This window comes from Nocardia sp. BMG111209, assembly GCF_000381925.1.
Classification (GTDB): Bacteria; Actinomycetota; Actinomycetes; order Mycobacteriales; family Mycobacteriaceae; genus Nocardia.
This window is the reverse complement of record NZ_KB907307.1, coordinates 518,281-633,623: the sequence shown is the minus strand read 5'-3', so window position 1 is coordinate 633,623 and position 115,343 is coordinate 518,281. Positions and strand designations below refer to the sequence as shown.

The 115,343-nt window shown below is 68.0% G+C and carries 106 protein-coding genes, 4 pseudogenes and 1 other annotated feature (1 of these 111 running past the window's edge); of the genes and pseudogenes, 58 read left to right on the top strand and 52 right to left on the bottom strand.

Annotation, left to right across the window (positions count from 1 at the left end; all coding sequences use genetic code 11):
- Positions 1-211: 211 nt before the first annotated feature.
- From G361_RS49055 to G361_RS0102670, 7 genes are all read right to left on the bottom strand, one after another.
- Positions 212-433 carry a hypothetical protein gene (locus tag G361_RS49055; RefSeq protein WP_155981263.1) on the bottom strand — a complete coding sequence of 74 codons (222 nt, stop codon included), beginning with the start codon at positions 431-433 and terminating at the stop codon, positions 212-214.
- A 165-nt stretch (positions 434-598) separates the two neighbouring features.
- Positions 599-1,168, bottom strand: a complete 570-nt coding sequence (locus tag G361_RS0102700) for a hypothetical protein (protein WP_019925511.1) — start codon at positions 1,166-1,168, stop codon at positions 599-601.
- Between the two features lie 672 nt (positions 1,169-1,840).
- On the bottom strand, positions 1,841-2,308 hold the full coding sequence (locus G361_RS0102690) for an LPD29 domain-containing protein (protein WP_019925509.1): 468 nt from the start codon (positions 2,306-2,308) through the stop codon (positions 1,841-1,843).
- 18 nt (positions 2,309-2,326) lie between these two features.
- Positions 2,327-3,490 (bottom strand): DUF932 domain-containing protein, encoded by a 1,164-nt coding sequence (locus tag G361_RS42025; protein ID WP_196814398.1) that lies wholly within the window; start codon positions 3,488-3,490, stop codon positions 2,327-2,329.
- An 83-nt stretch (positions 3,491-3,573) separates the two neighbouring features.
- On the bottom strand, positions 3,574-5,511 hold the full coding sequence (locus tag G361_RS0102680; protein WP_019925507.1) for a ParB N-terminal domain-containing protein: 1,938 nt from the start codon (positions 5,509-5,511) through the stop codon (positions 3,574-3,576).
- Positions 5,512-5,591: 80 nt separating this feature from the next.
- Entirely contained in the window at positions 5,592-6,041 is a 450-nt protein-coding gene (locus G361_RS0102675) for a hypothetical protein (RefSeq protein WP_019925506.1), read from the bottom strand.
- Positions 6,041-6,283: a hypothetical protein gene (locus G361_RS0102670; RefSeq protein WP_019925505.1), complete on the bottom strand. Its 243-nt coding sequence runs from the start codon at positions 6,281-6,283 to the stop codon at positions 6,041-6,043. The genes G361_RS0102675 and G361_RS0102670 overlap by 1 nt, the downstream gene beginning before the upstream one ends.
- A 1,105-nt stretch (positions 6,284-7,388) precedes the next feature.
- On the opposite strand from G361_RS0102670, the gene G361_RS49050 reads away from it, so the two are divergent.
- Positions 7,389-8,246, top strand: coding sequence for a hypothetical protein (locus G361_RS49050; RefSeq protein ID WP_155981262.1), 858 nt, complete (start codon positions 7,389-7,391; stop codon positions 8,244-8,246).
- A 65-nt stretch (positions 8,247-8,311) separates the two neighbouring features.
- On the opposite strand, the gene G361_RS49045 is transcribed toward G361_RS49050, so the two are convergent.
- From G361_RS49045 to G361_RS0102630, 4 genes are all read right to left on the bottom strand, one after another.
- On the bottom strand, positions 8,312-8,821 hold the full coding sequence (locus G361_RS49045) for a hypothetical protein (RefSeq protein WP_155981261.1): 510 nt from the start codon (positions 8,819-8,821) through the stop codon (positions 8,312-8,314).
- Positions 8,822-9,181: 360 nt separating this feature from the next.
- Positions 9,182-10,054, bottom strand: a complete 873-nt coding sequence (locus G361_RS0102645; RefSeq protein WP_026342606.1) for an IS3 family transposase — start codon at positions 10,052-10,054, stop codon at positions 9,182-9,184.
- A gap of 11 nt (positions 10,055-10,065) precedes the next feature.
- Positions 10,066-10,365, bottom strand: a complete 300-nt coding sequence (locus tag G361_RS50125; RefSeq protein ID WP_196814393.1) for a transposase — start codon at positions 10,363-10,365, stop codon at positions 10,066-10,068.
- Between the two features lie 360 nt (positions 10,366-10,725).
- Positions 10,726-11,016: an integrase core domain-containing protein gene (locus tag G361_RS0102630; protein ID WP_196814397.1), complete on the bottom strand. Its 291-nt coding sequence runs from the start codon at positions 11,014-11,016 to the stop codon at positions 10,726-10,728.
- Between the two features lie 79 nt (positions 11,017-11,095).
- Between G361_RS0102630 and G361_RS0102625 the strand changes: the two genes are divergently transcribed.
- The gene (locus tag G361_RS0102625; protein WP_231386761.1) at positions 11,096-12,472 is read left to right on the top strand and encodes an IS30 family transposase; all 1,377 of its coding nucleotides are present in this window, start codon (positions 11,096-11,098) and stop codon (positions 12,470-12,472) included.
- On the opposite strand, the gene G361_RS48000 is transcribed toward G361_RS0102625, so the two are convergent.
- From G361_RS48000 to G361_RS42010, 6 genes are all read right to left on the bottom strand, one after another.
- Positions 12,369-12,854 carry a DDE-type integrase/transposase/recombinase gene (locus tag G361_RS48000; protein WP_081635273.1) on the bottom strand — a complete coding sequence of 162 codons (486 nt, stop codon included), beginning with the start codon at positions 12,852-12,854 and terminating at the stop codon, positions 12,369-12,371. The genes G361_RS0102625 and G361_RS48000 overlap by 104 nt on opposite strands.
- A 152-nt stretch (positions 12,855-13,006) precedes the next feature.
- Positions 13,007-13,135: a sequence feature (AL1L pseudoknot), on the bottom strand.
- Positions 13,096-13,434, bottom strand: coding sequence for a transposase (locus G361_RS0102620; RefSeq protein ID WP_063711794.1), 339 nt, complete (start codon positions 13,432-13,434; stop codon positions 13,096-13,098). Its footprint overlaps the feature before it by 40 nt.
- Before the next feature lie 273 nt (positions 13,435-13,707).
- Entirely contained in the window at positions 13,708-13,971 is a 264-nt protein-coding gene (locus G361_RS42015; protein ID WP_019925496.1) for a hypothetical protein, read from the bottom strand.
- Between the two features lie 73 nt (positions 13,972-14,044).
- Positions 14,045-14,914 carry an IS21-like element helper ATPase IstB gene (gene istB / locus G361_RS0102610; protein ID WP_019925495.1) on the bottom strand — a complete coding sequence of 290 codons (870 nt, stop codon included), beginning with the start codon at positions 14,912-14,914 and terminating at the stop codon, positions 14,045-14,047.
- Complete coding sequence (istA, locus tag G361_RS0102605) at positions 14,914-16,491, bottom strand: IS21 family transposase (RefSeq protein ID WP_231386987.1); 1,578 nt, start codon at positions 16,489-16,491, stop codon at positions 14,914-14,916. The genes istB and istA overlap by 1 nt, the downstream gene beginning before the upstream one ends.
- Before the next feature lie 183 nt (positions 16,492-16,674).
- A complete protein-coding gene (locus G361_RS42010) occupies positions 16,675-17,076 on the bottom strand; it encodes an IS5 family transposase (RefSeq protein ID WP_052172612.1) in 402 nt (133 codons plus the stop codon).
- Positions 17,077-17,342: 266 nt separating this feature from the next.
- Between G361_RS42010 and G361_RS49040 the strand changes: the two are divergent.
- Positions 17,343-17,741, top strand: a pseudogene (locus G361_RS49040) (transposase); the annotation flags it as partial.
- Between the two features lie 117 nt (positions 17,742-17,858).
- Here G361_RS49040 and G361_RS0102590 read toward each other — a convergent pair.
- Entirely contained in the window at positions 17,859-18,686 is an 828-nt protein-coding gene (locus G361_RS0102590) for a SigB/SigF/SigG family RNA polymerase sigma factor (protein ID WP_019925491.1), read from the bottom strand.
- 400 nt (positions 18,687-19,086) lie between these two features.
- The gene (locus G361_RS49035) at positions 19,087-19,236 is read right to left on the bottom strand and encodes a hypothetical protein (RefSeq protein WP_155981259.1); all 150 of its coding nucleotides are present in this window, start codon (positions 19,234-19,236) and stop codon (positions 19,087-19,089) included.
- Between G361_RS49035 and G361_RS51700 the strand changes: the two genes are divergently transcribed.
- The 5 genes from G361_RS51700 to G361_RS0102565 all read left to right on the top strand — a co-directional run bounded on the left by G361_RS51700 (position 19,217) and on the right by G361_RS0102565 (position 23,975).
- Entirely contained in the window at positions 19,217-20,125 is a 909-nt protein-coding gene (locus G361_RS51700) for a PAS domain-containing protein (protein ID WP_369797868.1), read from the top strand. The two genes, G361_RS49035 and G361_RS51700, sit on opposite strands and share 20 nt — an antisense overlap.
- A gap of 224 nt (positions 20,126-20,349) precedes the next feature.
- The gene (locus G361_RS0102580) at positions 20,350-21,801 is read left to right on the top strand and encodes an aminotransferase class I/II-fold pyridoxal phosphate-dependent enzyme (RefSeq protein WP_026342615.1); all 1,452 of its coding nucleotides are present in this window, start codon (positions 20,350-20,352) and stop codon (positions 21,799-21,801) included.
- Between the two features lie 65 nt (positions 21,802-21,866).
- The gene (locus G361_RS50120; protein WP_196814396.1) at positions 21,867-22,259 is read left to right on the top strand and encodes a hypothetical protein; all 393 of its coding nucleotides are present in this window, start codon (positions 21,867-21,869) and stop codon (positions 22,257-22,259) included.
- Positions 22,256-23,602: a cytochrome P450 gene (locus G361_RS0102570; RefSeq protein WP_019925486.1), complete on the top strand. Its 1,347-nt coding sequence runs from the start codon at positions 22,256-22,258 to the stop codon at positions 23,600-23,602. The genes G361_RS50120 and G361_RS0102570 overlap by 4 nt, the downstream gene beginning before the upstream one ends.
- A gap of 43 nt (positions 23,603-23,645) precedes the next feature.
- A complete protein-coding gene (locus G361_RS0102565; protein WP_019925485.1) occupies positions 23,646-23,975 on the top strand; it encodes a hypothetical protein in 330 nt (109 codons plus the stop codon).
- Between the two features lie 55 nt (positions 23,976-24,030).
- On the opposite strand, the gene G361_RS50115 is transcribed toward G361_RS0102565, so the two are convergent.
- On the bottom strand, positions 24,031-24,168 hold the full coding sequence (locus tag G361_RS50115) for a hypothetical protein (protein WP_019925484.1): 138 nt from the start codon (positions 24,166-24,168) through the stop codon (positions 24,031-24,033).
- Positions 24,169-24,277: 109 nt separating this feature from the next.
- On the opposite strand from G361_RS50115, the gene G361_RS0102555 reads away from it, so the two are divergent.
- The 4 genes from G361_RS0102555 (at position 24,278) to G361_RS41995 (ending at position 26,460) form a co-directional block, all read left to right on the top strand.
- Positions 24,278-24,502 carry a DUF6480 family protein gene (locus G361_RS0102555; RefSeq protein WP_036494395.1) on the top strand — a complete coding sequence of 75 codons (225 nt, stop codon included), beginning with the start codon at positions 24,278-24,280 and terminating at the stop codon, positions 24,500-24,502.
- Between the two features lie 33 nt (positions 24,503-24,535).
- Positions 24,536-25,150 (top strand): flavodoxin family protein, encoded by a 615-nt coding sequence (locus G361_RS0102550; RefSeq protein ID WP_081635271.1) that lies wholly within the window; start codon positions 24,536-24,538, stop codon positions 25,148-25,150.
- 608 nt (positions 25,151-25,758) lie between these two features.
- Positions 25,759-26,115 (top strand): MerR family transcriptional regulator, encoded by a 357-nt coding sequence (locus tag G361_RS0102545; RefSeq protein WP_019925481.1) that lies wholly within the window; start codon positions 25,759-25,761, stop codon positions 26,113-26,115.
- A gap of 177 nt (positions 26,116-26,292) precedes the next feature.
- Entirely contained in the window at positions 26,293-26,460 is a 168-nt protein-coding gene (locus G361_RS41995) for a hypothetical protein (RefSeq protein WP_155981258.1), read from the top strand.
- Positions 26,461-26,507: 47 nt separating this feature from the next.
- On the opposite strand, the gene G361_RS0102535 is transcribed toward G361_RS41995, so the two are convergent.
- Complete coding sequence (locus G361_RS0102535) at positions 26,508-27,401, bottom strand: SDR family oxidoreductase (protein WP_019925479.1); 894 nt, start codon at positions 27,399-27,401, stop codon at positions 26,508-26,510.
- 126 nt (positions 27,402-27,527) lie between these two features.
- Between G361_RS0102535 and G361_RS50110 the strand changes: the two genes are divergently transcribed.
- The 3 genes from G361_RS50110 to G361_RS0102520 all read left to right on the top strand — a co-directional run bounded on the left by G361_RS50110 (position 27,528) and on the right by G361_RS0102520 (position 30,137).
- The gene (locus G361_RS50110; RefSeq protein WP_019925478.1) at positions 27,528-27,704 is read left to right on the top strand and encodes a hypothetical protein; all 177 of its coding nucleotides are present in this window, start codon (positions 27,528-27,530) and stop codon (positions 27,702-27,704) included.
- Between the two features lie 294 nt (positions 27,705-27,998).
- Positions 27,999-29,120, top strand: coding sequence for an ANTAR domain-containing protein (locus G361_RS41990; RefSeq protein ID WP_155981257.1), 1,122 nt, complete (start codon positions 27,999-28,001; stop codon positions 29,118-29,120).
- 357 nt (positions 29,121-29,477) lie between these two features.
- Positions 29,478-30,137 (top strand): methyltransferase, encoded by a 660-nt coding sequence (locus G361_RS0102520; protein ID WP_019925476.1) that lies wholly within the window; start codon positions 29,478-29,480, stop codon positions 30,135-30,137.
- Positions 30,138-30,175: 38 nt separating this feature from the next.
- On the opposite strand, the gene G361_RS0102515 is transcribed toward G361_RS0102520, so the two are convergent.
- From G361_RS0102515 to G361_RS0102500, 4 genes and pseudogenes are all read right to left on the bottom strand, one after another.
- Positions 30,176-30,991, bottom strand: a complete 816-nt coding sequence (locus tag G361_RS0102515; RefSeq protein ID WP_019925475.1) for a glycosyltransferase family 2 protein — start codon at positions 30,989-30,991, stop codon at positions 30,176-30,178.
- Entirely contained in the window at positions 30,988-31,416 is a 429-nt protein-coding gene (locus tag G361_RS41985; RefSeq protein ID WP_019925474.1) for a glycosyltransferase, read from the bottom strand. The genes G361_RS0102515 and G361_RS41985 overlap by 4 nt, the downstream gene beginning before the upstream one ends.
- A 154-nt stretch (positions 31,417-31,570) precedes the next feature.
- Positions 31,571-31,858: pseudogene (locus tag G361_RS0102505) on the bottom strand (glycosyltransferase family 4 protein); the annotation flags it as partial.
- Positions 31,855-32,934, bottom strand: coding sequence for a hypothetical protein (locus tag G361_RS0102500; RefSeq protein WP_019925472.1), 1,080 nt, complete (start codon positions 32,932-32,934; stop codon positions 31,855-31,857). The gene G361_RS0102500 and the pseudogene G361_RS0102505, both read right to left, overlap by 4 nt.
- Positions 32,935-33,105: 171 nt before the next feature.
- On the opposite strand from G361_RS0102500, the gene G361_RS0102495 reads away from it, so the two are divergent.
- From G361_RS0102495 to G361_RS0102445, 11 genes are all read left to right on the top strand, one after another.
- A complete protein-coding gene (locus G361_RS0102495; RefSeq protein WP_019925471.1) occupies positions 33,106-33,654 on the top strand; it encodes a hemerythrin domain-containing protein in 549 nt (182 codons plus the stop codon).
- Between the two features lie 79 nt (positions 33,655-33,733).
- Positions 33,734-34,798 carry an NAD-dependent epimerase/dehydratase family protein gene (locus G361_RS0102490; protein WP_036494059.1) on the top strand — a complete coding sequence of 355 codons (1,065 nt, stop codon included), beginning with the start codon at positions 33,734-33,736 and terminating at the stop codon, positions 34,796-34,798.
- A 197-nt stretch (positions 34,799-34,995) separates the two neighbouring features.
- Entirely contained in the window at positions 34,996-37,461 is a 2,466-nt protein-coding gene (locus G361_RS0102485; RefSeq protein ID WP_019925469.1) for a molybdopterin oxidoreductase family protein, read from the top strand.
- 13 nt (positions 37,462-37,474) lie between these two features.
- Positions 37,475-37,909, top strand: coding sequence for a hypothetical protein (locus G361_RS49020; RefSeq protein ID WP_196814395.1), 435 nt, complete (start codon positions 37,475-37,477; stop codon positions 37,907-37,909).
- Positions 37,910-38,228: 319 nt separating this feature from the next.
- Positions 38,229-38,624: a CBS domain-containing protein gene (locus tag G361_RS0102480; protein WP_019925468.1), complete on the top strand. Its 396-nt coding sequence runs from the start codon at positions 38,229-38,231 to the stop codon at positions 38,622-38,624.
- Positions 38,625-38,765: 141 nt separating this feature from the next.
- Positions 38,766-40,262 carry a molybdopterin-dependent oxidoreductase gene (locus G361_RS0102475; protein WP_019925467.1) on the top strand — a complete coding sequence of 499 codons (1,497 nt, stop codon included), beginning with the start codon at positions 38,766-38,768 and terminating at the stop codon, positions 40,260-40,262.
- Positions 40,263-40,275: 13 nt separating this feature from the next.
- Positions 40,276-40,629, top strand: coding sequence for a hypothetical protein (locus G361_RS0102470; protein WP_019925466.1), 354 nt, complete (start codon positions 40,276-40,278; stop codon positions 40,627-40,629).
- Between the two features lie 725 nt (positions 40,630-41,354).
- Positions 41,355-41,702, top strand: a complete 348-nt coding sequence (locus tag G361_RS49015) for a hypothetical protein (RefSeq protein WP_019925464.1) — start codon at positions 41,355-41,357, stop codon at positions 41,700-41,702.
- A gap of 38 nt (positions 41,703-41,740) precedes the next feature.
- On the top strand, positions 41,741-42,034 hold the full coding sequence (locus G361_RS50685) for a hypothetical protein (RefSeq protein WP_019925463.1): 294 nt from the start codon (positions 41,741-41,743) through the stop codon (positions 42,032-42,034).
- Entirely contained in the window at positions 42,031-43,779 is a 1,749-nt protein-coding gene (locus G361_RS0102450) for a glycoside hydrolase family 15 protein (protein WP_019925462.1), read from the top strand. Before G361_RS50685 ends, G361_RS0102450 begins: the two co-directional genes overlap by 4 nt.
- 28 nt (positions 43,780-43,807) lie before the next feature.
- A complete protein-coding gene (locus tag G361_RS0102445) occupies positions 43,808-44,782 on the top strand; it encodes a TIGR03557 family F420-dependent LLM class oxidoreductase (protein WP_019925461.1) in 975 nt (324 codons plus the stop codon).
- Here G361_RS0102445 and G361_RS0102440 read toward each other — a convergent pair.
- From G361_RS0102440 to G361_RS0102400, 9 genes are all read right to left on the bottom strand, one after another.
- Complete coding sequence (locus G361_RS0102440) at positions 44,728-45,771, bottom strand: SDR family oxidoreductase (RefSeq protein WP_019925460.1); 1,044 nt, start codon at positions 45,769-45,771, stop codon at positions 44,728-44,730. The genes G361_RS0102445 and G361_RS0102440 overlap by 55 nt on opposite strands.
- 348 nt (positions 45,772-46,119) lie before the next feature.
- On the bottom strand, positions 46,120-47,904 hold the full coding sequence (locus tag G361_RS0102435; RefSeq protein ID WP_019925459.1) for a complex I subunit 5 family protein: 1,785 nt from the start codon (positions 47,902-47,904) through the stop codon (positions 46,120-46,122).
- Positions 47,904-48,251 (bottom strand): sodium:proton antiporter, encoded by a 348-nt coding sequence (locus G361_RS0102430; RefSeq protein ID WP_019925458.1) that lies wholly within the window; start codon positions 48,249-48,251, stop codon positions 47,904-47,906. The genes G361_RS0102435 and G361_RS0102430 overlap by 1 nt, the downstream gene beginning before the upstream one ends.
- Complete coding sequence (locus G361_RS0102425; protein WP_026342610.1) at positions 48,248-48,979, bottom strand: MnhB domain-containing protein; 732 nt, start codon at positions 48,977-48,979, stop codon at positions 48,248-48,250. The genes G361_RS0102430 and G361_RS0102425 overlap by 4 nt, the downstream gene beginning before the upstream one ends.
- Positions 48,976-49,218: a DUF4040 domain-containing protein gene (locus G361_RS0102420; RefSeq protein WP_019925456.1), complete on the bottom strand. Its 243-nt coding sequence runs from the start codon at positions 49,216-49,218 to the stop codon at positions 48,976-48,978. Before G361_RS0102420 ends, G361_RS0102425 begins: the two co-directional genes overlap by 4 nt.
- Complete coding sequence (locus G361_RS0102415; protein WP_019925455.1) at positions 49,215-49,541, bottom strand: monovalent cation/H(+) antiporter subunit G; 327 nt, start codon at positions 49,539-49,541, stop codon at positions 49,215-49,217. Before G361_RS0102415 ends, G361_RS0102420 begins: the two co-directional genes overlap by 4 nt.
- The gene (locus tag G361_RS0102410) at positions 49,525-49,800 is read right to left on the bottom strand and encodes a monovalent cation/H+ antiporter complex subunit F (protein ID WP_019925454.1); all 276 of its coding nucleotides are present in this window, start codon (positions 49,798-49,800) and stop codon (positions 49,525-49,527) included. The genes G361_RS0102415 and G361_RS0102410 overlap by 17 nt, the downstream gene beginning before the upstream one ends.
- Entirely contained in the window at positions 49,797-50,279 is a 483-nt protein-coding gene (locus G361_RS0102405; RefSeq protein ID WP_019925453.1) for a Na+/H+ antiporter subunit E, read from the bottom strand. The genes G361_RS0102410 and G361_RS0102405 overlap by 4 nt, the downstream gene beginning before the upstream one ends.
- Positions 50,280-50,432: 153 nt before the next feature.
- Positions 50,433-52,226 (bottom strand): thiamine pyrophosphate-requiring protein, encoded by a 1,794-nt coding sequence (locus G361_RS0102400; RefSeq protein ID WP_026342609.1) that lies wholly within the window; start codon positions 52,224-52,226, stop codon positions 50,433-50,435.
- Between the two features lie 140 nt (positions 52,227-52,366).
- On the opposite strand from G361_RS0102400, the gene G361_RS0102395 reads away from it, so the two are divergent.
- The 5 genes and pseudogenes from G361_RS0102395 to G361_RS50680 all read left to right on the top strand — a co-directional run.
- A complete protein-coding gene (locus G361_RS0102395) occupies positions 52,367-55,309 on the top strand; it encodes an FAD-binding and (Fe-S)-binding domain-containing protein (RefSeq protein WP_019925451.1) in 2,943 nt (980 codons plus the stop codon).
- Positions 55,306-56,397 (top strand): enolase C-terminal domain-like protein, encoded by a 1,092-nt coding sequence (locus tag G361_RS0102390; RefSeq protein WP_019925450.1) that lies wholly within the window; start codon positions 55,306-55,308, stop codon positions 56,395-56,397. The genes G361_RS0102395 and G361_RS0102390 overlap by 4 nt, the downstream gene beginning before the upstream one ends.
- A gap of 362 nt (positions 56,398-56,759) precedes the next feature.
- Positions 56,760-56,897 carry a hypothetical protein gene (locus G361_RS50105; RefSeq protein ID WP_019925448.1) on the top strand — a complete coding sequence of 46 codons (138 nt, stop codon included), beginning with the start codon at positions 56,760-56,762 and terminating at the stop codon, positions 56,895-56,897.
- Positions 56,898-56,956: 59 nt separating this feature from the next.
- Positions 56,957-57,796, top strand: a complete 840-nt coding sequence (locus tag G361_RS0102375) for a glucose 1-dehydrogenase (RefSeq protein ID WP_019925447.1) — start codon at positions 56,957-56,959, stop codon at positions 57,794-57,796.
- A 34-nt stretch (positions 57,797-57,830) separates the two neighbouring features.
- Positions 57,831-58,095 (top strand): annotated as a pseudogene (locus G361_RS50680) (alcohol dehydrogenase catalytic domain-containing protein); the annotation flags it as partial.
- Between the two features lie 531 nt (positions 58,096-58,626).
- On the opposite strand, the gene G361_RS50100 reads toward G361_RS50680, so the two are convergent.
- Together G361_RS50100 and G361_RS50095 are read right to left on the bottom strand one after the other, a co-directional pair.
- Positions 58,627-59,043: an alpha/beta fold hydrolase gene (locus G361_RS50100; RefSeq protein WP_196814394.1), complete on the bottom strand. Its 417-nt coding sequence runs from the start codon at positions 59,041-59,043 to the stop codon at positions 58,627-58,629.
- A 17-nt stretch (positions 59,044-59,060) separates the two neighbouring features.
- Positions 59,061-59,201 carry a hypothetical protein gene (locus G361_RS50095; protein ID WP_019925444.1) on the bottom strand — a complete coding sequence of 47 codons (141 nt, stop codon included), beginning with the start codon at positions 59,199-59,201 and terminating at the stop codon, positions 59,061-59,063.
- Positions 59,202-59,652: 451 nt separating this feature from the next.
- Between G361_RS50095 and G361_RS0102350 the strand changes: the two genes are divergently transcribed.
- Positions 59,653-60,324: a PAS and ANTAR domain-containing protein gene (locus G361_RS0102350; RefSeq protein WP_052172714.1), complete on the top strand. Its 672-nt coding sequence runs from the start codon at positions 59,653-59,655 to the stop codon at positions 60,322-60,324.
- A gap of 268 nt (positions 60,325-60,592) precedes the next feature.
- On the opposite strand, the gene G361_RS0102340 is transcribed toward G361_RS0102350, so the two are convergent.
- The gene (locus G361_RS0102340; RefSeq protein ID WP_019925442.1) at positions 60,593-60,796 is read right to left on the bottom strand and encodes a hypothetical protein; all 204 of its coding nucleotides are present in this window, start codon (positions 60,794-60,796) and stop codon (positions 60,593-60,595) included.
- A gap of 304 nt (positions 60,797-61,100) precedes the next feature.
- On the opposite strand from G361_RS0102340, the pseudogene G361_RS41975 reads away from it, so the two are divergent.
- Both G361_RS41975 and G361_RS0102330 read left to right on the top strand, forming a co-directional pair.
- Positions 61,101-62,225: pseudogene (locus G361_RS41975) on the top strand (IS701 family transposase); the annotation flags it as partial.
- A complete protein-coding gene (locus tag G361_RS0102330; RefSeq protein ID WP_019925440.1) occupies positions 62,222-63,139 on the top strand; it encodes an SEC-C metal-binding domain-containing protein in 918 nt (305 codons plus the stop codon). The pseudogene G361_RS41975 and the gene G361_RS0102330, both read left to right, overlap by 4 nt.
- Positions 63,140-63,913: 774 nt before the next feature.
- Here the strand turns inward: G361_RS0102330 and G361_RS0102320 are convergent.
- The 4 genes from G361_RS0102320 to G361_RS49010 are packed head-to-tail and all read right to left on the bottom strand — an operon-like array spanning position 63,914 to position 65,169.
- Positions 63,914-64,114: a hypothetical protein gene (locus G361_RS0102320; RefSeq protein ID WP_019925438.1), complete on the bottom strand. Its 201-nt coding sequence runs from the start codon at positions 64,112-64,114 to the stop codon at positions 63,914-63,916.
- A complete protein-coding gene (locus tag G361_RS0102315) occupies positions 64,114-64,686 on the bottom strand; it encodes a hypothetical protein (RefSeq protein WP_019925437.1) in 573 nt (190 codons plus the stop codon). The genes G361_RS0102320 and G361_RS0102315 overlap by 1 nt, the downstream gene beginning before the upstream one ends.
- 57 nt (positions 64,687-64,743) lie before the next feature.
- Positions 64,744-64,896 (bottom strand): hypothetical protein, encoded by a 153-nt coding sequence (locus tag G361_RS0102310; RefSeq protein WP_155981254.1) that lies wholly within the window; start codon positions 64,894-64,896, stop codon positions 64,744-64,746.
- 57 nt (positions 64,897-64,953) lie between these two features.
- A complete protein-coding gene (locus tag G361_RS49010; protein WP_155981253.1) occupies positions 64,954-65,169 on the bottom strand; it encodes a hypothetical protein in 216 nt (71 codons plus the stop codon).
- 601 nt (positions 65,170-65,770) lie between these two features.
- On the opposite strand from G361_RS49010, the gene G361_RS41970 reads away from it, so the two are divergent.
- Both G361_RS41970 and G361_RS0102295 read left to right on the top strand, forming a co-directional pair.
- On the top strand, positions 65,771-67,201 hold the full coding sequence (locus G361_RS41970; RefSeq protein ID WP_155981252.1) for a transcriptional regulator: 1,431 nt from the start codon (positions 65,771-65,773) through the stop codon (positions 67,199-67,201).
- Positions 67,202-67,212: 11 nt separating this feature from the next.
- Positions 67,213-67,608, top strand: a complete 396-nt coding sequence (locus G361_RS0102295; RefSeq protein WP_231386758.1) for a hypothetical protein — start codon at positions 67,213-67,215, stop codon at positions 67,606-67,608.
- A 57-nt stretch (positions 67,609-67,665) separates the two neighbouring features.
- On the opposite strand, the gene G361_RS0102290 is transcribed toward G361_RS0102295, so the two are convergent.
- Positions 67,666-67,905 carry a hypothetical protein gene (locus tag G361_RS0102290; protein WP_019925432.1) on the bottom strand — a complete coding sequence of 80 codons (240 nt, stop codon included), beginning with the start codon at positions 67,903-67,905 and terminating at the stop codon, positions 67,666-67,668.
- A 203-nt stretch (positions 67,906-68,108) separates the two neighbouring features.
- Between G361_RS0102290 and G361_RS49005 the strand changes: the two genes are divergently transcribed.
- Both G361_RS49005 and G361_RS49000 read left to right on the top strand, forming a co-directional pair.
- The gene (locus tag G361_RS49005) at positions 68,109-68,519 is read left to right on the top strand and encodes a hypothetical protein (protein ID WP_155981251.1); all 411 of its coding nucleotides are present in this window, start codon (positions 68,109-68,111) and stop codon (positions 68,517-68,519) included.
- 391 nt (positions 68,520-68,910) lie between these two features.
- Positions 68,911-69,396 carry an S-4TM family putative pore-forming effector gene (locus G361_RS49000; RefSeq protein WP_155981250.1) on the top strand — a complete coding sequence of 162 codons (486 nt, stop codon included), beginning with the start codon at positions 68,911-68,913 and terminating at the stop codon, positions 69,394-69,396.
- Here G361_RS49000 and G361_RS0102280 read toward each other — a convergent pair.
- On the bottom strand, positions 69,381-70,253 hold the full coding sequence (locus tag G361_RS0102280) for an IS3 family transposase (RefSeq protein WP_026342606.1): 873 nt from the start codon (positions 70,251-70,253) through the stop codon (positions 69,381-69,383). The genes G361_RS49000 and G361_RS0102280 overlap by 16 nt on opposite strands.
- An 11-nt stretch (positions 70,254-70,264) precedes the next feature.
- Entirely contained in the window at positions 70,265-70,564 is a 300-nt protein-coding gene (locus tag G361_RS50090) for a transposase (protein WP_196814393.1), read from the bottom strand.
- 34 nt (positions 70,565-70,598) lie between these two features.
- Here G361_RS50090 and G361_RS48995 point away from each other — a divergent pair, with 34 nt between their 5' ends.
- From G361_RS48995 to G361_RS46580, 5 genes are all read left to right on the top strand, one after another.
- A complete protein-coding gene (locus G361_RS48995) occupies positions 70,599-71,117 on the top strand; it encodes an S-4TM family putative pore-forming effector (RefSeq protein ID WP_155981249.1) in 519 nt (172 codons plus the stop codon).
- A 1-nt stretch (position 71,118) separates the two neighbouring features.
- Positions 71,119-71,997 (top strand): SMODS domain-containing nucleotidyltransferase, encoded by an 879-nt coding sequence (locus G361_RS48990; RefSeq protein WP_155981248.1) that lies wholly within the window; start codon positions 71,119-71,121, stop codon positions 71,995-71,997.
- 618 nt (positions 71,998-72,615) lie between these two features.
- Entirely contained in the window at positions 72,616-73,125 is a 510-nt protein-coding gene (locus tag G361_RS0102265; protein WP_019925427.1) for a helix-turn-helix domain-containing protein, read from the top strand.
- Between the two features lie 606 nt (positions 73,126-73,731).
- Positions 73,732-74,307, top strand: a complete 576-nt coding sequence (locus G361_RS0102255; RefSeq protein WP_196814392.1) for a TetR/AcrR family transcriptional regulator — start codon at positions 73,732-73,734, stop codon at positions 74,305-74,307.
- Complete coding sequence (locus G361_RS46580) at positions 74,304-74,906, top strand: hypothetical protein (protein ID WP_019925424.1); 603 nt, start codon at positions 74,304-74,306, stop codon at positions 74,904-74,906. The genes G361_RS0102255 and G361_RS46580 overlap by 4 nt, the downstream gene beginning before the upstream one ends.
- Positions 74,907-74,984: 78 nt before the next feature.
- Here the strand turns inward: G361_RS46580 and G361_RS41955 are convergent, their stop codons facing one another.
- Positions 74,985-76,184, bottom strand: coding sequence for an epoxide hydrolase family protein (locus G361_RS41955; protein WP_019925423.1), 1,200 nt, complete (start codon positions 76,182-76,184; stop codon positions 74,985-74,987).
- A gap of 115 nt (positions 76,185-76,299) precedes the next feature.
- Here G361_RS41955 and G361_RS0102240 point away from each other — a divergent pair, with 115 nt between their 5' ends.
- Positions 76,300-76,902 carry a TetR/AcrR family transcriptional regulator gene (locus G361_RS0102240; protein WP_019925422.1) on the top strand — a complete coding sequence of 201 codons (603 nt, stop codon included), beginning with the start codon at positions 76,300-76,302 and terminating at the stop codon, positions 76,900-76,902.
- A 27-nt stretch (positions 76,903-76,929) separates the two neighbouring features.
- On the opposite strand, the gene G361_RS0102235 is transcribed toward G361_RS0102240, so the two are convergent.
- Positions 76,930-78,489 carry an amino acid permease gene (locus G361_RS0102235; RefSeq protein ID WP_019925421.1) on the bottom strand — a complete coding sequence of 520 codons (1,560 nt, stop codon included), beginning with the start codon at positions 78,487-78,489 and terminating at the stop codon, positions 76,930-76,932.
- 436 nt (positions 78,490-78,925) lie between these two features.
- Between G361_RS0102235 and G361_RS0102230 the strand changes: the two genes are divergently transcribed.
- Together G361_RS0102230 and G361_RS41950 are read left to right on the top strand one after the other, a co-directional pair.
- Entirely contained in the window at positions 78,926-79,951 is a 1,026-nt protein-coding gene (locus G361_RS0102230; RefSeq protein WP_019925420.1) for a hypothetical protein, read from the top strand.
- 56 nt (positions 79,952-80,007) lie between these two features.
- Positions 80,008-80,661 (top strand): hypothetical protein, encoded by a 654-nt coding sequence (locus tag G361_RS41950; RefSeq protein WP_019925419.1) that lies wholly within the window; start codon positions 80,008-80,010, stop codon positions 80,659-80,661.
- Positions 80,662-80,703: 42 nt separating this feature from the next.
- Here G361_RS41950 and G361_RS0102220 read toward each other — a convergent pair whose 3' ends face one another.
- Positions 80,704-81,693, bottom strand: a complete 990-nt coding sequence (locus G361_RS0102220; protein WP_019925418.1) for a hypothetical protein — start codon at positions 81,691-81,693, stop codon at positions 80,704-80,706.
- Positions 81,694-81,957: 264 nt separating this feature from the next.
- Here G361_RS0102220 and G361_RS46575 point away from each other — a divergent pair, with 264 nt between their 5' ends.
- From G361_RS46575 to G361_RS41935, 4 genes are read left to right on the top strand one after another with little or no spacing between them, the layout of a single operon-like run.
- Positions 81,958-82,770: a DUF2306 domain-containing protein gene (locus G361_RS46575; protein WP_019925417.1), complete on the top strand. Its 813-nt coding sequence runs from the start codon at positions 81,958-81,960 to the stop codon at positions 82,768-82,770.
- 28 nt (positions 82,771-82,798) lie between these two features.
- The gene (locus tag G361_RS0102210; RefSeq protein ID WP_019925416.1) at positions 82,799-85,828 is read left to right on the top strand and encodes a non-ribosomal peptide synthetase; all 3,030 of its coding nucleotides are present in this window, start codon (positions 82,799-82,801) and stop codon (positions 85,826-85,828) included.
- Positions 85,829-85,843: 15 nt separating this feature from the next.
- Positions 85,844-87,067 carry a cytochrome P450 gene (locus tag G361_RS41940; protein ID WP_196814390.1) on the top strand — a complete coding sequence of 408 codons (1,224 nt, stop codon included), beginning with the start codon at positions 85,844-85,846 and terminating at the stop codon, positions 87,065-87,067.
- 58 nt (positions 87,068-87,125) lie between these two features.
- Entirely contained in the window at positions 87,126-90,425 is a 3,300-nt protein-coding gene (locus G361_RS41935; protein ID WP_155981246.1) for a condensation domain-containing protein, read from the top strand.
- Between the two features lie 281 nt (positions 90,426-90,706).
- On the opposite strand, the gene G361_RS41930 is transcribed toward G361_RS41935, so the two are convergent.
- The 5 genes from G361_RS41930 to G361_RS0102175 are packed head-to-tail and all read right to left on the bottom strand — an operon-like array spanning position 90,707 to position 99,769.
- On the bottom strand, positions 90,707-91,858 hold the full coding sequence (locus G361_RS41930; RefSeq protein ID WP_019925413.1) for an alpha/beta fold hydrolase: 1,152 nt from the start codon (positions 91,856-91,858) through the stop codon (positions 90,707-90,709).
- A complete protein-coding gene (locus G361_RS50085; protein WP_019925412.1) occupies positions 91,855-92,085 on the bottom strand; it encodes an acyl carrier protein in 231 nt (76 codons plus the stop codon). The genes G361_RS41930 and G361_RS50085 overlap by 4 nt, the downstream gene beginning before the upstream one ends.
- Positions 92,082-97,589 (bottom strand): non-ribosomal peptide synthetase, encoded by a 5,508-nt coding sequence (locus tag G361_RS41925; RefSeq protein WP_019925411.1) that lies wholly within the window; start codon positions 97,587-97,589, stop codon positions 92,082-92,084. Before G361_RS41925 ends, G361_RS50085 begins: the two co-directional genes overlap by 4 nt.
- Positions 97,589-99,505: a non-ribosomal peptide synthetase gene (locus tag G361_RS41920; RefSeq protein ID WP_019925410.1), complete on the bottom strand. Its 1,917-nt coding sequence runs from the start codon at positions 99,503-99,505 to the stop codon at positions 97,589-97,591. The genes G361_RS41925 and G361_RS41920 overlap by 1 nt, the downstream gene beginning before the upstream one ends.
- Positions 99,506-99,559: 54 nt before the next feature.
- Positions 99,560-99,769, bottom strand: a complete 210-nt coding sequence (locus G361_RS0102175; RefSeq protein WP_019925409.1) for an MbtH family protein — start codon at positions 99,767-99,769, stop codon at positions 99,560-99,562.
- A 128-nt stretch (positions 99,770-99,897) separates the two neighbouring features.
- Here G361_RS0102175 and G361_RS0102170 point away from each other — a divergent pair, with 128 nt between their 5' ends.
- The 8 genes from G361_RS0102170 to G361_RS0102140 all read left to right on the top strand — a co-directional run.
- Positions 99,898-100,299, top strand: coding sequence for a type II toxin-antitoxin system VapC family toxin (locus G361_RS0102170; RefSeq protein ID WP_019925408.1), 402 nt, complete (start codon positions 99,898-99,900; stop codon positions 100,297-100,299).
- Positions 100,300-100,318: 19 nt separating this feature from the next.
- Positions 100,319-101,482, top strand: coding sequence for an aminotransferase (locus G361_RS0102165; protein ID WP_019925407.1), 1,164 nt, complete (start codon positions 100,319-100,321; stop codon positions 101,480-101,482).
- Between the two features lie 55 nt (positions 101,483-101,537).
- Entirely contained in the window at positions 101,538-103,157 is a 1,620-nt protein-coding gene (locus G361_RS41915) for an amino acid adenylation domain-containing protein (protein WP_155981245.1), read from the top strand.
- 4 nt (positions 103,158-103,161) lie between these two features.
- A complete protein-coding gene (locus tag G361_RS48985; protein ID WP_019925405.1) occupies positions 103,162-103,368 on the top strand; it encodes an acyl carrier protein in 207 nt (68 codons plus the stop codon).
- Positions 103,369-103,412: 44 nt separating this feature from the next.
- Positions 103,413-104,375: a chlorinating enzyme gene (locus G361_RS0102155; protein WP_019925404.1), complete on the top strand. Its 963-nt coding sequence runs from the start codon at positions 103,413-103,415 to the stop codon at positions 104,373-104,375.
- On the top strand, positions 104,372-105,568 hold the full coding sequence (locus G361_RS41910) for an alpha/beta fold hydrolase (RefSeq protein WP_019925403.1): 1,197 nt from the start codon (positions 104,372-104,374) through the stop codon (positions 105,566-105,568). Before G361_RS0102155 ends, G361_RS41910 begins: the two co-directional genes overlap by 4 nt.
- Before the next feature lie 62 nt (positions 105,569-105,630).
- Positions 105,631-106,386 (top strand): thioesterase II family protein, encoded by a 756-nt coding sequence (locus G361_RS41905; protein ID WP_052172713.1) that lies wholly within the window; start codon positions 105,631-105,633, stop codon positions 106,384-106,386.
- Between the two features lie 18 nt (positions 106,387-106,404).
- Positions 106,405-115,343: the 5' portion of a non-ribosomal peptide synthetase gene (locus G361_RS0102140; protein WP_019925401.1), read on the top strand. Its footprint extends 376 nt past the window's final position; only the first 8,939 of its 9,315 coding nucleotides appear in the window; it begins with the start codon at positions 106,405-106,407; its stop codon lies off the right edge, out of view.

Here is a 115,343-nt window from a genome sequence, read left to right as displayed (position 1 = left end):
TCGACATCGCCTGGTCCCGTCCGCGAAGGGCCGGCGGGATCACCGGCGAACCGCACGTCCACGCGGTGCTCCGGCGGCTCGATCGCCGGAGCACCGCGCTCTATCGGACGGCAGACCGACGCATGTCGGTCTGCCGTACCCGCGCGGCCCCGGCCGCGCGCAGCGATGTCCGGCCGGGGCCGCGCGGCCCCGGCCGGACATCGATCCACTGTTACGTGATCCGGCGTGTCCGCATCGTGTGGTGCGGGTCTATGGCGTTGCGCTCGCCGCAGTCGTCGCAGCACGCGGTGGACAACCAGCGGCGGATGCCGTACCGCTCCATGTCGACCCACATCGTGGCTTTCTTCCCGCAGCCCAGCGAGAAACATCCGATAGTGCCGTCAGGCATGGTGGTGAAATGTTTGACCTGTCCCTTGGTCGAGCCTTTACCCATGTGTACTGCCTTTCACTGCATGGCCGGACGCGCACGCACCGGCCCAGGGCACCGGCCCAGCGGTGCACGGAAATAGTTGTCGTGAGTGGTGTTCAGCGGTGGTGAGGGCAGTCACGAGCACCATCGATGAGCGATCAGACGATCGGACGGTCGCGCCGTGGCCCGTCATGCCCCCGGTCCAGCTGCGTCGGCGGTGATTCCGTACTCGAGGCGCACGGCGGCGTACATCTGCTGATCCAGGACCGAATCCATGTCGAGGATGTACTCGAGGGTGTCCACGAGATCGGCCGGAGCGGGACCGGCGGTACGCAACGTGACCTGCCCACCGCTGAAACGAACCGAATCGGCACCATGCCAGCGGTGACGCAGGACACGGAAGTTCGCGAGCCCTTCGGCATCGATGCGGCCCTGCTCGTCGACAGCGGTAGCGAACCGCAAGGTGAGCCGTTCGTGATCGCTCCACCGGCCGGTCTCCGGAGACCACAGTTCCGCCACCGCAGCGAGCGTGTCCGCCCACCGGTCGCCGTAAGCGGCGAACAACGCCGCGCTCACCGTCATCACCTGTACCGCGTCGATGAACGCATCAGGGAACTCGTCAGCCGAGACTGCAAGAGCCTCCGTGGCGGTGGCGGCGGGCACGGTGTGGTGCGAACCGTCGCGATAATCGATACGCCACATCAAATTCACGACCGGGTGCAAGATTTCTCCGGTGGTGATCGGGGATTGTGAGGGCATGGTGGTCTTGTCCTTACCGAAGCACCGGGCATCGTGTGTCCCCGGCGCTGACCGTCATATGTGCCTGCTGCACCCGCCCCTTTGCCTCGGGATGCGAAGGGCCGGATTGCCGGGGTGACGGTCTGTGCCCGCCATTTGTTTTCCCCTGCTGGCGAGAAGATGAATCGGCCGCACAAAGGCGCTGGAGCGCATACCCCGCCGTTGCGGGAAGTTTCCGCAGCGACCACCGGGAGCGGCTCGGCGGACAGTTCCCGCAAGCCCGCAGGGCCGCGCAGCGCCCGGGGTTGCACGCAGGCGACTGCGGCCAAAATCGAAAGCCAGAAGGGGAAAACTCTCCGCAAGAACAGCATCCGCCCACAGGGCGCGATCCGATCCGCGCGGGCCGAGCAAGGCCCGCCACAGGCAGCGTGAGCGATCAGCGAACTTGTGCACCGTGACCGCCGCCGTCGTCCTGGTGCGGATCCTCCACGGCCAGCGGCTCGACGCCGCGATCGCGGTGGTGTCCGGCGGCGGCTGCCGAGCCGCCGCAGACAATTTCGGCCCGGTCTAGCCGGACCAAAATTCCCCGCCCGCTCCGGGCGTGGAACCACCGTGTGTGGCCGGCGACCGGATGTAATCGGTCGCCGGCCACACACGCCGCACCCGGTGGGGGGTGCGGCACGCTGACCGGGACTACAGCTCTGACATTGTGGTGTAGTCGTGGTGTGCGGCAACCAGTTCGACGATCGCCACCAGGTCGTAGACGTGGTCGCGGCCATACCAGCGTCCGGCGACGCGCACCGGCCCGGCCCTGGTGACCGCGCGGGCCGCGCGGATGTCCAGACCACCATCAGGGGTCCGGGGAATCGGCATGTCCGGGATGTCGCGAATGATCGCGTCGATGACGGTGGTGTATCCGGCCGGGCTGTAGTCGCGCCGTAGTGCGGCGGGGTGCATCCATGGCCCGGCGGCGTCGGGGTTGGATTCGGCCCACTGTTGCCCGAGCTCGGTGACCATAGCGCGGGTGGGGCCGTCGTGCCATCGGGTGACCACCTCGAAGTATCCGCGCGGCGCGGTGCGGACCGACCATCGGATCTGTGGCCATTGCTTCCGGAGGGCGTTCTTCCATCGTTTCGCCACGTCGGGGACCGTGATACTCATGTCGTGCCGGTGCTTTCCTCAGGCGGGGGTGAGGACGGCGAACATGCGCTCGAGGGTGAGTGCGTCGGCGTCGGCGCGTTTGCCGGTGATCGCGTACGCGGTGTTGCGTCCGCCCCGGTCACCGCGCACCGGCCGGACATGGTGCTGCCACGTGTTCACTGCCTGCAACCACCCGAAACCCGTTCCTGCCCACGGTGTCACGCGCTCATCGGAAGTCCACAACAGCTCGATCTGATCCCGCTTCGCCTGCGCGCGGGTGCGGGCGGCTTTACCGCTGTCGGCGTCGGGTAGCGGCGCGAAATCGTCGAGCAACCGCCCGAACTGGGGCCGTGACACGGTCAGATCGCAGAGTTTCGCGATGTCGGCAGCGAACGACTGTTCGGCCTCCACGATCATGTCCAGCGCTTCGCGGGCGTCACGTAACTGTAACTGCGACAACACACTCCGGCGGCGTAGCTTCCACATGCGGCCGGATCGTTCGGCTTCCCGCAAGGCCCATGCGTGCGTGTTGTCGCACACGACAACCTGATTCACGGCGCTGTAGGTCAACGGCAACGATCCGTCCATGGATGCGGATGCCAGGATGGAGGACCGGAAGTCCACGCCCTCTCGGGTTTTCACGGTGTCGGGGCGTTCGATCTGTACCCATGCCGTTGCCCCGCCTTTGAGCAGACCGGCCGATCCGATACCCAGCGAATCATCCGACACGGCGAGTCCGTCCGGGGTGATCAAGGCGGCGAGTCCGTCCAGCAACATGTCCGTGTATTGCATGACCGGGTATTTGCTGGAGAACACGCCCAAAGGGCGGCCGGTGTCGCAGCGGTACACGATTTTCCGGGTCAAGTCGGCCATCATCGGAAACGGTGACCCCGGCACCTGCACCAGCCGATAGCCGGGCTGTTCGGGATCGGCCGGGGTTTCGGGGACCGCGTCGAACGGCACCGGATAGTGCGGGGCGACCGCTTCGGCACGCCAGCCGAACAACCGGCGGCGCACATCGGCGGCGGGCACATACCCGGGGTAGTGGTTCGGTTCGCTGCCCTGGTCTTCGGCGCGGTAGTGCCAGGCGGTGCCACGCTGGTCGGTCATCCCGATCAACGTCTGCGTGTTGAGCCACTCGCTGGTTTCCTGCGACATGATTAACAGTCCTCTCGTGCAATACTTTTCACTGATCCAGCGCATGCCTGCAAGGCACGCGGGTATACCGTCAGGCGGGCCGGTCCGCCCTGGACCCCTTGCGGGGCGGACCGGCGGGAGACGTGCCCTCAGGCGGCGATGGCTTTCTGTTCTCCAGCGTCGGCCTGGGCCTGGGTGCGGCGGGCTTTCTGGTCCTCGATCAACGCATCGATGTCGATGTCGGCCAGCTCGCAATGTCCGGCGGTGACCTGTTCCACCAGCTCCAGGGTGTGGCCTTGCTCGGCCAGATGGCGCAGATACCGGCGGTACCCGGGACCGTCGCCCCACCAACTGTTGGTGGTGTCCGCGCGCCAATGGTCCTTGGCCATGCGGGCCTCGTGCGCCCCCAACACCAGCCCATACACCACGACCATGCTGCGATTGCCGGACGCGTCGGCGGTGTGCTTCAACGCCTTCTCCCGATCGGCGAGCCCGAGCAACTCCAGCCCGGTCGACTGCGACAGATGCCGGTTCACCAATTCCGGTTCATACAACAAGGTTTCGGCGATGAACGCAGCGGCCCCGGCCGGTAACGTCTTGCGCGCCACCAGTTGCGCGACGAACTCGCACCGCCCGGCCTTGGCGGCCTCCCCTTCCCGGTTCAACGCAATCACCATCGCCCGCTTACGGCGCTCGGCCTCGCGCTGGGCTTCCTCGGCCTGCCGGGCGGCCTCCGCTGCCACCCGTGCCGCTTCCCGGGCCGCTTCGGCGGCGGCTTCGCGGTCGGCGTCGCTGACCTGCGGGCCGTCGCTGTCGTCGTCCTCGCCGGTGGCTGGGTGCTGGTCGTCCACGATGCCGGGAACGGGGGTGTCGTAGTCCTCGTCTTCGCGGACCACCAGACCGGACGCGTCCAGATGTTCGGCCGGTAACCAGAACTCCGGTTCCCACCCGTCCGACAGGGTCACTGTGTCGAGGTGCCGTTTTCCCTCGGCCGGGGTGCGCGACGGGTAGTAGCGGGTATTCCAGTCGATCACGTCGAAATCGACCTCTTCGCCAGTCTCCTTGTCGAGCGCTACTGATTCCGGGCGTAACTCCACCAGGACCACCCACAACGCCGGATGTGTGTCGATCACATCTCTGGTGACCTCGTCGCCGTCGGCGGTGCGCAAGTGGCCCGGTTCGTAATAGTCGTCCTCGAGCAACTCGGTATAGGCGGCACCGGGCTCACGGACCATGAACGGATGCCCGCGTTCGGCGAACACCAGCGACTGCGTGAACTGCTCGGTGATCTGTGCGCGGTCGGCGGCGATGCGGCGGGCCGCACCGGCGAACTCCCCGGCGGGCACCGACAGCAACCGTTGCACCGCGTCGATATCGCCTGCCTGCTCGTACTCGGCGATCACCGCTGCCTGCTCGAACGACAGTTGCCCGGAATCCACTGCGCCCATCGCGGTACGGGAGTCGACGGCCGTCAGAGCGGCTTTCACTTCGTCTTTTCCTGTGGCGGTGTCGCGGGCGATCCGGGCGATACTGGCCCCGTACAACGACATCTGCGCCCACCGGTTCGCCCGCTCCCGATGTGTGTAATCGGTGCGCCGGTCGTTGGTGTGCATCTCGGCCGCGATCGTGGCGATCATCGCCTCCGCCTCACCCGGCGCGGTGGCGTCACGGATCGCGATCGGCACCGTACGCCCGGTCAACCGCGCGGCCAGCACACGGCGACGGCCCCGCGCCACCCGATACCGGCCCCCCGCAACCGGGTACACCGTGACCGGCTCCAGCACACCCCACGCACGCACAGACTCCACGAACTCCGGATCGTTGCCCAGGTCGTAACGGGATTCGTCGGCGGGAACCTCGAAATCCAGCAGATCCACCGGCACCTCCCACGAACGGGCTCCGGGGTGGTCGTCCACGATCTCCGCGTCGTAGACGACACCAGCGCCAACCAGCGGCCCGGCGTCGACAACGGCGATCTCGGTACCGGACTCGGATACCGCCTCCATCGTTTCGTCGCCTGGAATGCCCGTGTCCTCGACAGCACGGGCGGGGGTCTGGCGGTCGGCCGGATCAATGTCATTGGTCATGATCGGATGGTCCTTTCAGAAAATACAGGTGTCCTGCACGGGCGGTTCTACCGTTGCTTGCCGGGATTGATATCCGGTACTTACTCGCCGGTTTCGGCATCGGTGTCGATGACCAGAGTTGGCATATCGTCCGAGTCTCGGGTGAGGTAGACACCCAACCGGCACGATTCGGTGTTCTCGTCGGGGCTGGGATCGGTGTGGAAACCGAACCGGATAACACTCGGCGGGTAACCGGTCAGTGCCCGTTCGTGAGCGGCTTCCAATACCGCGTCCAGTAACGCTATCGTCGCTTCGATCCGTAATTCGAGTACCAGCGGGACATGACCGGCATGCACCCCGTCGGCGAATGCGGGTTGTTCCCAGGAAATCGCCGCGTGCCAGGCTTGCTCGGTGATGAACACCGGTAACCCGATACCGAACCGGCGGGCGATCTCCCCGACACTGAAATACACTGCGTCGTCCCCGGTGATCCGGTCGTACGGCCGAATCCGATCGTCCGGGAACAAATCCGGGATCACCTGATCACGCATCACGCCACCCCACCCGTGCTGTCGGTGTCGCCGGGCTGGGGGTCGCGGGTAAGGTTCACCGGCCCCATATACAACCCGAACCGGCCCGGACTGACATGCCAGTGCTTACCCTTCCAATCCGGATACGACAGTTTGAACCGGTCCACCGTCTCCGGGTTCAACTCCGCTGCCGTACCGGCCTGCCGGAACTTCTTTTTCCTGTTGTATTCACTACGCGTCAACACATCCGCCACGCCGCTCATCGCTGTACGCCTTCCCGTCGCCTGCGGGCTCCTACCGCCCGTTCTTTTTGCCCTTCCGGCGAAAGAGATTTCAGGACGGGAGATCCGCGAGGGACGCAACCCCGGGACCGGAAAAATTCCGGACGAGCGCCAGCGAGCCCGCCCGAAGGGGACGGAAATTTCCCGGTCCCGGGGTTGACGAACCTGCGGATTCCCGACCTAAAATCACGTGCCGGAAGGGAAAAAATAGATAAAATAAATATGAGCGAAACGCCCCGCATCACTACATCAGCGGCCGACATCGGAGCCCTCCGCTCTTCGCGACCGGGCTGAGGCGTTACTCATTGTTACTCGTACGACAAACATATTCCCGATACTTGAAATCGGGCAGTAACGGCTCAAATTGCCCGAATGCGCCCATGGTGTGTCTCGGCGTTCCTGTCCGGCAGGCAAATCTTCGGCGTAGCATTCAGGGTGCTCGCCGGGTGAAGCGCCGGATTCCTGCGGTTTGTCGTAAACCGAAGGGACATAAGCCGCGTGGCCAAACTCACCGAAGAACAACGGCAGCGGCGCGCTCAGGCCAAGCTCCGCGCAGAGGCAGAAAACGCCGAACGTCGTGCCGCACGTCGCGCTGCCCGGGATCGCCTTTGGGAGAAGGCAGGAACACGGCTCTCACGATCCGAATTCGAAGCGGGCGTGCCATGCCGAGGTTGCGGTCAGCCCCTCCTCGGCAACGGGGACGAACTGGCTGCTACCGATGAGGAGCGGCGGGCAGCGTTCCGCGAGCGGCACGGTCAATGCGGCGAAGCATCATGGAGCATTGAAAGGTCGAATGTCTCCCACTGCTCGTGGTGCTGTCCACCACCGCCGTGGAGCCAAGAGTGGCATACCGCTATGACCCGCTCCCTGTGGGGAAATGCGCAACCAGAGCAATCGCGACAATATGACGAATGGGAGATCGCCCTGATCTGTGGCCATTCGGTCCGCCCGCGTTGGTACCGGGATAGGGAATGGAAGGAAAAGGTTCACGCCTGCCCGACCTGCCGTACCCAGAGGGGTGTTCTCTCGAGCCGACACGTTGGGCCGGCTTCAGCATGGGTGTGCGACTGGACCAAAGATTCCCGGCGTGCCGAAACTGGGAACGAAGGCGGTGAAGGAATTCAACGCCAATCGGCAACAGCAGCGGGATCGCGTTCCGGCCGATCTTGTGGAGATCTGGGAGCTGAGGATGTCCAAGGCGGAAGACCTTGTTCGATGGCGTGTCCGCCTGGACTGCGGTTGTGTCAAGGAGTTACTGCTTCATGGCGACATGCACTCGCCGCTGGAGGTGGTATGGCCGAGCAGCATCTTGACCGATGGCGACCTTCAACTCGGCGAAATCGAACACGTACATAAAGGCACGACCGATAGTTATCGTGAGACTATCGAATGGGGCGAATCCCGGACCGTGGACCGCCCCGCTGACGCCGTAGAGCCACCCCACTACCTGTCTGGCGAGCCGGACTTCTGGGCCAAAACGCGTCACCCTGAACCCCGAACAATTGCATTATGGAGCGCGACCCTTGAATGTGGACATCATACCGAGGTCCCGGTGGAAGATGTCGATTGGCGTCCCAGCGACGGACCGGTCATCACACTCACTGATGAAGAACGGCAATCGCGATTACCGGATTTCGATCAACTCGTTGCCGAGGCATCCACGGAAAGCCTTCGGGTAATTTATGAACACGTGCGGAGGATGGTGGCCGCCGGCCTACCGGAACCCGCCCCTGAACGGCGCTGCGGCACGTGCCGATATGCCCACCGGGTCGTGTCGTGCGAGCCGAACGGCTGGCTGGTGCCGAGCACACCCCTCAAGAAGCCCAAGGCCACAACGCCCTCGCGCGCATCATTGAAGAAGAAGCTCAAAGATGCCGAAGCAACCGCCAGCAACCTACGCAAACAGCTCGCCGAACTGGACGACGGGCAGATGCCCGCGACTTGAGGCAACATGCTTTTTCCGGGTGCCATTGGAATATCAATTCGCTCGCATGGCCGATGTGCCCGTCGTCATATGCTCAGCCTGAAATCTTCGATCTTCTGCTGCACCAAGCTCTCGGGGGCTTCACCGCCTTCCTTGGTTTCGATCATTTGCATGAGGTCGCCATCAGTTAACGTTATTATGAGTTTCCTATGCATCATCCATTGCTCCCGCAAGATGTGAGTTGATGCTTCATTTCTTCCGGCTCGAGTGGCGATGATTCCAAAAAGTCCAGGCCCCTGTTCGGTCAAGTAATTTGCCATCTGCAAGACAGGATCCTTCGTGATCTCGTCAGTGTAATTTTTTGCATCTATTACCACATGGTCCGCATGGTATTTTTCTCGCATGTATCGCCAGAAGCCCCCTGTGGAATAGTTGGGCATTATAATATCTCTTCTGTTTACCTTGGTGTAATTGCTGAGCTCGTAGATTCCTGGATTAAGTGGCGGCGAGAACAGATAGTCGAAGATGCTGACACAGAGCCTTTGATACCTTTGCCACGCTCCTCTACCGGGCGGAGTCTCGCGTAGTCTGTCCATAAACTCACCGCCGGGTGGCAGGAGAGAATTCGATAGCGCGGCCGATCTGTCGGATCGATTCGGTATCCCTGCGGCCGATTCGCTCCAGTGTGCATACCGATTATGTGAGCGCAGCCAGTCCATATCCAGTATACGAACGTCATGCGCTCGAATATCCTCTATCCTTTCCGGCGATATCGGACCAGGAAAGAATAGGGAGAGCCTCGGCTCCGCTCCGAGATTATGTTCTGCATATATCTCGCCGTACCGTCGAACTTGTGCCAAAGCATCTTCTAATCGACGTCGAGTCTGCGGAGTAGTTCGTCGAACTTCGATAAATTCGAGCTGATCTGGAGTGTTCCCAGTTGAATGGACACCGGATCAAGCCGCGATCTGACTGATTTCCCTGAATCCTAACGCATATTCCATTGGTGTCAAATAGTTGAGAGCTGAATGCCTGCGCTGAACGTTGTAGTAGTTCTCGATCCAGCCGAACGTCGCCTTCCGGAGAACCTCGACCGTCGGCCACGGACGGGTATGGATCAGCTCTTTCTTGTAGGTCGCGAACAGTGATTCCGATACGGCATTATCGAAACAAGATCCAGTCCGACCGAGGGAACGGCGGATACCGTTCCGGCGGCAATACCGGTCGAACTCTCGTGAGGTATATTGCGCTCCCCGGTCGCTGTGAAAAATGATACCCGGCTCCGGCCGGCGACGCCCGAGCGCCATATCCAGGGCCTCCAAAACCAGGCTTGTACGCATATGATCCGCCACGGCCCACCCGATCACCGACCGGTCGTGTACATCGATCACCGTGGCCATGTACGCCCACCCGGACCAGGTCTTCACATACGTGATGTCGCCACACCAGCGCCGGCCCGCACCGCCCCCGGTAGCGAAGTCCCGGCCGATCAGATCCGGCGCGCCGACCGGTCGCGTACCCGCAATCGTGGTCCGCCGGAACGACTTCGGATGTCGTCCTTGCAGGCCCGCGGCCCGCATCAACCGCCACACCCGCTTACGTGACACCCGCCACCCCGCCACCGCCAGGCCGGCATGGATCCGGCGCACACCCGGATTACCGCGCAGCTTCTCGAACATCGCCGCGATCAGCCCGGTCAGCGTGACATCCTCCCGGTCCCGGCCGGACACGGCCCGGCCACGCCACGCGTAATACCCCGACCGGGAAACACCCAGTTCCCGGCACATGAATTCGACACCGAAATCCCCGGACTCGACCCAGCCCGCGATCGCAGCGAACTTTACCGCTGGTCTTTCGCGAACCAGGTCGCAACTTTTTTTGCGAACGCGACCTGCATCTTCAGCTCCGCGTTCTCCGCACGCAAACGCTCCAACTCGGCCCGCTCCGAGTCGGTCAAATCCCGATCAGCGGAATCACCGCCACCGGATTCCTTCGCCTTCTTCAACCAATTCCTCAACGTCATCTCGTGGACACCGATATTCCGCGCCACCTCAGCCACCGGCCGACCTTCATCCCGGACGAATCCTACCGCCTGAGCCCTGTACTCATCAGTAAACCTACGCCGCGTCGATCCCAACACCGAACTCCCGTCCTACCGGGCAGCTTCGACCCTCGTGTCCACCAAACCGGGAACGGTCCACCCAAAGCATGTCGACACACCGCCGGAACAACGCAGTGAGTTTCTTCCGGCCGTCAACGGGCCAGTCTGCGTACAAGACGATTCGCCCCGTACCGTCCGTCTCGATCAAAATCTCGTGGTCGAGAAACTGTCCATCGATGACCGACTTCCACAGTCCAGTCATCTCGGAGTCCCACGCTCGCGCCGATTCGAGCTGATTGCACGCTTGCGGGTAGTACCGCCTGATCACAGCAGTGACGCTAGCAACCGCCACCGACATCTTGTCGTTGAACCGTCACGGGTAAGGGGCCGGCTTCGGTGTCAGACCAGCGCCGGTCGGCGTGGTGGTTGTTGAGCGTAGTAGGCGGTCTCGTATTCGGTGGGGGTGAGGTAGTCCAGTCTGGAGTGCAGGCGGGCGTTGTTGTACCAGTCGGCCCATTCCATGAGCGCGAATTCGACCTCGGCGAGGGTTTTGAAGGGGCCGTGCCGGTTGACCACTTCGGTTTTGAACAGGCCGATGATGGATTCGGCCAGGGCATTGTCGTAGGCGTCCCCAACCGACCCTATGGATGCCGAGAGTCCCTGCAGGGCAAGCGATTCAGTGAAGCTCACGGACACATATTGCTCAGGTTCAACCGGTGGTCGCAACACCCGAGGTCACGGAGGGTGTATGGGAAGGCCATCGGATTGGATGCGAGAGGTGACCGGTCGTGCGCCGATGCGGTCACCGGGACATCCTGGCCACCAGCGGATAGTGGAGCGCCGTTTCTGGGACGAGATCGCCGAGGGGCTGCTGCCGACGGAAGCGGCTGTCGCAGTGGGGGTATCGCCTGTCAAGGGCACTCGATGGTTCCGTGATGCTGGCGGGATGTCGCCGTATTCGTGGAGCCCGCCGGGTGGCCGCTATCTGTCGTTCGCCGAGCGTGAGGAGATCGCGTTGCTGCGGGTGCAGGGCAAGGGTGTTCGGCAGATCGCGCAGGTGCTGGGCCGTAGCCCGTCCACCATCTCCCGGGAACTACGGCGCAACGCCGCCACCCGCGGCGGCACGCTCGACTACCGCGCCTCGGTTGCCCAGTGGAAGGCGGAGCTGTTCGCCCGGCGTCCGAAGGTAGCGAAACTGTCTGAGAATCAACAGCTTCGGGACTATGTCCAGCAGCGGCTCGCCGGTCGGATCGCCGACTCGAAGGGCAGGATCGTGGCCGGCCCGCGGACCGGAGCGTGGACCGGCCGCAACAAGCCCCACCGCTCGGACCGGGAATGGGTGCAGGCGTGGAGTCCTGAGCAGATCTCCCGGCGACTGAAGATCGATTTTCCCGGCGACGCGTCGATGCGGATCAGCCACGAAGCGATCTATCAGGCGCTGTATATCCACGGGCGTGGTGCGCTGGATCGTGAACTGATCCTGAACCTGCGCACCGGCAGGTCGCTGCGCATGCCACGAGCCCGATCCAAGCGGGTGGCCTGGGCGCACATCACCGCGGACGTGCTGATCAGCGAGCGGCCCGCCGAGGCCGAGGACCGTGCGACCGTGGGGCATTGGGAAGGCGACCTCATCATCGGCACCGACCGCTCCGCGATCGGCACCCTGGTCGACCGGACCACCCGATTCACCGTCCTGGTCCACCTGCCACGCGAACACGGATGGAGGGAGACGGCGCCGGTCAAGAACGGCCCGGCTCTCAGCGGCTACGGAGCACTGTCGATGAACAAGGCACTGGCTGCGGCGTTGAAGAAGGTTCCCGCCCCGATGCTGAAGTCCCTGACCTGGGATCGAGGGAAAGAACTGTCCGCACACGCGGCACTGACATCGAAGACTGGCATCCCGGTCTTCTTCGCCGACCCCCACAGCCCCTGGCAACGCGGAACGAACGAGAACACCAACGGCCTTCTACGGCAATATTTCCCGAAGGGCACTGATCTATCACGTTGGACCGCAAGGGATCTCGATGCGGTCGCTCACACACTCAACACGCGCCCACGGAAAGTGCTCGGATGGCGCACTCCGGCCGAAGCGATGGCGCATCACCTACAATCACTGCAACAGCAAAGTGTTGCGTCGACCAGTTGAATCCGCCCTGACTGCCCGCATCGCTGTGATGGATCAGGCCGGGCTCAACGGGATGCCCGTAGTGGCCGCGGCGCCACACGGCCATGTTGAGCGCCTTGGACACCAACGCGGTGGTCTTCGTGGCTGCGGCGGTCCAGCCGACGATCGCGCGAGAGTAGGCGTCGAACACGAACGCCACATAGGCCCACCCGGTCCACGTCGAGACGTAGGTGAAGTCCGCCACCCAGACCCGGTCCGGGGCATCGGTGGTGAAGTCGCGGTTGAGCTTGTCGCCGGCGCGGACGCCGTCTCGGGCCGGGATGGTCGTGCGGTGCCTGCGGCCTCGCACGACACCGTTGAGCCCGATGTCGCGCATGATCCGGTCGACGGTGCAGAACGCCACGTCATGGCCCTGGCGGCGAAGGTACGGGTCATCTTGCGGCGCCCGTACATCTGTTCCGGTGTGCCCTCGAGATCGCGTAACGTGTTCTCCACGTACGCATCTGCGATATCACGCGCCGACGGTGGCCGGTGGCGGGCTTTGCGGTAGGTCCGTGGCGCGATCTGCACGCCGTGCGCGGACAAGGCGCGGCAGATCGACTCGACACCGTAGACCTGGCGGTATTCGTCGATGAATCCGACGATCACCGGTGTCGCGGGTCGAGTTCCCGCGCGAAGAAAGCCGACGCCAGCTTGAGAATCTCGTTGGCCTGCTTCAGATCCCGGTTTTCTTTCCGCAGTTTCTGCAACTCGTCACGCTCGGCCGGCGACAGTCCCGGACTCGTCTGCTTGCCCGGCCGGGCACCGTCGGCGAGGGCTTTCTTGAGCCAGATCCGCAGCGTTTCGTAATGCACATCGACCAGCGGCGCGATCGCTTGCGCGGCGGCGTACGGGGATCCGTACTCATCGAGACGCTCGAGAGCCAGGCGCACGGCCTTCTCACGAACCTCGGGCGGGTATCGCTTCGACATGATGGGAACCATCTTCCACTAGGAAGAAGCGGCCCCCAACCCGTGACGGTTCAAGTGGTCGTTGACGTTGGCCGCGGACAGGGCCACGACGAGAGGGAACCCGTTGGCGCAGGTCAGTATGTGGTGTTTGGAGCCGGTCTTGGCGCGGTCGACCGGGCTGGCCGTAAGTACGAATTCTGACACCACTTATCCGTGAATTCTGGCGTCAGTTGGGGCCGATCCGGGGTGGGTTTATCCGTGAATTTTGACGTCACCCCGGTCGGCGTGTCAGGTTCGCCGGGCGTGTCAGAAAGGTTCGGTGTGGGGGTCATGGGCCGGGATCTGATGGCCGTTGAACAGGGTGGCGAACCGGTTCAGGTCGGCCTGCAGGTCGGTGAGTGTGTAGCCGTCCGTGCCGACGAACGCGTGGAAGGACCGCGCGATAGCCGGATCGCTGCCGGTTAGCCAGTCGTCGATGAACGTCAGCATTTCGGCGAGTTCGATCGCGTCGTCGACGGTGAGACCGGAAAAGAAGGGGCCGGGGTGGGCATGGGTGTCGTGTGTGGTCACGGGTTGTCGTGCTTTCCGGTGCCGGCGGGTTCGGGTGCCGGGGTGGTGTCGTAATTCGTGGATAGCCCGCTGGTCAGGGCACTATTTCCAGGGCCTGTTGCTGCGCGTCGGTGAATACGGGTTGCTGCGGCGGGGGCGCTGCCGCAGTGGCGGGTCCGGCGGCGCTGCCGAGGGCCGTGCGGGTGAGACGGTAACTGTCGGTGCCGGTTTCGATGATCTGCCCGCCGAAGGTGAGGCGGTCGACGATCGCGGCGCAGAGCCGCGGTTCGGGAAACGTGTTCGACCAGCCGGAGAACGCCTCGTTCGAGGCGATCGCGACAGAATTCTTTTCTTCGCGCTCGGTCAAGACCTGGAACAACAGCTCGGCGCCACGCTTGTCGAGCTCCATATATCCCAGTTCATCGATGCAGAGCAGATCGACTCGCCCGTAGCGGGCGATCGTCTTGGCCAGCACCTTCTCGTCCGCAGCTTCGACCAGCTCGTTCACCAGTTTCGTTGCCAGGATGTATTTCACGCGGTAGCCGCGCATCGCGGCTTCGGTGCCCAGCGCGATCAGCAGATGGCTCTTGCCGGTGCCGGAGTCGCCGATCAGGCAAAGCGGGGTGCCCTTGCGCACCCAGTCGCAGTTGGCGAGGGTGTTGATCACCGCGGGGTCGATGTTCGGGTTGGCGTCGAAGTCGAACGCCCGCAACGATTTATCGCGCGGGAACCCGGCTGCGCGGATGCGGCGTTCGGAGCGGCGGCGGCCCCGGTCGTCGCATTCGGCCAGCAGCAACTCGGCCAGGAATGCCCGGTAGGTCATCTGGTCACGGGTCGCGGTTTCGACGATGTCGTTGAACTGGGAGCGGATCGACGGCAGCCGCAGTATCCGGCATGCCTGGTCGACGGCGGCGTCGGCGGCCTGATCGGTCATGCCGTGACGGCGCGGGAGCGGGCTGATCATCAGGAATTCCCTTCTGCGGTTCTCGGTTTGGTGATGCGGAGCAGCTGGTCGTAGATGGCGACCGACGGCAGGGGCCGGGTGTCCGGTGGCAGTTGCGCCAGCCGGCGGGCGGTCAGCGAGGGAACCGGATCCGGATCCGGGCCGGGTTCGTCGAGGTCGACCACGCTGGCCAGCCGTGGAGAGGCTTCGGCGGCCTTGCGGGCCTCGAGCGCGACCGCGTCCGCGGTCAGCGCTCCCGCGCGCAGCGCGGCGTCCAGCCCGGCGACGACCTGGTCGTGGGGCATGCTGCGGTGCAGCAGAAGCACTTCGATGATCGCGCGGGTGCCGTCACGCTCGCCGTGGGCTTTGCGGACCGCCGCCCACCACGCGTCGTGGCTCTTGGTGAACTTCCCGCTCTGGCGGGCTTGCTCGAGGGCGGTGGCGCCGGCCATCGCGCCGGGCTTACGGACCAGCGCTTCGAGGTAGTGATCGAGTTCGACACGGGTCAGCGCCTTGCCGATCAGGCGTTCGTGGCGGGCGATCTCGGTGCGGCCGTCGTAGACGACCAGCCAGGAGGCGTGTAACAGGATCCGGACCGGGCGGCCGATGAACCGGATCGGGACACTGTATTTGTTGGTCCGCGCCGCCACCATCGAATACCTGTCCACCCGCGTGGACAGCCAGGACCCGGTCTCGAATTCCTCCTCGGGCAGCCGTTTCAGCGTCGGTGCCTCCAGCGCGAAATGCTCCCCGATCGTGCGCGCCCGCGCACCGATCCGCCGCCGCAGATCCTGGCTATCCCATTGCCCGACCAGCGTGTTGAGTTCCTCGAGGGACTCGACCTTCGGGACGGGGACGAAGTGGTTGCGCCGGTAGTACCCGATCTGGCCCTCGACACCACCCTTCTCGTGCGCGCCCTCGATGCCCGGGATGCAGTAGAACGGGTCGTCGATGCCGTAATGGCTGCGGAAGGTGGTCCAGCGCTGCGATTCGGTTCTGGCCCTGCTCAACCCGAGCACCTTCGCGACCGCGGCCTTCAAATTGTCGTAGCGGATCTTCCCGTGGGGCACCCCGCCCAGCACCGTGAACGCGTGCACGTGCCCCTCCAGGAACGCTTCCTGCCCGCCCGAGGCGAACACCCGCTGCACCGACCGGCCCGAGTACGACATCCGCAGCGAGAACAGGTAGAGCACGATCGGCTCGCCGCGCAGCTCGACGGTCACCTCACCGAAATCGACCTCGGCTTCCTCACCGGGGCGGTGGGTCTGCGGGATGAACACCTGCGGCGGTTCCCGGCCGGCCTCGACCCTGATCTGCGGCTTACGCTCCTCGACATAGTCGCGGACCCGCTGATACGACACATCTTCCATACCGTGCTCGTCGATCAGCCGCGCATAGATCCGCGTGATCGTGTGCCGCTGCTTGCGCGGCGCGTCCAGATCCGCCCGCAGCATCTCATCGATCAACGGCTTGAACGGGTCCAGCTTCGACGCCCGCGCCGGATACTCCTTGCGCGCCTCCGGGAACGCAGACGTCAGAGCAGCGTTGACCGTGCGGTAGCCGACGTTGTACTTGGCCTGTAGATCCCGGCCCGACATGCCCGCTCTCGAGTCCCGGCGGATCGCCGCGTACAACTGCGCCTTGGATTGGTTCGGCGGCACAGATCCACTCCTACGGGCCGATGCAGATTGATAGCAGGAGGATCTTGCCACCGCAACCCGTCCGGTGGTGTCAAAATTCGCGGATACCAACACCTTCCACGCCGAGAGTGGTGTCGAGATTCACCGATCAACGGTGTCGTAATTCACGGATAGAACCAACCGGGCTCGGACCTGTTGCGGCACCCCTTTTTTCGCCCGCACGTGCGAGCCGTCGACCATCACCCGATCGACATCGATCAGCCCGGCCGCGTTGCTGCGGGCGAGCACTACCTGATGCATCTGCTCGAACACCCCGGCGGCCTGCCAGTCCCGTAACCTGCGCCAGCACGTCATCCCCGACCCGAACCCGAGTTCCTGGGGCAGGTCTTCCCACCCGATGCCGGTGATCAGCACGAACAGGATCCCCTGCAACACCAGACGGCTGTCCATCTGTGCGGGCCCCGGCGTCCCCGCGGGTTTCACCGGCAGTAGCGGTTCGATAACCGCCCACAACTCATCGTTCACGATCCATGGTGCTGCCACGTCGAAACATGCTGCACAACAACAGGACTCAGCGCAAACCGACCGAACCTGTTAGAAGCTCTTACGAGGAGGCACAAGGACATCCTTCCAACAGGACCGACCATCCTGTCAAATCGGTGTCCACCACCCGGGGGTGAACCTCAGATGTCGTCGCCGGCCGGGTACACGAATCCGATCCTGCCGATCGCGCGTTCGGAGGCTCATCGTTGTTGCAGTTGATGATTCGTGTCCCTTCGTCTGGGTCACGTTTCACTTCGAAGCTGGGAGCGGCAGCCGGGACCGATGCCGCGGACCATGGCATCGACGCCGATCATCCGCTGATCCTCGACCTGGACGCCACCCTGCTCGACTCCCACAGCGAGAAGGAGAACACCGCTCCAACATATAAGCGGGGCTTCGGCTTCCACCCGCTACTCGCGTTCTTCGACCACGGTCCCGGCGGGACCGGTGAACCCGCGGCCGCGGGGCTGCGGCCGGGCAACGCGGGCGCGAACACCGCGGTAGACCACAAGACGGTGTTGACGCGAGCACTGAAACAACTCCCGTGGAACCCCGGCTACCGAGTAGGCCGGAATGTGCTGGTGCGCACCGATTCCGGGGGCGGCACCCACGAATTCCTGAACCACCTCACTACCCGCCGGCTGCAGTACTCGATCGGGTTCACTCCCAGGCAGGCTCGCCCGCCACGCCCGCCGAACAAGGCGTCGGGCTGGGACCGGTTGTCCGGCAATGATTTCGGTGGCGCACGGAAACGGGTCGACGGAGGTCCGGTGGCGGTGGGTTCAGCTGGGCTGGGATCCGGCGGTACCGGTTCCGGTGCGCAGGGTCGTGAGGATGCGTGCCTGCAACCGTGACACCTGCATTTGGGAGATGCCGAGTCGGTGGGCGATCTGCTGCTGGGTGGCGCCATCGAAGTAGCGCCATACGAGAATGTCGCGGTCCCGGTCGGGCAGCTCGGCCAGTAGCGGCCGCACGGTCATTGTGTCCTCGATCAGGTCGTAGCACGGTTCGGCGGTCGCCAGGCGCCGCATCGGGGACGGTGCGTCGTTGTCGTCGCTGTCGGTGCCGGGGTCCAGTGAGTCGCTGTCGTATCCGTTGGCGGCGATCATGACCTGTACGATTTCGTCGCGGTCGACTCCGAGGGCGTCGGCGATGTCGGAGGCGGTCGGCATGCGCCCGAGTTGCTGGATCAGCCGTGGCGTGATCGCCTGTGCCCGGGTGCGGAGTTCTTTCAACCGCCGCGGGACCCGTACCGCCCAGGTGTGGTCGCGGAAATGCCGCCGTACCTCGCCCATGATCGTGGGGACCGCGAACGATACGAATGTCGTCCCGCGGGTCGCATCGAATCGGTCGACGGCTTCCAGCAGTCCGCACCGGGCGACTTGCAGCAGGTCGTCGAACTGTTCACCGCGTCCGGTGTAGCGGCGGGCGATGTGCTCGGCCAGCGGCAGGCACCTGACGATGATTGCTTCCCGCAGCCGGGTCCATTCCCGGCTGCCGGGGTCCAGGGTGGCGAGCTCGGTGAACGACGGTTCGATCCCGTTGTATGGGTCCGCACCGCGGCGGGACCGGTTGGCGGTGGATGTGGGGTCCTCGTAGACGCGGGTCACAGGCCGTACCTCCGAAACACGAACAAGCGGAATGAGGAGGTGGCGCGCCGTTGCACCACCGTCGTGCACCGTTGCACCAAGGTCGGTAGTGGTCATCGGACCGATATTTTTGAGTACCAGCCGAGGTGCCCGTCAAACCCTGTGATGCCGGATTCGATTCGAAAAGGTGTGCCGCCGTAGAGGTCCGGTACACCGGCAGGGCTGACAGGCCGGTGCGAACGCCGCCATGGTCACCATGGGCCGCGGCGGTGCGTATGCGGCGCTTGCGCATGCATCCGCGGGTCGGCCGGCTCCTGCGTGCCGGTGGCGGGATCCCATCGGTGCGCAGGGACGGCCGGTCGGGCAATCGGCTCGGTGCGCGTTGCTGCGGCGCGGGTGGGACGGGATCGGTGTCGGGGTATCACCTGGTCGCACTGCGGGCTGTCCGGCGGGACGTGGCAGGGGGTGGCCAACGCCGGGGATAGATCTCGCGCAGCGCCGCGGCGAGCGTCTTGGTGAAACTCCGGCAGTCACGTCCGTAGATCGAGACGATGGTGATCAGTGGTGACATCGACACGACGAGCACACAGCCTGCCACCCACACGCGGGGGGCGTGGCGTTCGCCGGCGGCGGGTTCTCCGTTGGCTGGATGCCACGGCACACCGTGCCGGTCGTTCGTAAGCGCAGGGTGTCCTGACTGGGAGGTATGCCCGAGCGGGGCCATGTCTCGGCGGTGCAGCCGATGGTGGGGTGGTTTCCGGTTCTGGTTCACCAGCCGGCGGTGGGAGTGGTCGCCGGAGGAGTATCGGATGCACGGCTACGAGCCCGGGGAGATCGTGCCCACCACCGCACTGCTCCTGTCCCACAAACATCTCGACGACCGTCACCATGTCGCCGAAGCGATCACCCGTTCGATCGAGCAGGGCGAGCCGTTCTCCAGCCGGCATCGCTTCCTCGACACCAGCGGTGCCGTGCACACCGTGATGGTGGTTGCCGACCGCCTCGTCGACGACACGGGACATCCGGCCGGCTACTACATCCCTGCGTGTCAGGGTGAGTTGAGACCACGCGTCACAGCAACTTCGGCGACCGAGTGTCACCGGCCCGGCCGTCGATCGTCGCCGCCTTCGACTAATTCTGCTGATCGTCCACCAGCGAATCCCGCACGGCTGAACGGGGGATCCGCGGTAGGGGCGCGCCCCGCCATCGGCTGGCTAGTGGCGGTGTTTCTCGGTGCCGGTGCGGCCCTCGTAGGGCGGTGTCGCCGGTTCCGTGTCTTCGGGAGGCAGGGTGCCGGTGGTGCCGCGGTTGTCCTCGGACGGATTGTGGTCACGGGCGGAGGTGAGTTCTTCTTCGTCGATCGTGCCGGCGGGGCGGTCGGCCGGTCCGCCGCCGGGACGGTCGGATCCGGTGTCGCGCGAGCCTTTCGGGCCGCGTGCGGATTGCGGTTCCTCGGATAGATGTTCGCCGGACATATCTGCATCGTCTCCTCTGCTGGGAGGGCAGGATCACGTCTGCGCACTATCGAGGGTGGGTCAGTGCGCGGACCACCGTCAACTGTTGTGATGACGATGTGACGGCGGCGACCGGTTCGCCGGGCGGCGGCCATCCGCGGCGGCCGGCGCGGGGCCGCTGCTCGGTGATCTCGTGATTGGTCGCCGGGCGGCCGGGTAGTCGCGTGGCGATGGACCAATCACACGCACCGATACTCGACACACTCGCTGCATACCATCGGCTCGGCCGGTACGGCTTCACTCCGCCGGGGCATCGGCAGGGCCGCGGGGCGGATCCCCGGGTGCAGGCGGTGCTCGGGGATGCCTTGCGCTGGGATGTCCTCGCTGCTCCCGGCCTCGATGATCGGCTGGCGCGCGGTGGTTATCTGCGGGATGCGGAAACGCTCATAGCCGAGGCGGTGGGGGCCGAGCATGCGTTCTTCTCCACGTGCGGCAGTTCGCTGTCGGTGAAGGCGGCGATGCTGGCGGTGGCCGGCGGCGATGGTGGGTTGATCCTGGGTCGTGACAGTCACAAGTCGATCGTGGCGGGTCTGGTGTTCTCCGGTGTCGAGCCGCATTGGATCGCTCCGTGCTGGGATGCCGATCGGCATTTCTCCCATCCGCCCTCGCCCGATCAGGTCCGGGATGCGTGGGAGCGGCATCCGGAGGCGTCGGGTGCGTTGATCGTCAGTCCGAGCCCGTACGGTACCTGCGCTGATCTCGCGGCCATCGCCGGCATCTGCCATGAGCGTGGGAAGCCGTTGATCGTGGACGAGGCGTGGGGCGCGCATCTGCCGTTTCATCCGGATCTGCCGACCTGGGCGATGGACGCCGGCGCGGATGTGTGCGTGGTCAGCGTGCACAAGATGGGCGCCGGTTTCGAACAGGGCTCGGTCTTCCACGTGCAGGGCGATCTGATCGACCGGGCCCGCCTGAAGCTCTGTGCCGATCTGCTGATGACCACCAGCCCCAACGTCCTGCTGTACGCGGCCCTCGACGGCTGGCGTCGGCAGATGGTGCAACACGGCCGCGGCTTGCTCGATGCCGCACTGGCACACGCGGATCGGGCCCGGTCGGCGCTGGGCGAGCTGCCCGGCGTGACGGTGATGGAGAAGGAACTGCTCGGTATGCAGGCCTCTCACGATCTGGACAGGATGCAGGTACTCCTCGACGTTTCCGACACCGGCGCGACCGGTTACGAGATCGCCGATTGGATGCGAGAACATCGCCGGATCGATCTCGGGCTCAGCGACCATCGGCGCATTCTCGCCACCTTCTCGACGGCCGACGACCGGTCCAGCACCGAGGCGCTGATCGATGGCCTCACGGCCTGGTGTGAGCAGCTGAAAGATCCGGTGCCGCACCATATTCGCCTGCCCGACCCGGGTGAGCTGCAATTGGAGTCGGTGCTGCGGCCCCGCGACGCGTTCTTCGGTCCGTGTGAGAGTGTGCCGATCGAGCACGCCCCCGGCCGGATCGCCGCCGAACAGGTCACTCCGTATCCTCCGGGTATTCCGGTGATCGTGCCCGGTGAACGCATCGACGCCGCGGTCGTCGACTACCTGCGCACCGGCGTCGAAGCGGGCATGAACGTCCCGGACCCCGCCGACTCGACACTGAAAACCCTCAGGGTCGTCGCGTGAGCCGCATGACAGTCCTGAAAGACGCAACCGGGTGGTGAGCGGGGTGCGCAGCGAGTGGTCCAGGCATGCCGCGTATCGATGAACACCATCTCGAGTTGGAAGGAGTGATGATGCCGGATTCGGAAGGTACCGGGGACCCGCCACAGGACACCGGTTCCCCGGACGCGGTGGAGACCGACCCGGCCGCGATCAGCAGCGGCGAGAATCTCGATGAGGACAGCCTCGGCGCCGATCCACTGGAACAGGCCATGGATCCGCCGGAACACCCCGTCGGTGTCGACCGCTACGGCACCACCCCGTACGAGCAGGCACATCCGCGGCCGCTCGGCGACCGGCTCGCCGAGGAGACCCTCGATGTCGGCAGTGCCCCCGCTACTGCCGCGGTTGACGGCGCCCGCCGCTACCGCGAGGAACTGAGGATCTCCGCGGACGGCCCGGAAGGACCGGACGAGTCATGAGCGACACCGACCGGCTCACCGGCCCGCAGGCGCTGACGACCCTGGTGGATCTCGGTTTCGCCCCCGTCGCTTCGGGCGTCATCGCCCGCCGGCGGGTCGCGATGCGCCTGCTCGACCGGTTCCGTGCCGACCACCGGTCGGTGGCCCGGATGCACCGGTTGCGCCGCGAATTCGGCGCCGGCCCGGTCGAATTGGCCTTTCCCGGCCGCCGGATCGTGATCGTCACCGACCCGGGGGACGTGGCGCGGGTCCTCGACGGCGCGCCGGACCCGTTCCATCCCGCCAACCGGGAGAAGCGGGCGGCGCTGCGGCAGTTCCAGCCGCACGGTGTCCTGCTGTCGCAGGGCTGGGCCCGCGACATCCGACGGGTCCTCAACGAGGGCGCGCTGAACACCGGCGAACCGATGCACCGCCTTGCGGCGCCGTTCACCGCCATCATCGGCGATGAGTCGACCGATCTGATCGACGCCGCCCTGGCGCACGGGCGGCTGGACGCCGGTCGCCTGATCACCGATTGGTGGCGGCTGGTCCGCCGGCTCGTGCTGGGCCCCGCCGCACGCGACGACGAGGACCTCACCGACGAGCTGTGGAGACTGCGTTCCGCGGCGAACTGGTCACTGCTGCTGCCGCAGCATCGGCGATTGCGCGACCGGTTCATCGAACGGCTGTACTGCTACGCGCTGTCGCCGGAGCCTGCCTCGCTGCTGGGTGCGCTGGCCGCCCAGCCCGCAAGCCCCGCAACCGATCCCATCGGTCAGATCCCGCACTGGCTGTTCGCGTTCGACGCCGCCGGGATCGCGCTGGCGCGCACGCTGGCCCTGCTGGCCACCCATCCGGAGCAGCAGGCGCGGGCCCGTGCCGACGCCGCCGCGCCGCAGCGCCCGGACCCGCGGCTCTACCTGCGCGCTTGTGTACTGGAATCCCTGCGGCTGTGGCCGACCACACCGGTCCTGCTGCGTGACCTCACCGAGGACACCGAATGGAACGAGGACCGCAGGCCGGTACACACCCGAGCGGGTGCGGCGGTCCTGATCTCCGCACCCGCCTTCCATCGCGACCCGGATATGCTGCCGTTCGCGCACGAATTCGTCCCGGACATCTGGCTCGACGGCCGCGCCGAGCAGTATCCGCAACTGGTGCCCTTCAGCGCCGGTCCCGCCGCCTGCCCCGGCCGCAACGTGGTGTTGCTGGTGACCAGCACGCTGCTGGCCAACCTGCTCGACAACGTCGACTTCCGTCTGGACGTGCCGCTGCGCACCTCGGCGGACGAACCCCTGCCGCCGACGCTGGACCATTACCGGCTCGGCTTCACCACGACTCCCGCATCGCTGCGGGCGGTCTGAGAAACCCTCGTACCCAAGCAGTTCCGGCCGAACGGAGGACGACATGCCCCAGCAGCAATGGAGCGACAAGCGTGAGCGTCAGTACGAGCACATCAAGGATTCCGCGGAGGATCGCGGGGCGAGCACCCGCCGCGCGAAGGAGATCGCGGCCCGGACGGTGAACAAGAATCGCGCCCAGAGCGGCGAATCGAAGTCCGCCAGCCGCACCTCGACACAGGACATGTCGCCGCAGCGGCGCGGTGGCCAGCGCTCGGGCACCGACCGGGCCAAGGGGCCGACCCGCGATCAGCTCTACAACGAGGCGCGTCAGCGCAACATCGAGGGCCGATCGAAGATGACCAAGGGCGAACTGGCCCGCGCGCTCGGACGCTGACGCGAGGCACGACGACGCGGCTGACGGATGCGGATGGCACCCAGTCCGGGCCGGGTCAGATGTCATCGACGGTGCGTTGCCCCTCGTTGCCGACGATGAATCCGGGCCCGCTGCGATGTCCCGATCGCCGCCGCCGGAGGACCACTGTGGCGACGGCGACCGGGATCACGATCAGCACCAGCAGTAGTTCCATGCCCGGCGGTTACCCACATCCCGGTGTCCCATCTTCGCCAGATTGACACCGCCACCGCCGGGTAGCACGGCAGGAACGAGTGACCCAACCGGAGGTGAGCACCGTGTCGATGGATCCCGATCCACATCGCGTGCCCGATCTCGAACCTGGTGGTGGCGTCCGGCCCGGCAGTACGCCACCGGACACCGCGCAGACCTCGGGATTGTCCGCGCCCGAACCTCGCACCCGGCGGCATTTCCCGCCTACCGGAGTCGCGGCAATCGCCGCCGTGGTGGTACTGGTCGTGGTGTTCGTGGCCGTCGCGGCCGGGTTGATCTGGATGATCGTCAGCTAGCCGACGACGATTTCGGCGGAAGGAGCAATCACGGTGGCCGAGTCTCTGACAGTGGTCGCACTGGTGTGCACGCTCAAAAGTTCCCCGGCGAAGTCGAGCAGTGTGCTGATCGCACGCCAGTTGCTCGACGAATTCGCCGCCCACGGCGTCACCGGCGAGCTGATCCGGATCGCCGACCATGAAGTGCGGCCGGGCGTACGGATCGACGAGGGCGACGGCGACGAGTGGCCACAGATCCGGGAAAAGGTCCGGTCCGCCGACATCCTGGTGTTGTCCACACCGGTCTGGCTGGGACACATGTCCTCGCTGGCGCAGCGGGTACTGGAACGGCTGGACGCCGAACTGTCGCAGACCGATGATCAGGGCCGGCCCAGCATGCTGGGCAAGGTAGCGGCCGTTGCGGTGGTCGGCAACGAGGACGGCGCGCACAAGGTGATCGCCGACGTGTTCCAGGGGCTCAACGATATCGGGTTCACCATCCCGGCCCAAGGCTCCACCTATTGGAACGGCGAGGCGATGCAGACCGTCGACTATCAGGATCTCGACGAAACGCCCGGCCCGACGAAAACCGCAGGACAGGCGCTGGTCCGAAACAGCGTGCACCTGGCCCGATGGCTACAAGGCGCGCAATATCCCGAATACGCATAGTCGATGCCCTGTTCCGGGTTCCGGGTTCGGCGCATACCGAATGCGTCGGCGCTGGAACAGGCGACTTCGTTGTTGTCTTTCCGCGCCGCATCTGCCGGGACCGTCGAATGAACGGGTTCCCGACGCTGTCCCCGCTGGCTTGCATCGGTGCGGGGGTCAGCGGTCCGGGTCGGTAGTGCGTGGCGGGCCGCGGTACACGAAAATCTGTCGTGGCGGGTGTAGACATTCCGTGATGGTCGGTATACAGTCACTGTCGTTCGAAGAGAAGAGTCCAGAGGCCGGGCAGGTGAACTGCCCGGAAACACAGTTCGACCGCCCCCTCCGGCGGTGACGGGAACCCGGCGCAATCGGCCGGCCCGCTGGAGGCGGGGCGGGAACAGTATCACCGAGAGAACAACACAAGGCAGGACCCCGGCAATCCAGGAGGTGGTGCTCACTGAGTAGTCATGCAACGGTTCCGCATTCCCGGGAAGTGCCGGGTGCGGTGTAGGAGACCGGCCCGCACGGGCCGGTGAACAGAATTGACAGTTGATCCCCCCTCTTCCGTACATCCCGGGCCCCGGCGCACATGCGCCGGGGCCTGCGGGCGTTGACCACCGAGAGGTGCTGTGCCGCAACCGAACACCGAACCCACCGGCGACCGCAGCGCCGGCGACAAACTCGACGACGACACCTACCCCGCCTACAGCATGGGACGCGCCGCGGAAATCCTCGGTGTCACACCCGCGTTCCTGCGCGGCCTCGACGCCGCCGAACTACTCACCCCGCAACGCTCCGCCGGCGGACACCGCCGCTACTCCCGCTACCAACTCCGCCTCGCCGCACGCGTACGCGAACTCGTCGACGCCGGCAACCCCCTCGACGCCGCCTGCCGCATCGTCATCCTCGAAGACCAACTCGCCGAAGCACAAGCCCTCAACACCGACCTCCAACACACCCTCGACCAGCACACCGACCCCCACTAGAACCACCGAATCACCACCAGGGCAATGGCCAGGGCACTGACGGACCACAACACGACCGATGCCGGGCTCACACCGGTCGGGGACACCCGGATCTCCTGAACGCAGGCGGCGGACCGGCTCGTGCCACTCGCGGTCGGTGACCGCTGTCCGGCGGCCGATCAGTGTGGAACCACGGAGGTGACCGGGCAGATCCAGGAACACGCCGACGACGACGAGGTGTTCCACTGCGAAAAAGGTTCGCGTACAGAGAAACTCGGCCGCGCGGCGACCCGGACCGCCGCCCTCGGCTTGTACGGCGGCCGGACGCTGCACGGCGGCATCCTCGACCGCAAATTTCCCGCCTGAGGCCGCAATCTTCGATGCCACAGGCCTCCGGCGCGTACGGCCGGGCTTCACGCCGGGTACGCGCCCGTGGCGATGTCCTCGAGCAGGGTCGGGCCGGTGGGGGTCCAGCCGAGCAGTTCCCGGGTGGTAGTGCTGCTCGCGGCGCCGTCGGCAGCGAAGAATCGACCCATCCAGCCGAAGTGACGGGCGACATCGTCGGGGGCAATGGCGGCGACGGGCAGGTCGAGAGCGCGGCCGATCGCCGCGGCGATCTCCTTGGTGGTCACGCCCTCCTCGGCGATGGCGTGCAGGCGGGATCCGGCCGGTGCCTTGGCCAGTCCGAGCACCGCCATGCGGGCGGCATCGGTGCGGTGCACCGCCGCCCAGCGATTGGCGCCGTCGGCCGGATATCCCGAAACGCCGTGCTGCCGGGCGATATTCGCGATGACCGAGATGAAACCGTGGTCGCCCATGCCGTGCACGGTCGGTGCGAAGCGCAGGCTGACCGTGTGCACGCCGCGGTCGACGTATTCCAGCGCGAGATTCTCGGTGCCGCCCCGTGGTGCATCCGGCCCGTGGGACGGGTTCGGGTCGGCCTCGGTGGCGGGGCGGCCCTGGGTGAGTCCGGCGATGCCCGACGCCAGCAGGAACGGCCGGCCCGATCCGGCGAGGGCGTCGGCGATGGTCTGTACCGCCGTGCGTTCGGCGGCGGCCGTGCCGATCGGGTCGGACCAGTCGTGTTTGTTGGCGAGGTGGAAGACGGCGTCGGCGGCCTCGGCGCCGGCGCGGATGCCGGCCGGATCGTCCAGGTCGCCGCGGCGGACCAGGGCGCCCTTGGCCGCCAGGGCTGCGGCCGAGGCGTCCGACCTGGCCAGGCCGGTGACCTCGTGACCGGCGGCGAGCAGTTCGTCGACGATGGCGGAGCCGATCCAGCCGGAGGCTCCGGTGACGAAAACGCGCATGACGTGATTCTCCTTCGACGCCCGGCGGGCGTGGTCGGTATACGGTTGATGTCTGCGACTGACGTCAGTGACAGACATCAACCTACACGCGAAGTCAGTCGCTGTCATCACCTGGAAATCGTCGGCATGGCGTGCTGGGAACCCGGGACCGCGGAGCGGCTGCAACAGGCCGCGCTCGAGCTGTTCGCGAGCCGCGGCGACGAGAGCCGACTGCCCATCCCCAGCGCCACCGACCAGCGAGACGCAATTCCGTGCATCTCGCCCGCCTGCCGCGCGGTGCGCAATATCGCGAATACCGATTGAGCGCACCCACGCGGCAGCGGTCCGGTCGCCTCAACGGGCCGAATCGACCGTCAACGTCACAGCGTGACAGTGCCCAGACTCGTGTCGACGCGAGACCGAGTGCGCCGATCGGGGTGCGCCGCGCGCGTGGCGTGGGCAGATCACGCTGGCTGGCCGGTAGTGTCGTTCCCCGCCGATGGCCGCCGCGAGGGGTTTCCGCAGCTCGACTGTGGCACTGGCGGCCCGGTGTCGGCCCGGGCCGGTGCAGCATGCCGCCGGCCGGGACAGGTTCGGTTGTTCGGGCAGGAGGTGCCGGTGGCGTTGAAAGCTGTCCCCCACGCGACCAGCCGGGCGTTGTTCGTGCGGCTGTCGGGTTCGTTGGTCGGCGGCAGCGCCGACACCCGGGTACTGCGCTACGCGGTGTCCGTGATGCCGGCCGCCGGGCTGGTGGTGTTCGACCTGCGCCAGGTGCAGATACTCACCGCCGGCGGCGTCCGCACGCTGATCGACTACGCGCGGACCCTCGACAGCCACGGTATGCGCTGCTGTCTTCTGGCGGCGTCCGGCACCGCGGCCGCGCTCGCAGCTACTGCGCTCCCCGCGTTCCTGCCGCTCCTCGACGCTGACGCGATACCTGCCGTTGCGGGTATCAGCGCGCCGCCGGGGCCGGTGACCGTCGGGTCGGATGCGGTGGCGGTGGCGTCCCTGATCAGCGCGATTACCGACACGATCTCGCTCGCCGATCCCGACGTGGCCCGCGCAGCCGCTGGTGAGGTGCTGCAGCGCCTCGTCCAGACCGTCCGGGCGACGGTGCCGGGTGCGGACACCGTCAGTGTCACTGTCCGCGACGCCGCCGGGCTCTGCCTCACCGCGGCGGCGACCGACGCCACCGCCCGCACCCTGGACCGCGTCCAACACGACATCGAGCAAGGTCCATGCCCGGACCCCGGCACCAGGGACGGCACCGGTGTCACCGCCTACAACCTCACCGATGACACCGCATGGCCGGGATTCACCAGCGCCGCGATCGAGCGGGGTATCACAGCGGTGTTGTCGACGCGCCTGCCCGCGGCGGATCCCGGTGCCACGATCGGATCGTTGAATATCTACTCCTGCCGACCGCACGGCTTCGATGACCGGGCCCGGAACCAGGCCATGATGCTGGCTGCCCTGGCAGCGTTGGCTGTGACGTCCGCGACCGCCGCGGACGACGCCGCCCGGCGGGTGGCGCAGTGGCAGCGTGCTGTGGAAACGCGGGACGTGATCGGCCAGGCGAAGGGAATTCTGATGGCACGGCAGCACATCTCTGCCGACGAGGCTTTCGATCTGCTGCGCCGCACCTCCCAGGATTTGAACATGAAGCTGGCCGACCTCGCCCGCACCCTCGCCACCAATCCGGACGGCCTGGACACACCGGCGACAGCAGACGTGGGATAACCCGATCGGCGGACAGGACAGGGTTCTGCACAATCTGCACCGTGTCGTCGGACTCGCACTGCAACACCTGGTGCGTGTCGGCGGCCTCGGGCAGCGGAAGACGGTGCATGGCAAAGGCTTACGGCGAGGTTCACCGTTTCCGGGCCGGTGGCGCCGTGTCTGCCGCTTTGGTGTCCGGTTGCGGGTGGCCGGTGCCTGCCGGATCCGGCGTGGTCGTTGCTCCTCGGGTTGCGGTCCGGTCGTGCGGCGATACGCAGAGTGCACAGCCTCGGGTCAGCGGGGTCCGGGTCGTTCATGCCGGCGGCGAGCGCGAGCCGCTGCCGTGATGAATGCTGCCGCACCGGGTAGCCGCCGATCATGATGTTGTTCCGTGCTCCCGGCGTCTATCGGCCGCAGTTCGATACCGCGTTGTTGATGCAGGCTGCCGAGGCGGCTGTGGTACCGGCGGGTGGGCAAGTTCTGGATGTCGGTACCGGTAGCGGTGCGTTGACCGTCGCGGCCCTGCGGTTCGGGGCGCAGCGGGTGACAGCGATGGACATCTCCCGGCGCGCGTTGCTGTCGGTGTGGCTCAACAGCCTGCGGTGGCCGGGCCGCGTCGAACTGTTGCACGGCGACATACGGCATGTCCGGCCGCGCGATCGCTACGATCTGGTGCTCGCCAATCCGCCGTATGTGCCGGCGCCGGCCGCCGATGGTGCGGCTCGCAGCGCCCGGGCCTGGGCGGGTGGGCCATCCGGCCGGGCGGTGCTCGATCCGTTGTGCGCGCTGCTGCCGCAATTGTTGCGCGAATCGGGCACCGGATTGATCGTGCAGTCGGTGTTGTCGGATCCGGTGCGGACGATCGAGATACTCGACACCGGGGGTCTGAACGCGGAGATCACCGCTCGCGGGACCGTCGCTTTCGGTCCCGTGTTGCGGTCCCGGCTCGCATGGCTGGAGGCGGCGGAGCTGATCATGCCCGGACAACGGGATGAGGAGTTGGTCGTGATCCGTGCCCGACATCGACGAGTGCGATGACGGCGTGCTACCCGCCGGGTCGATCCAGCCGTACCCGATCACTGTGCTGCCCAGCCGGTTTCGCCGCCCACGTACTCGATCAGCCCGGCGGCGGCGAAGCCGTGCAGCCAGCCGCGCATCGGCCACACACCCCAGCGGCGATGGAACAGCCGGGCATTGACGAGGATGTCGGGCAGGTGTTCGATCGGCGGGTCCGATACGGGGTGATATTGGTGGTAGGCATGCGCGCCACCGACCCAGACCAGCCGTGCTCCCACCGCCGCGGCGCGATATGCGAAATCGGTGTCCTCGGCACCGTATCCGCGATAGCCGGGATCGAAACCGCGGATCGCGCACCAGGTTTCGGTGGTGACCGCGAACGACAGCGACCAGAACAGATCGAAATCGGTGCCGTCACACAGTGCGTGGTCCGGTGGCGACGGCCGCGCGGGGTGTGGGTCGCGACTACGGTCCAGAGCCTCGAGGTCGTAGCCGGTAGCGGGCGGGGGCCGCAGATAGGTGACCGGGCCACACAGCAGTGCGGCCGTATCACCGACCACTGCGGCGGCTCGCTGATACCGGTCGATCATGTTCGGGTCGGGTAGGCAGTCGACGTCGAGGAAGATCAGCAGGTCGGCGCCGGTGTCGAGCGCGGTTCGTGCCCCGCGGTTACGGGCGGCGGCCAAGGGCAGCGGCGGCGCGGCGGGCAGGAAGACCGTCGTCGCCCGATGCCCCACCGTAGCGGCAACCTCGCGGTCGCCCATCGCGACGACGATGTGCGCGTCGGGAATGCGGGTGCTGCGCGCCACGGTGTCGAGTTGGTTGCGCAAATGGTGGGTGCGCCCGGCGGCAACGGTGACAACGGCGATCTTCATCGGCCCGCGACGGCGGCGATGACGGCGGCGGCCCGTTCGGGGGCGCCGCGGACCTGCCAGCGGGTCCACTGCCTGCCGTCGAGTGCCAGGGCTTGTTCGATGAGGCCGGGCCAGCGGTCGGTCGCGGGCCAGCGGGGGGTCGTCACGGCCGGTCCGGCCGCGGCAACGGCGCGGGCGGTGGCGTGTTGTTCCCCGAAGGGGCGAGCGGCCGGGATCAGGATCGCGGGCGTGCCGGCGGCGGCGATATCGGCCACCGCGCCCTGTCCGGCGTGGGCCACGACCAGGTCGGCTTCGCACAGCCACGGCCACGGATCGGCGACCCAGCGGTCCAGGCCGAGGGTGCGCCATCGGAACTGTGCGCAGTGGCCGGCGCAGTCGCGGACCATGGCCGCGGTGAATTCGCATCCACCGCCGCCGGCCAGCACGAGTATCGTGGATTCTGTTCCACTGCCATGATTTTCGACTGGAACCAGCGCTGGGTAGCGGCTGATTCCGCCGACGTAGCGGGTCTTGCGGCGATGGATCTCTAGCCAGTCGGGCCGATAGAGTTCACCCGGCCAGGCGGCGATGATGGCGTCGGAGATCCAGCATCAGTCCCAGATAGGCATGGTGGTCGACCAGGAACTGCGGTGCCGGCATCGAAATATCTTGCGCAGCAGCAGAACTGAGTGGCAGATCGCGGATCGCGAGGGTGCCGGCGCCGCTGCCGGGATCCGAGCCCGGGGCGGCAAACAGTGTCACCCGATGCCCGCGATCGCACAGGGTCCTGGCCAGCAGCCACACGTGCGCCTCGAGGCCACCGGCAAACGGCTGCGCGATCGGATAGCTGTTGGACGCGATCAGCGCGATCCGTAAACCGCCGCTCATCGGTCCAAGGCCCGTTCGTAGATCCGGTGGTGCGCCGCAGCCAGATCGATCCGCTCGGCGCGGCGGCCGGGCCAGCTCGCGCGCGGTATGTCCGATTCGGCGGGCAGCCGGCGCACCGCCGCCACCAGCGACTCGGCATCGAGCCCGTCGTCGTCGAACCCGAAGACCGTGCACGGCCGTTGTTCCCGGTAGAAGCCGCAACTGGGGGCCAGCACCGCGGTGCCGAGATCGTGACACGCCTCCAGCCAGCCCGAATGGGTGCCGAACCGGTACGGCAGTACCGACACCGTCAATGCCGACAGGTATCGCCAGAGCTGGTCGCTGCTGAAGTAGGGATGGATGTGCAGCCGCACCCCGGCAAGTTCCGCGCGGGCACGCAACTGTGTCACCATTTCCGGGTTGTACCAATGGTTTCCGGGGTCGAGCAGTTCGTCGTGGACGTCGATGCGCACGGCCGCGTCCGGTAGCTCCGGGACCAGCCGGGCCAGCGTGTCGATGATCGGCAGTGGATCCATGTTGGCACGCAGGCTCTTCACGTGCACTCCGATCACGGTCTCCGTGCGCGCCGGCCGCGCAGCGCGAATCAGGCTGGGGCGCACGACGTGTGGGTGGGGCAGCACATGCGGGGCGCGCCCCCAGCGCTCGGTGATCAGCGCCGCGGCGCCGCCGGTGAGAGTGATCACCTCGTCGGCCGCGGGCAGCAGGACATCCAGTTGCGCGCGGTGTGCGGCAGGATCGGGGTGATGTGGATTGCGCAGGTCGTGCACGGTGTACACCAACGGTTTCCGGTGGTCGCGCAGTTCGCCGACGATGTCGGCCAGCAACGCCGGTGCGTAAGCGTCGAACCCGAAATGCACGTGGAAGACGTCGAAGCTGGCATGGTTTCGGCGGATCCACCCCGGGTCCAGCATCAGTGGCGGCCACCAGCCACCGGGTACCTTCTGCCGATCGGCGGGCACCGGGTCGGGCAACCTGGTCACGCCGTCGTGCCTGCCGGGTGCGGACAGATGCCGGACATACACATGGGAGGCGGGAACGGAGGCCACCCGGATGGTCGCCGAGCCTGTGGAGATCATGTCCGGCGTCTACCCAGCCGCCGGACGTCATTCGCGCCCGTCGCCGCGACGCTCGGGTTTCGGCACGGCCGGGTCGCGGCACCGACACGGATCCTGCGGGCCGCGAGTAATCGAACCGGGCGGGGGTAGCCGCGACCGTGACAGCCCGTTTCGATTCCGAGAGGAAACGCGATGACCATCAGTGCCGACACCGATGTGGTCGATCTGCTGCTGCGGCAGCACCGCCAGGTCGAGGACCTGCTCGACCAGATCCCCGCAGCGCGCGGGCAGTCCAAGCAGGAGCATTTCCAGGATCTGGTCCGGCTGCTGGCGATCCACGAGAGCGCCGAGGAACAGTTCGTTCATCCCGCCGCTCGCAAGACCGCCGCCGGTGACGAGGTCGTGGACGCGCGGCTGGCCGAGGAGAACGAGGCCAAACACGTCCTCACCGACCTGCACGATCTGGGTGTCGACCACGCCGATTTCGACCGGAAGTTCGCGGCGTTCGCGAACGCGGTGCGTGAACACGCCGAGCACGAGGAGAACGACGAGTTCCCGGCATTGCGTGCCGCGAACTCACCCACGGACCTGCACGCGATGGCCGAACGGGTCGAACGTGCCGAGAAGCTCGCGCCGACGCGCCCGCATCCGCACGCCGGGGAATCGGCAGCCGCGAACATGCTGGCCGGCCCGCCGCTGGCGGTGTTCGACCGAATCCGTGACGCCCTGCGGCATCCCTGATATCCGGCACCCCGCCGCCGGCGGCTCGTTCGGCCGCCGGCGCCGGGGATCCGGCCCGATGAGACGGAGGTCGCCGGACATGCGCGTCGTGGTAGTGGGAGCAACGGGCAACATCGGCCGCCGAGTGGTCGCCGAACTGTCGGCACTGCCCGGCACGACCGTGGTCGGCCTGGCCCGGCGCCGGCCCGAACCCGGCATTGTCGCCGGTGATGTTCACTGGGTGGCCGCTGATGTGCGCCACGACGACCTACGCCGCCACTTCACCGGCGCCGACGCCGTCATGCATCTGGGGTGGTTGTTCCAGCCCACACACCGGCCGAGGGTGACATGGGACACCAACGTGATCGGGACATCCAGGGTCCTGGCCGCAGTTGCCGCCGCGCAGGTCCCGGTGCTGGTCTGTGCCTCCTCGGTCGGCGCCTACTCGCCGGCCGGCGACGACCGGCCGGTGGACGAGAGCTGGCCGACCGACGGCTGGCCCGCCGCCGCCTATACGCGGGAGAAAGCGTATGTGGAGCGGCTGCTCGATATCCACGAACGCGACCATCCTGGCCGGCGAATCGTACGGCTGCGACCGGCATTCGTGTTCCAGTGGGCCTCCGCCGCCCAGCAGCGGCGGCTGTTCGCCGGCCCGCTGCTACCGGATCGCCTGGTGCGCCGCCGCATTCCGCCACTGCTGCCGATCCCGGCCGGACTGCGTTTCCAGGCTGTCCATGCCGAGGACGTCGGCCGCGCCTATGCGTCCGCGCTGGCTTCGGGTGCCCACGGTGCGTTCAATCTGGCCGCGGATCCGCTCATCACCGGGGCCGAGCTCGGTGATCTGCTCGGTGCCCGTCCGATCACGGTCCCCCCTGCCGCCGTGCGCACCACACTGGCCCTTGCCTGGCGCCTGCACCTGGCGCCTGCGCCGCCGGAATTGTTCGACGCCATGATGCACCTGCCCGTCATGAGCACCGCGCGGGCTCGCAACGACCTCGGCTGGACCCCCCGATTCAGCGCCACTGATGCTCTCGGCGACATGCTCACCGGGCTGCGCACCGGCACCGGTGGCGACACTCCACCATTGCGCGCGGACGCCGGCGGTCCGCTGCGCGTGCACGAGTTCGCTTCCGGCACGGGGGGTCACGATCCGACAGACCACTGACCACATGGCAGCCTCGATCACTTTTCGCGACAGTGGGCCGCCCGACCGCACGACGGCGTTCCGCACCGGGATCGAAGATGACCGGGCCGCAGTGATGGCTGGTCGTCGAAGAGCCTGCCGACGCGTCATGTCGGGTGCCGAGCGCCGGCTCGCGGACCGGCGCGGACCGACCGGACGCCGTCTGGAGGAGCAACACAATGCGAGCACCGATCACAGCCCGGACCGGCTGGCACCGTATCGAGCAACCGTGGGGACAACGCACCCCGTACGGTCCGGGGGAAGCATGGCCGGCGCGGGTGGATATGCAGTTGGCCGACGGGATGACCGAGGAGATGGTGCAGCGATGGGTGCCATCGGCGTCGGTACTGCATTCCAACGGTGACGCCTTCGACATCGCGGTCACAGATGATCGGATCGTGGGCGTCCGCGGCCGCGCCGGTGACCGGATCAACCGTGGCCGCCTCGACCCGAAGGATTTGTTCGGATGGCAGGCGACTGCGTCGCCGGACCGGCTGACCACGCCGTTGCAGCGCGTCGACGGACGGCTCGTGCCCTGTGACTGGGACACCGCGCTGGACCGGATCGCCACCCGCACCACCGAGTTGCTCGACACCGCCGGACCCGAGGCGATCGCCTTCTACACCAGCGGGCAGTTGTTCCTGGAGGAGTACTACACCCTCGCGGTCCTCGCCCGCGCCGGTATCGGCACCAATCACCTCGACGGCAATACCCGGCTGTGCACCGCCACCGCCGCGGAGAGCCTGAAACAGTCGTTCGGCTGCGACGGGCAACCGGGCTCGTACACCGACATCGACCACGCCGACGTCATCGCCCTGTACGGCCACAACGTGGCGGAGACCCAGAGCGTGCTGTGGGCCAGAATCCTGGACCGGCTCGCCGGGCCACAGCCCCCGGCGCTGCTGTGCGTCGACCCACGCCCTACCGCCGTCGCCCGCCATGCCACGGTCCATCTCGCGCCCATCCCCGGCACGAACATGGCGCTGATGAACACCCTGCTCCACGAAATCCTCGAATGCGGGTGGATCGACCGCGACTACATCGCCGCGCACACCATCGGATTCGACGAACTGGCAACGACCGTGGCGCCCTGGCCCCCCGAACGAGGCGCCGCCGTGTGCGGTCTCGACGTCGAGGACATCGCTCGGGCCGCGCGTCTGCTCGGCACCTCGCGGCGGCTCGTTTCCACCGTGCTCCAGGGCTTCTATCAATCCCACCAGGCGACCGCGGCGGCAGTGCAGGTCAACAACATTCACCTGGTGCGCGGCATGCTCGGCCGCCCCGGATGTGGCGTCCTGCAGATGAACGGCCAGCCGACCGCGCAGAACACCCGCGAATGCGGCGCGAACGGCGACCTGCCGGGATTTCGCAACTGGGCCAACAAGAATCACGTCACCGAACTGGCGCGACTGTGGAACGTCGAACCCGAGACCCTCGCCCACGACGGGCCACCGACGGATGCGATGCAGATCATGCGACTCGCCGAGACCGGCACGATCCGGATGCTGTGGATCTCGGCGACCAACCCCGCCGTGTCACTACCGGAATTGGCGCGAGTCCGGCGAATTCTCGACCGCCACAACCTCTTCCTCGTCGTGCAGGACATATACCGCACCGAGACAACGGCGTTCGCCGACGTCGTGCTGCCCGCGGCGGCGTGGGGCGAGAAGACCGGAACCTTCACCAACGCCGACCGCACCGTCCACTTGTCCCAGCAGGCGGTCCGCCCTCCCGGCCAGGCCCGATCCGACCTGCGGATCTTCCTGGACTTCGCTCGCCGCATGAACCTGCGCGACCGCGACGGCAATCCGTTGCCGCCCTGGGACGATGCGCACAGCGCGTTCGCCGCCTGGCAGCGATGCAGCGCCGGCCGTCCCTGCGACTACACCGGCATCGACTACCCGCAACTACGGGACGGCGGCATCCAATGGCCACGTCCCGCCGGACATCTCGACGAGGACCACGAGCGGCTCTACACCGACGGGCACTTCTTCGCCTTGCCGGATATGTGCGAAAGCTACGGCAAGGACCTGGTGACCGGCGCCGCTCACGACGAACAGCACTATCGCGCCACCAACCCTGACGGCCGGGCCATGATCAAGGCCGCCCCCTACCTGCGCCCACCGGAACCACCCACAGCGGACTATCCGCTCGCGCTGATCACCGGCCGCACGATCTACCACTTCCACACCCGCACCAAAACCGGCCGTACCCCGCAACTGGACACCGCCGCCCCCGACGTCTGGGCCGAACTGTCGGCCGACGACGCCCAAACCGCAGGCATCACCGACGGTGACACCGTCGAAATCCGCACGCCCCGAGGAGTTTTGCGCGCCAGCGCCCGCATCACCGCGATCCGGCCCGGGGTCGTGTTCGTCCCCTTCCACTACGGCTACTGGGACACCGCCGAACACGACGGCCCGCATACTCGCGCCGCCAACGAATTGACCCGAACCGACGTCGACCCGGTGTCCAAACAACCACTGTTCAAAACCGCGGCCGCCCGAATTCGCCGGGTGGACAACCCCATCCCCGCGGCAGCCGGGCGCCCGGCCGGCGCACCGACCGCCGAGGCGCGCCCGGCCCAGCAGCCGACCGGCGGGCCCGATCGTGCCGCGCACCGTCCCCGACGCCGTGGCAAATGATTAGGAACGTGACATGAGTTACCTCGCCAAGATCGAGCGACGTATCGGCGACATCATCGACCGTGGCCGCACCAGGGCGGCCCGGCCGGCCGCACCCGCAACCGGGGGAAAGGCCTTGACCATCTACCTCTCCGACCACTACACCGGAGCCCCCGCCGGTATCGAACTCGCACGCCGACTCACGAGCAACCACCGCGGCAGCCCCATACACGCCACCCTGCGTGACCTACAGGACCAAGTGTCCGGGGGTTGCTGCGCGCGCTCGCTGCTCACGAGCCGCGGCTACAGCCGGACATGCTCGACGAACTCGAGCACCGCGCTCGCCGTCAAGGCGACACCCTCGAAGAACTACGGCGAACCGCCGCTCTCACCGTCTTCGACCCGGTCCACACCCCCCGATGAGCGAACATCGACACCGGCACCGCCGGTGTTTTCAGCACCGCGGTAGTGCGGTGCGGTTCGCGGACGAGGTCTGTTCCGGCAACGGAGGCCGATGCCGACCGACAGCACCTACTCTCGTGTGGTTCCGCGTCCCGGAAATGTCCTGCGACGACCGTTCCGCGATGGCGACGGTCACTGATGCGGCCCCTCCGACCGTCCGCCCGGCAGCTCCCGACCCCGGGCCGAGGCCACCCTGCGATTCCGGCCGACGGCAACCGCGATCGGGATGACTGGCCGGCCCCAGTACGGGTAACCGCGCCTCTGATCGCTTTCCCACTTACACACACATGAGGAGGACTTCGATGGCTCAGTATGTGCGTGATCTCATGACCTCCGACCCGGTAGCAATGGCACCGGGCACCTCGGTGCGTCAAGCGGCGCAGGCCATGCGCGAGAAAGACATCGGCGCCGTGCTCATTGTCGACAACGACCAGCTACAGGGCATCGTCACCGACCGCGATCTCGTCGTCCGCGCCCTCGCGGAGCGCACCGATTTGTCCGATTGCTCCCTGCGGGACGTGTGCAGCGGAGAACTGATCACCGCGGCCCCCGACGAGGACGCGAACACGGCGATCAAGCGCATGCGCGACCACGCCGTCCGCCGCATTCCGGTCGTCGACGGCGGCCGACCGGTGGGGGTGCTGTCACTCGGCGACGCCGCAGTGACCAAGGACTCCGGCTCCGTGCTCGCCGATGTCAGCACTGCACCCGGCAACCCTTGATGCCGGTACCATGCCGCACTCGCCCGCTCGCCTCATAACGATCACGAGGCCCGGCCGTGGGTGATCACAGCACATGTGAAGGAAATGCGGCGGGTACCCGACGACCGATCCGGCGATCGAACCCGTTCCCAGGAGTCCCGTATGGATCCGGTTGCGCAGTTCCCCGCGTTCGTGGTCGTGACCCACGCGCTGAACATCCTGTTCGTCACGCTGCTGATCCGGTCCGGAATCGAGGTGCTGTCCTCGTTTCCGAAGCTCTACTGGAGCGACGGCTGCCCGCCGGGCCGGGAATGGCTGCGATTGTCCCGCAAGAACTACGGGGCAGATTCCCGGCGGACCTGGGTGTCGCTGGACGAGGAGGAGGCCTGGCATCCGATCGTCGCGCTGCCGGGCCGCGGCCACCTCGGCATGGGCCGGCACTGGCATTTCCTGACCGTGCAGTTCTGGGTCCTGACCGGCCTGGTCTACATCACGATGGTGTTCGCCACCGGATATTGGCACTATCTGGTTCCGGACCACTGGGCGATCGTGCCGCAGGCGGTGCGCGACGTCGGGACGTATCTGCAATTCCGGCTCGCGCCGCCACTGCCGGGCCAGCCGTTCGACGCCGCCCAGAAACTCACCTATTTCGCGGTCGTCTTCCTGCTCGCACCGCTGCAGATCGCCTCCGGCGCCGGAATGTCACCGGCGGTGCTGGCCCGATTCCCGCGCTACGGCCGGTTGTTCGGCGGGAAGCAGGCCGCGCGCAGCGTGCATTTCCTCGGCATGTGCGCCTTCTGCGCATTCCTGGCCGTTCACGTGTCCATGGTGGCCGTGCACGGGATTCCCGGCGAATTCGGCAAGATCTTCCTCGGTTCGGCCGACGCCGGCCCGGTCGCGGCCACCGTCACCGGCAGCCTCGTACTGGTCGTGATCGTGCTCGTGCACATCGCGGCGACCGTATTCTCCCGGATACGGCCACGCCGCACGCAGCAATTACTCGGCATCGTGGTGCACCGATTCGAATACGTCCTGTCGCGGCTCGCCGATTCCCGGCAGCGCTATCGGCGCCGCGACATCTCCGAATATCACCGGATCAACGGTCATCCGCCGGTCGACGTCGGCTACCGCGAACTGGCCGCCGCAGGATTCCGCGACTATCGGCTGGCCGTCGGCGGGCTGGTCGCCGATCCGCTGACCCTGACCCTGCCCGAATTGGCCGCACTGGGTTTCACCCGGCAGATCACCAATCACAACTGCATCCAGGGCTGGAACGGTATCGCCGAATGGGGTGGGGTGCCGCTCGCCGCCCTGATCGACCGGGTGCGGCCCGCCGCCGGCGTCACCCACATCGTCTTCTACGCCATGGATGACAAGGCCCTGACCGAGGGCCGCGGCCGCTACGGATACTTCTATGAGGCGGTTCCGCTGGCGATCGCCCGCGCGCCCCAGGCCCTGCTGGCACTGGAGATGAACGGCGCCCCGCTGCCCATCGAGCACGGAGCCCCGCTGCGGCTGCGCCTGGAGAATCAGCTCGGCTACAAGATGGTCAAGTGGATCGAGGCCGTCGAATTCGTCGACGATATCGCGGCGATCGGCCTGGGCCAGGGCGGATATCGCGAGGACCAATTGTTCTACGGCAACACACCCGGCATCTGAGCAGGAGGCGACCATGACCGGATTCATCGAGCAGGCCACCGACCCCACCCAGCTCGCTGTCGCGCACGTGCGCGCCCGGGTCCTGAGCGGCCGCGGGCCCGGCGCTGGGCCCGGCGAGCAATACCGGGCCCAGTCCGGCCGCGGCCTCCTCGGCGGACTGCCGACACCGATCGAGCGCGAACTGGTCGCCCTCGCCGCCGAACTCGTCCGCCACACCGATCGCGGGCCGATCCTGGACCGGCTGCGCCTGCAGTTCGCCCGGCTGGCGGCGGACTGGCCGGCGTCCGACGACCGGGTCCGGGCCCGGCGCCTGACACCGCCCTGGCTGCCGGACCGGCACGACGCCAGACGGCGAGCTCCCGGGTGATGGCGTCGACGAAGTCCGGCGGATCCGCCGGTTTGCGGGAGGTGATCAGGGTCCGTCGCTGTCGTCGCAGACCACCGGCCGGTCCACCCCATCGTGGTGGGTGTTGCGGACGTGGCGGTGGTCGCCCGGACCAGACCGGTGCCGGGCCGCATCGGATAGTTGGCGCCTCGCTGGCGGGCCGACTCGTCAGAGCTCCGCGTCGCGGTCGCGCGCGGTATCGAACAGATCACCGCCGCGACCCCAGGCGGTGTCGACCAGGCCTGCGCCGGTGCGTGACATTCATATTCCGCCCCGGCACCGTCGCATACATCGGGCCCGGCGTGTGCAACGGGCCGGGTGGCGGCGTGCCGTCACGATCAGGGGCTGCGAGATCGGTTTGCGCAGCGCGTATCGCTGTCGAGCGTCATGATCGCAGACCGTGGTCACGACTCGATCCCGGACCGGAGCTCGCGGCCTGCGGACGCGCTCCGAGTACCCTGGAGCACCAGGGTTTTCGGGGTGACCCTGCCCGCGACGAGGGCACGCGATGATGACTGTCGCCGCCCGATTGGCTCAGCAGAGCGCGGGTAGTCGGCTCGAGAACACTTCATGGCCCGATCCCGAGAAAGGTATTCGATGGCCATCAGCGCTGATACCGATGTGATCGACTTGTTGCTGCAACAGCACCGACAGGTAAAAGACCTGCTGGACCAGGTAGCCCGCGGCGCGACAGGCAGCAGGCGCTCATGGCCGAGCGCATCGAATTCGCGGAAAAAGTAGCGCCGACCCGACCGCATCCGCACGCCGGGGCGTCCGCGGCGGCCAACCTGCTGGTCGGCCCGCCACCGGCGATCTTCGACCGCGAGCGCGACACCCTGCGCAAACAGTTGAGCATCGGGGACGGGACGGCTCGTACGAGTGCTGCTGCGGGCGCTGGGGCCGGACTTGTTTCCGTCGCTGTTGATCAGGAGACGATCATCCAGATCACCACGACAGCCCACAACTACGAAGACGAGCACCACGATCGCCCCGCGCATGGCCGGAGCGGGGCACGGGCAGCGGGCCAGGGGATATGGCAGGAAAAGTCGGTGTGAGCACACCGCCGAGTACGGAACACGGAAGGACATCGATCATGACGCGACCCTTCGCCCGGATTCCGGGCTCCTACCGGTCCCGCCGGACCGAGCGCACCCGCAGCCATGCCGGTCAGGGGCTCGAGGACAACAAGAACATTCCAGCGCTGGTCCTGTGCTTTCTCGGTGTGGTTGCGCTGGGTGCGGCGTTGACCGCCGCCGGGTACGGTTTCGCGGGCTGGTCGGTCGTCGCCGGGATCATCTGCGCGGTGTGTCTCGTCGCCGGGCTGACCTGGCTGGTGATCGAGGGCCGTCGCACCCGGGTGTCCGAACCCGACCGGCAGGGGCATTGATCGCCGCTGCGGCCCGATCGCCACATATCTTGCGCGGCTACGCATTTCTGGCCGACGGCCGGCGTGGCGCGCTGGTCGGGCCGCGAGGGGACATCGCCTGGATGTGCCTGCCGGGATGGGACGGCGACGCCGTCTTCGCCGGCCTGCTCGGCGCACCCTCCACCTACGCGGTGGTCCCGGCGCGGACCTTCGTCTGGGGCGGCTCCTACGAGGAGGGCACGCTGATCTGGCGGTCCCGGTGGGTGGCGGGCTCGGCGCTGATCGAGTGCCGGGAGGCCCTGGCCTACCCGGGCGATCCCCACCGCGCGGTGCTGCTGCGCCGGATCGTGGCGGTGCGCGAGGACGCCGAGGTCGACGTGCTGCTGCGGCCGGTGGCGGATTTCGGCGCCGACCCGGTCCGCGAGCCGCACCGCGATGCCGCTGGGGTGTGGCGCGCTCGGGTGGGGCCGTGGCGGCTGCGGTGGACCGGCGCACCCGACGCCACGGTCGACGGAGACGGCGGCTGGACTGCTCGAATCCGGTTGCGCGCCGGGCAAAGTCACGACCTGGTCCTCGAAATGTCAGACCGCCCACTGCCCGACGAGCCGGTCGATGTCGAACACACTTGGGCGGCAACCGAATCGGTGTGGCTGGCGCAGCAGCCCGATCTCGGCAACTCGATCGCGCCGCGGGATGCTGGGCACGCCTACGCGGTGCTGCGCGGCATGACGTCCGAGGGCGGCGGGATGGTCGCGGCGGCGACCACCAGCCTGCCCGAACGAGCCGATCAGGGCGAGAACTACGACTACCGCTACGTGTGGATCCGGGACCAGTGCATCGCCGGGCAATCGGTGGCGGCACTCGGCCCATACCCGTTGCTGGACGACGCGGTCGCCTTCGTCACCGAACGCCTGCTGGCCGATGGGCCCGGCCTGGCCCCGGCCTATACGACGGCCGGGGCGCCGGTGCCGCCCACCCGGACGCTCGACCTGCCCGGCTATCCGGGCGCCCGGCCCATGATCGGCAACCGGGTCTCGGAACAGTTCCAGCTCGACATCTTCGGTGAGGCGCTGTTGCTGTTCGCGGTGGCCGGCCGGTACGACCGGCTGTCCCCGGACCATCGCCGGGCGGCCCGGATCGCGGCCGCCGCGATCGGGCGGTACCACGACCGGCCCGACGCCGGCATCTGGGAGCTCGAGAACCGGTTCTGGACGCATTCCCGGCTGAGCTGTATCGCGGGCCTGCGCGCCGCCGCCGAATGCCCGGCCACCGGCGTCGACGCCGGCGCCTGCACGGCCCTGGCCGGCACGCTGCTGGCCGACGTAAACCGCGACGGCACCCATCCGCGCGGTTTCTGGCAGCGCGGGCCCGGCCTGCCCGGTGCCGACAGCGCGCTGCTGCTGCCGATCGTGCGCGGCGCGATGCCGATCGAGGATCCGCGCTGCCTCGCCACCTTCGAGGAGATCCGGGCCCAGCTGTGCGACGACCACTACGTGTACCGCTTCCGGCACGGCGACACCCCGCTGCCGAAGGCGGAGGGCGCGTTCCTGCTCTGCGGGTTCGCGATGGCCATGGCCGCCGCACAGCTCGGCCTGCCGGTGACCGCCGCCCGGTTCTTCGAGCGCAACCGGGCCGCCTGCGGGACACCGGGCCTGTTCGCCGAGGAATTCGACGTCGAACAGCGGCAGTTGCGCGGCAATCTGCCCCAGGCCTTCGTCCACGCGCTGCTGCTCGAATCGTCGGTGCTGCTGTCCGCCGACGGCTGAACGATGACCATGACAAGAGGAGGTCACCATGCAGATCGGATACAAACTGGCGGCGGAAGGCTTCGGGCCCGCGGAACTGATCCGGCAGGCCGTCCGCGCGGAATCGGCGGGCTTCGATTTCGTCGAGATCAGCGATCATTTCCATCCCTGGCTGGACGATCAGGGCCATTCGCCGTTCGCCTGGACGGTGCTCGGCGCGATCGCGGCGAGAACCGAGCGGATCGGCCTGGCCACCGGCGTCACCTGCCCGACGGTCCGGTACCACCCGGCCATCGTCGCGCAGGCCGCGGCCACCGTGGCCCTGGTCTCCGAGGGGCGCTTCACCCTCGGCATCGGCTCCGGCGAGCGGCTCAACGAGCATGTGGTGGGCGCCGGATTCCCGGACACGGTCCGGGTGCGGCATCGTATGCTGCGCGAGGCATTGGAGATCATCCGGTTGCTGTGGCGCGGTGGCTACCAGTCCTATCAGGGCGAATACCTGCACTTGTCGGACGCGCGGATCTTCGACCTGCCCGACGAACCGCCGGTGATCGCCGTGGCCGCGGGTGGTCCCGCGGCGGCCCGGCTGGCCGCCGAACTCGGTGACGGCTTGTTCGCCACCGAACCGGACGCCGATCTGATCGAGCACTACCACGCCGGCGGCGGGCGCGGCCCGCGCTACGCGGAGGTACCCGTCGCCTGGGCGCCCGACGAACAGGCCGCGGTGGCGGCGGCCCTGGACACCTCGCGCTGGGCCGTCACCGGCTGGAAGGTGATGAGCGAACTACCGAATCCGGCCAACTTCGCCGCCGCCTCGGCCACGGTCCGCGCCGAGGACATCCGTGCCCAATTCACCTGTGGCAGTGCGCCGGACGACTACGTCCGGGCCGTCGGACAGTATCGCGACGCCGGATTCGACCACCTGGTGTTGCAGAGCGCCGGCCCGGATCCGGACGGTTTCCTCGACTTCTACCGGGACGAACTGCGCGCCCGGCTGGGATCGACCGCCGCCGCGGCCGGTTGACCATCGTGCCGTGGCCCGGACCCGAGCTCGCGCACGGCCCGGGCCGCGGATTCGACCTGCCGGGCCAGCCATGCCTGCGGGCTGTGCCGGTGCGCCCGGGTGTCGAAACTGCCGTGCGCGCCGAAATCCGGCCCGGCGTCGTCGACCGGCTCCCAGAGATTCGACGGCCGGTCGCCGGCGCGGTCGCCGGTCTGCTGCGAGTCGTAGCCGGTCCGGGCCAGATAGCGATCCAGCAGAGCCGGGACCAGCCGCTGCCCGACGATCGTGCCGACCGTGCTGGCGCCCACCCAGTACTGCTTGCGGCATGGATGCGCGGCCGCGAAAACGATCGTGTCGGCCACCACCTCGGGCTGGTAGATCGGCGGCACCGGCTGCGGATGCCGGGGCAGGCGCGAGAGCACCCAGGAGAACTGGGGGGTATTGGTCGCAGGCGCCTGCACGATGGTGACGTGCACCCCGCTGTGCTCGTGCAGCAGTTCCACCCGGACCGCTTCGAGGAATCCGTTGATCGCGTGCTTGGCCCCGCAATAAGCCGACTGCAACGGAATCGCCCGCTCCCCCAGCGCCGAACCGACCTGCACCACGACCCCGTGCCCCCGCGGCCGCATCCGGGACAGCGCGGCCATCGTGCCGTGCACCGCGCCCAGATAGGTCACCTCGGTGACCCGCCGGAATTCGGCGGCAGAGATCTGCGCGAACGGCGCGAAGACCGAGGCGAACGCCGAGTTGACCCAGACGTCGATCGGCCCGAGCTCGGCCTCGGCGCGGTCAGCGGCGGCGGCGACGGCCTCGAAATCGGCCACGTCGACGTACAGGGGCAGCGCCTCGGCACCAGTGGCCCGGACCTCGTCGACGGCGGCGTCCACCCCGGCCCGCCCCCGGGCCAGCACCGCGACCGCGGCTCCGTCGGCGGCGAACCTCCGGACCGCGGCGCGCCCGATCCCGGCGCTGCCTCCGGTCACCAGCACGACCCGTCGATTCTCGGTCATCGTCCCTCCTGACGTGCGGGGGCCGCGGTACCGGGCCCTTCGTGCCCAGCGGATACCCGGGGTCTCGGTACCGAAACGAAGACATGCCAGGTCATTCGGCAGCGCCGCAGCGGGTGCGGAGCACGCGACCGCCACCGCGTTCCGGGTTGGTGCGATGCCGACGCGACCGGTTTTGGATGAGTGCCGGATGGCCGTGGGGGTGGTGCCGCCCCGGACGCCGAAGCGATGGTGTCGCGGCTCGACGGATGGCAGCCGGCGGCGTCGGAAATTGCGGCCGTCGGCACGAACCCGAGGCGTAACGGGACGCCTTCCACGCGATCGTGCCGTATCCGGCCGGCGGGGTGCACGTCACGGCAACCAGAGCAGTCCGGTGAGCAGTGCGCAGCCCGTGACCAGCCACGCGGAGTAGTCACCCAGATGTCCGCTGTGCAGCCGGTGCAGCATTCTGACTGGCCCGGCCGGGGTCGCCCGGCTCACTCGGGCCAGGCCGAGGACGGCGACCAGCACGGCAGCGGTGGTGGACAACGCGGCCAGTCCGAGACCGATCCCGGTCCAGCCGACCTCCGGCGGTGCCGGGGGTAGCGCAGCGGGCACCGTGTGCAATGCTCGGGCCGTATAACCGGCCGGGTCGCAGAACGCGCCTGCTGCCGATCCGGTGCCCGCGCCGAGTACCCCCGGCAGACCCAGGGTGACGGCCGCGAGCAGCAGCATCAGCACCGCGGTGAGCATCGTCGCCGGCGTCCGGCCCGGCGGTGTATCGGTATCGGACTCCTCCCGCGCGCCGGTGGTCTCCTCGGCGTCGTCCGCCGTGGCCGGTCGCCGGCCAAGCCCCCAGAAGATGCGCAGCCCGGCCCGTAGCACCACCCCACCGGTCCCGGCGGAGACCGCGATCACCAGGACGCCGAGCACGACCGAATGCCCGGACTCTTCCAGCAATGCCTTACCCAAACCCGTTGCCGACCAGGGGAATCCGGCCAGCAGTACCGCGGCTGTGACGAACAGGACGCCGAGCAGCCGATGCCGGCGTGCCCGCCCGTACAGGCGATGTTCGTCGAGCGACTCGTAGTGCGCCAGCAATGCGCCCGCCATCAGGAACAGCGCGCCCTTCACCGCCGCGTGCCCGCACAGATAGATCGCCGAGGCGGCGATACCGGCCGGTGACAGCGTCGACACGCCGAGCAGGAACATCCCGCTGTGCGCGATGGTCGAATAGGCGAGCATCCGCTTGAGATGCCGCTGCAGCATGCACATGACTGTCCCGACGACCATTGTCAGCACGGCCAGGACCAGCGACATCCGGTGCACCGCGACGCTCGGTATCGCCACGGTGAAGGTGGCCCAGTACAGCCTGGCCACGCCGTAGACGCCCAGCGGGGCCATCACCCCGGAGAACAGCACACAGACCGGCGCCGGTGCGACCGCGTGCGCGTCGGCGAGCCAGAAATGGAACGGCGTCACCGCGGCCTTCACCAGCCAGCCGGTGCTGATCAGCGCGAACGCGACGACCACCACCGTCTCTCGCTGCTGCCCGGCCAGCACCCCGGCGAGCTGCGCAAGCCCGAGTTGCCCGGTGTGCGCGTAGAGCAAGCCGATCCCGAACAGGCAGAGATACGCACCCAGGGAATTGATCACCCCGAAATTCAGGCCGCCCTGCACGGATTCGGGGTCCTCGATCTCGAGGCCGGTCAGCGCGTAGGCCGCCACACTCATCAATTCGAAGAAGACGAACATGTCGAACAGATCACCGGTGAGCGCGAATCCGCACATGCCGGCCGCGAACAGCAGGACCAGGGCCGGATAGTGCGCCCGCAGATTGTCGAAGTAGTGCCAGCCGAACAGCAGCGCGACCGCGGTGAGCCCCGCGATCAGCACGACCAGCGCGGCCGCGAACCGATCGGCCACCAGCACGATGCCGACCGTGCGATGCGGCATGGGCTGCCAGTTTCCGGCCCAGGTCACCACCGGACCACGGTTCGCGTCCACAAGCAGGCGCACGGTCAGGAAGACCAGCACCGCCGCGATCAGCAGCGCGAGTCCGTCTACAGCCGGCCGGGGCAGGATCCGGCCCAGTACCAGCAGCGCGCACGCCCCGGCGATCGGCCACACGACGACCAGGGCCGGCAGCGCGCCCATCAACCACGCAGCGCGTGCAGCCGGTCCGGCACCACGGTCCCGTGCCGCTTGGCGACGAGGATGACCAGGGCCAGCAGCAGCGCGGTCACGGTCGCGGACACGACGATGTCGGTCAGCGTCATCGCCTGCACCACGGGGTCGACCACCGGGCTGTCCGGCGGGTTCGCCGGCCCGAAGATCGGCGCGGTGGCGTGGCGCTGATAGCCGATGGCCAGCAGCAGCACGTAGGTGCTCGATTGCGCGATCGAGACGCATACGACGGTGTGCACCAAATGCCGGCTGCGCACGACGCCGTAGATGCCGGCCAGCAGTATCCAGCCGGCCACCAGATACGGGAACAGGGTCATGCGGAGTCACCTTTCGTCGGCAGATACTGCGCGAGGAACTGCGCGAGCAGGACGACCACGCCGCAGCTGACCGCGAGTCCGATCGCGCAGCTGAACAGCGGCACCACACCGGCGGACAGCAACTGCCCGGAAGTGCCCAGCGGCAGGATGTTCGCGAGGAAACCCGCGCCGCGCAGCACGCTGGCCACGCCGAGCAGCACCACCGCACCCAAGCCGGCGGCCTCGCCGAACTCGTACCAGTCCAGCGGCCGGGCGCGCACCAGCGCCCGGTAGTCACCGGCGATGTACAGCAGGTGCAACCCGGTCGCGAGCACGACGCCGCCCTGGAACCCGCCGCCGGGGGTCAGGTGGCCGTGAACCACCACATCGGCGCCGATGAGCAGCGTCACCGGCAGCAGGACGTAGCCCGCGAGCCGGGTCACCGCGGGCACCGGCCGGGGCTCATCGGCCTCGGCCGGGTCGGACCAGCGGCGCAGCAAGGTCGCGGCACCGATCACCGCGGCGACCAAGATGGCCTCCTCCCCGACGCTGTCGAAGCCGCGCTGATCGAAGTTGAGCGACGACACCACATTCGGGGTGCGCTGCCGTAGCGCCGCGTCGATGGCCGCATCCCGGTAGGGATGCCGGTCTTCGCCGAAGCCCGGGGTCCGCAGCACGGCGAGCACGAACAGCACCGCCACCCCGGCAGCGCCGAGGACGAACACGACCATCCGTGTACGTCGGCTCACCGAGTCCACCGCTTCCGGATCGCCCGGACGGTGAGAAGCACCATCAGCGGCACCACCGCGGTGCCGACGGCGATCTGGGACAGCGCGACGTCCGGCGCGCCGAGCAGCAGGAACAGCAGGGCCAGCAGTACGCCGTACACGGACAGCAGCACCGACTGCCGCTGCGGATCGTCGGTGCCCACCAGAATTGTGGCCACGAGCGCGACCAGGACGAGGACGACGGCGAGGAGAGCGATCACGAGGAGTTCCGTTCGTCGGGCGGCCCGATCCCGGCCCAATCCCGGTCGCGCGCACAGAGTTCGGCGATCGCGGTGGTCAGGACCGGGTTGGTGAACGCCAGCGCGAGCACCGTCGCGACCACAGTGGCGGCGGTGGCGCCGAACCCGCAGGAAGCCACGGTCGCGAGCGCCAGCAGCGGCCCGGACAGCGAACTGACGATGGTGGTGTAGTGCATCCGGCTGTAGGGATCGCGGGGCCGTAGCGCCCCGAGGGCGGCCACGACCGCGGAGGCGGTGGACAGGCCCGCCAGCGCGGCCGCGGCGACCTCACCCGGGCCCGTCATCGGACGGATCGATCAACCGCGTGAACACTAGGGTGCCCGCGAAGGACAGCAGTACCAGGACCAGCGGCACGATCAGGTAGTCCGGCCGCCGCACGGCCAGCGAGAGGGTCACCAGCGCCAGCGGGACCACCGAACCGATCAGCTGCAATCCGATCAGCCGGTGCGCGGCAGGCCCCCGGGCGGCCAGCAGCGCCCCCGGCGGCACCGCCCCCACCAGCAGTGCCGCGGTGGCGACGGACCAGATCCCGGTCTGGATCATCGGATACCGGCCGATCGCAGCATGCGATGCAACCGGGTCCGGCGCACCGGCAGGGTGTGAGTGATCAGCCGCCGCCGATCCGCGTGCACCACCATCGCCCCCGGTGTCGAGGTGACCAGCAGCGTGGTGAACGCCTCCCGGCCATCGCGGCGGGCCGCGTCCGGCTCGGCCGGAAGCGGGATCGGCTCGAACCGGCCGGTCGGCGGCCGCCGACCGGTGGCCAGCCGCAGCGCACCCACGGTATCGGACGCGACAGCCGGCAGCGTCGCCGCCGCGAGCTGCGGCAGCTCCGCCGGAGGGCACCAGCGCCCCCGCACGAGTCTGCGCAGCCGGGGCGCGAGCACCGCGCACGGCACCGCGAACAGCGCGGCGGCGAGCAGTTCCTGCGCGGTGACCGCAGTGAGGGTCGCCAGCCAGGTGACGACGAACACCGGCCACCAGATCACGCTCTCGACGACCGTACGGTCGACATATCGCATCGCGCCGCTCCTTGCTGCCGGGTGGGTGCTCGTGCCGATTACGTTGTGCCGGTGGGTACTTCGGCGGCCAGCTACTGTGCCGACCGGCCGCCGGCACCGGTCGTCGGTGCCGGCCGCGGAACCGACGGCCGGTGCCGGACCGCAATGCGTCCGTCAGTGCCGGACCGCGGTGACGAATTCCTGTGCCTTGGTTTTCGCGCCCTGGACCATCAGATGCCAGGCATCGGGGTCGCCGTGCAGCACCGCGGCGGCGGTCGATTCCATCTGATCCCAGGTGGCGTGGGGCGGGATCGGCGGGACCTCCGGATCGCAGCGCACATCCAGCAGCATCGGCCCGTCGGCGGCGAAGGCCTGCTGCCAGGCGTCGGCGAGCTGGTCCGGATGGTCGACGGCGATCGACGGCACGCCGAAACCGCGCGCGACGTCCGCGTACGAGATATCCGGAAGAGATTGCGACTCTTCGAATTTCGGCGCGCCACCCATCGCGCGCAACTCCCAGGTGACCTGGTTGAGATCGTTGTTGTGGAAGACGCAGATCACCAGCCGCGGATCGCTCCACCGGTCGCGATAGCGCGCGATGGTCAGCAGTTCGGCGAGGCCGTTCATCTGCATGGCGCCGTCGCCGACCAGGGCGACCGCCGGCCGGTCCGGGTGGGCGAACTTCGCGCCGATCGCGTACGGCACACCGGGACCCATCGTGGCCAGCGTGCCCGACAGCGATCCGCGCATCCGGCCGTGGAAGCGCAGGCAGCGGGCATACCAGTTGGTGGACGAGCCGGAGTCGGCGGTGACGATGGCGTTCTCGGGGATACAGCGCGACAGTTCCCACACCACCCGCATCGGGTTGACCGGTCTCGCCTCGAGCATCGACTGCCGTTCGACGGTGTCCCACCAGCGTCGGACGTTCGCCTCGATCGTCTCGCGCCAGGCCCCGTCGGACTTACCGACCAGCAACGGAATCAGTTCCGTCAGAGTGGCTTTCGCGTCGCCGATCAAGGTCACCTCGGCCGGGTAGCGCATCCCGATCATGGCGCCGTCGATATCGATCTGGACGGCGCGGGCCTGATCCAGATCGGGCAGGAACTGGGTGTAGGGGAAGCTCGACCCGATCATCAGCAGCGTGTCGCAGTCACGCATCATCTCGTAGCTGGGACGGGTACCCAGCAGGCCGATCGACCCGGTCACGAACGGCAGATCATCGGCGAGCACATCCTTGCCCAGCAACGCCTTCGCCACACCCGCGCCGGTGAGGTCCGCGACCTCCACCACCAGATCCGCGGCGTCGCGCGCGCCCTGGCCGATCAGGATCGCCACCTTCGATCCGGCGTTGAGCACCGCGGCGGCGCGCTCGATCTCGGACCGGGCGGGCACCACCGTCGGGTGCATCACCTGCGGCGGGCTCGACGGCACCTGTTTGAAGGCGTGTTCCGGCGGCCGATACGGCTCCTCCTGCAGATCCGACGGGACGATCACCGCGGTCGGCGCGCGGCGTGCGCGGGCGATGCGGAAGGCGCGGTCCAGTGCGTTGGGCAGCTGGCTGGCGACGTTCACCTCGACGAGGTACTCGCTGGCCACATCCTTGAACAGCGACTGGAGATCGACCTCCTGCTGATAACTGCCGCCCATCGCGCTGCGCGCGGTCTGGCCGACGATCGCGACCACCGGCACATGGTCCAGTTTGGCGTCGTACAACCCGTTCAGCAGGTGGATCGCGCCCGGACCGGACGTCGCCGCGCACACCCCGACCTCGCCGCTGAACTTCGCGTAGCCGGTCGCCTCGAACGCCGCCATCTCCTCGTGGCGCGCCTGGACGAAGGCCGGACCCTCGTCGGCCCGTCCGAAGGCCGCGATCAAACCGTTGATGCCGTCGCCGGGGTAGCCGAACACCTGCCGGACACCCCACTCCCGCAGGCGCTGCAGGACATAGTCGCCCACTTGCTGTGTCATTCCGTCTCCCGTCCGGTCCATTGCTCGTGTCGAGCGGGCGGATACCCGGCCGGTGCGCACCCAATCAAGGTGTGTGTGACGGTCCGGACGGGGTAGTCGCCGCACATTCCCGGGATTCACCTCGCACGAAGGGCCAGGTCATGACACGTTCCGATTCCGTACCGTCCACTCGGGCCGTCGATCTGCCGGACCCGATGCCGCCGCGTGGCCCGAAGACCACGAATCGGTTGCAGTCGCTGGAATCGGTGCGGGCCGGCCTGGCCGCCGTCGTCGACGGTGAGGTGCGGTTCGATTCCGGGACCCGGGCGGCGTACTCGACCGACGGATCCAACTATCGCGCGGTCCCACTCGGCGTCGTGGTGCCCCGGACGGTCGAGGCCGCGGTGGCCGCCGTCGGCGTGTGCCGCGACCACGACGTACCGGTGCTGTCCCGCGGCGGCGGCACGAGCCTGGCCGGGCAGTGCTGCAATACGGCCGTCGTCATCGACTGGACCAAATACTGCCACAACGTGATCGGGGTGGACACGCAGGCGCGCACGGTCGTGGTGGAACCCGGTATCGCGCTGGATCGGCTCAACCGCCATCTGGAGCCGTTCGGCCTGATGGTCGGGCCGAAACCCTCGACCCACGTCAGTTGCACCATCGGCGGCATGATCGGCAACAACAGCTGCGGATCCACCGCACAGGCCTACGGCAAAATGGTCGATTCGGTGCGGCGGCTGGAGATCCTCACCTACGGCGGCGTACGCGGCTGGGTCGGCGCCGGCGATCCGGGACCGGCCGCTGATCCGGACCTGATCCGTCTGGTCGAACAGTTACGCGCGCTGCGCGACCGCTACGCCGAGGACATCCGCGCGGCCTACCCGGACATCCCGCGCCGGGTGTCCGGCTACAACCTGGATTCGCTGCTGCCCGAGCAGGGTTTCGATCTCGCCAAATTTCTGGTCGGCAGCGAGAGCACGCTGGTGACCGTGCTGCGCGCCGAGATCACCCTGGTGCCGATCCCGGCCGCGAAATCGCTGGCCGTACTGGGCTTCCCGGACGTCTACCAGGCGGCCGACGCGGTCCCGCAGGTGCTGGAGCATCACCCGGCCGCCCTGGAGGGCCTGGATCACCGGCTGGTCGAACTCGAACACACGAAACACCTGGCAGATCGCGCGATTGCGCAGTTACCGGATGGAAAAGCCTGGCTGATGGTGCAATTCGACGGCGACGATCGGGAGCGGGCCGATCACCGCGCCCACGAGCTGATGTCGGATCTGAGCTCGCACGCCGGCGCGACCGCGATCCTGGTCGACGACGCAGACCGCGAGGCCGAGATCTGGGCCGCGCGCGAGGCGGGCCTGGGTGCCACGGCCTACCCACCGGACGGCGCCGAGACTCACGAGGGCTGGGAGGACGCCGCGGTGCCACCGGACCGGCTCGGCGACTATCTGCGCGACTTCGAGCGCCTGCTGGACTCGTTCGGCTACGAATCCAGCTCGCTCTACGGCCATTTCGGGCACGGCTGCGTACACACCCGGATCCCGTTCGACCTGCGCACCGCGGCCGGGATCGCGAACTACCGGAAGTTCGCGCAGGAGGCGGCGCGGCTGGTCGCCGGCTACGGCGGATCGCTGTCCGGCGAGCACGGCGACGGCCAATCGCGCGGCGAGCTGCTGCCGATCATGTTCGGCGACACCGTGGTTCGCGCCTTCGGCGAGGTGAAGCAGTTGTTCGACCCGGCCAACCGGATGAATCCGGGCAAGGTCGTCGACCCGCGTCCGCTGGACGGCGATCTGCGCCAGGGCGTGGACTACCGGCCCTGGGAACCGGACACCCACTTCGCCTATCCCGGCGACGATCACCGCTTCAGCCGGGCCGCCGCCCGCTGCGTCGGCGTCGGCAAATGCCGCAGCGACCACGGCGGCGTGATGTGCCCGAGCTACCGCGCGACCCGCGAGGAGACCCATTCGACCCGGGGCCGGGCCCGGCTGTTGTTCGAGATGCTGGACGGCTCGGTCGTCTCCGGCGGCTGGCGCTCCCGCGAGGTGCACGAGGCACTGGATCTGTGCCTGGCCTGCAAGGGATGTCGCAGCGACTGCCCGGTCGGCGTGGACATGGCCACCTACAAGGCGGAATTCCTGTCCCACCACTTCCGGCACCGGCTGCGCCCGCTGTCGCACTACACGATGGGCTGGATCCCGTTGTGGGCCAGGCTCGCCACCACGATCGCGCCGGTCGCCAACGCGGTGACCCGGACCCCCGGACTGCGCCGGCTGGCCGCGCGCGCCGCCGGCGCCGATCCCCGCCGCGAATTGCCACAGTTCGGCCGACGATTCACCCGCGACTTCACCGGTCCGGCCGATCCCGGGACCCGGGGCCCGGTGCTGTTGTGGCCGGACACCTTCAGCAACAACTTCGAACCCGCCATCGCCGCGGCCGCGGTGCGCGTGCTCACCGCCGCCGGGTTCCGGGTCGAACTGCCGACACGCACGGTGTGCTGCGGTCTGACCTGGATCTCCACCGGGCAACTCGTCACCGCCGAGCGGGTGCTGCGCCGGACCCTGCGGCAGCTCCGGCCGCACTTGCGTTCCGGCACACCGGTACTGGTGCTCGAACCCAGCTGCGCCGCGGTATTCCGCTCCGATCTGCCGGAACTGCTGGCCGGCGACGAGGACGCGCACCGGCTGGCCGGGCAGACCCGCACCCTCGCCGAACTGCTGGCCGAACGAGCGCCGGACTGGCGGCCACCCCGGATCGACGCTCCCGTGCTGATGCAGCCGCACTGCCATCAGCACGCGATCCTCGGCACCGATGCCGATCGCGAACTACTGGCCGCCACCGGCGCCGACGTCACCGTACTCGACGCCGGATGTTGCGGTATGGCAGGCAATTTCGGCTTCGAACGCGGCCACTACGAGGTGTCGGTGGCCTGCGCCGAGGACGCCCTGCTGCCGGCGCTGCGCGAACGCGCGCCCGGCACGCTGCTCTCGGTCGACGGTTTCAGCTGCCGCACCCAGATCCGTCAGCTGTACCCGCAGGCGCAGCCTCGGCATCTCGCGGAGATCCTGGCCGATGCCCTGTCGGGAGGTGCGCGATGACCTCGCGGGAGGTCCGGCTCGAGGAGCCGGGTTCGGTTGCGGTGTACCGGTTTCCGACGCCCGGGCCGGAATCCGACGGCACCCTGGCCTGGACCTCGACCACCGCCGTCATGGTGCGGCTCGCCGCCGGCGGCCGCACCGGGCTGGGCTGGACCTACAGCGCCCCCGCAGCGGCCGCGATCATCCGGGACGAACTGCTGCCGATCCTGATCGGCCGCGCACCCTGGGACATTCCGCAGTGCCGGCTCGAAATGCGCCGGGCCTGCCGCAATTTCGGCACCACCGGAGTCGTCGCGCAGGCGCTCAGCGCCGTCGACATCGCGTTGTGGGACCTGAAGGCACGGCTGCTGGACACCTCACTGGCCCGGCTGCTGGGGGGCGTGCGCGCGGCGGCGCCGGTCTACGGCTCCGGCGGCTTCACCAATCTGCCCGACGAGGATCTCGACGAACAGATCACCTCCTGGCTGACCGCAGGCTGTACCGCGGTCAAGATCAAGATCGGCCGCGACACCGCCCGCGACCTCGACCGCCTGGTGCGGGCCTCCGACCTCGTCACCGGCCGGGCCGAACTCATGGTCGACGCCAACGGCGCCTACCCCACCGGGCACGCCCGGCGGATCGGGGCCACCCTGGACGAACTGGGGGTCACCTGGTTCGAGGAACCGGTGCGCAGCGACGACCCCGCGGGCCTGGCGGTGGTCCGCGACGGTGTCGAATGTGATGTCGCCGCAGGCGAATACATCTCCGATCCGATGGGCGCCACGGCCCTGCTCGACGTGGTGGACTGCCTGCAACTGGACGTCACCCGCTGCGGCGGCTACAGCGGATTCCTGGAATGCGCCGCACTGGCCGCCGCACACGGCCTCGAGGTCTCCGCCCACTGCGCACCCGCACTGCACGCCCCGGTCGCCGCGGCCGTGCCCAACCTCCGGCACGTGGAATGGTTCATCGACCACGCCCGGCTCGAGCCGCTGCTCGTCGACGGCGTCCCCGAGGTCGCCGACGGCCTGCTGCCGCGCGCGGGCGAGCACGGCGACTGCGGTCACGGCATGACCATCGCGGCCAGCGCGGCGGAATTCCGGATCTGACACCTGTTCGCCCGCTTGCGGAGCGCAATTATTGCGACGGACGAACCGTCCCATAACAGCGTCCCTGCTCGTGAGCCAGTCGCGGTTCGGGCGCGTCGTGCTCGTGTCCGGTGGTGGGCGCCGGACCGAGGTCGAATTCAGGCAGACGGACGGTGTATCGCGAGCGCTCGCGGCGTCTGGGTTTGTCGAACGCGATGTGCGGACGGTGATCCCGGCCGTGACGACCGCGCTGGTGGAGGCGGACCGGCCGATCCTGCCCCGGACACACCACCGCGTACCGGTCGGCGTCTACCCCGCCGCACCGATTCGAGTTGTCGCCTCCCGGATCCGATGATCACCGGAAGCCGGGGTAGTCGCCGGGTATGGAATTTCTGTTCGCGCTGATCGTGATCGCGGTCCTGGTGGCCGTCGTGGTCGTCCGGCGTCGACGGCCGGGCCGTAGTACCCCGCCGGACCAGATCACTGGAAACGAAGGGCAGAGGCCCGTCGACGACATCTGACCCGACACGATCTCTGCCGCCGCGCCGAGATGTCGATGTATGCCCAGAAAGGGAAGAACATGGGTTTCACCCGCCAACAGCAGAATGTCCCCGGTACGCAATCGGTGATGGAACCGCCGCCGGATTGCGGTGAGCTGAGCTACCGTGGATCGGGAAAACTCACCGGGAAGACCGCGGTGATCACCGGCGCCGACAGCGGCATCGGCCGCGCGGTGGCCATTGCCTTCGCCCGCGAAGGCGCCGACGTGGTCATCTCCTACCTCGACGAGCACGAGGACGCGCAGCAGACCGCGGACTGGGTGTCCGCAGCCGGCCGCGACGCCGTCCTGGTCGACGGCGACATCTCCCGACCCGAGCACTGCCGACGGATCATCGACGCCACCGTCGACACCTTCGGGAAGGTCGACATCCTCGTCAGCAACGCCGCCTACCAGATGACCCACGACACGGTGGAGGAGATCAGCGACGAGGAATTCGACTACACCTTCCGCACCAACGTCGGCGCCTATTTCGCCCTGGTCAAAGCCGCACTGCCGCACATGGCCCCCGGGTCGTCGATCATCGGAAGCTCCTCGGTGAACTCCGATATGCCCTCGCCGACACTGGCCCCCTACGCCGCGAGCAAGGCCGCTATCGCGAACCTGTCGGCCAGCCTGGCCCAGTTGCTGGGCCCCAAGGGGATTCGCGTCAACAGTGTGGCACCCGGACCGATCTGGACACCGCTGATCCCGTCGACGATGCCACCGGAGAAAGTCGAGTCCTTCGGCGACGACACCCCGCTGGGCCGCGCCGGGCAACCCGCCGAACTCGCCCCGGTATACGTCCTGCTCGCCGGCGACGACAGCAGCTACATCTCCGGTGCCCGCGTCCCGGTCACCGGCGGCCGGCCCATCCTGTGAATCGTGCGAGAGCCATTGTGAGACAGGGGAAACAGTGAAAGCAGTGACCTGGCAAGGCCATCGGCAGGTCGAAGTGACCGACCTCCCCGATCCACGCATCGAGAAAGTGACGGATGCGATCATCGAGATCGCCGCGTCCGGAATCTGCGGCTCCGACCTGCATCTGTACGAGGTGCTGGTGCATACCGGAACCCCGGTGACGTCCTCGGCCACGACCCCATCGGATTCGTCACGAGGTCGGATCGGAGGTGACCGGCCTGCCGGTCGGTGACCGGATGGTGATCCCGTTCCGGATCAGCGGTGCGCGGCTGCCGGAACCGATCTTATGCAGTACATCCGGCCCGCTGACCGCGATCGTCCGTGCGGCTGCACCGACGATCTGCGCGCTGGTGGCGGGTGGTCGATATGTGGAGCCCAGTGTGCTGGTCAAGGTGTGGTGCAGGTCGGCGTTTGAAATGTTGCCCGCCGGGGGCGGGTGTCGTTGCTGGTGCCCACCGAACACGGCGGCGGACACTACGCGCGCTACCGCGAGGAATACCGGCAGCTCTGTTCCGATCTGTACCTGCCACCGAGTCCCGCGACCGCGGACCACGATGGCTGAGCCAGGCCAGCTCCGATGGATTCGTCCCGGTGTGCGTCTGGATGGCGCGCGGGACACCTGCCTGAACACGATCGCGTCGCCGAACACCCGCCGCGGGGGACCGCCCCGCGATCCGGGCCCAGGCCTCGGTCCTGCCGAGTCGCTGGCCGCGTGCCGGTCGGGCGAAAGGAAAAGAGTCTAGAACGCCATTGAGTGCCAGGCGCGACGAGCGCGCCGGAAGAGGATCCAATCACCGATCCGCTTCGAGCCAGGCCCGGCAGTTGTCATCTGCGATGTGGGCCTTCAGACGCGCCGCCACGGCGGGGTCGCGCCGGGCCGTAGCGAACAGCGGGTGATGCCACCACAGGTCGCGGGCCCGGTCGAGCGGTCCGGCGTCTGCCGCCGCGGTGAGCTGCTGCCAGCGGCGCTGCCAGTCCGGTGACCAGTCCCAGTCGGCCAGGTTCGGGCTGATCAGGATCAACGGGTCGGCCCGGCCTGGATGGTCGAGAGCGAAATCGAGCGCGATCCGCCCGCCCATCGAGACCCCAGCGACAGCGGCTCGCTCGATCCCGAGCCCATCGAGCATTGCGGCCAGATCGTCGGCATGACGAAACGCGCTGGTGGTCCGATCCCTGGATGCGCCGCAGCCGCGCAGGTCGTACCGCACCGATCGACGGATCGAGGTCAGATCCGGCCGGCCGGATCGGATCCCACATCGAACGGATCCCTCCCGCCCCCGGCAACGAGAATCAGCGGTGCGCCGACGCCGGCGATCTCGACCGAGAGGTCGACACCGGCCGCAGTCGTGACCCGTTTCGCGACCATCGTCTTGGTACCTCCACCGAACCGCCCGGTCCGGTGATGCCTGCCAGACCTGTCCAGAATGCCAGGATCGGCACCGAGATCGCGGCCCGTCCGGGTATCCCTGAGATCCAAGGTTTCCCGGCTGCTGACCACGCTGCGCAGCCAGGCCCTGGACGTACCGCTGCCGCAATCGGCCTGACCGGCCGAAAGCCCGGTACCCCCGATCCGCTCGGGGCAGGACAGACCGGGCAGGCTGCTTTCTTAACCTGCCCGGCGACGACCGAATAGCCATACAGCATAGTTTCAACCCCGTTGACCCCTGCGCGACAGCGGCGGCCGCGTCGACTTTCTCCGGAACTGTGCTGTGGCACGATCGATCTCCACCGTGCCGCAGGTTGGGTGGTGGCGGAGGTGCGACGTGTGGGTGTCCGATAATGGGTGCGTGACGGACACGCAAGATTCCACCGGTGCGATTCCGGGCCGGGCCGCAGAGATCATCGCGGCGGGCCGCCCGCAGGCGGTGGGCAGTTTCAGCTTCTGGTTCGACGAGCAACGCTGGGAATGGTCCGACGAGGTCGCCCGCATGCACGGCTACCAGCCCGATGCCGTGGAACCGACCACGGAGTTGCTGCTGGCGCACAAGCATCCCGACGACCGGGCCCAGGTCGCCGAGACCATCGCCCGGTCCCTGGACACCGGCGAACCGTTCTCCTCCCGGCACCGGTTCCTCGACACCACCGGCGTCGTGCATCACGTGATCGTGGTGGCGGACCGGATCCTCGACGACACCGGCACGCTGGTGGGGACCGCAGGCTACTACATCGACGTCACCGACACCCTCGCCGAGCAGCGGCGTGAGACCCTGACCGACACGCTGCCGGAGGTGGTCGAGGCCCGCGCGGTGATCGAGCAGGTCAAGGGAATCCTGATGTACGTGTACCGCATCGACTCCGACCGTGCCTTCGACGTCCTGCGCTGGCGATCGCAGGAGACGAACATGAAACTGCGGGACCTGGCCGGCCACCTCCTCGCCGAACTCCACACCCTGCCCTCGGGCACCGCGGCCAGCCGCAGCCAGTTCGACCACCTGCTGCTCACCGCCCATCTCCACCACGACGGCCAGGCGACCACCGGCCACATGTAGGCAGCGATGGCGGGCAGGAGCATGGTCTGACCTGCGGCACGGGCCGGACCTCGTTGTCCGGCCCTGCGAGACGTCGGCTACTCGACCGGCATCCCCAGGATGGCACCGAAACCCGACCACACACCAGCCGCGACGATCTTGTGTCCTTCGCCGGCGGACACCACGCCGACTGAGTGCGCGCTTTTTGCGGTTAACGGGCCGGGTGCCGAACCGGTAACGCGGCTGTTCCGGGCGGCGACCAGCCGCCCGGAACGCGGGGTTCGCGTACTCAGTGGCCGCCGTGGCTGTGCTGGCCGCCTTCGGCCTTCGCCTCGGTCGGTTGCGCTTCGGCGCCCTTGCGGCCGGCTTCGTGGGGGTCGGCGGCGTTCTTCTCGCCGAAGCTGCCGGTGCTGGCGTGACCACCGCGGCTGGCCTGTTCCTCGGTGTCGCTGCGGTTGCCGAACTGGCCTGGATTGTTCGGATCTGCCGTCATGAATCCTCCTCGGACGGTTGGGTTTTCGGTCATGGAACGGGTTGCGATGGGTCCCGCTTCACGCCGACGTACTACCCGTGCATCCGCGACGTAATCACCGGGGATACCCACGCGGGACCGCCGGAATGGCTGCGGCGCAACCGATCCCGATCGGGCAGTGTCGTAGCGGGCTGGATGGCGTCACGCTGGGCTGTCGGCTCGTGCGCGCTGTTGTGGCCGGGTTGGCCGGTGCTGGAGGCCGTCGTCGGCAGCGAGGACAATGTCCGAATTTCGCCGGACGTGGTGGCGGCGGGACTGAACCGCCCCGGGTCGGATGCAGCATCTACTGTCGGCGGCTGTAGTGGATGAGGACGGTCTACGAGATGACCTGCGCGACTATGTGATCGAGCATCTGGGCGACACTGATGCGACGCTCGTGGTGGACGAGACAGGCGATCTCAAGAAGGGTGTGCACACTGTCGGGGTGCAGCGCCAGTACACCGGTACGGCCGGCAGGATCGAAAACAGCCAGGTCGCTGTCTATCTCACCTACGCCACTCGTGCCGGGCACGCGTTCATCGACCGCGCCTTGTATTTGCCGAAGTCGTGGACGAGTGACCCGGACCGCTGCACGCAGGCCGGGGTGCCGGCCGATGTGCGGTTCGCGACCAAGCCTGCCCTGGCGAAACGATTGATCATCGGTGCTCTCGATGCCGGTGTCCCCGCACCGTGGGTGACCGGGGATGAGGTTTACGGTGGTGATCCGAGACTGCGTGGTGAGCTCGAATTCCGCGGCACTGGTTATGTTTTCGCTGTCTCCTGTGACCATCGCGTCACGACCGCGACCGGCCGTGTCCGCGCTGACGTCCTTGCTCGTGCACTGCCGAAGCGGGCCTGGCAGTCGCTGTCGGCTGGTGACGGTGCCAAAGGGCCCCGCGTCTACGACTGGGCCTGGATCGAGATCGGAACCGATAACGACGACGCCGTGCCCGGGTGCCGGTGGCTGATGATCCGCCGCAACCAGCGCACCGGGGAACTGGCCTATTACCGCTGCTGGAACCCGCAACCGGTCGCCTTGGCCCGGTTGGTGAAAGTGGCCGGACGTCGGTGGTCGACGGAGGAGAATTTCCAGACCGCCAAGACGCTGACCGGGCTGGACCAGCACCAGGTGCGGGGGTGGCGGTCCTGGCACCGCTGGACGCTGCTGGCTATGCTCGCCCACGCCTTCCTTACCGTCGTCGCCGCCGAGCATGCCCTCAGCCCTGCACCAACGGATCGGATCCCCTTCACCCGCAACGAGATCCGTCACTTGTTCACGGTGTTGGTGGTGACGCCCGCTCGCGTGATGATCGACCGACTGCACTGGTCGAACTGGCGGCGCCGGCGTCAGCATCGGGCCCGGGTCTGTCACTACCGCCGGCGCGGCGCGGCAACTACAGTGCCCGGGTGACCACTCGACCGGCGACGCTGGCTGCCGAACTGGAAGCCGATCTTGACCGCTACCCCGACCAGCGCGGTGAAATCCTGCTCGAAGCCGCCGTGCAATGGTGGCACGCCGCAGACCACGACCGCGCCATCGACCTGCTGCGCCAAGGGATCGATCTGGGTGGTGAGGACGGCGGCAACGCCCGGGTCACGCTGGCGGAAATCCTGTTCGACCTCGACCGCGATGCCGACGCGAACGCCCAGCTGGACGCGCTGCGACAAGACCGGATCGACTCCGCTGCCCCGTATCACATGGCCGCCGAACTGCTGGAAGAACGCGGTGACCTACAGCAGGCGCTGACGTGGTTCAACATAGCCACCTCGCGGCTGTCAGACGACGAGATGGCCGAACGCGACACCGAACTAGGCTTTCTCTGCTACGCCAATCACGTCCTGGCCGGCCGCCGCCGCGTCCGCCGAGCGCTGGAAATACCCTCCGACGACCTCGATGACTCGGTCGCTTCCCTGGCCGAGGCCGCCGACGAATTCACCCGCACGGCAACCCCACCCATGCCACCGCGTGAAATGCGGGTGCTGTTCTGGCCCCGCCCGGAAATTCCCAGCGCGCACGAAACCTGGCCGCAGCTGGTCGAAACTATTGACGCCGACGCCACCATCGCCGAACGGGAGAAAGCCAACCGCGATCTGGCCGACTCCGGCGTCCCCCGTATCACCATGGTGCCCCTCACCGTCGCCAAGCTCCTCGACTACACCACCCGCACCGGCAGCGACCCCACCGACTCCGACACCCGTCTGGCCTGCATCAACGAGATCATCGCCGAAGGCCATGCCATCAGCTGGCCACCACCACGAAACACGCCATGCTGGTGCGGATCCACCACCAAATACAAGAAATGCTGCGGCCGACCCACCACATGACCTCATCAACCAGCATCGATCACGAAGTCGCGCTGGAGTATTAGAGTCACTGAAATGATCGCGCCCATGGTCAATTGTATTCGCCAATAGGTAACTACCAAGGCTCGAACCGCTGGCCGACTACGGTCGAGCTCCCGGCCGGAAAACTTGCTCCGTGCACACGGTTTGTACACGGTTTGAGTGGGAATCGACCGGTTGCTACGGGAAGTGTTGAGCGCGGCGGTTCGTCATAAATTGCAGGTACAGGCAGCAATGGGAACTGTCGGGGCACAAGATCGGAATTTGCTCCGCCGTCAAGGGGTCGCAGGTTCGAATCCTGTCAGCCCGACACAGAAAAACCCCTTCCGACCTGGGTCGGAAGGGGTTTGCTGTTATTCGACCACCCTGAGATTTGGGACCACTTTGGGACCACCCTCGACCTCGGGTCGATAGTTTTGCGTCGCGCCAGGTTCGGCTGAGTACTTTGAATACTCTGTCTTTGAGGATTGCTACCATCGTTTGAAAGTTCCAGATCACTGTTCAACCCTCGGCAGCTCCACCGTGTCATCCTCATCGCTCCACCACCGCGCCGGCCTTTGCGGCATGGAGGACTCCGTTGAGGCGGCCTCCTCGCTCCCGGGTTCCTCATCCCACGGATCCTGATGCGGCAACCTGTCCGCTCTGTGCCGCCCAGGAGCATCGGTCGAACCGCGGTGGTCTCCGAGCCGGTAGCTCAGCACTGCCGTGAAAAGTATCGAGGCAGGCCAGAGGATCCAGACAAGCGCCGCCGTCACCTCACCACCTGCCCTCGATCAGCAAGAGATACGCCGCCTCCAGGTGCACCACGCACTCATCCGGATGGTGAAACCGGTGGATGTGCCGGAGCTGGCGAGCACGTTCGGGAGTCAGCTCCATCAGGGACACCTGGCACATGAACTCGGCGAGCTTGCCATCCGCGTGGACGAATGTTCTGTCCGGCAACGAGTCCGAGGCCATCACGACGATCTTCCCGCTGGCGGCATCACCGACGTCGGGGGAAACACATCGGTTGCTTCTTCCGGCAACCGGAGACGTCCCTGCCACGCTGCTTCCGCCAGTTCATCGAACGACTCGGCGCACCTCAGCAGTTCAGCCGCATCACGCTCATGCTGCTCAGCGCCGTCCTGGCGCAACGCGTAAAGCACATATTTCCAGACCAACCAGGCAACCCACTGACCGTACGACGATGGCGACAGTGGCGTATCCGACTGGACAGCAATATTTTTCGTGTGCCCGCCAGCCTCCCGGTCGATCAGCCATATGGCCAGATTGAGCTGTTCGTTCAGCTGGGTCAGTTCGTCCTCACCAGTTGGCCGCCGTTCGTGGGTGTGTCGCCAAATACCCACCAGCTGCACGGCAATCCGCATCATGACCGTGGTCGGTTGTTCCGCTCCCGCGCAGACACGCAGGAAAGGGCCAGCGTCCGGCAGTGGCATATCCGGCGTCGCTTCCACTGGTGGCAGCGTCATCGCCAAAGGCTTGTCCGGGGTAAGCCCGTAAAAGGTAAAAGTGGAGCGGTCGTCTGGCATAGCGGTCACATCCGTTCAGCAAAGAGACGAAAAATGTTGAAAGCGAGAGGAGGAGAGTCATTCCCAAAGCTCGGCGCAGGGAAGCAGTGGCATATTCGGCTGTACGTCGTCGTCCACCGTCGCCTGAAGCTCCAATGCCGAAAAACTCTGTGCCAGTTCATCGGCCACGCTCTGGGCTTGTTCAGCGCTGGCCTGGTAATCCAGCCGCAAGGCGCCGGATTCGATGTGGAGGTGGCGGAGGCGACGAGGCCGGGGCAACATGGCCGATCAGCTCGGTTTGCTCGTCGAGGGCACGACGCGGCCGGCGTCGATCAACGTCAGCAGTGCCGCTGCTTTTCTCGGGCAGCGTTTGGCGCGACAGGCGACATGGAATTGCATGACGGCGTGAGCCTGGGCGATGGCAAAGGGCTCATCAGGTGCTTGATGCGTTTCCTGTCGAGTCTGGGTCACGCACTGGTGGATCGCTGGCGTCGTGAATGGCATCGGTCGTCCCTTTCAAGCTGAACCTCAACAGATGAAAGGCACCCGGCACCAAGGGCTTTCGCCACCTCCCCCAGCTCTCTAGAGATGGTGCGTCGCTCCCACCAAAATGACGGGAAACAACGTCGACTTGGTACCGGGCACCGGTATAACCGTGCCCGTACGGCCAATTTCGGCGCGATCGCGTAATGGTGGGGTACCGTTGGGGTAGCAATCCCATTTCCCAGGTGAACCGCCCAATTGTGAGGGAGGGCTATGGGCCGAACGACGCGAATTGCCAATGAGGCCGGTCGAATAGCGATGAGCCGTCAGGATCGCCTCTCGGACTCGATGGAAAATTGTCCGATTTGGCCGTCTGGGGGCAACCGGCGACGGCGTGGCAGATTCAGCGTCACCTTCAGGGAGCACCAAGCCGGTACCAGTGGCGGCGAGGCGGGAGCCACGAATCCTGTTGCAAGGCAAGGAAGTTCGCAGTGAGCGACGTTCGTCGTCACCTCTTAAGCCTTGCTAAGCAACAGGTTTCGGTGCGATCGCGTCGTGGTCGGGTAGTGTGTGGCTACCGTGAGGGTTTCCCCAGTTCAAGCAACGTAACGTAGGTGGGGCAATGGTCAGAGGGCGGGAGTGGAGCGGATTCGAGGCGGCGGCGCTGCAAGAGGCCATGCGCCGATCTGTTCGTGACTTTGCAGCGCTTCTCGGTGTCGAGGGCACCACGGTAGTTAACTGGCGAACCGGCCTCGGCTCGGTCAGACCGCGTTCCCAGACACAAGCGATTCTCGATACCACCTTGGACCAGCGGGCCACTGCCGATGATCGTGCCCGGTTCGAGGAAATTTTGATCGAGGGCGAAGCTGCCTGGCGTGAGCGACACCAGACGAGCCGCCGAAGGGACACAACAAAACCCGTCCAGACCAGCGATGATCCGTCTCGTACCCCAACCGTCCAGTCTCTTGGTACGGCCGTGCCGACTACTGTGGAGGTGAGCCGCCCTGCCACCCAGGCCGGGGCCTACCCCATGGAGATTTCGGAGATGAACCGGCGCGAGGTGTTGCGACTGCTGAGCATCGCCACAACCACGCTCATCACGCCGGTGATCATCGACTGGGATCGAGTTCAGTTCACCGCGGCCTCGGGTCGGCTCGACATGGGCGTGCTCGATCAGTACGCCACCCTCAACCGGATGCTGTGGAAGCACTACGGCGAAGCCGAAACCAAGGCAGCGGTCTTCGGCACCGTCCGGGAGCACCTGAGCATCCTGGTCGACGGGTTACGGGGTTCCCACAGTGCGAAGCTCCGGAGTCGTCAGCTTGAGCTGATCGCCGATGTCCTCCAGTTGACCGGCGAAATTTTGCTCGACAGCAACCACCTGGCCGAAGCAGCTCACTGCTACGCGCTGTCCGGAACATTCGCTGCCGACGCTCAGGCCTATGACCTCTGGGCCTGTGCGCTGACGCGGCACGCCTACATCGGCATCTTCGACAACCGCTTTGACGACGCCTTGCCGCTCGCCGAGGAAGCCGTCGAGGTGGCCCGTCGAGGCGATATTTCCCTTCCAACGCGCTACTGGGCCGAAAGTGTTCGGGCACAGGTACAAGCTGGATGCGGTGAAGCCGACGAGTGCCAGCGAGCATTCGACGCGGCGCGTGGGGTAGCCGGACTCGGTGAAACGCCTTCACTCGGCTGGTTGCGCTTCTCCGGCGACCGTATTGATGAGGAAGAGGCCAGCTGCCTGATTCAGCTTGGCCAACCGGAGCCGGCCGAGCGCATCCTGATGCCTCTGCTCGAACGACCTCTGTCCGCACGCCGTCGGGCCAGTGTGCTCGTTGATCTCGCCGCAGCTGGCGCCCTCAGGGGCGATCCAGTGCAAACAGTCTGGTACGGCGGCGTCAGCGTCGACATCGCTCGTCGCACCCGTTCCGGCTACGTTGGGCGACGGCTCGACCAGTTGCGGGGACGTCTGACCGGACTGGCAGATGATCGACATGTGGCTCATCTGGAACGCGAAATCACTAGGCTTGCAACGTCACCCGCATACTGATGAGGAGCATCGTGAGCGACAACGATCATGGCGGTCAGATCTTTCGCGAGGCCTGGATCACTGGCGTCACCACGCATTTTCCGGGCACGCCGAAGGACAGCTACATCACGCCGTGGGAGAACACGCCGGACGACTGGGAACGAGTCAGTGCGGCAGCGGTCTACCGACAGGTCGTTGACTTCATCAAGGTGACGGACGGTGCCGCTGCTCGGTTGAGCGCGGAGTTGAAAGGGCAGTTCGTCGCGATCTGCTGGATCGGGCAGATTCTGGCGCGGATTCCCGACCCGAAGCCAGGCTATATTGCGCCGTGGGATCAGCTGCCCGAGTGGCAGCAGAAGACCGACATCGGCATCTTCGAGGCGATCGAGCGGGATGTGACGGCGGCCGAGGTTACGGCGGATTCGTAAGCTGAGCCGAAAAGCGCAGGGGTAGAGGTTGGGGAACTGGTCTTCAACCTCGGGCGGTTAGTTCCGCTCGACAGCGGTCGGCGACGATAGTGCTGCCCGAACTTCTGCGTAGAGATCACCCAAAGTGCGGGGAGCGTCGTCCCGAATTTTCTCACTTCCCACCAGATCCTCGTCCACCTCGAACTCGAAGTCCTCGTCGATGGTGTAGACGCCGTGCTCGTCTGGGTCGATCCCGATCAGGGCCGGACCATCCAGGCGATAGAGTGTGCCGGTCTCGGGTGCGTGGAAGTATTTCATATATAGTTTTGTACCTCTTCTAATGGTACTTCTATTATGCGCCGGTGGGTGCTTGTTTACAATATTCGGAACCGAAAAATGCGCTATTACGTATCAACGCTCCCAGCCTCCTGGTAATCTTCGACCGCCGCTCGCCACCAATACCACCGCCAGGTTGCCCACACGCTTGCCGCGATAGCTGGAATACATTAATCTGGGAATATATGAAATACACGAAATTGCCCTACACGCCATCAACTATCGACAGCGCGCTCTCGATCAGCCCGCAAGGCCGCATCGGCCTGACCAAGGTCTTCATCTCGATCAACCGCATTGAGTCGTCATCGCGAGCGTTTCTGTACCTCGATGACAGCCGGACATCCATGGCAATTGATTTCACCGATGCTGATGACGACACCGCTTATCCGATCGCTTTCACTCAACAGAGCGGGGGTTTCATCAATGCCAAGAAGTTTTTCCAGCAAGCTCATATTGAGTTGGAAGGCCTCGGAGGTCGTTATTCATACAAGCAGATGCCAGCGAAGTCGATAGGCCTCACCGGCGGGAAACAGGAAGTACTTGTGGTCGACCTTGAACATCCGGTAAAAACCGGAGTAAAGGTCGAAATCGACTAATCAGGCGAAGCGTCCATATCGTAGAAGAATATCGGGACAGCCCGCTGTTTGATACGGAATGGATGATCCGATATGCGGCCTTCGCCGCTAAGGTGCGAGAACTGGACAGTCGGTAAGGTATGTCACGTACGCCGCAGCTCGCACCACGCTCCAAAGTTGCCAGTGCACTGTGCCTGGCCGGGCGATTTTTGCCGCTCCGCGCTTTTGGCGCTAGGCTTACCCGGCGGACCGGACCCCGATTGGCAGCGATCATCACTCGATGTGCGAGCGAACGGCATAAGGTCCATCGAAGTGAAGGAACTGCCTGGGGTCATCTAGTTGGCAGTTAATATCTTTATGCGCAGGAAATAGCAGTTATTGTTCCATTGGAAAGGTGAACGGACTAGCCCGCATGGCCGTAGGTGAGGTACACGAGTATACAGTTCCAGATAGCCAGCGCATCGCGGCCACTCAAAACGAGGTCGCCGCTCTACGACTACTGCTGGCGCAGAGAAGGCTGTACTCGCTTTCTAAGCGATGGCTCAGTCTTCGCTGGCTCGGCATGCTCGTTATAGCTTTAGTAGCACCACCCGTCGCGGTTATCTGGCCAAAACTGGCCGTCATTGCGGGCGCCGCTGCTGGTTTGTGGGTTTTCCTTGGCCGCACAATCTTGCTGCAACTGGAACGTAATCGAACCGAGCAGGCTGCGTCCGTGCAAGAGCAGTTCGATTTCACCATTTACGGTATGCCTGCCAGTGGCCGACGTACCAAGCTTCCATCGCTGGAGACAATCTCACTTCTGGCCGGTCCAGACGACGCGATCGAATCGAAGGCACAAAAGCAAAATCTGACTGGAGTGTTCCCGGTTGAATGGACACCGGATCAAGCCGCGATCTGACTGATTTCCCTGAATCCTAACGCATATTCCATTGGTGTCAAATAGTTGAGAGCTGAATGCCTGCGCTGAACGTTGTAGTAGTTCTCGATCCAGCCGAACGTCGCCTTCCGGAGAACCTCGACCGTCGGCCACGGACGGGTATGGATCAGCTCTTTCTTGTAGGTCGCGAACAGTGATTCCGATACGGCATTATCGAAACAAGATCCAGTCCGACCGAGGGAACGGCGGATACCGTTCCGGCGGCAATACCGGTCGAACTCTCGTGAGGTATATTGCGCTCCCCGGTCGCTGTGAAAAATGATACCCGGCTCCGGCCGGCGACGCCCGAGCGCCATATCCAGGGCCTCCAAAACCAGGCTTGTACGCATATGATCCGCCACGGCCCACCCGATCACCGACCGGTCGTGTACATCGATCACCGTGGCCATGTACGCCCACCCGGACCAGGTCTTCACATACGTGATGTCGCCACACCAGCGCCGGCCCGCACCGCCCCCGGTAGCGAAGTCCCGGCCGATCAGATCCGGCGCGCCGACCGGTCGCGTACCCGCAATCGTGGTCCGCCGGAACGACTTCGGATGTCGTCCTTGCAGGCCCGCGGCCCGCATCAACCGCCACACCCGCTTACGTGACACCCGCCACCCCGCCACCGCCAGGCCGGCATGGATCCGGCGCACACCCGGATTACCGCGCAGCTTCTCGAACATCGCCGCGATCAGCCCGGTCAGCGTGACATCCTCCCGGTCCCGGCCGGACACGGCCCGGCCACGCCACGCGTAATACCCCGACCGGGAAACACCCAGTTCCCGGCACATGAATTCGACACCGAAATCCCCGGACTCGACCCAGCCCGCGATCGCAGCGAACTTTACCGCTGGTCTTTCGCGAACCAGGTCGCAACTTTTTTTGCGAACGCGACCTGCATCTTCAGCTCCGCGTTCTCCGCACGCAAACGCTCCAACTCGGCCCGCTCCGAGTCGGTCAAATCCCGATCAGCGGAATCACCGCCACCGGATTCCTTCGCCTTCTTCAACCAATTCCTCAACGTCATCTCGTGGACACCGATATTCCGCGCCACCTCAGCCACCGGCCGACCTTCATCCCGGACGAATCCTACCGCCTGAGCCCTGTACTCATCAGTAAACCTACGCCGCGTCGATCCCAACACCGAACTCCCGTCCTACCGGGCAGCTTCGACCCTCGTGTCCACCAAACCGGGAACGGTCCAGACGAACTGGTACCCTATTGAGCGGGAGCAGCGCGGGATTGTGACGGTGGCCATCTGCCAGCGCGCTAATGCTTCATATTGGGATCAGTTGCTCAGAACGACGGCCCGTGTATGGATCTTTGCACTGGTTCTGTGGACTGTTGCCCTAATCATCGCGAGCTTCGTATTCAACCTGTCTTTGGAGCGATTCCTACTGGGCATGGCCTTCCCACTGCTTCCGGCAGCCCTGGATGTCTGGGAATACTGGGTAAGCATTCGTAGGGCGAGTCGGGAACGGCGAGAAATGTCCGTCGCCATCGAAGATAAACTTGCTGACAACGCGAGTGGACTTGAGAGTCAGGACCTATTGGTCTGGCAGGAACGACTGTTCGATATGCGTCGATATTCTCCGCAGGTTCCTAACCTGATCTACAAGTTCAGACGAAAGCGAAACGAGGCAGCCATGACGACAGCAGCACAGCTGCTCTCGCGGCAAGTAGGGCAGGGCAACTAACGTGGCTACTACGACTGCGCAGGCGTTCAATGAATTTTATGACGCAATCAAGGAAGACACCACGGTCACAGGTGAAGTTTCAGCTCGCAAAGCCTATGTGGTAAACGCTCTCGAAAAAGCTTTTCCGTCGACATCGACGATGCAGTATCAGTCAACTAAGATCATAGGATCTCTTGGTCGTCATACAGCGAGCCGACCATTTGAAGATATCGACCTGCTCGTTCATCTGCACGTCGAGGCCGACCTGTGGAGTACGAAGTACATATATAATTCTGCCGATTTTCTGTACAGGGTTCGCCGCGAGCTGAACGACGCCTCACCCGTTAAGAAAATTGGTGCTCGCGGACAGGCTGTTCGACTATTCTATACGAGTGGCCCTGTTGTGGATGTTGCTGCGGTGGTTAAGTACACTACCGGAGGATACGGGATTCCTGATGGCTCGGGCGGATGGATAACGACCGATCCTATCGAGCACGAGTCGTATATGAATAGAAGGAATTCCGAACTTGGCGGAAATCTTAAACGGTTTGTAGTCATTGTCAAGCAGTGGAATAATGCGCACAGCAGTTGGTTGATGTCGTTTCATTTAGAGATGATGGCGGCCCGCACATTTACCTCACTTGGTACTAATAATCGCAAGGCGCTGCAAGTTTTCTTCAACTACAATCGACAAAATCTCAGTGTTCAGGATCCTGCCGGGTACGGCGGTGACATCGCTACATATCTTGCCTGGGGTGCGCGGGACGCTGTTAATGCAGCGCTGTTGTCTGCTCGAAATCGTGCAGATGACGCGCTTGCAGCGGAAGAACGTGGTGACCATAAAGAGGCGATACGTCAATGGAGGATCGTTCTTGGCTCGGATTTCCCCGCCTACGGATAGGCTGTGGCCAGCAGCAAATTAACTACAGGGCATATTTATAATTTCACGGTTTTGAAGCGCCGCCCGCACACTGCTCCTCGCCTTGCCTAGTTCCCGGGCGATCGCTCCGTACGACTCGCCGGCCTCGTGAAGCTGAACCGCCAGCCTCGCCTCATCCTCCGTCAACCCCTGCCGCCGCATCTGAACCCCCGCCTCCCGCAACAACTTCAGCACGCCGCCCTTGGACAACTGGTACCGCTTGCACAGCTCCGGGGTAGAGGTTCCAGCCTCGTAGGCCGCCGCTAGTTCGGTGATCGTGGCAGGTGACAATCGGCGATCAAGTCGCCGAATCTGCGGCAGTTGGGACGTTTTCGCTGGTCGACCAGGTGCGGCACCCTCAACCCGCTCGATCACTCGGCGTAGGTGATCCGGGTTCCACTGGTTCACATACCGTCCCAGTATCTCGACCATCGCAAAACCCCTCCTGACCTGGTCAGGAGTGGTTTTCGCATCTCTGCCGAAGGGGCCGCTTCGGACTCGGTCGTGGCCAGTTGTGGACCAGGGCCTAGCTCCGAGGCATCTCGGGCACAGCGAGTGTGACGTAGCTTCGACTTTAGCAGTAACTCGGGAGAGGTCGCCATGGCGAACCGGATCAGGCTGGAAGACCGGGAATGTCCGCTGTCCACGACTGTGCAGCATGTCGGCGAGTGGTGGACGCTGCTGATCCTGCACGACGCCTTCGACGGCTACTCCCGCTTCGACCAGTTCCAGGACAACCTCGGTATCTCCTCCAGCATGCTCACCGCCCGGCTGAAGACTCTCGTCGCGGACGGATTGCTGGAACGTCGCCCCTACCAGAGCAATCCTGTCCGCTACGAGTACCTGCTCACCGATCTGGGTCGAACCTTGCGTCCGGTGATCCTCGCCCTGGCCGCGTGGGGCAACTCCCGCCTTGCGCCCGAACAGCGCAGCATGATTCTCGTCCACGCCACCACCGGCGACGAAGTCGAACCGGTGGTCGTCGACGCCGGAACCGGCCGCCGGCTCGACGACAGTGACACCTACGTCTTCACCGCAGGCCCCGCAGCCGGCACCGCGATGCGAAACCGCTATGCCCCGCGACAGGCGACACCTACGCACACCGATTGAGCAGACCGAGACCCCGGCTCCCCGACGGAAGGACTCGTTCTTCGATCCGCTGCAGCGCCTCGGACTCGCGCCGGCCGGACCGGTCCTGTTGTCCCGCTTGCTCTCCGGGCTGCATCATCCCCTCCACCTGCCCGTCGACGGAACGGGTACGTCGTCCCACGGAACGAGCGCGCTCCACCTCTGGACGCCCCGAATCTGGGTTCGTCCAGCGGCCGGGTCCAGATATCGTCCACCCCGGCCGGCGTGCGGTGCACGGCCGCCACCGGTACGTGCAGCGGCACCTTCACCACCGGAACCCGGGTCACACTGACCGCGGCCGTCTCCGCCGAACTCGCTCGGGTACGGCCGCTGGTGTGGCTGGGCTGCGTCGCGGCCGGATCATCGACGACCTTGGCGGAATGCCGCCGACGCGCCGGCGGCTGACCCCGCATCCACAGACGGCTGTATCGGACGGGCGCGTGTCGGTCCGTCCGGTCAGCGACGAAACCCGTTGCCCAGCAAGCTGATCAGGGTCGCGGGCGCGACACGGTATGGCGTTAGACACTAACATTTGATAGTCTCTAACATATGAGTCGCGATGAGCCGGGCCTGCGTGAGATCCGACGAATGAAGACTCAGCGAGCCATTCAGGAGCACGCGATGCGGCTGTTCACCGAACGCGGCTACGACGCCACCACCGTCGCCGACATCGCGGCCGCGGCGGAGGTGTCGTCGATGACCGTGTTCCGCCACTTCCCGACCAAGGAAGACCTCGTCATGGCCGACGAGTACGACCCAGTGATCATCGACGCGATCCGCGCCCGGCCGGCCGACGAGCCCCTGCTGCGTCGGATCGGCGCCGCGCTGGTCGAGACGACCGCCGATCACGACGTGGCCGACCGAGCCATCCTGCTGGCACGGCTGCGTCTGGGGTTGTCGGTACCCGCTCTGCGGGAACGGATGTGGGACGGCCAGTACCGCAGCCAGTGCCGCATCGTCGAAGCGCTGCGCGGCGAAAGCCCCGATCCCGACGTCGAATTCGAGCTGTGGGTCGCCACCGGCGCGTGCCTGGCAGCCGTGTCCGCCGCACTGATCCGGTGGGCCGAACACGACGGCGAGGAAGACCTGCCCGGCTTGATGACCACCGCCCTGGACCTGCTCACCGCAACCCCACCATCCGGTATCACGAGGAGACAACCATGACATCGACCGGAATCCGCAGAGTCGTCACCGGTTACGGGCCGGACGGTCGCGCCACCGTGGTTTCCGACCGGCGCGTCGCTTCGATCAGCCCCGACCAGGGCGACAAATGGTCGATCTGGTCCGCCGACGCCCCGGTGAGCTTCCCCGACAACGGCACCCCGCCGCCGTTCCGCGGACCGCTGCTGCCCGCGCCGGGCGGCTTCCACATCACGGTGTTCACGCTGCCGCCCCACTTCGATCCGGACACGATGTGGGGCACCGACGACCCCGCCGAACGCGAAAAACTGTTCGAGGCCACCATCGACCCCGACACCCATCCGATCCTCGCCGACCCGAACCCCTACGGCTATGCGACCACCCGGGGCTCTTCCGCCCTGCACGCCACCGCGTCCATCGACTGCCTCATGCAGATCTCCGGCGAATCCGTATTCGTCCTGGAAGACACCGAGATCCGGCTGCAACCCGGTGACTGGCTGATCGTCAACGGCGTCCCCCACAGCTGCCGCAACGACCTCGACCGACCCGCGGTGCTGGTCGGCACGGTCATCGGAGCCCACCACAGCGGCATCCCCCTGCGGCACCCCGACCGCACCGAATGACGATCCACACCACCTCCCGACCGAAATCCCACACTCACCGGCGAACTCCGCACCACCTACGCTCGGATCCTGTCCGGCTCATCCCGCATGGATCGACCACGCGGAGGTTCCGTTTCGGGAACGAAGGCTCCTGAGGCCGGTGCGGATTTCACTGATCAGGATGTCGGGCTGCTCCAAGGCTGCGAAATGGCCGCCCTTGTCGGCCTCACCGTAATGAATCAAGTCGGCATAGGTGTCTTCGATCCAGCTTCGCGGCAGGCGCGGAATATCGCGTGGGAATACGGTCACCGCAACCGGCAGCGTGAGCTTCGGCCCGGCGAGACCGGCCGACTTGTTCTCCCAGTAGATCCGGCCGGATGACGCGGCACTGTTCGTGAACCAGTAGAGGGAAATCGCGTCCAGCATGTCATCGATGCCGAGCGCGTCCTCGGCGAGCCCGCGATTGTCCGTCTTGGATTGAAACTTCTCGTAGATCCAGGCCGCCTGGCCGGCCGGAGAGTCTGCCAGCGCGAATCCGACGGTCTCCGGCTTCGTGGCCTGCAGGTGGTTCGATCCGCCGAGGTCACCGGTGTAGTGGGCGAGGGTGTCGACGGCGTAGCGCTCTTCGGGTGACAGGGTGTCGGGTATCTGCGCGGGAAAAGCATATTGGGTGTTCAAGTGGATACCGAGCAGACCCTCGGGCCGCACGGCCCCGAGGGCGGAGGTGACGACGGCACCCCAATCACCGCCTTGAGCGGCCCAGTTCTCGTAGCCGAGGCGCGTCATGAGTTCCACCCACGCGCTTGCGATGCGGGAAACCGTCCACCCCGTCTCGGTCGGCTTCTGGGAAAATCCGAATCCGGGCAGCGACGGGACGACCACGTCGAAGGAATCTTCGACGCTTCCGCCGAATGCCACCGGATCGGTCAGCGGGCCGATCAGTTTCAGGAATTCGACGATCGAACCCGGCCATCCGTGCGTCAGGATCAGGGGCATCGCATTCGGATTCTCGGACCTGACATGGATGAAATGAATATCGAGCCCATCGATCGTGGTCAGGAATTGCGGGAAACGATTGAGCTCCGACTCGAATCGACGCCAGTCGTATTCTCGTTCCCAGTAGTCGATCAACGATCTGACATTCTCCGAGCGGACACCTTGCGACCAGTCGGGGACGGTTTCCGGATCCGGCCATCGCGTTCTGGCCAGTCGCTGCTTCAAGTCCTCGATCTCGGCGTCGGAGATCGCGACGGTGAACGGGCGAACGAGAGTCGAGGGCGCCGGGGTCGATGCGGTCATTGCCTTGTTCTCCTGAACTCTTGCCTCACAGTGCAGCGATCCGCTGCACACCAGTGTGCAATGCACACTGGTGTGCAATCTACGTCATTGCACACCGATGTGCAATGATGATCGGATGGCGCAGATCGAATCCGCTCGGGCGCGCTCCATGAGCGACACCCGGCGTCTCATCCTCGACGTCGCACTCGAGGTCCTGGGGCAGAACCCGGACGCGGGGATGGGCGAGGTCGCCGCCGCCGCCGGCGTGGTCCGCCGCACCGTCTACGGCCACTTCCCCACCCGCGCCGACCTCGTGCGGACCCTCGCGCAACAGGCGGTACACGAGATCGTCGCCGTGCTCACCGAGGCCGACGCGTCCGACAGCGCGGCCGACGCGGTATGGGTCGATTTCATCGCCCGCATGTGGCCCTTGGCGCACCGGTACCGAGTGCTTCTGGCCCTTCGGCGTGGCGAGTACGGCGCGGAAATCCACGCCCTGCTGGGACCGGTCGACGAGATCCTCGCCGACCTCGTGCAACGAGGCCAGGACACCGCGGCGTTCGGACGGCACCTACCCGCGGACATCCTCAGCCAGGTCGCCTACGCCGCCGTGTTCGCCATCGCGGACAACCACAGTTCCGACGGAACCCTCGGCGTCCGCGCGGCAACGACCACCAGCCTGCTCACCCTGGGAGTTCCCGAGCCGCGCGCACGAGCTCTCGTGGACCGACAGCCGTGACGCGCAGCAGTCGACAAGCAGTACCGGTCAGGTGTCGATCGTGGTCTTCGGCCCGGTGAACCACTTCTTGACCGACAGATGCCAGGCGGCCCACAACAGGACCAGGGCGCCGAGCACGACGATCGGGGTGTAGTTCACGAACTTCCAGGCGAAGTCCGGCGACCAGGGTGCGCCCGCTTCCGCGGTCGGGAACATGGCGATCACCGCGGTGACCAGGATTTCGACCACTGCCAGTGGCGCCATCCATTTGTATTTCGAGCCCAGGGTCCACGTGCCGGCCGGGAACGAGTCACCGGCCTTCCAGCGCAGGAAGATCGGGATCGCGAAGGACAGGTAGAGGCCGACCACGCCGATGGATACGACGGCGTAGAAGGCGACCGGAGTCGGCGAGCCGTTGATGTCCACCTTGACCAGCGCGGGCAGCGTCAGGACGATGCTGATCACCGCGGTGGCGAGCACCGTCCCCACCGGCACGTGCTTGCCGCTCAGCTTGGACAGGGTGCCGGCAGCGGGAATCGCCCGGTCCCGGCTGAACGCGTACATCATGCGCGAGGTCGAGGTCATGCAGGCGAAGACGCAGAAGAACTGGCCGGCAGTGGAAATGATCAACACCGCGCCGGTCCAGTTGTGGCTCAAGGCCTGTCCCAGCAGAGCCGGGACGGCACCGTTGGCCTTGGTCAGCCCGTTCTCGTCCTGCACGGCGAACAGGAAGGCCAGCAACAGGATCCAGCCGCCGATACCGGAGTACAGGATGGACCGCCAGATACCCTTGGCCGCCGCATGGGAGGCCGACTTGGTCTCCTCGGACAGATGCGCGGAGGCGTCGTAGCCGGTGATCGTGTACTGGGTCAGGATCACCGAGATCGGCAGCACGAACAGCAGGAAGCCGGCGCCACCGGTGGAGCCGCCGAAGAATCCGGTGTTGTTCACGGTGTGGGTGAACACCGCACCGAGGCTCGCGTGGTGGTCGGGCAGGGCGAACAGGATCACCACGACCGCCCCCGCGCCGACCACGTGCCACCACACCGAGATGTTGTTGAGGACGGCCAGCAGGTGCGAGGAGAAGATGTTCACGGTCGCGGCCAGCGCCAGAATCACGATGAACTCGAGGAAGACGCGAGTCAGGCTGTAGCCGTCGGCCCAGCTCTGGCTGAAGGTGCCCACCACGGTGTCGAAGAACGACGCGCAGCCGTAGGCGACCGACGCGGTGACCGCGAGCAGGCCGATCATGTTCAGCCAGCCGGTGTAGTACCCGGCCCGCGGCCCGCCGAGTTTACTTGCCCACCAATAGATCCCACCGGAGGTCGGGAACGCCGACACCAGTTCCGACATACAGAACCCGATCACCAGGATCAGCAGGGAGACCGACGGCCAACCCCACGCGACGGCCGCGGGGCCGCCGTTGTTCCAGCCCAGCCCGAAGCTGGTGAAACAGCCCGACAGGATCGAGATCATGGAGAACGAGATCGCGAAATTGGAGAATCCTGACCAGGATCTGGTCAATTCCTGTTTGTATCCGAGTGCGGCCAGCGCCGCTTCGTCGGAGTCGTCCGCCGAGATTTTCGCCCCGGCCTCGACACTCACCATGGACGCCTCCACTCTCGCAATTCCGGCGGTCCGGGGAGTCCCCGGACCGCGACTGATCGAGCATCGAGCTGGGGTGTTTCGGCGGGCGACCTCGGCCGTTAGGTTCACGTAAGAGCGTGTTTCGGCGCGGAAAAGAAACGTCCCGACCCGCGGGCACCACGACGCCGTCGGGCCCGCGACCGGTGACGATATCGATATCGGCTGCGGTGTTGCCCGCGGTGGAGCGCGAGAGGATCATGAATGGGGGCATTGCCGCAGTTCAGCACGTGCGGACCGGCAGTCGTACAGTTGTCGTCCGCGGCAGTCGTAGCGCGGGACAAGATGCCTGATTCTCTCCCTCGCGCCCACTCGGGCGTATCGGCGGCAGTGCCTCGGAAGGTCCCGTGCAGACCTCGTCGGTTCCGGAAGTCAGGAAAACTCCGACACGAGGAGGGTCATGACCTTATCGGCAGAACAGCTCGAACTGCACGACCGGATGGTGACGGCGATGGAGGAGGTCCAAGCCGGGATCCTGGCTCTGGAGCCGGTACGCGGCATCGGTGTCGGGTTGCGCAAGGAGAACGGCAGGCTGACCGATGAGCTCGCGATCATCATCTATCTGCGAGGCGACCCGGGCGATCTGGCGCACCGCCTACCCACCACGATTCGGGACTACCCCGTCGCGGTGCAGGAGGCGGATTTCCAGCCACAGGCCTTGGCCACCGAGAAACGAGTGTCGGCCAAGGCCGACACGAAGCGCTACAACCCGCTGCTCGGCGGAATCAGCATGGCTCCCAGCCGGTTGACGGACGGTGCGGGAACGCTCGGCCTGATCGTCCGGGGCAACTACGCCCATGAGGAAGCCATGATGCTGAGCAACTATCACGTCATGTGCCTGAAGGACGGCTTGGCCCAGCCCGGCGACGAGATGTGCCAGGAAGCACGCAGCGACAACACGATCGGGTGGTGCGGAAACTGTGCGGAGCTGCGGCGCTGGTTCGTCGGCAACATCCCCCTCGCGAGCAAGGAATACGGTGTCGACGCGGCGGTGGCGGTCAAGACGGCACGCGATGCGCTGATCAGCGAAGTGGTGTCGATCGGAAAGCTGCTGGGCACCGGCGAACCCGCGGTCGGCATGGCGGTCCGGAAACGCGGCCGCACCACCGAATTGACCAGCGGCCGGATCCAGTCGATCTCGGCGTCGATCCTGGAGTCCGTCGGCCCGCCGCACGGCGATGTCGTCATGTCGAACCAGATCACCGTCGTCGGCGATATCGGACCGTTCTCCGCCAAGGGCGACAGCGGGTCGGTCTATGTGAACCCCGCCGCGAACAAGGTGGTCGGCCTGCACTGGGGTTCCACGACCGCCGACGGTGATTCGGTGGGCAACCACATCAGCGCGGTCATCGCGGCGCTGAACATCTCGATACCGAGCGCGCCGGATGATGTCGTCCGGGCCGCCGAGGAGCCCGGGCCGAGCTAGAACTCACCGCGCGGTTGTGTTCCGTTCTTTCGCTACTCGGATTCAGGAGGATCGAAATGACGAATTTGATAACCCGCCAGACCGAGGTCTTCTACACCGATCCCTGGCCCCCGGTCGTCTACCCGCTCGAGGGCGCGGCCGAGGAGTCCTTCTCGATCGAGGTCTCGGGATTGGGGCAGCTGACCGGTCTGTCCTACACCGTTCCCGCGCACGCTTCCGGGACGATCAAGGCGAATCTCCAGATATCCGCTCTGACCAGCGAGGATGTCAAAAACCTGAACAGTCTCGCGCTCTCGATGCTGAGCGCGTCCGTACAGGAGACGGTGCGTGAGCAGACGAAGACCTCGACCAGTGCGGAACTGACGCTGTGGACCTGGTTCTTCGGGAACGCCAAGGGATCGGCGTCCTATGAATCGACCTACGAGTCGATGCGATCGATGGGACTGACACCCGAGCAGATCACCAAGTTGATGGAGGCCTTTCTCGACCGCGCATCGAAGATGTCCACGGTGGAGATCAACTTCTTCATCAACAATCTGGAGAACGATTATTCGGTGTCCGGTGATCTGTACCTGTACACGGTCTCCGGGACGGTGAAGACCCAGAAGTCCACTCAGCAATATCGCATGCTGGCCGACCAGGCCGCCGCGGGTGGACCCCCGCCGACCGGCGGTGGCGCGCCGTCGACGGGCAATATCATCAAGTTGTGAGTGCGGGCGGACCGGCTGGGGTGCCGGCCGGATCCGCCTCTCTCACCCGGTGGCCGCGGGTGTGGTGTTGTTCGTGTCCCACCAGGTGAGGACACGGGTGGCGTGGAAGGTGAGCCATGGGGAGGGTTGGCCTTCGGGGGCGTCGGTGTCGAACCAGACGCGGCCGGGGTGGGGCTTTCCCTGGAGCCAGGTGCCGTCGGGTTGCCTTGCGGCGCGGACGAGTTCGATGGCGTCGGCCATGCGCGGGTCCGGTGGGATGCCGTCGTGGCGGGCGGCGGCGCGGAAGTAGTCGGCGGCGTTGAGGATGCTGTAGGTCCAGCGGGGTGGGTTGATGAAGCGTACGGTCCAGTCGCCGACCGGTTCGCCGGTGGTCAGGCGGCGGAACAGGTTGCGCTGCAACAGGTATTCCTGACCGGCGTGGCGGGCGGCGCGGGTGGCGTCGGTGCCGCCGGTGGCGATCTCGTGCGCGAGCAGGCCTTTGAGGGAGTTGAGGGTGGAGTGGAAGGAGGAGCGGGTGGAACCCTCGACCCATTCGCAGTTCCAGCCGCCGTCGGGCAGGCGATGGTCGACGAACCAGTCCGCGATGCCGGTGACGTCGGCGCCGAGCCAGACGCCGTTGGCGAGGGTCCAGCCGTTGATGCAGCAGTCGACTTCGCCGGCCCAGTAGGGGAGGTTCTCGTATTCCCAGCGGCTGTGCTCGGCGAGCAGTTCGGCGGTGTGGTTCTTCTGGAGGACCGCGGCGTCGAGTCCCCACTCGCGCAAGGTGTTCAGGGTCCAGGTGGTGGCGGTCCAGGGCTGGCCACTGGTCTCGCGGCTGCCGAAGTCGAAGTCGGCGGGGAAGAACGCGCCGCCGGCCCATTGACCGTCGGGGTCCTGCAGGGCGAGCAGTCGTGCGCCGTGGCCTTCGGTGGCGACTCGGGCGCGGGTCTCCGTCCACACGTCGGGGGGTTCGTGGAGCAGGTCGCGTTCGACCTGCCACCGCAGGGCAGGGTCGGAATCGGTCAGCCAGGCGATCGGCACCTCGGACGTCATGTCCGCCGACTCTAGCGAGTCCGGCCGTCGGACGCAGGGCTTCACGGCGTGTCGGTGGTCGCGCGTTTCGTGCCAATAGTGTGGTGCCACAAGGTGTCACGCGAACAGGGGACCACCTCGCGGCGGCGCGGTGGGACATTCTCGGACAGGTGTGGCGGTGTGCGATCGGTCGGCCGCCCAGGCTCCCAGGAGACCGAGATGAACGGCCAGAGCACCACGACGGCACGGCGTCGACCGCAGGGGCGATTCTCGTTCCCCTTGACTGTGTTCGGAATCGCGGCCGCGGTGTCGGTCATCTTGTTGTGGACGTATTTCCGGGTCTGGGATCCGAGTACGGCTCGATTCTCGATGCGGTTACATCCGGTGTTCTTCCCGCTGCTGCTGGTGCACATCACCGGCGCCTCGGTGGCGATGGCCACCTGTGTCGCCCAGTTGTGGCCGTGGTTGCGGCGGCGGCATCCACGGATTCATCGGTATATCGGGTGGGTCTATGTTTTCGGCGGGGCCGGAATGGCCTCCAGCGCCGGACTGATCCTGCTGGCCGTATGGCCGGAACCGCCGCTGAACGAATTCAGTGACATCATCACCGGCGCGATCTGGTTCGGCGCCACCGTCGCGGCCTATCGGTTCGCACGGCAGAAGCGATACGCCGATCACCGGCGGTGGATGCTGCGCAGTTTCGCCATCACGGCGTCGTTTCCCATCACCTTGATCTTCTTCATCCCGCTCGGCTGGATCCTGCGCGCGGACGCGCATTCGCAGTTCTCCGCGAGCCAGCTCGCCTTCTCCGAGATGCGATCCGGCCTGAACACCTGGCTCAGCTGGGTCATCCCGATCCTGGCGGTCGAATGGTGGATGGACCGGGATCTGCTGCGCCGGTCACGCGCGGCGCGGCGCGAGGTGGGGGCCGAATCACGCGGGCCCGCAGCGGTTCCCGCGGTGCGGCCGGTCGAAACACGTGTTCCGGCACGCGAATCCGCCGATTCGCCGGTCGCCGTCGCCGAATCCGCCGACTTCGCAACCGAATCGACCGTGCCGGTGCCCGAAACGGTGGCGGGCTCGGCGCCAGCCGTCTGAGGCGAACCGTGATCGATCAGGAGTGTCCGTGAGCGGCATACCCCCATTCACCGACCACGACGACCCGGCCACCGTGCCGGATCTGATCCGGGCTCGTGCGCGACGGTCGCCGGACGCGGTCGCGGTGGAATCCGCGGGACAGGCGCTGACCTACCGGCAGTTGATCGCCGAGGCGGACGCGACGGCCGCACGCCTGCGTGAGATCGGCGTCGGGCCGGGCGATCTCGTGGCGGTGGCGGTACCACGCGGGGCGGATCTGATCACGGCCCTGCTCGGCGTGCAGTTCTCCGGTGCGGCCTACATTCCGCTGGACCCCGCGCATCCGGCCGAACGGCTCGCCTACATCGTCGCCGACGCCGCGGCGTCGGTCCTGCTCACCCCGGACGCCGCCGGATCGCCGGAACTGTCGGACATCGCGCGAATTCACTTGAACGACATCGATGTTCGGCGCGACACCGGATGCGCCGCGGCGCTGCCTCCGGATTCCGCCGCCTATGTCGTCTACACCTCGGGGTCGACGGGCCGCCCGAAAGGCGTACTGGTGACCCACCGCGCCTTCGCCAACTTCATGCGATCCATGCGGGACCGGCCCGGGCTGCCGGACGGTCTGGTGCTACCCGCGGTGACCACGGTCTCCTTCGACATCGCCGCGCTGGAGCTGTTCGGGCCGCTGGTCGCCGGCGGCCGGGTGGTCGTGGCGGGCCCGGCCGAGATCCGCGACCCGCAGCGGCTGGCCCTACTCCTGGCCGGCACCGGCGCGCGCACGATGCAGGCGACGCCGATCACGTGGCGGTTGCTGCTGGAGGCCGGCTGGACGCCGCCGCCGGACTTCACGGTGCTCTGCGGTGGTGAGCGGCTGCCGGCCGAACTGGCCGATCGGCTGCTCGGCGCGGGGGTCGTGCTCTGGGATCTGTACGGTCCCACCGAGACGACCGTGTGGTCGTCGGTCACCCGATACCAGCGGGGTGTGCCGCCGGAGTTCCGGGCCGTCCGGGACACCACCCTGCACCTGCTCGACGACCGGTTGCGGCCGGTGCCGACCGGCGAGGACGGTGAGCTGTACATCGGCGGCGCGGGGCTGGCCGCCGGATATCTGCATCGCTCGGGCCGGACCTCCGCGCGATTCGTCGCGGACCCGTACGGCCGGCCCGGCGCGCGGCTGTATCACACCGGCGACATCGCCCGCCGGCACGAGGACGGCCGGATCGAAATCCTCGGCCGCAGCGACGATCAGATCAAGATCCGCGGCTTCCGGATCGAGCCCGGTGAGATCGAGTACGCGCTCGAGCAGCATCCCGAGGTGGCCGAGGCCGCGGTGCTGGCGGTGGACGAGGCCGGGACCGCCGCACTGGTCGGCTACGTGCGGCCCGCCGACCCGGCGGCGCCGCCGGCGGCCGACCGGCTGCACCGCCATCTGGCGAGATCCCTTCCCGCGCATATGGTTCCGGCGCGGTATGTCGTCCTGGACCATTTCCCCCGGACCCAGAATCGCAAGCTCGATCGTTCCGCGCTGCCGGTAGGCGTGCACACCACCGGCGCGGCGACACCGGCGGCGGGCAGCGGTACCGAGCAGTTGATCGCCGCGATCGTGGCCGAGGTGTTGCGACGACCCGCGATCGGCGTGCACGACGACTTCTTCGCACTCGGCGGGGATTCGCTGCGGGCCGTGCAGATCGTCCTGCGGCTGAACGAGGAATTGCGGACCGAGGTGCCGATCAACGCGCTGTTCGAGACGCGAACCGTCGCCGGGCTGGCCGCGGTGCTCGACGGCGACGCCGGACCGGAACCGGAGCCTCGTGCCCTGCCGGACGGCCGGGCCGCGCGGCTGTCGGCGGCGCAGTGGCGGCTGTGGCTGTCTCAGTCGTCGCGGCCGCACAGCGTCGTCGACAACGCGGCGTTCGTCGTGCGGCTGCCCGGACCGCTCGATCCCGCGGCCCTGCGGCAGGCACTGACCGGCCTGTTCGAGCGACATGCCGTGCTGCGCACCCGATTCCGGTCCGACGCCGTCGGCCTGCCCGATATGCTGGTGGCGCAACCGGATTCGAATCCGCCACGGGAGGTGGACGGCGATCCGCGCGCGATTCTCGGTGCGGCACTGGGCCGGCCGTTCGATCTGGCCGCGGAACCACCCGTGCGGCTGTTCACGCTCCGCCACGCGACCGAGGACGCCACCCTGTTGCTCGTGGTCGTGCATCGGATCGCGGCCGACCACCGGTCCTGCGAGTTGATCGCGCGTGAGCTGCGAATGGCCTACCGGGGCCGCGCCACGCCGGCGCCGGCGCTGGGTTACGGCGACTACGCCGAATGGCAGCGCGACTACGCCACCGGACCGGCCGCGCAACGGCACCTGGACTTCTGGCGGACCACGCTGGCCGGACTCCGGCCGGCCGAACTGCGCTCGGATCGGCCGCGGCCGGAGATCCGCGATCATCGTTGCGGCACCGTACATTTCGGCGTGTCGGCCGAGGTGACGCGCGCGCTGACGGCCGATCGGGACGCGACGCTGTTCACGGTGCTGCTGACCGGTCTGTACGCGCTGCTGGGGCAGGCGACGGCCGGAACCGATCTCGCCGTGGGCATTCCGGTGCCGGGACGCGACCGGGCCGAGTGGGAACCACTGGTCGGCATGTTCGAGGAGACGGCGGTGATCCGGGTCGACGTCGGCGGGCGGCCGGGCTTCGCGGAGTTGCTCGGCCGGGTCGATACCGCGGTGCGCGGCGCGGTCGAGCACGCGGTGCTGCCGTTCGAGGATATCGTCGCGGCCTCGGGCACGGCCGCCGAGCCCGGCCGGCATCCGTTGTTCGACGTGTTCTTCGCGCTGGCACCGATTCCGGCCGACCGAGCCGAGTTCCCACTGCCGGACACGCCGGAGACGCGGTTCGACCTCGCCTGCCGGCTGACCGAACGACCCGACGGCGGGGTCGACGGCCGATTCGAGTACGCCACACAGCTTTTCGACGCGGCGACGGTCGTCGAACTCGCCGCCGACTACACCGGACTGCTCGCCGCCGCGGCGGCTGTCCCCGAAAGCGGGGAAGTGTCCACCGCCCCTCGCTGACGCACGATGATCGGCATGAGTGTCGGGATGCCCCTGGACCCGGTCGTCGACCGCACCGATCCGATTCCGGACATCGACCTGGCCGATCCCGATCCGGCGCAGCTGCTCGCGGCCGACCGGGTGCTGGCCGGGCTGCGTCCACGACACCGGGTCTTCCGGCACGGCGCCAAGAGCCGTCCCGGATTCTGGGCCGTCATCGGGCACGCCGAGACGCTGAAGGTGTATCGCGATGCCGCCACCTTCTCCGCCACCCACGGCATGACCCTCGACAGCCTGCGGCCGGAACCGGATCCGGCCAGCGGGATGATGGTCGAGGTGACCGATCCGCCGGAACATCGGCGGCTGCGCCGCAGCATCGGCGCGTTCTTCGCCGACGGCATCGTCGGCACGCTGTCCGACGACATCGACGAGTACGTCCGCGATCTGCTGATCCGGGTCCGCGAGGACGGCGGGACCGTCGATTTCGTGGCCGCGGTCGCGGCGCGGATCCCGACCTACGCCGCCGCACGCCTGCTCGGCCTGCCGAAGGACGATCTGGATTGGATCACGGCGCGGACGTCCCGGGTGTTCCTGTCCGGGCCGGACCAGCGCGCGGCGGCCGAGCAGGCCAACGGCGAACTGCTCGGCTACTTCGCCAAACTGCTGCGCACGAGCGCCGGCGCCGGCATCGTGCAGCGGCTGGCGGCGGGTACCGCCAACCGGGAGTCGCTGACCACCGGCGAGGTCGTTCTCAACGCGCTCAATCTGGCGATCGGCGGCACCACGACGGTCCGCAGCCTGCTGAGCAACCTCACCGTGGCGCTGATCGAACATCCGGAGATCTTCCCGGCGCTGCGTGCCAACCCGGAGGCGATTGCGGTGGCGGTCGAGGAGGCCGTGCGCTGGGCCAATCCGGTGCGGCATCTGGCGCGGGTGGCGACCACCGACGTGGAACTGGCCGGGGTGCGCATCCGGGCCGGCGATCCGGTGGTGGTGTGGCCCCGCGCGGCCAATCGCGATGCGGCCGTCTTCGATCGGCCGGACGAGTTCGACCTGCGCCGCCATCCGAACCCGCACATCGGCTTCGCGGCCGGTCCGCACAGTTGCCCCGGCTCCGGGCTGGGCCGGGTGCAGTTGCGGTCGATGCTGCGTCACACGGTGGAGCTCTTCGACGGCTTCGAGGCGGCCGGGCCGGGAAAGTTGTTGCGCTCCAACTTCATGCACGGTTACGCCGAGCTGCCGATACGCGCGCTCGGGTGAGCTCCTACCCGCTTTATGTGACATCCGCGGCGGCCGGGCCCGACCGTACTGTGCTGCTATGGCACGTCCTTCGGTGACCTCCTCCCCCGCTGATCCCGGCCCGGACCCGTCTCCCGGCGAGCGGTCGCTGCCACCGCGCACGCCGTACGAGGACGCGATCATCGACATCCTCCGGGAAGTGCTGGGGCACTCCGACATCGACGTCGGCGACGGCCTGCTCGCACTCGGCGAGCTGTCCCGCGCCCCGCAGGTGGTGGCGCAGATCCGCCGGACCATGGGGGTCGACGTCCCGGTCACCGACTATGTCGAGGCCCGGACCGTCGCCGGGCTGGCCGCGGTCGTGGCGGCGAAGTCGGTGGCGGCCCGCGCCACGGCCCGGCCGCAGGCCCTGGGCCGGCGGCCGGTGCGGGCCCGGCCGGTGCTGTCCTTCGATCAGCAGCGGCTGTGGCTGGAGAATCAGCTGCTGCCCGGCGTGATCTACAACGTGCACGGCCGCCGACGGATCCTCGGCGCGCTGAATGTGCCTGTCCTGCAAGAGAGTATCCGCACGATCATCGCCCGGCACGAGACGCTGCGCACCCGCTTCCCGGATACCGGGACCGAGCCGGTGCAGACGGTCGACGAGCCGGATCCGGCGTGGCGCATCCGGCTCGTCGACGTGTCGGAGTCCCCGGACCGGGCGGCGGAGGTGGAGCGGCTGCTGGACGAGGAGCTCACCACGCCGTTCGATCTGGCGACGGGTCCGCTGATCCGCTGCCTGCTGATCCGGGCCGGCGATACCGAGCACGTCCTCGGCGTCACGATGCACCACATCGTCTCCGACGCCTGGTCGATCGGCCTGTTCATCCGGGAGTTGACCGCGCTGTACCGGGCCGGCGGCGATCCCGGCCGGGCCGGACTGTCGGCGCTGCCGGTCCAGTACCGGGATTACGCTGTGTGGCAACGTGACTGGCTGTCCGGGGCGGCGCTGGAATCCCGGCTCGACCACTGGCGGCGGCATCTGCGGGAGGCGCCGCGGGTGCTGTCCATGCCGACCGTGCAGCGGCGCACCAGCGCGCTGCGCGCGGAGGCCGGGCAGGTCACCGCCGAACTCTCCGCGGCCGAGACCGCCGCATTGCACGAACTGTGCCGGACGCACGGCGTCACCTCGTTCATGGTGTTGTACGCGGTGCTGGCCACGGTGTTCGGCCGCTGGTCCGGGCAGTCGGACATCGTCGTCGGGGTGCCGGTCGCCGGTCGCAATGCGAGCCTCACCGATCGGATCATCGGGTTCTTCGTGAATCTGCTGCCGCTGCGGGTCGACCTGTCCGGCAATCCGCGTTTCGCCGATCTGCTGCAACAGGTCCGGGCCTCGGCCCTGGACGGGTACGCGCACGCGGACGCGCCGATGGACGAACTGGTCCGCGATCTGAACGTGGCCCGCGACCCGCGCCGCACACCGTTGTTCGAGGTGGTGCTGAACGTGGTCGCCAGTCCGGAGGCCGAGGAGGTCAGCACCCTCACCATCGAGCCGATCGAGACGCCGTCGCTGTTCAGCCGGTACGACCTGACCCTGACCGCACAGGAATCCGGTGGCGTACTGCGCTTCAAGATGGATTTCCCGGCCGACCGCTGTGATCCGCCGACCGGGCTGGCGCTGCTCGCGCAGGTGCGCACGCTGCTCGCCGCCGCGGTCGCCGATCCGAGCGTGCGGTTGCTGGAAGCGCCGGCGGAGGCCGGCGCGGAGGTCGGCACGGAAGCCGTGGACTTCCCGACGCCTGGTGCGAGCATCGCGTACCACGCGGCCGACCCGGATCGGATCGCCGTCGTCGTCGGAACGCGGACCCGTGGCTACCGGTGGCTGGACGCGACCGTACGGCAGGTGGCCGGGCTGTTCGCCGACCACGGGGTGACCGCCGGTGAGCGGGTCGGGGTGGTGCGCCGGCCGTCGGCGGCCTTCCTCGCCGCGCTGCTCGGCGCCGCCGCGGCGGGGGTGATCCCGGACGTGATCGAAACCGACGACCCGGCATTGACCGGGCCGCTGGAGCTGACGACGGTGCTGGATCCGGAACCCGTCGGCCTCTCCGCGGCGGGCACCATCCGGCTCACCGAACTACCGGAAACCGTTGCGCCGCTGAGCGTTGCGGCGACCCCGGGAACCGTTGAGGCGCCGGTGGATTGGGCGGCTGCGCGGTTCGGGTTCGGTCCCGAGGATCGGATCGTGGTGCTCACCAATCGGTCCGGTTATCTGACCTCGGCGATGTGTACCGCGTTCGCCGCCGGTGCCGCGCTGGTGATCCCGGATCGTTCGTTCGACGGTGATGTCGTCGCGCTGACCGCTTGGTTGCGGGACAGCGGTGTCACCGTGGCGTATCTCGATCCGCCGATTCTGCGCGGGCTCACCGGGCAGGCGGCGGTGCCGGAACTGCCCGCGCTGCGGTGTGTGGTCGTCGACAATCCCGGTGATCTGCTGCCGCACGACATCGAGGCGATGCGGCGGGTGTCGCCGGGTTGCCGTTGTGTGGCGGTGCATCGGATGGGGATCGACGGTCGGCCGCTGACCTGCTACGAAATTCCCGGTGCGCTGGTGGTGCGGGATGCGCCGCTGCGGGTGCGGCTCGGTGCACCCCTGCCGGGGCGGGCGGTGACGCTGCGCACCCCGGCAGGCGCGCCGGCCGCGATCGGTGAACTCGCCGAGCTGTGGGACGGCGCGGCACGCACGGGTGACCTCGCGCGGCGGTGGCCGGACGGGACATGGGAATACGCGGGGCCGGTGGGGTCGAATCCGGGATTCGACCCGATGGAGACGGTGTCGACGCTGCGCGACGCACCCGGTGTCCGCGACGCGTTGATCGTCGAGCAGCGTGAGGCCGACGGGACTCCGGTGTTGTTCGCGTATGTCGCCGGACCGAGCGGCAGTCAGAGTTCGATCACGATCCAGAACTATCTGCGGGCCCGCCTGCCCGATTACCTGCTGCCGCAAGAGCTTTTCGTGCTGGACGCGCTGCCGCGCACGCCGTGGGGCGAGTACCAGCTGTCGGCGCTGCCGCGGCCGACCGGCGAGGGCGGTGGCGCCGCCGACTATGCCGCGCCGCGCACTCCGATGGAGGAGGAGCTCACCGCCATCCTGCGCAGCCTGCTCGGCCTCGAGCGCGTCGGGATCTACGACAGCTTCTTCGAACTCGGCGGGTTCTCGATGCTCGCGACCCGGCTGGTCACCCGGGTACGGGAATCGTTCGCGATCGAGCTGGCGGTCAAGGACATCTTCGAGTCGCCGACCGTGGACGAGCTGGCGCGCCTGATCGTCCGGACGCAGGGTGAGCAGACGGGGCTCGATTTCTTCGAGGCGCTGCTGGCGGATATCGAGCAGGCCGGGTAGGCGCTCGCCGCACCGGATCTGCTGCGGGTAGTCGCGGAATCCCTACGTTCTCATACGGTTTCGGCGATTCGTCGGCACCGGCTTCCCGAGATGTTGCCCGAAAGGGTAATTCGGCGGTGCTGACGGCCCCACCGCGGAGCTTGCGGGTGGATGGTGGTGGGTCGAACGGTGCGACGGCCCGGAGTACGAGCGGGTCCGGTGGACTCGCCGGGTCCGGTGAACTCCGCCGGGTCAGATGAACTCCGACGGGTCCGGCAGTGGATACCGGATCGTGGTGTCGCTCAGGCGTTCAGGACGGTGGTGAGAGCGGCGACCTGGTCGGGGGTGGCGCGGAACGCGTCGAGGTGATGGCCGTGGTCGGCGATCATCAGGCGGGCTCTCGGGACCGTGTCCGCGACCCAGCGGGAGCCGGCGGGATGGGCCAGTTCGTCGTCGGCGCTGGTGGCGACCAGGCACGGCTGCCGGATCGTCGCGACGGCGGCGCGGGAGTCGTGATGCATGGTCGCGCCGGTCAGTTTCGCGTAGCGGTAGAACAGTTCCGGCGTGGCGTAGGGCTTGGCGACCAGCGGGCCGATCCGCTCCGGGATGCCGGTCATCGGGCCGCTGGTGAGACGGTCGCGGATCCAGGCCGCCGTGTCCCGGGACTCGGCCGCCACGTCCAGCATGGCGCGCAGGTTGACCTGGTGTTCGGATTTCGCTGCCGCCGAACCCAATTCGAGGTCGGCGTACCAGAGGCTGAGCGAAGCGACCCGGTCCGGGTGCTGTGCGGCGGTCGCGAGCGCGACGGCCGCACCGCCGCAGAGGCCCATCAGGTGCACCGGCCCGGTGCCGAGGTGCTCGGTCACCGCGAGCACGTCCGCGACCTGGTCGGCCACGTCGTATCCGCGGCGGTCGAAAAGTTCCGGCTCGGTGATGAATTCGGTTGTGCCGCGGGTCTGTACGACGATGCAGCGGTAGGCCGGTCGCAGCGCGCGCAGCCACGGTAACGACAGCCGGTAGCCGATCGCGCACGGCGCCGACAACACGACGGCGAGACCGTCGTGGGGTCCGGCTTCGACGGCCGAGACGACCGTGCCGTCGGGCCGGGGCACTGCGTGCGTACGGAATTCGGCCTGCTCGTCGGTGGCGCGCTGCCGGGCCGCCGCGGCCGCGTCGGCGGCGGTGAGTCCGGCCAGTTCTGGTGCGCGCTGGGTGCGCCGGATCTCCGCGGCCAGTGCGACCGCGGCGAAATCCGTGCGTGTGGAGGCGTCGAAACGCAAGGGCACCTGCGACTCTCGACACACTGCGGCGATCAGGTCCGAGGCTCGGTCGCAGGTGTCGGCCGGCAGCGCGAAGGGGCCGACCTGGCCGGTCAACCCCGCCAGCTGTTGCACCGCGTCGACGAGGTCGGCGAGCGCTCGCGTCGCCACCGGGCTCGGATGTTCGTCGATCATGATGTCTCCCGGCCTATTTCGGCAAGATTGCGGACGGTGACCGTGCCGTCGAGTTCGCGGGGGTCGATGTCCAGGTGAAGGGTGCGAGCGGCCTCGGCGAGGATGCGGATCATCGCCAGCGAGGTGACACCGCGCTCGGCGAGATCGTCGTCCGCCCCGATCTCGCACTCGGACAGAATGTTTCGGGCAATGGACAGCAGGCACGCGGCCCGCTCCTCGGCGTTCACGAGGCGGACAGACCGGCGGCTGCCGGGTCGGGTAGCGCGGACAGATCGTGCTCGCCGGTGGGGGTGAGCGGGAGCCGGTCCATCGTCAACACCCGCTGCGGGACGAGATGCTCGGGGAGCCGGGCGATCAGGTGCCGACGCAGCTGCATCCGGTCCAGAACCGGACCGCGACAAGCGATCCAGGCGGTGGGACCGGCCCGATCGGCATCGGCGACGGCGTCACCGCCGAGGTCGCCGGTGCGTCCGGCAACGCCCCCGTCCCGGCCGGACCCGGCAGCCTCGTCGCGGCCATGCCCGGCAACCCCGTCCTGGCCAGGCCCGGCAACCCCGTTCAGGCCGAGCCCAGTAGCCTCGTCCCAGCCAGGCTCGGCAGCCCCGTTCCGGCTGGGCCTGGCAGCCTTGTTCCGGCTGAGCCCGGCGGCCCCGTCCTGGCCAAGCTCGGCAGCCCCGTTCCGGCTCGGCCCAGCAGCCTCGTCCCGATCAGGCTCGGCAGCCCCGTCCCAGCCGGGCTCGGCAGCCTCGTCCGGGTCGGAAGCGGCAACCCCGTCCTCGAATCGGACGATGGCGTCGTCGATGCCGGGCAGGTCGCGCAGGAATGCGACTGTTTCCAGTGGGTCCGTGTGGGGTGGTCCGGCGAATTCCAGCAGGCCGTCGGGGCGGCGGCGGACCGGGTCGGCGGCGCGGGTTGCGCCGAGTTCGAGCCAGGCCACCTCGCCGATGCCGGCCGGTCGGCCGGCTGCGTTGCGCAATCGGACCGGTAGGTGTTCGCGGCCGATCGGTACCCGCAGCGGGGCCGTGTCCGGGTGCCAGTCCGCGGGGACCTCGTAGTCGGCCACCGGTGCCGCACCCGGCAGTGGCCGGTAGCGCGCGATGACCCGGCAGCCCGGGGCGAGGCGGCGGGCCAGTTCCACATCGTGTGCGAGCAGATCGCCGCGGTTGACCAGGTAGACGTAGCGCAGCCGGGACAGTACCGGGTCGCCGGCGTGCGGGGACAGGGTTCGCAGCAGTGGTGCGGTGAGTTCGACCGCGGTCACCGCCGATCGGCGCAGCCAGGTCAGGACGGTTTCCGGGGTGTCGGCCGGGACTTCCGGCACCGTCCGGGCCGGGGATTCCGCGAATACCGGCGGGGTCGGGTCGGCCAGGTCGTAGTGCAGGATGCCGCGCGCGGGATCGGTTGCGGCCGTAGTGATTACGGTGCGCACCTGGTCGAGCAGGGTACCCATCGCGGCCTCGGCGTAGCGGTCGGCGTGGTATCGCAACTCCAGCCGGTATCGGCCGGCGCGGTGGCGCACGTCGAGTTCGAGATCGACCTTGCTCGGCTGCGGTGGCAGCGGCGGTGTGGTGACCGTCAGGCCCGGCAGTTGCCAGGCGTCGTCGGCCTCCTCGATCAGGTTCAGCAGCACCTGGAACACGGGGGTTCGCGTGGGGTCGCGCACGGGCCGCAGTTCGCCGATGAGCAGCTCGAACGGGATCCGGCCGTGGGCCACGTAGCCGTCGAGGGCCGTGCGGCGCACCCGGGCCAGGACCTCGGCGAAGGCCGGGTCACCGGCGAGCCGGACCCGCAGTGCCACCGTGTTGACGAACAGCCCGACCAGCAGGTCGGCGCCACCGGCGGCGCGGGTGTTCACCGGTACGCCGACCACGATGTCGTCCTGGCCGGACCAGCGGCGCAGCACGGTGGCCCAGACCGCGAGCAGGGTCATGAACGGCGTCACGCCGTGCGCGCTGCACAGGGTGTGCAGGGCCGTCGCCTCGGTGCCGGTGAGGTCGGCGCAGACCGTGGCGCCGATCCGGCCCTGGGCCGGTAGTCGGCGGCGGGCCGTGGGGAGCGTGAGTGCCGCGGGGGCGCCGGCCAATTGGTGTCGCCAGTAGGCCAGCGGCGCCGAAAGCCGTTCGGGGGTCAGCAATTCGCGCTGCCGGACCGCGTAGTCGCGGTACTGCACCGGCAGTGGCGGCAGACCGGCGCGGGCCGGATCGCCGCCGGCGCGGTACAGCGCGGACAGTTCGCGCAACAGCAGTCCGATGGACCAGGCGTCGGAGACGAGATGGTGCATCGTGACCGACAGCAGATGCTCGGTGTCGCTCACCCGCACCAGCAGGCAGCGGAACAGCGGGCCGGTGACCAGATCGAACGGCGCGGCGGCCGCGGCGTCGGCCAGCCGTTCGGCCGCCGCGGCCGAGTCGGCGGCCGTGATCGGCAGCGGCAGAAGAGGATCCGGGTCGGAAACTCGTTGCGTGGCGAGTCCGCGCGCGATCGGGAAGGTGGTGCGCAGACTCTCGTGCCGCGCGACGATCGCGCGGACAGCGCGTTCCAGCGCCGGTACGTCGAGCGGGCCGCGCAGCCACTGCCGGCCGTGGATGGTGTAGGCCGTTCCCGGCCGCAGCTGGGATTCCAGCCACACCTGCTGCTGTTCGTGGGACAGCACCGGCGGCGCGTCCGGCGGTCGCACCGGGACCTCGGCCAGGATGTGCGAGTTCGCCGTCGCCGCAAGGGTTTCCGCGAGGTCGGCCAGGCGCGCGCTGTCGAATACGGCTCGCAACGGCAGTTCGACGCCGGCGCGCGTGCGCAACCGGCCGAGCACTTCACCGGCCCGCAGTGAATCACCGCCGAGATCGAAGAAGTCGTCGTCGCGGCCGACCGCGTCGATGCCGAGCACCTCCCGCCACACCTCGGCCACGAGTTCCTCGGCGGCCCCGCGCGGCGGCGTATCGGTCGCGGCCGCGCCGGCGGCCGGTGGTTGCGGCAGTGCGCGGCGATCGATCTTGCCGTTGGGAGTGCGCGGTAATTCGTCCAGGACCTGCAGGCTGCTCGGCACCATGACCACCGGCAACTGCCGCCGCAGCGTGCGGCGTACATCCTCGACGTCGAGGTCACCGGGACCGCGGGCCGTCAGGTAGCCGGCCAGGCGGTCACCGCGCAGCACCACGACCGCCTCGGCGACCCCGGGATGCCGCTGGAGGGTGGTCTCGATCTCGCCGAGTTCGATGCGCTGGCCGCGGATCTTGACCTGGAAGTCGTCCCGGCCCAGGTACAGCAGCGCGCCGTCGGGGCGGCGTCGGGCCAGATCGCCGGTGCGGTACATGCGTTCGCCGGGGACCCGGGGATCGGCGACATACCGTGCGGCGGTGGTGCCGGGCCGGTGCAGATAGCCCACGGTCAGGCCGCGACCGGCGAGATACAGTTCGCCGACCACACCCGGCGGGACCGGCCGCAGCGCGGCGTCGAGCACGTAGCAACGACCGTGCGGCAGCGGGAATCCGATCGGTACCGGCTGCTCCCCCGGCCGCAGCACGATGTGCGTCGAATAGGTGGTGTCCTCGGTCGGCCCGTACAGGTCGGCCACCACCTCGACGTGCCCGGTGGCGTAGAGCTCGTCGACGACCGTGGCGGCGACCGCCTCCCCCGCCAGCGCGACGGCCCGCACGCTGCGCGGCAGTGCATCGGATTCGACCAGTGCGCGCGCGGCCGACTGGACCATGCAGACAAGCGTCACCTCGGGTGGGTCGGTCAGCAGCGACAGCGCGTTGTCCACGACCACGACGGTCCCGCCGGCGCACAGCGGCGCGAAGAACTCGAAGACCGAGACGTCGAAGCACACCGACGTCGAGGCGAGCACCCGGCGCAGGTGCGGACCGAAAGCGGTTGCGCCCCAGCGTATCGTCGGCACCGCGTTGCGGTGGGTGACCACCACCCCCTTGGGCCGGCCGGTGGATCCCGAGGTGTACAGCACGTAGGCGATCCGGTCCGGTGATCCCGGCGGCAGAGCTTCGGCCGAGAATGGTTGCGCGGCAAGCGCTTCGAAGTCCTCCTCGGTGACGACCCGATGGGAGTTGCTGTCGCGCAGCATGTATTCGGTGCGCTCGGCGGGATAGGCGGGGTCCAGCGGCAGATAGGCGGCACCGGCCTTCATGATCCCGAGCATGGCCGCGGCCAGGTCGACGGTCCGGCCGAGCCGGATCCCGACGACATCCCCCGCGCGCACGCCGCGGCCGCGCAGGTGCTGCGCGAGCCGGTCGGCGCGCCGATCCAGGTCGCGATAGGTCAGCGCGCGGTGCGCGTCGGTGATCGCGACGGCGTCCGGGGTGCGCGCCGCCTGGGCCGAGAACAGTTCGGCGAGATCGGCATCCGGTTCCTCGGTGACCGGTCCGTGCTCCCAGCGGGCCAGTGCGGCCCGGTCGGCGTCGGTGAGCGGATCGAGCCGATCGATCGGGAGGTCCGGTTCGGCCAGTCCCCGCGCCAGCAGCACCGGCAGCCGTGCGGCGAGCGCGGCGGCGGTGGCGTGTTCGAAGATATCGGCGCGATAGTCCCAGGTGCCCCAGAGGCCGCCGTCGGCGCGCCACAGGTGCAGGTCGACGTCGTAGCGCAGCGCGGGTCGCGGCAGGGTCACCTGACGCAGCGGCACATCCGCGAGAGTCGGTGCGCCCCAATCTCCTTGGAAGGCCAGGCCCGCGCGGATCAGTGCGCCGTGCACGTGCCGGCCCGGCGCCAGGGCCGCGACCAGGTCCTCGAACGGGACCCCGGTGTGGGCCAGCGCGGCGATACCGGTCGCGCCGGCCCGGCGCACCAGTTCCCGGAAGGACGGCCCGCCGCCGAGGTCGGCGCGCAGCACCAGCAGATCCGACAGCAGGCCGACCGCGCCGTGCCGACCGGGTCCCGAGCGGCCCGCCTCCGGTGCGCCGACCGCGAAATCGGTTTGCCCGCTGTACTGTCCGAGCAGCAGCCAGAACGCGGCGAGCACGACCGCGAACAGGGTGGCGCCCTCCGCGCGCGCCAGCGCTTCGGCGGCGGCGGTCAGGTCGGCGGGGATCGTCATCGGCACCGATCCGGCCGCGAACGTCGGCCGCGCCGAGCGTGGCCGGTCGGCCGGCAGGTCCAGCTCCGGCAGTCCGGCCAGCCGGTCCAGCCAGTACTCCCGCGCGGCCGGATCGACCGGCAGCGGGCCGGGATCGGTTGCCACACCGGCTGATTCGCCGCGATAGGCGGGGTCCAGCTCGGCCAGCAGCACGCGCATCGAGCCGCCGTCGCAGACCAGGTGGTGCGCGGTGCAGATCAGCAGCCGCTCGTCGTCGGCGACGCGGCAGCAGTGCACCCGGACCAGCGGGCCGCGCGCGAGGTCGAACGGTTCGGCCGCCAGGCGTGCGGCGTGCCCGAGCGCGGCCGTCCGGCGCTCGGCGGCCGGCAGTTCGCGCAGATCCAGCCAGTGGATCGGCAGCGAGCCGGCGTCGCCGACCCGGCGCTCCGGGCCGCCGGCGCCGTCGGCGAAGGTCGCGCGCAGCGCCGGATGCCGCCGGTACAGCACCGAAATCGCGTGCTGCAGCCGGTCTTCGGCCAGTGGCCCGGTGTGCCAGGCGGCGAAGTGCAGATTGAAGACGGCCGTACCCGGACTGAGCCGTTCGAAGGCCAGGACGCCGCGCTGTTCGCGGGTGATCGGCGCCGGTCCCGTCGGTTCGGCCGCGCCGGCCCGCCACTGCCGGACGAGCCCGCGGCCCACCGCGAGATCCATCACCCGACTCCCGTACCGCTGGCCGCGCCGAGCACCCGATCCCGCAACAGCCCGGCCGGCCGGCCCTCGGTCAGCCAGCCGGTCACCAGCGTCTCGGCCGCACCCTTCGGCGTCGGCGTCGAGATCAGGGCCATCAGCGGAACCCGCAGGCCGAGGGCCCGTTCCAGCACCGCCGCCGCCTCGCCGGCCCGCACCGAGTCGACCCCGAGGTCCACCAGCCGGTCGGTCGGCAGGCAGCTGTCGAGATCGCAGACACCGGCGACGACGCCGCAGATCAGCGTGGTCAGTTCGGCCGTGGCGACGGCCGCCGCGCGCAGGTCGGCCAGCGCCGCGAGCGCGGCCTCGTCGCCGATCAGGATCTCGTCGAAAACGCCGCGCAGGAACAACTTCCGCGCGGTGGCGCGGCGGACCTTGCCGCTCGAGGTGCGCGGCAGGGAATGGGCCGGGACGAGGGCGACCAGCGCCGGTTGCAGGCCCGTCGCCGCCAGCACGGCGGCGCGGATCGCGGTGGCCACGGCCTCGGTGCGGATGTCGTGCACCTCGACCGCGAGCACCGGCAGCGGCTCGGTATCGCCGCTACCCGGCGTCCCGGACTCGATCAGGAACGCCGCGGCCGTGCGACCGGCCCGGCCCGCCGCGTCCGAGGCGGCCGCCTCGACATCGACGGCGTGGTGGTTGACCCCGCGGTACACGAGCACGTCCTTGGCCCGGCCGCTGACGTACAGTTCGCCGTCGCGGAGGTAGCCGAGATCGCCGGTGCGCAGGTGCCGGCGGCCGTCCAGCTCGCCGAACAGGTCGCCGGAATCACCGGACAGATAGCCGGGGGTGACGTTCGGCCCGGCGATCCAGATCTCCCCCTCGGCGCCGTCCGCGACGGCCGTGCCGCGCTCGGGATCGACGATCGCGAGGTCCTGGCCGCGCACCGGAGCGCCGCAACTGACCGGGCCGGTGGACGCCGCCGACGGGCCGGACCAATGGCCCGCGCTGACGATCAGGGTCGCCTCCGCCAGGCCGTAGCAGGGCAGCAGGGCCTCGGGCCGGAAACCGTTCGGCGCGAACGCCTTCGAGAATTCGGCCAGGGTCCGGTGGCGGACCGTCTCGCCACCGCTGAAGGCCACCCGCCACCGCGACAGGTCGAGGTCGGCCACCGCGGCGTCGCCGGACAGCCGGCGCAGGCACAGGTCGTAACCGAAGTTCGGCCCGCCGGAGTGGGTGGCGCCGGTCTCGCCGATCTGCCGCAGCCACCACAGCGGATCCTTGAGGAAGTCGACCGGCTCGATGATGCGGACCGGGATACCCGCGGCCATCGGGGTCAGCAGGCCGCCGACCAGGCCCATGTCGTGATACGGCGGCAGCCAGGTCACCGAGCGCGAGTCGGCGTCCACCCGGAACCGTTCGACGATGGCCGCGATGTTGGCGTTCAGATTGTCGTGGCGGACCAGGACCCCGCGCGGCCGGCTGGTACTGCCCGAGGTGTACTGCACGACAGCGAGTTCCGCGGCGCCGCGGCGCGGGCCCGGTGCGTCACCGTCCGCGTCCGGCACGGAAAGCACGGTGGGAACGTCGATCTCGTCGAATCGCCGCGGCGCGACGACCGCCGGCGGTGCGGCGTCGGCGACGATGCCGGCCAGCCGGGTGCGGTCCGCGCGCGGCGACAGGCCCGGCGGGAAGGCGGGGATGATCGCGCGGCCGGCCAGGAATCCGGCGTAGATCGCGACCACGTAGTCCAGGCCGGCCGGATAGGCCAGCAGCACCGGGCCGTCGCCGACGGCGTCCAGCCGCCGCGCCAGCAGCAGGGCCCGGCTCGCCAGTTGCGCACAGGTCAGCGTCGTCACGGCGCCGAACGGATCGACGGCCTCGTAGGCGACGGCGCCGGGTGTCCGGTCGGCCCGGTCCAGCAGCGTTTCGGTCAGCACGTCGGGCCTCCTCGATGGATGACGGTCCGGCGGGTACTCGCGCCGGATCCGGGATCAGCTCTGCGGGACCGTCCGCCGGGTGCTGAGCGGCCGGATGTCCGTCCAGTTCTGCTCCACGTAGTCGAGGCACTCCTGCCGGCCCGCCGCGCCGAAGACCTGCCGCCAACCGGCCGGCACCTCCAGCTTCACCGGCCACAGCGAGTGCTGGTCCTCGTCGTTGACCAGCACGACGAAGATGCCGTCGGGATTGTCGAACGGGTTCACAGCGACCTCCGAAGTCGATAACCACCTCGGTGGAACGGTATCCAGCCCGCGCGCGCCGGCCCTGTCACGTGAATCGAGGACAGTTGTGGCACATCGGAAATCGCCGCGGTCCGTGCGAAGGTACTGGTATGACCCGATTCGTCGTCGACGCACCGGTAGCCGTCCACCTCGCCACCACCGGCGCGGCGATTCCGGCCCACCATCGGCTGGTCGCCCCCACGCTGCTGCGATCACAGGCGCTCGCGCTGGTGTACGGCGCGGTCCGCCGCGGCGACACCGAGCCGAAGGCGGCCCGGAAGATCCTCGACGGCGTCCGCGGCCTGAACATCCGGCTGCTCGGCGACCGCTCGATGCAGGACAACGCGTGGAAGATCGCGGAGTCGTTCGGCTGGCCGGACACCTACCGGGCCGAATATATCGCGCTGACCCGGTTGCAGGCCGATGCGCTCGTCACCTTCGACACCGAATTAGCCACCGCGGCACAGACTCTGGTCGGCATCGCCGCCCCGGAGGATCTGCTGCGACCCTGATCCGAGCACGGAGTTCCGCATGCTTCTCAACCCCCGGACCGTCGCCGCCGTCGACTCCCCGATCGGCCTCGCCTACGACCTGCTCGATCGGCGCGCGGGCACCCGCGAGCTGCTGGACCTGGCCCAGGCCGCGCCGCAGTATCCCCCGGCCCCGGAGGTGGTGGAATCCGTCGTCGCCGCGGCCCGGCACCCGCGCGGCGGAGAATACTGCGAGATCGCCGGATTGCCCAGCCTGCGTGAGGCTTTCGCCGCGGAGATCGCGGCGGCGTACGCGGGCGAGGTGCGGCCGGGCCAGGTGATCGTGACCGCCGGATGCAACCAGGCGTTCTGCCTGGTCGCGTCGGCGCTGGCCGCTCCCGGCGACGAGATCGTGGTCGTCCTGCCGTACTACTTCAACCACGACATGTGGTTACGGATGTCGGGCATCGTGCCGGTCTATCTGGAGCCGGGCCCCGATCTGATTCCCGACCCGGCGGCGGCGGCCGCGCTGATCACCGCGCGTACCCGGGCCGTACTCGTGGTGACCCCGGGCAATCCGACCGGGGTCACCGTGCCGCCGGCGCGGATCGCGGCGCTGGCCGAGATGGCGGCCCGGCACGGGGTGGCGTTGATCCTCGACGAGACCTACCGCTCGTTCCGCGACACCGACGAGCCGCCGCACCGGCTGTTCGCCGATCCGGACTGGCCGCGCACCGTCGTCAGCCTGCACAGCTTCTCCAAGGATCTGGCGATTCCCGGATATCGGGTCGGCGCGGTGATCGCGTCGGCCGAACTCGGCCGCGAGGTCACCAAACTGCTGGACTGCGTGGCGATCTGCGCGCCGCGCATCGGCCAGGAGGCCGCGCTGGCCGGTCTCACCGCGGCCGGCGCGTGGCGGCGCGCACGGGCCGCCGACATGGCCGACCGGCGGCGCTGGTTCACCGCGGCCCTGGCCGACCGGCCCGGCGGCTACGAAATGCTCTCCGCCGGTGGGTTTTTCGGGTGGATACGGCATCCCTTCGGCCGGCGGCCCACCGCGGACGTGGTCCGCGACCTCGTGCTCACCCACGACACGCTGCTCATCCCCGGCACGGCCTTCCTGCCGGAGGACCGCGGCACCCTCCGGGTCAGTCTCAGCAATGCGGACGAGGCCGCGCTGACCGACCTCGCCGACCGGCTGGCCGCATCCGCCGCAGGTCACTGACCCGAGGTCGCCGATTCATGTGACTGCGTCCGGGACCGCGGCCTCCCTAGCGTGAGTGGACGTAGCGTCGGCCCTCGGTGAAGGGAAATCCGTGGTGTTCCGCGGCAGCAATCTGCACACCATCTTCCGGGAGCGGGTCCGGCTGCATCCGGAGCGGATCGCCCTGTCGACGCGGCAGGAGTCGATCAGCTACGCGGAACTCGCGGCCCGCGCCGATCGGCTGGCCCGCCGGCTGACCGGGCTCGGGGTCGGGCCGGACGTGCCGGTGGGACTGTGCGCGCGGCGCGGCCCGGAGGCGATCGTCGGCATGCTGGGCATCCTCGCGGCCGGCGGGGGCTACGTGCCGATCGATCCCGCCTACCCCGCCGAGCGCGTCGGCTACCTGCTGACCGACTGCGCGCCACCGCTGGTCGTCGCCGCGCGGGACACCGCGGAGGTCCTGACGGGCCGGCACCCCGCGATCGTGTGGATCGATGACGACGACGCGGGCGACGGCCCGCAGTTGCCGGAACCCGACGGACCGTCCTCGGACCGCGATCTGGCCTACGTGATCTACACCTCGGGGTCGACCGGAAAACCCAAGGGGGTCATGGTCGAACACCGCAACGTGGTGCGGCTGTTCGAGCAGACCCGGCCGTGGTTCCGGTTCGGCGAGCACGACACCTGGGCCCTGTTCCACTCCATCAGCTTCGACTTCTCGGTCTGGGAGATCTGGGGTGCGCTGCTGTTCGGCGGCCGCCTGGTCCTGCTGCCCGAAACCGTCACCCGCGCACCGGAATTGCTGGTATCGCTGCTGCGCGCACACCGGGTGACGGTGCTGAACCAGACGCCGTCGGCGTTCCATCAGCTGCTCACCGCACTGCCGGCCGCCGAGCGCGGCGACAACCCCTTCGGACCCGACCTGCGGCTGGTGATCTTCGGCGGTGAACGGCTGGACCCCCGGGTACTCGCCCCCTGGCTGGACCGGCACGGCGATCGGCGGCCCACGCTGGTCAACATGTACGGCATCACCGAGACCACCGTGCACTGCACCCATCGGCCGATCACCGCGGCCGACCTGCGGACCGGTGGCCGCAGCCCGATCGGCGCCGGGATCCCCGATCTGCGCGTGCACGTCCTCGACGACGAGCTACGGCCGGTCCCGGACGGGGTGGCCGGTGAGTTGTACGTCGCCGGACCGGGTTTGACCCGCGGCTACCTGAACCGGCCCGCGCTGACCGCGCAGCGCTTCGTCGCCGCCGCGGACGGGGAACGCCTGTACCGCACCGGCGATCGCGCACAGCGCGAGCGCGGGGAACTGCTCTATCTGGGCCGGGCCGACGGACAGCTGAAGATCCGCGGCTACCGGATCGAACCCGGCGAGATCGAGGCGTGCCTGTGCCGCGTGGACGCGATCGCGCGCGCGGTCGTCACGTCCCGGACGAACCGCGACGGCGACGTCGTGCTCGCCGCGTACCTGCTGCCGGCCGGATCCGACCGGCCCGCCGATGCTGAATTGGTCACCGCCGCAAGGCAACACGCGCGTGCGGCGCTGCCCCGGCATCTCCGGCCGTCCTATTACGAAGTCGTCTCGGAGATTCCGATGACGCCACAGGGAAAGGTGAATCACGATGCCCTTGGGGAGGACGACCACGCCGGCGCAGAACGCCTCGGACGTGCGGCAGTGGATCGGTGAAACAGTGCGGACCGTCACGGAACGTGACGATGTGGACCCGGTGGTCGACATGTTCGACCAGGGCGTGACCTCGCTCGCGTTCATCCGGGTCGTGGCGCAGATCAACGAGAACTACGGCGTCACAGTCGATGTCGAGGAACTGGACGAGGCGTCCGTCGACACGCTGACGGCACTGGTGCTGCGGCTGCTCGCCGACGCGAATCCGCAATGACCGATCCCCGAACAGCTTTCCGCACACAGAGTGGAGAACCGACGATGGCACACGCAACCCAGGAGAGCTTCACCCCGAGTCCGCAGGAGGTGGCCCACTTCCACGAACAGGGTTACCTCGGCCCGTTCCAGGTGTACGAGCCCGACGAGATGCGCCGGCTGTGGCGGCGCGAACGGCTGCGCCTGATGGACCGCAGCGCCGCCGTCTACGACGAGGGTGACGCGCAGGCCGGCAACACCAATATCGCGAACTACGACCGCCACCTGGATTCGACGTTCCTCGCCGACCACATCTGCCGGCCGCAGATCGTGGACCGGCTGACCGCCGTACTCGGTCCCAACGTGTTGTGCTGGCGTTCGGAGTTCTTCCCGAAGTACCCCGGCGACGAGGGCACCGACTGGCATCAGGCCGACACCTTCGCGTTCGCGTCGGGCAAACCGCAGATCCTCTGGCCCGCCGCGGAGAAGGAGTTCGGCGGCACCCTCACGGTCTGGACCGCGTTCACCGAGGCCGCCGAGGACACCGGCTGCCTGCAGTTCATCCCCGGCACCCAGCGGACGATGTACTACGACGAGTCCAAGGAGATGCACTACCAGCCGGACACGATCAACCAGCAGAACAAGGACGGCATCAACCGCGGCTTCTACGGATACGACTACCGGGAGTTGCAGAAGGATCCGGACTGGCGGCCGCCGATCGAGCGGGCCATCTCCATGGTGATGCAGCCCGGCGAGGCGGTCATGTTCTGGTCCACCATGATGCATTCGTCCAAGCCGCACAGCGCGGCGGACAAGCCGATGCGGCTGGGCTTCGCCGGCCGGTACGTGCCGACCGCCGTGGAGGTCTACCCGGACACCGACGACGTGGACGAGTACGGCGGCCGGGTGAGCCTGCGGGACTACGGCACCGTGCTGGTGGCCGGAACCGACAGCTACACCCACAACCGCAAGGTCACCCACACCACCAAGGGTCACGAGTTCCCGATCCGGCAGCGCGACCGACCGTGACGCGCGCCGCGGACCGCGCCGTCGCGCGGCTCACCGCGGCCGTGCTCGCGGTGAAACCGCTGGCCGCGGAGCTGGCCGGGCCGATCCGGGTGACGGCGGCCGAATCCGGCGACGGGACGCGGGCCGTACTGGCCGACCTGCTGGCGACGGTGGCCCGGCATGCCGGGGTCGCCGGTCTCACACTGGTGCCGGACGCGGACACCGGCAGGTTCGGCGCCTTCGAACAGGTGATCAGCGATCGCCTCGGATTGGCCGGGATCGCCGCGGAACTTGTTGGGCCGGAAGCGGTCTCGCGGCTGCGACCCACCGACGTGGACCGGGTGGCGGCCGCGTCGGTGGCGGCGGGTTTCGACGCGAGGTATGCCAAACGGACCATCGCCGCCGCCGACGGGGTGCCGCTGAACGTGTACCGCGCCGGGACCGCGAGCGAACACGAACCCGTCGTACTGATTCCGGCCTGCGGTATGCCGGCCGCGCTGATCGAATCGTGGCTGCGCCTGCTCGCCCGCGACCGCCAGGTGGTGACCTGGGAGAGCCGGGGACTGTTCGACGCGTCCGGCCACGACGGCGATTTCGCCGTCGACATCGACGCACAGGCCGCCGACCTGTTCACCGTGCTGGACCACGCGGGCCTCGCCGGCGCGCACGTGGTCGCGCAGTGCGGCGGCGCGGTGATCGCGCTGGCCGCCGCCGCGGCCCGGCCCGAACGGATCGCGTCGCTGAGCCTGTGGCACGGCGCCTACGGATTCGCCGAGAACTGTCCGACGACCAAACATCAGCACGACCTGATCGAGCTGATGACCATGGCGGCGTCCGGCCGTGCGACCGCCGCCGCCATCCAGTCCATGTTCTACCGGACGGCGCTCAACGGCACGCCCCGCGAACTCGCGCACCTGGTGCTGTACCCGTTCGCGAATCCCGAACTGTTCTACCGATATTGCCGGGTCAACACCGGTCTCACCGGCGCCGACGTCGAGCGCTACCTGGATCGGGTGAAGCAGCCGGTGCTGGTGGTCACCAGCCGCGACGACGTGACCGCGGCGCCGGAGGGCTCCCGGCGGGTGGCCGCGGGCCTGCCGAACGCGCGACTGCGGGTGGAGCCGCACGGCGACCACATCGCGCTGTTCCGGGCGGACGACGCGCTGGTACAGGTCGCGATCGACTTCATCGCCGACTGTCCTCGATTCCTGTGACAACCTCACGAATCGGTCTGTCGATACCGTCAGGCACAGCCGGTGCGTAAACGGGGGTGTCGATGAACGGGAATGCGCGGGACCTGGATCGCCGCTGGTTCAAGCGATTCGGTCGCACCGACGACCGAGCGCGGGTCCGATTGTTCTGCTGGCATCACGCCGGCGGCACCGCCGCGCAGTACCGGACGTGGCCGCGGCTGCTGCCGCCGGACGTCGAGCCGATCGCGGTGCAGCTGCCGGGCCGCGCCGATCGCTTCGCGGAACCCGTCATCGACCGGATGACGCTGCTGGTCGACGAATTCGCCGAGGTGGTCGAACCGGCGCTGGACCGGCCGTACGCGTTGTTCGGCATCAGCATGGGTGCGCGGGTGGCCCGCGCGGTGGCGTACGAGCTGTGCGAGCGCGGACTGCCGCCGCCGCGACGGCTGTTCGTGGCGTGTGATCCCGCGCCGGACACCGATCGCGGCAACTGGCCGTGGGAGGACCGGGCCGACGGCCTGACGGGCTATCTGCGTGATATGGGCGGCACCCCGCCGGAGGTGCTGGACCAGCCGGACCTGTTGCGGGCCCTGCTGCCGCCGCTGCGCGCCGACCTCACGGTGATCAGCACCGACGACTTCCGTCCGGACCGGCCGCTGGATCTGCCGATCGTCGGCTTCGCCGGCGTCGACGACCCGGTCGGCACCCCCGAACTCATGGCCCGCTGGAGCGCCGAGACCACCGCCGGTTTCGCGCTGCACCGCCTGCAGTGCGGCCATTACCTGGACGCCGACGCCGAGGCCCAGGTCATCTGGACCATCGTGCGCGAACTTCTCTGATCAGCGAAGGGACTACCGGTGAACAACGGCGACGTCGAGGACATCTACGAGCTCTCACCGCTGCAGCAGGGCATGCTCCTGCACAGCATGTACGACGGCGCCGCCGACATGTACCTCAGCCAGCACACGTACGCGATCGACGGGCCGCTGGACACCGCGGCGCTGGTCCGCGGCTGGCAGTCGGTGCTGACCGCGCATCCGGTGCTGCGCACGTCGTTCCACTGGCAGGGTCTGGACAAGCCGTTGCAGGTCGTGCACCGGGACGTGGAACTGCCGGTGCGGCACCATGATTGGTCCGCGGACGGGGACGACCGGCAACGGGAACGCCTGGTGCACTTGCAGACCGAGGATCGCGCGGCGGGTATCGACCCGGAAGTGGCTCCGCTGCAACGGTTGCAGGTGATCCGGCTCGGCGACGATCGGCACGCGTTGATGTGGACCTACCATCACGTGCTGCTCGACGGCTGGTCGATCCCGAACTTCCTCGACGAGGTGATGGCCCGGTACCGCAGCGAGACCCTCGGCACCCCGCCGCCACCGCCGGTGCCGGCCTACCGGGACTACATCGCGTGGTTGCAGCGTCAGGATCCGGTTCGCGCACAGGCGTTCTGGACCACGGCGCTGGCCGACGTCCGGCCCAGCCGGGTGACCGGCGCCGGACCGGCCGATCCGACGAACGGCACCGGCGCGGTCGAGCGGCGGATCGTCGCGCTGCCGCCGGAGCTGACCGAGGGGCTGCGGCAGGCCGCCGCGCGGCACCGGGTCACGGTCAACACCGTCGTCCACGCGGTGTGGTCGGTGGTGCTGCAGGTCTACACCGGCCGGGCCGAGATCGTCTTCGGCTGCGCCACGTCCGGCCGGCCGGCGGAGTTGCCGCAGGTCGACCGGATGGTCGGCCTGTTCGCCAACACGCTGCCGATGCGCGTGACCGTACCGGCCGAGGGCGCACTCGGCGCATGGTTGCACGAACTGCAACGCACGTATGCCGCGATGCGCCGCTACGAGTACACCCCGCTGGCCGATATCAAGAAGTGGGCCGGCGCGCCGGGCCAGCCGCTGTTCGACAGTCTGCTGGTGCTGGAGAACTATTCGCTGGTCATCGATGGCGTCACCGACGGCGGCCCGCAGGCGCCGCCGTCGCCGCTGTCCTTCCAGGTCGACACCCTCTACGACAAGATCGACGTGCCGCTGACGCTGACCGTGGCGCCGCAGCCGGTGTCGGAGATGCAGTTGCTGATCCATCGGGGCCGCTTCGAACCCGGCTTCGCGGACGACATCCTGGCGCGCCTGCACCGCGCGCTCGCGGCGATCGTCGAGGCCGACCTCGTCGAGACCGTCGTGGCGGCCGCCGGTCCCCGGCCGGAGCGGGCCGCGACGCCGGAAGTTCCGGTGGCGCGGGAGATTCCGGCCGTGCTCACCCCACCGGCCACCCCCGCGGAGGCCGCGATCGCGGCGGTGTTCGCGGAGATCCTCGGGATTCCCGACATCGACGTCACGGTGGGTTTCTTCGATCTCGGCGGCGATTCCTTCGCGGCCGTGCGGGTGGTCGGCCGCATCGAGGGGGCGAGCATCGGCCTGCTCGCCGAATATCCCAGCGTGCGCGAACTGGCCGCGGCGCTGGCCCCGGCCGAGGCGGCCGAGACCGGCGAACTCGATGAACTCGACGACGAGATCGCCGAACTGGAACGCCGCCTGGCCGCGAAGCGTGCCGCACGCGAACGCCGCGACGAATCGAACTCCGGGCCTGTCCCGGCGGCCGGTGAGTCGAATTCACGGCCGGTCGCGACGGCCGATGATCCGGTTCCCGTCGCGCGCGACGGCGAACTGCCCTGCACCCGTCAGCAGGAGGGCCTGTGGTTCCTGCACCGGCTCGACCCGGCGTCGACGGTGTACCACGTCCCGTTCGCGCTGCGGCTGCGCGGCCCGCTGGCCCGGCCGGATCTGGAACGAGCCCTGCTCGCCCTGGTGATCCGGCACGAGGCGCTGCGCACCCGATTCGTCGAGCACGACGGCCGGCCCCGGCAGATCATCGATCCGGCGCCGGCCGATTTCGCGCTGCCGGTGCACGCGGTGGAGCCGGCCGGGCTCGGGTCGTGGGTCGCCGCCGCCGCGCACCGGCCCTTCGACCTGGCCACCGGGCCGCTGTTCCGGGCCGCGCTGGCCCGGCTCGCCGAGGACGACCACGCGCTGGTCCTGGTGGTGCACCACATCGTCGCCGACGGCTGGTCGGCCGCGATCCTCGCCGGGGAACTCCCCCTGTTGTACGGCGGCGCGCAGCTGCCGCCGCCGGCCCTGCAACCCGCCGATCACGCTGTCCGGCAACATGATCGGCTCGACGAGGCCGAACTCGACCGGCAGACCGGCTACTGGCGAGCGGCGCTGGCGAACCTGCCGACCGTCGACTTCCCCGCCGACCGGCCCCGGCCGGCCGAGCCCACCGGCGCCGGCGCGGCGACCGCACGGCTGCTGTCCGCCGAGGCGACCGCCGCGGCCCGCGCCTACGCGCGCACCGGCAAGGTGTCCTTCCTCGCGGTCCTGCAGGCGGGGTTGCTGACCGTGCTGCACCACTACACCGGCCAGCGGGATCTCACGATCGGGTCGATCTTCACCGGCCGCACCCGGCCCGAGTTCGAATCCGTCGTGGGATTCTTCGCCAACACCCTCGTGCTGCGCACCGACCTCGGCGGCGACCCGACCTTCGCGGAGCTGATCCGCCGCTGCCATGCCACCGTGCGGGACGCGTCGGCCCATCAGGACATCCCGTTCGGCGTGATCGTCGACGCGGTCCAGCCCGAGCGGGTGACCGGCCGCAATCCGCTGTTCCAGATCAGCCTGACCCTGCAACCGGGCAGCACCGGCACCGAACTCGCGCTCGGCGCGGTCCGCGCGACGCCGATCGAGATCGCCGACGACTACGCGCGATTCGACATCCTCGTCAACGTCGCCGACGCCGGGGACCGGCTCGAGTTGTCCGTCGAGTACTCGACCGAACTGTTCGACGCCGACCGCATCGAACGGCTGCTCGACCACTACACCGCCGCCCTGTCCCGCGGCCTGGCCGCCCCCGGGACGGCCGTCGCGGATCTGGACATCCTGCCGGCCGCCGAGCGGGAGCAGGTGCTGCGGACCTTCAACGACACCGACGACCCGCGGCCCGCGCAACCGATCCACCACCTCGTGGCCGCGGCCGCCGCGCGCACCCCGGACGCGACCGCGGTCCTCGATCACGACGGCACGACCTGGACCTATCGCGACCTGGACAGCGCGGCGAACCGGCTCGCACACCGATTGCGCCGGCACGGGATCGGTGCCGGCGAGCCCGTCGGCGTATGCCTGGAGCGCGGCGCCGACATGGTCGTCACGCTGCTGGCCGCGCTGAAGGCCGGCGGCGCCTACCTGCCGCTGGAACCGGACCTGCCGCCGGATCGGCTGGCGTTCATGCTGGCGAACGCCGAGCCGCCGATCGTGGTGACCCACCGTCGATTCGCCGCCGCGATCACCGCGCCGACGATCGAACTGGATCGCGAACGCGCTTCGCTGGCAACCGAATCCGCCGCGGCGCCGGCCGTCGACGTGCCATTGGACGGTCCCGTCTACGTGCTGTACACATCGGGTTCGACCGGGATCCCCAAGGGGGTCGTGGTACCGCATCGCGGCGTGCACAAACAGCTGGTGTGGATGCAGGACACGTTCGGCCTCGGCGCGGCCGACCGGGTCCTGCAGAAGACCCCGTACTCTTTCGACGTATCGGTGTGGGAGTTCTTCTGGCCCTTGGCAACCGGCGCCACCCTGGTGGTCGCCGAACCCGGCGGTCATCGCGACCCCGGCTATCTGCACCGCCTGATCGCGACGGCCGGGGTCACCGTCGCGCACTTCGTGCCCTCGATGCTGCGGGTATTCCTGGACGCACTCGACGACGGCCTCGATCCCGCCGAATTACAGTGCCTGCGCGTGGTTTTCGCCAGCGGCGAGGCGCTGCCGCCGATGGTCGCGGACCACTTCTCGACCCTGCTGCCGGCCGTCGAACTGCACAATCTCTACGGCCCCACCGAGGCCTCGATCGACGTCACCGCGTGGCAGTGCCCGCCCGGCGCGGCCACCGTGCCGATCGGCCCGCCGATCACCGGCATGCGGACCTATATCCTGGACGACCGCCTGGCGCCGGTGCCCGTCGGCGTTCCGGGCCAGCTGTACATCGGCGGCCCGGTGGCCACCGGATATCTCGACCGCACCCGCCTCACCGCGGAGCGCTTCCTGCCCGATCCGTACGCCGGCGTTCCGGGCCGGCGGATGTACGCCAGCGGCGACCTCACCCGGTGGCGGGCCGACGGGGTGATCGAATATCTCGGCCGCGCCGATCGTCAGGTCAAACTGCGCGGCCAGCGCATCGAACTCGGTGAGATCGAGTACGTGCTCGGCGGCCACCCCGCGGTGGCACACTGCGCGGTGCTGGTCCGCGACGACAACCTGGTGGCCTACTACGTCGGCGGCGACACCGATCCGGACGAGCTGCGCGAGCACCTCGCCCGGCGGCTGCCGGTCTACATGATTCCCGTCGCGTTCACCGCGCTGCCGGCCCTCCCGGTCACCGCCAACGGGAAGCTCGACACCGCGGCCCTGCCGGTTCCCGCCGCGCGGACCGGTGGCTACGTCGCGCCACGCACCGACACCGAGCAATGGCTCGCCGCGCAGTGGCAGCAGCTGCTCGGCGCGGCCCGGGTCGGCATCCACGACAACTTCTTCGATCTCGGCGGCAACTCCCTGCACGGCACGCAGCTCATCGCGCGCGTCCGCGAGCAGTTACAGCTCGAACTGGACCTGCGCCACCTCTTCAACAGCCGGACACTGGCGCACCTGGCGACGCGGATCACCGACTCCGCGACCGGATCCCGGCAGACCGCCATCCACGCTCGGCCACGCGACGGCTCCCCGCTGCCGTGCACCCCCACGCAGGAGGGGCTGTGGGTCCTGCACCGGATGGATCCGCGCTCGCCCGTCTACCACATTCCCTTCGCGCTGCGCCTGCGCGGGCCGCTGGACGTCACCGCGCTCGGCCACGCCATCCACACGCTGATCGCGCGGCACGAGGCGCTGCGCACCCGATTCCTCGACATCGACGGCGTACCCCGGCAAGTCGTCGACCCGCCGCCGCCGGCGACCGGCCTGCCCGTCATCGAGCTGTCCCCCGCCGAGCTGCGACGATGGGCCACCGACGTGATCGCCGCGCCGTTCGACCTCGCCACCGGGCCGTTGTTCCGCGCGGTCCTGGCCCGGCTGGGGTCCGCGGATCACGCGCTGGTGCTCGTCGTCCATCACATCGTCGCCGACGGCTGGTCGGCGGCCCTGCTCGGCGACGAACTCACCGCGCTGTACCGCGGCGAGTCGCCGGCGCCGCCGCCGATCCAGCCGGCCGATCACGCGGTGTGGCAACGCGAACATCTGGACCGCGGCGAATTCGATCGTCAGATCGACTACTGGCGCCGCACGCTCGCCGACCCGATCACGGTCGACTTCCCGGCGGACCGGCCCCGGCCCGCCGCGCCGACCGGCGCCGGCGCGGGCCTGGCCCGTCCGCTCACCCCCGAAGTGTTCGCCGCGGCGACGAATTACGCGCGCCGGCAGCGGGTCTCGTTGCTGGCGGTGCTGCAGGCCGCACTGCTGACGGTGCTGCATCGCTACACCGGCAGCACCGATCTGGCGATCGGATCCATCTTCTCCGGCCGCACCCGGCCCGAGATCGAACCGACGGTCGGCCTGTTCTCCAACACCCTGGTGCTGCGCACCGACCTCGGCGGCGACCCGGCCTTCGCGGAACTCGTGCGGCGCTGTCACGACACCGTACTGAACGCCACCGACCACCAGGACGTGCCGTTCGGGGTGATCGTGGACGCCGTGCAGCCCGAGCGGGTCACGGGCCGCAATCCGCTGTTCCAGATCAGCCTCACCCTGCAACCGGCCGATGTCCGCGCCGAACTCGACCTCGGCGCGGTGACCGCCGAGCCGATCGACCTGACCGGCGACTTCGCCCGCTTCGACCTCGTGATCGACGTCGCCGAGACCCGCGACGGGGCGCAGCTGTCGATGGAATATTCCACCGAACTGTTCGACGCCGACCGGATGCACCGCTTCCTCGACCACTACGCCGCCGCCCTCGCCCGCGGCCTCGCCGCACCGGAAACCACCGTCGGCGATCTGGACATCCTGTCCGCCGCCGAGCGCGAACAGGTTCTGCGGCAATGGAATCCGCGGTCCGCCGGGCATCCGGCGGGCCCGCTGCACCGGATCGTGGCCGGCCACCCCGACAGCGTCGCGATGCGATTCCGCGGCGACACGCTGACCTACGGTGAGCTGGCACAGCGGTCCGACCGGCTCGCGCACGCGCTGCGCGCGCACGGCGTCGACCTCGGCGATGTGGTGGCCGTCCTGCTCGACCGCGGACCGCAACTGATCGTCGCCGAACTCGCGATCCTGAAGGCCGGTGCGACCTGGATGCCACTGGATGCCCGGCATCCGGTGTCGCGCTTGGCCTTTCAGATCGCCGACGTCGCGGCCCCGGTGGTGCTGACCGCCGCCGAGCACACCGGCACGGCTCGCGCGGCCGCCGGACCGGCCCCGGTGTGGCAGCTGGACGACCTCGACCTCACCGGATATCCGGACACTCCGCCGGAGCTCGAGGTGCCGGTCGACGCCGGCGCGTACCTGGTCTACACCTCGGGCTCGACCGGGACACCGAAGGGCGTGCTGATCTCGCACCGCGCGGCATCCGGCTACTGCCACAACGCCGTCGGCCAGTTGCGCATCACCGCGGCCGACCGGATTCCGCAGATCGCGAATCCGGCGTTCGACATGTCCGTCTTCGACTGCTTCGTCACCCTGTCGGCCGGCGCGACCATCATCGGCGCACCCGCCGGGGTGGTCAACGATCCGGCCGCGCTGACCGCGCTGCTGCTCGCCGAACGGGTCACCGTCGCCTACATCCCGCCGGCGATCCTGGCCCTGCTCGACCCGCACCGGTTCACGAATTCCGCACTGCGCGCGGTGTTCTCGGCCGGGGCCACCCTGCCCACCGAACTCGCCGCACGGTGGATCCGGCCCGGACTGGCGGTGCACAATTCGTACGGCCCGACCGAGACCACCGTCGTCTGCACCGACTATCCCTGTGTCGGTGATCTGCCCGGCGGCCCACTGCCGATCGGCACGGCGATGCCCGGTCACGACGCCTACGTCCTGGACGAGCGACTGGAACCGGTACCGGTCGGGGTACCGGGACAGCTCTACATCGCGGGCTCCGGCGTGGCGCTCGGCTACCTGAACCGGCCGGCCCTCACCGCGGCACGATTCCTGCCGGACCGCTTCGGCGACCGGCCCGGCCGCCGGATGTACGCCACCGGCGACCTCACCCGGTGGCGCGCCGACGGCGTGCTGGAATTCCTCGGCCGCATCGATCGGCAGGTCCAGCTCCGCGGCCTGCGCATCGAACTCGGCGAGATCGAGTACCAGCTGAACACCCATCCCGGGGTCCGCCAGGGTGTGGTGCTGCTGCGCGACGACTCCCTGACCGCGTACGTCGTCGGTGGCGCCGACCCCCGGGACGTGCGCGAATATCTCGGCGCGAAACTGCCCGGCTACATGATTCCGACCGCGTTCGTGGCGGTGCCGGAGATCCCGCTGACCCACAACGGGAAGCTGGACCTCGCCGCGCTCCCGGACCCCGCTCGGCGCACCGAAACCTACCTCGAGCCACGGACGGCCACCGAGAGCTGGCTCGCCACCCAGTGGCAGGATCTGCTCGGCGTGGACCGGGTCGGGGCGGCGGACAACTTCTTCGATCTCGGCGCCAATTCCCTGCACGGCACCCAGCTGATCGCCCGCATCCGCGAACACCTGCACGTCGAACTGGATCTGGTGCACCTGTTCACCGGTCCCACCCTCGGCGAGATCGCGGACCGGCTCGACGGTGCCGAGGCCGCACCCGGCCGCGCTCCCATCGAACCGGTCATCGGCCGCGACCGGCTGCCCTGCACCTATCAGCAGGAGAGCCTGTGGTTCCTGCACCGCCTCGACCCGACCGCGCCGACCTACCATCTCGCGTATTCCATGCGGCTGCACGGCTCGCTCGACGTCGCCGCGCTCGGCCGGGCCGTCTTCGGCCTGCTCCGGCGGCACGAGGCGCTGCGCACCCGATTCGTCGACCACGACGGCCTCCCCCGCCAGGTGGTCGACCCGGCACCCGAGGATTTCGCGCTGCCGATCACCGAGCTGACCCCCGACCGGGTCGTGGACTGGGCCAAACGCGAATCGTATCGGCCGTTCGACCTCGGCGCCGGACCCCTGTTCCGCGTCACCCTGGCCCGGACGGCACCCGACGAGTTCGCCCTGGTCCTGGTGGTGCACCACATCATCGCCGACGGCTGGTCGGCGGCGATCCTCGCCGACGAACTCACCGCCCTGTACGCCGGTACGGAACTACCTCCGGTGCCGGTTCAACCTGCCGATCACGCTGTCTGGCAACGCGATCGGCTCGGTTCGGCCGAAATGGACCGCCAGCTCGACTACTGGCGGCAGGCGCTCGCCGACCTGCCGACCGTCGAATTCCCCACGGACCGGCCGAGACCGGCCCAGCCGACCGGCGCCGGCGCCGCCTTCGACCATCCCCTCCCCGACGACCTGGTCACGGCGGCCCGCGCCTACGCACGGCAGCACCGGGTCTCGTTCCTCGCGGTCCTCCAGGCCCCGCTGCTGATCGTGTTGCAGCGCTACACCGGCCAGGACGACCTGGCCGTCGGCTCGATCTTCTCCGGCCGCACCCAACCGGCGATCGAACCGGTGGTCGGCTACTTCACCAACACCCTGGTCCTGCGCACCGATCTGAGCGCGGACCCGACCTTCGCCGAGGTGATCCAGCGCTGCCACCGCGTGGTCCTCGACGGCGCGGATCACCAGGACGTCCCCTTCGG

What these genes read in the sequence shown, in the direction of transcription:
- G361_RS49055 (WP_155981263.1), bottom strand. Translation starts at nt 433, where the DNA reads ATGGGTAAAGGCTCGACCAAGGGACAGGTCAAACATTTCACCACCATG.
- G361_RS0102700 (WP_019925511.1), bottom strand. Translation starts at nt 1,168, where the DNA reads ATGCCCTCACAATCCCCGATCACCACCGGAGAAATCTTGCACCCGGTC.
- G361_RS0102690 (WP_019925509.1), bottom strand. Translation starts at nt 2,308, where the DNA reads ATGAGTATCACGGTCCCCGACGTGGCGAAACGATGGAAGAACGCCCTC.
- G361_RS42025 (WP_196814398.1), bottom strand. Translation starts at nt 3,490, where the DNA reads ATGCGCTGGATCAGTGAAAAGTATTGCACGAGAGGACTGTTAATCATG.
- G361_RS0102680 (WP_019925507.1), bottom strand. Translation starts at nt 5,511, where the DNA reads ATGACCAATGACATTGATCCGGCCGACCGCCAGACCCCCGCCCGTGCT.
- G361_RS0102675 (WP_019925506.1), bottom strand. Translation starts at nt 6,041, where the DNA reads ATGCGTGATCAGGTGATCCCGGATTTGTTCCCGGACGATCGGATTCGG.
- G361_RS0102670 (WP_019925505.1), bottom strand. Translation starts at nt 6,283, where the DNA reads ATGAGCGGCGTGGCGGATGTGTTGACGCGTAGTGAATACAACAGGAAA.
- G361_RS49045 (WP_155981261.1), bottom strand. Translation starts at nt 8,821, where the DNA reads ATGGACAGACTACGCGAGACTCCGCCCGGTAGAGGAGCGTGGCAAAGG.
- G361_RS0102625 (WP_231386761.1), top strand. Translation starts at nt 11,096, where the DNA reads ATGCGAGAGGTGACCGGTCGTGCGCCGATGCGGTCACCGGGACATCCT.
- G361_RS0102620 (WP_063711794.1), bottom strand. Translation starts at nt 13,434, where the DNA reads ATGGTTCCCATCATGTCGAAGCGATACCCGCCCGAGGTTCGTGAGAAG.
- istB (WP_019925495.1), bottom strand. Translation starts at nt 14,914, where the DNA reads ATGATCAGCCCGCTCCCGCGCCGTCACGGCATGACCGATCAGGCCGCC.
- istA (WP_231386987.1), bottom strand. Translation starts at nt 16,491, where the DNA reads ATGTCGGGCCGGGATCTACAGGCCAAGTACAACGTCGGCTACCGCACG.
- G361_RS51700 (WP_369797868.1), top strand. Translation starts at nt 19,217, where the DNA reads ATGGTGATCAGTGGTGACATCGACACGACGAGCACACAGCCTGCCACC.
- G361_RS49035 (WP_155981259.1), bottom strand. Translation starts at nt 19,236, where the DNA reads ATGTCACCACTGATCACCATCGTCTCGATCTACGGACGTGACTGCCGG.
- G361_RS0102580 (WP_026342615.1), top strand. Translation starts at nt 20,350, where the DNA reads ATGGACCAATCACACGCACCGATACTCGACACACTCGCTGCATACCAT.
- G361_RS50120 (WP_196814396.1), top strand. Translation starts at nt 21,867, where the DNA reads ATGCCGCGTATCGATGAACACCATCTCGAGTTGGAAGGAGTGATGATG.
- G361_RS0102570 (WP_019925486.1), top strand. Translation starts at nt 22,256, where the DNA reads ATGAGCGACACCGACCGGCTCACCGGCCCGCAGGCGCTGACGACCCTG.
- G361_RS0102565 (WP_019925485.1), top strand. Translation starts at nt 23,646, where the DNA reads ATGCCCCAGCAGCAATGGAGCGACAAGCGTGAGCGTCAGTACGAGCAC.
- G361_RS50115 (WP_019925484.1), bottom strand. Translation starts at nt 24,168, where the DNA reads ATGGAACTACTGCTGGTGCTGATCGTGATCCCGGTCGCCGTCGCCACA.
- G361_RS0102555 (WP_036494395.1), top strand. Translation starts at nt 24,278, where the DNA reads ATGGATCCCGATCCACATCGCGTGCCCGATCTCGAACCTGGTGGTGGC.
- G361_RS0102535 (WP_019925479.1), bottom strand. Translation starts at nt 27,401, where the DNA reads ATGCGCGTTTTCGTCACCGGAGCCTCCGGCTGGATCGGCTCCGCCATC.
- G361_RS50110 (WP_019925478.1), top strand. Translation starts at nt 27,528, where the DNA reads ATGGCGTGCTGGGAACCCGGGACCGCGGAGCGGCTGCAACAGGCCGCG.
- G361_RS0102520 (WP_019925476.1), top strand. Translation starts at nt 29,478, where the DNA reads ATGATGTTGTTCCGTGCTCCCGGCGTCTATCGGCCGCAGTTCGATACC.
- G361_RS0102515 (WP_019925475.1), bottom strand. Translation starts at nt 30,991, where the DNA reads ATGAAGATCGCCGTTGTCACCGTTGCCGCCGGGCGCACCCACCATTTG.
- G361_RS0102500 (WP_019925472.1), bottom strand. Translation starts at nt 32,934, where the DNA reads ATGATCTCCACAGGCTCGGCGACCATCCGGGTGGCCTCCGTTCCCGCC.
- G361_RS0102495 (WP_019925471.1), top strand. Translation starts at nt 33,106, where the DNA reads ATGACCATCAGTGCCGACACCGATGTGGTCGATCTGCTGCTGCGGCAG.
- G361_RS0102490 (WP_036494059.1), top strand. Translation starts at nt 33,734, where the DNA reads ATGCGCGTCGTGGTAGTGGGAGCAACGGGCAACATCGGCCGCCGAGTG.
- G361_RS0102485 (WP_019925469.1), top strand. Translation starts at nt 34,996, where the DNA reads ATGCGAGCACCGATCACAGCCCGGACCGGCTGGCACCGTATCGAGCAA.
- G361_RS49020 (WP_196814395.1), top strand. Translation starts at nt 37,475, where the DNA reads ATGAGTTACCTCGCCAAGATCGAGCGACGTATCGGCGACATCATCGAC.
- G361_RS0102480 (WP_019925468.1), top strand. Translation starts at nt 38,229, where the DNA reads ATGACCTCCGACCCGGTAGCAATGGCACCGGGCACCTCGGTGCGTCAA.
- G361_RS0102475 (WP_019925467.1), top strand. Translation starts at nt 38,766, where the DNA reads ATGGATCCGGTTGCGCAGTTCCCCGCGTTCGTGGTCGTGACCCACGCG.
- G361_RS0102470 (WP_019925466.1), top strand. Translation starts at nt 40,276, where the DNA reads ATGACCGGATTCATCGAGCAGGCCACCGACCCCACCCAGCTCGCTGTC.
- G361_RS49015 (WP_019925464.1), top strand. Translation starts at nt 41,355, where the DNA reads ATGGCCGAGCGCATCGAATTCGCGGAAAAAGTAGCGCCGACCCGACCG.
- G361_RS50685 (WP_019925463.1), top strand. Translation starts at nt 41,741, where the DNA reads ATGACGCGACCCTTCGCCCGGATTCCGGGCTCCTACCGGTCCCGCCGG.
- G361_RS0102445 (WP_019925461.1), top strand. Translation starts at nt 43,808, where the DNA reads ATGCAGATCGGATACAAACTGGCGGCGGAAGGCTTCGGGCCCGCGGAA.
- G361_RS0102440 (WP_019925460.1), bottom strand. Translation starts at nt 45,771, where the DNA reads ATGACCGAGAATCGACGGGTCGTGCTGGTGACCGGAGGCAGCGCCGGG.
- G361_RS0102435 (WP_019925459.1), bottom strand. Translation starts at nt 47,904, where the DNA reads ATGGGCGCGCTGCCGGCCCTGGTCGTCGTGTGGCCGATCGCCGGGGCG.
- G361_RS0102430 (WP_019925458.1), bottom strand. Translation starts at nt 48,251, where the DNA reads ATGACCCTGTTCCCGTATCTGGTGGCCGGCTGGATACTGCTGGCCGGC.
- G361_RS0102415 (WP_019925455.1), bottom strand. Translation starts at nt 49,541, where the DNA reads ATGACGGGCCCGGGTGAGGTCGCCGCGGCCGCGCTGGCGGGCCTGTCC.
- G361_RS0102410 (WP_019925454.1), bottom strand. Translation starts at nt 49,800, where the DNA reads ATGATCCAGACCGGGATCTGGTCCGTCGCCACCGCGGCACTGCTGGTG.
- G361_RS0102405 (WP_019925453.1), bottom strand. Translation starts at nt 50,279, where the DNA reads ATGCGATATGTCGACCGTACGGTCGTCGAGAGCGTGATCTGGTGGCCG.
- G361_RS0102400 (WP_026342609.1), bottom strand. Translation starts at nt 52,226, where the DNA reads ATGACACAGCAAGTGGGCGACTATGTCCTGCAGCGCCTGCGGGAGTGG.
- G361_RS0102395 (WP_019925451.1), top strand. Translation starts at nt 52,367, where the DNA reads ATGACACGTTCCGATTCCGTACCGTCCACTCGGGCCGTCGATCTGCCG.
- G361_RS0102390 (WP_019925450.1), top strand. Translation starts at nt 55,306, where the DNA reads ATGACCTCGCGGGAGGTCCGGCTCGAGGAGCCGGGTTCGGTTGCGGTG.
- G361_RS50105 (WP_019925448.1), top strand. Translation starts at nt 56,760, where the DNA reads ATGGAATTTCTGTTCGCGCTGATCGTGATCGCGGTCCTGGTGGCCGTC.
- G361_RS0102375 (WP_019925447.1), top strand. Translation starts at nt 56,957, where the DNA reads ATGGGTTTCACCCGCCAACAGCAGAATGTCCCCGGTACGCAATCGGTG.
- G361_RS50095 (WP_019925444.1), bottom strand. Translation starts at nt 59,201, where the DNA reads ATGGTCGCGAAACGGGTCACGACTGCGGCCGGTGTCGACCTCTCGGTC.
- G361_RS0102340 (WP_019925442.1), bottom strand. Translation starts at nt 60,796, where the DNA reads ATGACGGCAGATCCGAACAATCCAGGCCAGTTCGGCAACCGCAGCGAC.
- G361_RS0102320 (WP_019925438.1), bottom strand. Translation starts at nt 64,114, where the DNA reads ATGGCCTCGGACTCGTTGCCGGACAGAACATTCGTCCACGCGGATGGC.
- G361_RS0102315 (WP_019925437.1), bottom strand. Translation starts at nt 64,686, where the DNA reads ATGCCAGACGACCGCTCCACTTTTACCTTTTACGGGCTTACCCCGGAC.
- G361_RS49010 (WP_155981253.1), bottom strand. Translation starts at nt 65,169, where the DNA reads ATGCCATTCACGACGCCAGCGATCCACCAGTGCGTGACCCAGACTCGA.
- G361_RS41970 (WP_155981252.1), top strand. Translation starts at nt 65,771, where the DNA reads ATGGTCAGAGGGCGGGAGTGGAGCGGATTCGAGGCGGCGGCGCTGCAA.
- G361_RS0102290 (WP_019925432.1), bottom strand. Translation starts at nt 67,905, where the DNA reads ATGAAATACTTCCACGCACCCGAGACCGGCACACTCTATCGCCTGGAT.
- G361_RS49005 (WP_155981251.1), top strand. Translation starts at nt 68,109, where the DNA reads ATGAAATACACGAAATTGCCCTACACGCCATCAACTATCGACAGCGCG.
- G361_RS49000 (WP_155981250.1), top strand. Translation starts at nt 68,911, where the DNA reads ATGGCCGTAGGTGAGGTACACGAGTATACAGTTCCAGATAGCCAGCGC.
- G361_RS0102265 (WP_019925427.1), top strand. Translation starts at nt 72,616, where the DNA reads ATGGCGAACCGGATCAGGCTGGAAGACCGGGAATGTCCGCTGTCCACG.
- G361_RS0102255 (WP_196814392.1), top strand. Translation starts at nt 73,732, where the DNA reads ATGAAGACTCAGCGAGCCATTCAGGAGCACGCGATGCGGCTGTTCACC.
- G361_RS46580 (WP_019925424.1), top strand. Translation starts at nt 74,304, where the DNA reads ATGACATCGACCGGAATCCGCAGAGTCGTCACCGGTTACGGGCCGGAC.
- G361_RS41955 (WP_019925423.1), bottom strand. Translation starts at nt 76,184, where the DNA reads ATGACCGCATCGACCCCGGCGCCCTCGACTCTCGTTCGCCCGTTCACC.
- G361_RS0102240 (WP_019925422.1), top strand. Translation starts at nt 76,300, where the DNA reads ATGGCGCAGATCGAATCCGCTCGGGCGCGCTCCATGAGCGACACCCGG.
- G361_RS0102235 (WP_019925421.1), bottom strand. Translation starts at nt 78,489, where the DNA reads ATGGTGAGTGTCGAGGCCGGGGCGAAAATCTCGGCGGACGACTCCGAC.
- G361_RS0102230 (WP_019925420.1), top strand. Translation starts at nt 78,926, where the DNA reads ATGACCTTATCGGCAGAACAGCTCGAACTGCACGACCGGATGGTGACG.
- G361_RS41950 (WP_019925419.1), top strand. Translation starts at nt 80,008, where the DNA reads ATGACGAATTTGATAACCCGCCAGACCGAGGTCTTCTACACCGATCCC.
- G361_RS0102220 (WP_019925418.1), bottom strand. Translation starts at nt 81,693, where the DNA reads ATGACGTCCGAGGTGCCGATCGCCTGGCTGACCGATTCCGACCCTGCC.
- G361_RS41940 (WP_196814390.1), top strand. Translation starts at nt 85,844, where the DNA reads ATGAGTGTCGGGATGCCCCTGGACCCGGTCGTCGACCGCACCGATCCG.
- G361_RS41935 (WP_155981246.1), top strand. Translation starts at nt 87,126, where the DNA reads ATGGCACGTCCTTCGGTGACCTCCTCCCCCGCTGATCCCGGCCCGGAC.
- G361_RS41930 (WP_019925413.1), bottom strand. Translation starts at nt 91,858, where the DNA reads ATGATCGACGAACATCCGAGCCCGGTGGCGACGCGAGCGCTCGCCGAC.
- G361_RS41925 (WP_019925411.1), bottom strand. Translation starts at nt 97,589, where the DNA reads ATGGATCTCGCGGTGGGCCGCGGGCTCGTCCGGCAGTGGCGGGCCGGC.
- G361_RS0102170 (WP_019925408.1), top strand. Translation starts at nt 99,898, where the DNA reads ATGACCCGATTCGTCGTCGACGCACCGGTAGCCGTCCACCTCGCCACC.
- G361_RS0102165 (WP_019925407.1), top strand. Translation starts at nt 100,319, where the DNA reads ATGCTTCTCAACCCCCGGACCGTCGCCGCCGTCGACTCCCCGATCGGC.
- G361_RS0102155 (WP_019925404.1), top strand. Translation starts at nt 103,413, where the DNA reads ATGGCACACGCAACCCAGGAGAGCTTCACCCCGAGTCCGCAGGAGGTG.
- G361_RS41905 (WP_052172713.1), top strand. Translation starts at nt 105,631, where the DNA reads ATGAACGGGAATGCGCGGGACCTGGATCGCCGCTGGTTCAAGCGATTC.